This window comes from uncultured Clostridium sp. (genome assembly GCF_963527835.1).
GTDB lineage: Bacteria > Bacillota > Clostridia > Clostridiales > Clostridiaceae > Clostridium.
In genome coordinates this window covers 1-115,343 of the sequence record NZ_CAURTC010000007.1, presented here as the reverse complement: position 1 = coordinate 115,343, position 115,343 = coordinate 1, and the positions used below count along the sequence as shown (strand labels likewise).

The 115,343-nt window shown below is 26.5% G+C and carries 102 protein-coding genes, 1 tRNA gene, 3 pseudogenes and 1 other annotated feature (1 of these 107 running past the window's edge); of the genes and pseudogenes, 36 read left to right on the top strand and 70 right to left on the bottom strand.

The annotated features are described in order from the left end of the window. The 4 genes from RYM86_RS06170 to RYM86_RS06155 form a co-directional block, all read right to left on the bottom strand. A protein-coding gene (locus tag RYM86_RS06170) for an ABC transporter ATP-binding protein (protein ID WP_315078738.1) crosses the window boundary here: on the bottom strand, window positions 1–459 show its 5' portion. The gene continues 213 nt to the left of window position 1, outside the view; 459 of the gene's 672 nt are visible here — the first part of the coding sequence; its start codon is at window positions 457–459; the stop codon falls past the left edge of the window. Beyond that, the gene (locus RYM86_RS06165) at window positions 443–1,213 is read right to left on the bottom strand and encodes an ABC transporter permease subunit (protein WP_315078735.1); all 771 of its coding nucleotides are present in this window, start codon (window positions 1,211–1,213) and stop codon (window positions 443–445) included. The genes RYM86_RS06170 and RYM86_RS06165 overlap by 17 nt, the downstream gene beginning before the upstream one ends. Continuing rightward, complete coding sequence (locus RYM86_RS06160) at window positions 1,188–2,168, bottom strand: ABC transporter substrate-binding protein (protein WP_315078733.1); 981 nt, start codon at window positions 2,166–2,168, stop codon at window positions 1,188–1,190. The genes RYM86_RS06165 and RYM86_RS06160 overlap by 26 nt, the downstream gene beginning before the upstream one ends. Before the next feature lie 282 nt (window positions 2,169–2,450). Then, window positions 2,451–2,870 (bottom strand): YaaR family protein, encoded by a 420-nt coding sequence (locus RYM86_RS06155; RefSeq protein ID WP_315078730.1) that lies wholly within the window; start codon window positions 2,868–2,870, stop codon window positions 2,451–2,453. 171 nt (window positions 2,871–3,041) lie between these two features. Between RYM86_RS06155 and RYM86_RS06150 the strand changes: the two genes are divergently transcribed. Together RYM86_RS06150 and RYM86_RS06145 are read left to right on the top strand one after the other, a co-directional pair. After that, window positions 3,042–3,341 (top strand): hypothetical protein, encoded by a 300-nt coding sequence (locus RYM86_RS06150; RefSeq protein WP_315078728.1) that lies wholly within the window; start codon window positions 3,042–3,044, stop codon window positions 3,339–3,341. Between the two features lie 241 nt (window positions 3,342–3,582). Beyond that, entirely contained in the window at window positions 3,583–4,986 is a 1,404-nt protein-coding gene (locus tag RYM86_RS06145; protein WP_315078726.1) for a spore germination protein, read from the top strand. A gap of 151 nt (window positions 4,987–5,137) precedes the next feature. Here RYM86_RS06145 and RYM86_RS06140 read toward each other — a convergent pair whose 3' ends face one another. Continuing rightward, a complete protein-coding gene (locus tag RYM86_RS06140; protein WP_315078724.1) occupies window positions 5,138–5,974 on the bottom strand; it encodes a S1-like domain-containing RNA-binding protein in 837 nt (278 codons plus the stop codon). 23 nt (window positions 5,975–5,997) lie between these two features. After that, entirely contained in the window at window positions 5,998–6,507 is a 510-nt protein-coding gene (locus RYM86_RS06135) for a gamma carbonic anhydrase family protein (protein WP_315078722.1), read from the bottom strand. 141 nt (window positions 6,508–6,648) lie between these two features. Here RYM86_RS06135 and RYM86_RS06130 point away from each other — a divergent pair, with 141 nt between their 5' ends. After that, window positions 6,649–7,644: a histidinol phosphatase gene (locus RYM86_RS06130; protein WP_315078719.1), complete on the top strand. Its 996-nt coding sequence runs from the start codon at window positions 6,649–6,651 to the stop codon at window positions 7,642–7,644. Window positions 7,645–7,854: 210 nt separating this feature from the next. Here the strand turns inward: RYM86_RS06130 and RYM86_RS06125 are convergent, their stop codons facing one another. Continuing rightward, complete coding sequence (locus RYM86_RS06125) at window positions 7,855–8,193, bottom strand: hypothetical protein (protein ID WP_315078717.1); 339 nt, start codon at window positions 8,191–8,193, stop codon at window positions 7,855–7,857. Window positions 8,194–8,423: 230 nt separating this feature from the next. Between RYM86_RS06125 and RYM86_RS06120 the strand changes: the two genes are divergently transcribed. From RYM86_RS06120 to RYM86_RS06110, 3 genes are all read left to right on the top strand, one after another. Beyond that, on the top strand, window positions 8,424–8,891 hold the full coding sequence (locus RYM86_RS06120) for an Lrp/AsnC ligand binding domain-containing protein (RefSeq protein WP_315078715.1): 468 nt from the start codon (window positions 8,424–8,426) through the stop codon (window positions 8,889–8,891). 79 nt (window positions 8,892–8,970) lie between these two features. Beyond that, window positions 8,971–9,171: a DUF378 domain-containing protein gene (locus tag RYM86_RS06115; protein ID WP_315078714.1), complete on the top strand. Its 201-nt coding sequence runs from the start codon at window positions 8,971–8,973 to the stop codon at window positions 9,169–9,171. A 144-nt stretch (window positions 9,172–9,315) separates the two neighbouring features. Continuing rightward, window positions 9,316–10,077, top strand: a complete 762-nt coding sequence (locus tag RYM86_RS06110) for a putative ABC transporter permease (RefSeq protein WP_315078712.1) — start codon at window positions 9,316–9,318, stop codon at window positions 10,075–10,077. A gap of 419 nt (window positions 10,078–10,496) precedes the next feature. On the opposite strand, the gene RYM86_RS06105 is transcribed toward RYM86_RS06110, so the two are convergent. Further along, complete coding sequence (locus tag RYM86_RS06105) at window positions 10,497–12,248, bottom strand: phosphoenolpyruvate carboxykinase (RefSeq protein WP_315078711.1); 1,752 nt, start codon at window positions 12,246–12,248, stop codon at window positions 10,497–10,499. 216 nt (window positions 12,249–12,464) lie between these two features. On the opposite strand from RYM86_RS06105, the gene RYM86_RS06100 reads away from it, so the two are divergent. Next, the gene (locus RYM86_RS06100; protein ID WP_315078709.1) at window positions 12,465–13,331 is read left to right on the top strand and encodes an MBL fold metallo-hydrolase; all 867 of its coding nucleotides are present in this window, start codon (window positions 12,465–12,467) and stop codon (window positions 13,329–13,331) included. A gap of 154 nt (window positions 13,332–13,485) precedes the next feature. Next, window positions 13,486–14,943 carry a glutamate--tRNA ligase gene (gltX, locus tag RYM86_RS06095; protein WP_315078707.1) on the top strand — a complete coding sequence of 486 codons (1,458 nt, stop codon included), beginning with the start codon at window positions 13,486–13,488 and terminating at the stop codon, window positions 14,941–14,943. Between the two features lie 127 nt (window positions 14,944–15,070). Here the strand turns inward: gltX and RYM86_RS06090 are convergent, their stop codons facing one another. Next, window positions 15,071–15,835, bottom strand: a complete 765-nt coding sequence (locus RYM86_RS06090) for a ribonuclease H-like domain-containing protein (protein ID WP_315078705.1) — start codon at window positions 15,833–15,835, stop codon at window positions 15,071–15,073. A gap of 14 nt (window positions 15,836–15,849) precedes the next feature. After that, window positions 15,850–16,578 carry an HAD-IB family hydrolase gene (locus RYM86_RS06085; protein WP_315078702.1) on the bottom strand — a complete coding sequence of 243 codons (729 nt, stop codon included), beginning with the start codon at window positions 16,576–16,578 and terminating at the stop codon, window positions 15,850–15,852. A 229-nt stretch (window positions 16,579–16,807) separates the two neighbouring features. On the opposite strand from RYM86_RS06085, the gene RYM86_RS06080 reads away from it, so the two are divergent. Further along, window positions 16,808–17,029 (top strand): ferrous iron transport protein A, encoded by a 222-nt coding sequence (locus RYM86_RS06080; RefSeq protein WP_315078700.1) that lies wholly within the window; start codon window positions 16,808–16,810, stop codon window positions 17,027–17,029. Window positions 17,030–17,043: 14 nt separating this feature from the next. Further along, window positions 17,044–18,807, top strand: coding sequence for a ferrous iron transport protein B (feoB, locus tag RYM86_RS06075; RefSeq protein WP_315078697.1), 1,764 nt, complete (start codon window positions 17,044–17,046; stop codon window positions 18,805–18,807). A gap of 392 nt (window positions 18,808–19,199) precedes the next feature. Here feoB and RYM86_RS06065 read toward each other — a convergent pair whose 3' ends face one another. Both RYM86_RS06065 and argS read right to left on the bottom strand, forming a co-directional pair. Next, window positions 19,200–20,312, bottom strand: coding sequence for an AI-2E family transporter (locus RYM86_RS06065; RefSeq protein WP_315078688.1), 1,113 nt, complete (start codon window positions 20,310–20,312; stop codon window positions 19,200–19,202). A gap of 379 nt (window positions 20,313–20,691) precedes the next feature. Continuing rightward, window positions 20,692–22,383, bottom strand: coding sequence for an arginine--tRNA ligase (gene argS / locus RYM86_RS06060; RefSeq protein ID WP_315078686.1), 1,692 nt, complete (start codon window positions 22,381–22,383; stop codon window positions 20,692–20,694). Window positions 22,384–22,626: 243 nt separating this feature from the next. Then, window positions 22,627–22,856: a binding site (T-box leader), on the bottom strand. Window positions 22,857–23,017: 161 nt separating this feature from the next. Here argS and RYM86_RS06055 point away from each other — a divergent pair. Next, window positions 23,018–24,523, top strand: coding sequence for a Ppx/GppA phosphatase family protein (locus RYM86_RS06055; protein ID WP_315078684.1), 1,506 nt, complete (start codon window positions 23,018–23,020; stop codon window positions 24,521–24,523). A gap of 132 nt (window positions 24,524–24,655) precedes the next feature. On the opposite strand, the gene RYM86_RS06050 is transcribed toward RYM86_RS06055, so the two are convergent. From RYM86_RS06050 to RYM86_RS06040, 3 genes are all read right to left on the bottom strand, one after another. Further along, on the bottom strand, window positions 24,656–25,294 hold the full coding sequence (locus RYM86_RS06050; RefSeq protein ID WP_315078682.1) for a site-2 protease family protein: 639 nt from the start codon (window positions 25,292–25,294) through the stop codon (window positions 24,656–24,658). A 249-nt stretch (window positions 25,295–25,543) separates the two neighbouring features. Beyond that, window positions 25,544–26,575 carry a dipeptidyl-peptidase IV gene (locus tag RYM86_RS06045; protein ID WP_315078681.1) on the bottom strand — a complete coding sequence of 344 codons (1,032 nt, stop codon included), beginning with the start codon at window positions 26,573–26,575 and terminating at the stop codon, window positions 25,544–25,546. Between the two features lie 18 nt (window positions 26,576–26,593). Further along, window positions 26,594–27,637: a phosphodiester glycosidase family protein gene (locus RYM86_RS06040; RefSeq protein ID WP_315078679.1), complete on the bottom strand. Its 1,044-nt coding sequence runs from the start codon at window positions 27,635–27,637 to the stop codon at window positions 26,594–26,596. A gap of 265 nt (window positions 27,638–27,902) precedes the next feature. Between RYM86_RS06040 and RYM86_RS06035 the strand changes: the two genes are divergently transcribed. Next, window positions 27,903–28,871 (top strand): biotin--[acetyl-CoA-carboxylase] ligase, encoded by a 969-nt coding sequence (locus tag RYM86_RS06035; RefSeq protein ID WP_315078677.1) that lies wholly within the window; start codon window positions 27,903–27,905, stop codon window positions 28,869–28,871. 227 nt (window positions 28,872–29,098) lie between these two features. Here RYM86_RS06035 and asnA read toward each other — a convergent pair whose 3' ends face one another. Both asnA and RYM86_RS06025 read right to left on the bottom strand, forming a co-directional pair. Continuing rightward, window positions 29,099–30,112, bottom strand: coding sequence for an aspartate--ammonia ligase (gene asnA / locus RYM86_RS06030; protein ID WP_315078674.1), 1,014 nt, complete (start codon window positions 30,110–30,112; stop codon window positions 29,099–29,101). Window positions 30,113–30,270: 158 nt separating this feature from the next. Further along, window positions 30,271–31,221 (bottom strand): L-lactate dehydrogenase, encoded by a 951-nt coding sequence (locus RYM86_RS06025; protein WP_315078672.1) that lies wholly within the window; start codon window positions 31,219–31,221, stop codon window positions 30,271–30,273. 365 nt (window positions 31,222–31,586) lie between these two features. On the opposite strand from RYM86_RS06025, the gene RYM86_RS06020 reads away from it, so the two are divergent. Next, entirely contained in the window at window positions 31,587–32,201 is a 615-nt protein-coding gene (locus RYM86_RS06020; RefSeq protein WP_315078670.1) for a 3'-5' exonuclease, read from the top strand. Between the two features lie 189 nt (window positions 32,202–32,390). Then, window positions 32,391–32,552, top strand: a complete 162-nt coding sequence (locus RYM86_RS06015) for a rubredoxin (RefSeq protein ID WP_315078668.1) — start codon at window positions 32,391–32,393, stop codon at window positions 32,550–32,552. Window positions 32,553–32,614: 62 nt separating this feature from the next. Here the strand turns inward: RYM86_RS06015 and pflA are convergent, their stop codons facing one another. Next, window positions 32,615–33,322, bottom strand: coding sequence for a pyruvate formate-lyase-activating protein (pflA, locus tag RYM86_RS06010; RefSeq protein WP_315078666.1), 708 nt, complete (start codon window positions 33,320–33,322; stop codon window positions 32,615–32,617). A gap of 312 nt (window positions 33,323–33,634) precedes the next feature. Next, window positions 33,635–35,863: a formate C-acetyltransferase gene (gene pflB / locus RYM86_RS06005; protein WP_315078664.1), complete on the bottom strand. Its 2,229-nt coding sequence runs from the start codon at window positions 35,861–35,863 to the stop codon at window positions 33,635–33,637. Window positions 35,864–36,289: 426 nt separating this feature from the next. Between pflB and RYM86_RS06000 the strand changes: the two genes are divergently transcribed. Continuing rightward, window positions 36,290–37,666 (top strand): DUF2334 domain-containing protein, encoded by a 1,377-nt coding sequence (locus tag RYM86_RS06000; protein ID WP_315078661.1) that lies wholly within the window; start codon window positions 36,290–36,292, stop codon window positions 37,664–37,666. Window positions 37,667–37,837: 171 nt separating this feature from the next. Here RYM86_RS06000 and pyrE read toward each other — a convergent pair whose 3' ends face one another. The 10 genes from pyrE to RYM86_RS05950 form a co-directional block, all read right to left on the bottom strand. Beyond that, entirely contained in the window at window positions 37,838–38,512 is a 675-nt protein-coding gene (gene pyrE / locus RYM86_RS05995; protein WP_315078658.1) for an orotate phosphoribosyltransferase, read from the bottom strand. Between the two features lie 312 nt (window positions 38,513–38,824). Further along, complete coding sequence (locus RYM86_RS05990; protein WP_315078655.1) at window positions 38,825–39,721, bottom strand: dihydroorotate dehydrogenase; 897 nt, start codon at window positions 39,719–39,721, stop codon at window positions 38,825–38,827. Window positions 39,722–39,742: 21 nt separating this feature from the next. Continuing rightward, window positions 39,743–40,486, bottom strand: coding sequence for a dihydroorotate dehydrogenase electron transfer subunit (locus RYM86_RS05985; protein WP_315078652.1), 744 nt, complete (start codon window positions 40,484–40,486; stop codon window positions 39,743–39,745). 11 nt (window positions 40,487–40,497) lie between these two features. Further along, window positions 40,498–41,370, bottom strand: a complete 873-nt coding sequence (pyrF, locus tag RYM86_RS05980; protein WP_315078650.1) for an orotidine-5'-phosphate decarboxylase — start codon at window positions 41,368–41,370, stop codon at window positions 40,498–40,500. A gap of 133 nt (window positions 41,371–41,503) precedes the next feature. After that, window positions 41,504–42,700: a dihydroorotase gene (locus tag RYM86_RS05975; protein WP_315078648.1), complete on the bottom strand. Its 1,197-nt coding sequence runs from the start codon at window positions 42,698–42,700 to the stop codon at window positions 41,504–41,506. Between the two features lie 22 nt (window positions 42,701–42,722). Next, window positions 42,723–43,154, bottom strand: a complete 432-nt coding sequence (locus RYM86_RS05970) for an aspartate carbamoyltransferase regulatory subunit (RefSeq protein WP_315078644.1) — start codon at window positions 43,152–43,154, stop codon at window positions 42,723–42,725. Beyond that, entirely contained in the window at window positions 43,155–44,078 is a 924-nt protein-coding gene (pyrB, locus tag RYM86_RS05965) for an aspartate carbamoyltransferase (RefSeq protein WP_315078641.1), read from the bottom strand. It lies immediately after the preceding gene. Between the two features lie 522 nt (window positions 44,079–44,600). Next, entirely contained in the window at window positions 44,601–45,458 is an 858-nt protein-coding gene (locus tag RYM86_RS05960) for an undecaprenyl-diphosphate phosphatase (RefSeq protein WP_315078638.1), read from the bottom strand. Window positions 45,459–45,524: 66 nt separating this feature from the next. Beyond that, entirely contained in the window at window positions 45,525–46,652 is a 1,128-nt protein-coding gene (locus RYM86_RS05955; RefSeq protein ID WP_315078635.1) for a hypothetical protein, read from the bottom strand. 100 nt (window positions 46,653–46,752) lie between these two features. Then, window positions 46,753–48,522: a hypothetical protein gene (locus tag RYM86_RS05950; RefSeq protein WP_315078633.1), complete on the bottom strand. Its 1,770-nt coding sequence runs from the start codon at window positions 48,520–48,522 to the stop codon at window positions 46,753–46,755. A 195-nt stretch (window positions 48,523–48,717) separates the two neighbouring features. Between RYM86_RS05950 and RYM86_RS05945 the strand changes: the two genes are divergently transcribed. Both RYM86_RS05945 and RYM86_RS05940 read left to right on the top strand, forming a co-directional pair. Beyond that, on the top strand, window positions 48,718–50,079 hold the full coding sequence (locus RYM86_RS05945; RefSeq protein WP_315078744.1) for a Mur ligase family protein: 1,362 nt from the start codon (window positions 48,718–48,720) through the stop codon (window positions 50,077–50,079). An 18-nt stretch (window positions 50,080–50,097) separates the two neighbouring features. Next, the gene (locus tag RYM86_RS05940) at window positions 50,098–50,829 is read left to right on the top strand and encodes a type 1 glutamine amidotransferase (protein ID WP_315078631.1); all 732 of its coding nucleotides are present in this window, start codon (window positions 50,098–50,100) and stop codon (window positions 50,827–50,829) included. A 68-nt stretch (window positions 50,830–50,897) separates the two neighbouring features. On the opposite strand, the gene RYM86_RS05935 is transcribed toward RYM86_RS05940, so the two are convergent. Then, window positions 50,898–51,644, bottom strand: coding sequence for a polysaccharide deacetylase family protein (locus tag RYM86_RS05935; RefSeq protein ID WP_315078629.1), 747 nt, complete (start codon window positions 51,642–51,644; stop codon window positions 50,898–50,900). Between the two features lie 225 nt (window positions 51,645–51,869). Between RYM86_RS05935 and RYM86_RS05930 the strand changes: the two genes are divergently transcribed. Together RYM86_RS05930 and RYM86_RS05925 are read left to right on the top strand one after the other, a co-directional pair. Further along, window positions 51,870–53,147 carry a serine hydrolase gene (locus RYM86_RS05930; RefSeq protein WP_315078626.1) on the top strand — a complete coding sequence of 426 codons (1,278 nt, stop codon included), beginning with the start codon at window positions 51,870–51,872 and terminating at the stop codon, window positions 53,145–53,147. Window positions 53,148–53,205: 58 nt separating this feature from the next. Next, window positions 53,206–53,805 carry a flavin reductase family protein gene (locus RYM86_RS05925; RefSeq protein ID WP_315078625.1) on the top strand — a complete coding sequence of 200 codons (600 nt, stop codon included), beginning with the start codon at window positions 53,206–53,208 and terminating at the stop codon, window positions 53,803–53,805. Window positions 53,806–53,931: 126 nt separating this feature from the next. Here RYM86_RS05925 and RYM86_RS05920 read toward each other — a convergent pair whose 3' ends face one another. Next, the gene (locus tag RYM86_RS05920) at window positions 53,932–54,270 is read right to left on the bottom strand and encodes an arsenate reductase family protein (RefSeq protein WP_315078623.1); all 339 of its coding nucleotides are present in this window, start codon (window positions 54,268–54,270) and stop codon (window positions 53,932–53,934) included. Window positions 54,271–54,486: 216 nt separating this feature from the next. Between RYM86_RS05920 and RYM86_RS05915 the strand changes: the two genes are divergently transcribed. Continuing rightward, window positions 54,487–55,440 (top strand): acyltransferase family protein, encoded by a 954-nt coding sequence (locus tag RYM86_RS05915; RefSeq protein ID WP_315078621.1) that lies wholly within the window; start codon window positions 54,487–54,489, stop codon window positions 55,438–55,440. Between the two features lie 97 nt (window positions 55,441–55,537). Here RYM86_RS05915 and RYM86_RS05910 read toward each other — a convergent pair whose 3' ends face one another. Together RYM86_RS05910 and RYM86_RS05905 are read right to left on the bottom strand one after the other, a co-directional pair. After that, window positions 55,538–56,875 (bottom strand): MATE family efflux transporter, encoded by a 1,338-nt coding sequence (locus tag RYM86_RS05910; RefSeq protein ID WP_315078619.1) that lies wholly within the window; start codon window positions 56,873–56,875, stop codon window positions 55,538–55,540. Between the two features lie 485 nt (window positions 56,876–57,360). Next, window positions 57,361–59,127, bottom strand: coding sequence for an N-acetylmuramoyl-L-alanine amidase family protein (locus RYM86_RS05905; protein WP_315078617.1), 1,767 nt, complete (start codon window positions 59,125–59,127; stop codon window positions 57,361–57,363). A gap of 335 nt (window positions 59,128–59,462) precedes the next feature. Here RYM86_RS05905 and RYM86_RS05900 point away from each other — a divergent pair, with 335 nt between their 5' ends. Then, window positions 59,463–60,347 (top strand): 5'-nucleotidase, lipoprotein e(P4) family, encoded by an 885-nt coding sequence (locus RYM86_RS05900; RefSeq protein WP_315078615.1) that lies wholly within the window; start codon window positions 59,463–59,465, stop codon window positions 60,345–60,347. 146 nt (window positions 60,348–60,493) lie between these two features. Here the strand turns inward: RYM86_RS05900 and RYM86_RS05895 are convergent. Then, window positions 60,494–60,907 (bottom strand): annotated as a pseudogene (locus RYM86_RS05895) (methyl-accepting chemotaxis protein); the annotation flags it as partial. Window positions 60,908–61,067: 160 nt separating this feature from the next. Between RYM86_RS05895 and RYM86_RS05890 the strand changes: the two are divergent. Then, window positions 61,068–62,118 (top strand): annotated as a pseudogene (locus RYM86_RS05890) (IS30 family transposase). Between the two features lie 150 nt (window positions 62,119–62,268). Here the strand turns inward: RYM86_RS05890 and RYM86_RS05885 are convergent. From RYM86_RS05885 to RYM86_RS05875, 3 genes are all read right to left on the bottom strand, one after another. Next, window positions 62,269–62,345: transfer RNA gene (locus RYM86_RS05885), tRNA-Arg, on the bottom strand. A 277-nt stretch (window positions 62,346–62,622) separates the two neighbouring features. Then, on the bottom strand, window positions 62,623–62,787 hold the full coding sequence (locus RYM86_RS05880) for a hypothetical protein (protein ID WP_315078614.1): 165 nt from the start codon (window positions 62,785–62,787) through the stop codon (window positions 62,623–62,625). 30 nt (window positions 62,788–62,817) lie between these two features. Next, a complete protein-coding gene (locus RYM86_RS05875) occupies window positions 62,818–63,354 on the bottom strand; it encodes a YcxB family protein (RefSeq protein ID WP_315078613.1) in 537 nt (178 codons plus the stop codon). 728 nt (window positions 63,355–64,082) lie between these two features. On the opposite strand from RYM86_RS05875, the gene RYM86_RS05870 reads away from it, so the two are divergent. Together RYM86_RS05870 and RYM86_RS05865 are read left to right on the top strand one after the other, a co-directional pair. Next, window positions 64,083–65,255: a dicarboxylate/amino acid:cation symporter gene (locus RYM86_RS05870; protein WP_315078611.1), complete on the top strand. Its 1,173-nt coding sequence runs from the start codon at window positions 64,083–64,085 to the stop codon at window positions 65,253–65,255. 208 nt (window positions 65,256–65,463) lie between these two features. Continuing rightward, window positions 65,464–65,859, top strand: a complete 396-nt coding sequence (locus RYM86_RS05865; protein ID WP_315078609.1) for a hypothetical protein — start codon at window positions 65,464–65,466, stop codon at window positions 65,857–65,859. Window positions 65,860–66,243: 384 nt separating this feature from the next. Here RYM86_RS05865 and RYM86_RS05860 read toward each other — a convergent pair whose 3' ends face one another. The 3 genes from RYM86_RS05860 to RYM86_RS05850 form a co-directional block, all read right to left on the bottom strand. After that, window positions 66,244–66,381 (bottom strand): hypothetical protein, encoded by a 138-nt coding sequence (locus RYM86_RS05860; RefSeq protein WP_315078608.1) that lies wholly within the window; start codon window positions 66,379–66,381, stop codon window positions 66,244–66,246. Next, the gene (locus RYM86_RS05855) at window positions 66,363–66,950 is read right to left on the bottom strand and encodes a filamentation induced by cAMP protein fic (protein ID WP_315078607.1); all 588 of its coding nucleotides are present in this window, start codon (window positions 66,948–66,950) and stop codon (window positions 66,363–66,365) included. Before RYM86_RS05855 ends, RYM86_RS05860 begins: the two co-directional genes overlap by 19 nt. A gap of 77 nt (window positions 66,951–67,027) precedes the next feature. Continuing rightward, entirely contained in the window at window positions 67,028–68,113 is a 1,086-nt protein-coding gene (locus tag RYM86_RS05850) for a plasmid pRiA4b ORF-3 family protein (protein ID WP_315078605.1), read from the bottom strand. A gap of 454 nt (window positions 68,114–68,567) precedes the next feature. Here RYM86_RS05850 and RYM86_RS05845 point away from each other — a divergent pair, with 454 nt between their 5' ends. Continuing rightward, complete coding sequence (locus RYM86_RS05845) at window positions 68,568–68,963, top strand: hypothetical protein (protein ID WP_399547332.1); 396 nt, start codon at window positions 68,568–68,570, stop codon at window positions 68,961–68,963. 136 nt (window positions 68,964–69,099) lie between these two features. Here the strand turns inward: RYM86_RS05845 and RYM86_RS05840 are convergent, their stop codons facing one another. Next, complete coding sequence (locus RYM86_RS05840) at window positions 69,100–69,519, bottom strand: type VII toxin-antitoxin system HepT family RNase toxin (RefSeq protein WP_315078603.1); 420 nt, start codon at window positions 69,517–69,519, stop codon at window positions 69,100–69,102. Further along, window positions 69,519–69,935, bottom strand: coding sequence for a type VII toxin-antitoxin system MntA family adenylyltransferase antitoxin (locus RYM86_RS05835; protein WP_315078602.1), 417 nt, complete (start codon window positions 69,933–69,935; stop codon window positions 69,519–69,521). The genes RYM86_RS05840 and RYM86_RS05835 overlap by 1 nt, the downstream gene beginning before the upstream one ends. Before the next feature lie 377 nt (window positions 69,936–70,312). Here RYM86_RS05835 and RYM86_RS05830 point away from each other — a divergent pair, with 377 nt between their 5' ends. After that, a complete protein-coding gene (locus tag RYM86_RS05830; RefSeq protein WP_315078600.1) occupies window positions 70,313–70,513 on the top strand; it encodes a YvrJ family protein in 201 nt (66 codons plus the stop codon). Window positions 70,514–70,896: 383 nt separating this feature from the next. Here the strand turns inward: RYM86_RS05830 and RYM86_RS05825 are convergent, their stop codons facing one another. The 3 genes from RYM86_RS05825 to RYM86_RS05815 form a co-directional block, all read right to left on the bottom strand. Then, window positions 70,897–71,031, bottom strand: coding sequence for a hypothetical protein (locus RYM86_RS05825; protein WP_315078597.1), 135 nt, complete (start codon window positions 71,029–71,031; stop codon window positions 70,897–70,899). Window positions 71,032–71,436: 405 nt separating this feature from the next. Then, a complete protein-coding gene (locus RYM86_RS05820) occupies window positions 71,437–71,979 on the bottom strand; it encodes an SUKH-3 domain-containing protein (protein ID WP_315078595.1) in 543 nt (180 codons plus the stop codon). Between the two features lie 154 nt (window positions 71,980–72,133). Next, window positions 72,134–72,259 carry a hypothetical protein gene (locus RYM86_RS05815; RefSeq protein ID WP_315078594.1) on the bottom strand — a complete coding sequence of 42 codons (126 nt, stop codon included), beginning with the start codon at window positions 72,257–72,259 and terminating at the stop codon, window positions 72,134–72,136. 353 nt (window positions 72,260–72,612) lie between these two features. Here RYM86_RS05815 and RYM86_RS05810 point away from each other — a divergent pair, with 353 nt between their 5' ends. Next, window positions 72,613–72,810, top strand: a complete 198-nt coding sequence (locus RYM86_RS05810) for a YvrJ family protein (protein ID WP_315078593.1) — start codon at window positions 72,613–72,615, stop codon at window positions 72,808–72,810. Between the two features lie 510 nt (window positions 72,811–73,320). Here RYM86_RS05810 and RYM86_RS05805 read toward each other — a convergent pair. The 4 genes from RYM86_RS05805 to RYM86_RS05790 all read right to left on the bottom strand — a co-directional run bounded on the left by RYM86_RS05805 (window position 73,321) and on the right by RYM86_RS05790 (window position 75,878). Next, window positions 73,321–74,643: an IS1380 family transposase gene (locus tag RYM86_RS05805; RefSeq protein ID WP_315078591.1), complete on the bottom strand. Its 1,323-nt coding sequence runs from the start codon at window positions 74,641–74,643 to the stop codon at window positions 73,321–73,323. Between the two features lie 193 nt (window positions 74,644–74,836). After that, the gene (locus RYM86_RS05800) at window positions 74,837–75,049 is read right to left on the bottom strand and encodes a hypothetical protein (RefSeq protein WP_315078590.1); all 213 of its coding nucleotides are present in this window, start codon (window positions 75,047–75,049) and stop codon (window positions 74,837–74,839) included. A 168-nt stretch (window positions 75,050–75,217) separates the two neighbouring features. Beyond that, complete coding sequence (locus RYM86_RS05795) at window positions 75,218–75,361, bottom strand: hypothetical protein (protein WP_315078589.1); 144 nt, start codon at window positions 75,359–75,361, stop codon at window positions 75,218–75,220. A gap of 163 nt (window positions 75,362–75,524) precedes the next feature. Next, window positions 75,525–75,878 (bottom strand): hypothetical protein, encoded by a 354-nt coding sequence (locus tag RYM86_RS05790; protein ID WP_315078586.1) that lies wholly within the window; start codon window positions 75,876–75,878, stop codon window positions 75,525–75,527. Between the two features lie 181 nt (window positions 75,879–76,059). On the opposite strand from RYM86_RS05790, the gene RYM86_RS05785 reads away from it, so the two are divergent. After that, entirely contained in the window at window positions 76,060–76,299 is a 240-nt protein-coding gene (locus RYM86_RS05785; RefSeq protein WP_315078584.1) for a hypothetical protein, read from the top strand. 1,554 nt (window positions 76,300–77,853) lie between these two features. Here RYM86_RS05785 and RYM86_RS05780 read toward each other — a convergent pair. Together RYM86_RS05780 and RYM86_RS05775 are read right to left on the bottom strand one after the other, a co-directional pair. Then, complete coding sequence (locus RYM86_RS05780; RefSeq protein WP_315078582.1) at window positions 77,854–79,236, bottom strand: reverse transcriptase domain-containing protein; 1,383 nt, start codon at window positions 79,234–79,236, stop codon at window positions 77,854–77,856. Window positions 79,237–79,238: 2 nt separating this feature from the next. Further along, the gene (locus RYM86_RS05775; RefSeq protein WP_315078579.1) at window positions 79,239–79,898 is read right to left on the bottom strand and encodes an SLATT domain-containing protein; all 660 of its coding nucleotides are present in this window, start codon (window positions 79,896–79,898) and stop codon (window positions 79,239–79,241) included. Between the two features lie 473 nt (window positions 79,899–80,371). Between RYM86_RS05775 and RYM86_RS05770 the strand changes: the two genes are divergently transcribed. Together RYM86_RS05770 and RYM86_RS05765 are read left to right on the top strand one after the other, a co-directional pair. Then, complete coding sequence (locus RYM86_RS05770; protein WP_315078577.1) at window positions 80,372–80,599, top strand: DUF1659 domain-containing protein; 228 nt, start codon at window positions 80,372–80,374, stop codon at window positions 80,597–80,599. A gap of 44 nt (window positions 80,600–80,643) precedes the next feature. Further along, window positions 80,644–80,862, top strand: a complete 219-nt coding sequence (locus RYM86_RS05765; protein ID WP_315078576.1) for a DUF2922 domain-containing protein — start codon at window positions 80,644–80,646, stop codon at window positions 80,860–80,862. A gap of 348 nt (window positions 80,863–81,210) precedes the next feature. On the opposite strand, the gene RYM86_RS05760 is transcribed toward RYM86_RS05765, so the two are convergent. The 4 genes and pseudogenes from RYM86_RS05760 to RYM86_RS05745 all read right to left on the bottom strand — a co-directional run bounded on the left by RYM86_RS05760 (window position 81,211) and on the right by RYM86_RS05745 (window position 85,458). After that, window positions 81,211–82,293: a Shedu immune nuclease family protein gene (locus RYM86_RS05760; protein WP_315078575.1), complete on the bottom strand. Its 1,083-nt coding sequence runs from the start codon at window positions 82,291–82,293 to the stop codon at window positions 81,211–81,213. A 100-nt stretch (window positions 82,294–82,393) separates the two neighbouring features. Further along, a complete protein-coding gene (locus RYM86_RS05755) occupies window positions 82,394–83,662 on the bottom strand; it encodes a hypothetical protein (RefSeq protein ID WP_315078574.1) in 1,269 nt (422 codons plus the stop codon). Between the two features lie 676 nt (window positions 83,663–84,338). Next, window positions 84,339–84,755, bottom strand: a pseudogene (locus RYM86_RS05750) (DnaD domain protein); the annotation flags it as partial. A gap of 238 nt (window positions 84,756–84,993) precedes the next feature. Next, window positions 84,994–85,458, bottom strand: coding sequence for a phage replisome organizer N-terminal domain-containing protein (locus RYM86_RS05745; protein ID WP_315078571.1), 465 nt, complete (start codon window positions 85,456–85,458; stop codon window positions 84,994–84,996). A 173-nt stretch (window positions 85,459–85,631) separates the two neighbouring features. On the opposite strand from RYM86_RS05745, the gene RYM86_RS05740 reads away from it, so the two are divergent. The 5 genes from RYM86_RS05740 to RYM86_RS05720 all read left to right on the top strand — a co-directional run bounded on the left by RYM86_RS05740 (window position 85,632) and on the right by RYM86_RS05720 (window position 89,564). Further along, on the top strand, window positions 85,632–86,660 hold the full coding sequence (locus tag RYM86_RS05740; protein WP_315078570.1) for an ABC transporter substrate-binding protein: 1,029 nt from the start codon (window positions 85,632–85,634) through the stop codon (window positions 86,658–86,660). 19 nt (window positions 86,661–86,679) lie between these two features. Then, window positions 86,680–87,447 carry an ABC transporter ATP-binding protein gene (locus RYM86_RS05735; protein ID WP_315078569.1) on the top strand — a complete coding sequence of 256 codons (768 nt, stop codon included), beginning with the start codon at window positions 86,680–86,682 and terminating at the stop codon, window positions 87,445–87,447. Then, window positions 87,440–88,240, top strand: coding sequence for an ABC transporter permease (locus RYM86_RS05730; RefSeq protein ID WP_315078568.1), 801 nt, complete (start codon window positions 87,440–87,442; stop codon window positions 88,238–88,240). Before RYM86_RS05735 ends, RYM86_RS05730 begins: the two co-directional genes overlap by 8 nt. A 240-nt stretch (window positions 88,241–88,480) precedes the next feature. Further along, the gene (locus RYM86_RS05725) at window positions 88,481–88,867 is read left to right on the top strand and encodes a CidA/LrgA family protein (protein WP_315078566.1); all 387 of its coding nucleotides are present in this window, start codon (window positions 88,481–88,483) and stop codon (window positions 88,865–88,867) included. Next, window positions 88,851–89,564: an LrgB family protein gene (locus RYM86_RS05720; protein WP_315078564.1), complete on the top strand. Its 714-nt coding sequence runs from the start codon at window positions 88,851–88,853 to the stop codon at window positions 89,562–89,564. Before RYM86_RS05725 ends, RYM86_RS05720 begins: the two co-directional genes overlap by 17 nt. Before the next feature lie 473 nt (window positions 89,565–90,037). Here the strand turns inward: RYM86_RS05720 and RYM86_RS05715 are convergent, their stop codons facing one another. The 10 genes from RYM86_RS05715 to polA form a co-directional block, all read right to left on the bottom strand. Then, complete coding sequence (locus tag RYM86_RS05715) at window positions 90,038–92,194, bottom strand: DNA topoisomerase (protein ID WP_315078563.1); 2,157 nt, start codon at window positions 92,192–92,194, stop codon at window positions 90,038–90,040. A gap of 149 nt (window positions 92,195–92,343) precedes the next feature. Further along, window positions 92,344–92,844, bottom strand: a complete 501-nt coding sequence (locus tag RYM86_RS05710; protein WP_315078562.1) for a TspO/MBR family protein — start codon at window positions 92,842–92,844, stop codon at window positions 92,344–92,346. Window positions 92,845–93,403: 559 nt separating this feature from the next. After that, the gene (locus tag RYM86_RS05705; protein ID WP_315078742.1) at window positions 93,404–95,419 is read right to left on the bottom strand and encodes a HAMP domain-containing sensor histidine kinase; all 2,016 of its coding nucleotides are present in this window, start codon (window positions 95,417–95,419) and stop codon (window positions 93,404–93,406) included. Between the two features lies 1 nt (window position 95,420). After that, complete coding sequence (locus tag RYM86_RS05700; RefSeq protein WP_315078560.1) at window positions 95,421–97,319, bottom strand: HAMP domain-containing sensor histidine kinase; 1,899 nt, start codon at window positions 97,317–97,319, stop codon at window positions 95,421–95,423. Window positions 97,320–97,609: 290 nt separating this feature from the next. Continuing rightward, window positions 97,610–99,892 carry a YhgE/Pip domain-containing protein gene (locus RYM86_RS05695; protein WP_315078559.1) on the bottom strand — a complete coding sequence of 761 codons (2,283 nt, stop codon included), beginning with the start codon at window positions 99,890–99,892 and terminating at the stop codon, window positions 97,610–97,612. A 35-nt stretch (window positions 99,893–99,927) separates the two neighbouring features. Continuing rightward, complete coding sequence (locus RYM86_RS05690; protein WP_315078557.1) at window positions 99,928–102,204, bottom strand: YhgE/Pip domain-containing protein; 2,277 nt, start codon at window positions 102,202–102,204, stop codon at window positions 99,928–99,930. Window positions 102,205–102,775: 571 nt separating this feature from the next. After that, complete coding sequence (locus tag RYM86_RS05685; protein ID WP_315078556.1) at window positions 102,776–103,888, bottom strand: glycosyl hydrolase family 8; 1,113 nt, start codon at window positions 103,886–103,888, stop codon at window positions 102,776–102,778. A 41-nt stretch (window positions 103,889–103,929) separates the two neighbouring features. Beyond that, window positions 103,930–104,496, bottom strand: coding sequence for a lytic transglycosylase domain-containing protein (locus RYM86_RS05680; RefSeq protein WP_315078553.1), 567 nt, complete (start codon window positions 104,494–104,496; stop codon window positions 103,930–103,932). A gap of 243 nt (window positions 104,497–104,739) precedes the next feature. Beyond that, window positions 104,740–105,336 (bottom strand): dephospho-CoA kinase, encoded by a 597-nt coding sequence (coaE, locus tag RYM86_RS05675; protein WP_315078551.1) that lies wholly within the window; start codon window positions 105,334–105,336, stop codon window positions 104,740–104,742. Between the two features lie 22 nt (window positions 105,337–105,358). Continuing rightward, window positions 105,359–107,974: a DNA polymerase I gene (gene polA / locus RYM86_RS05670; protein ID WP_315078549.1), complete on the bottom strand. Its 2,616-nt coding sequence runs from the start codon at window positions 107,972–107,974 to the stop codon at window positions 105,359–105,361. Window positions 107,975–108,389: 415 nt separating this feature from the next. Between polA and RYM86_RS05665 the strand changes: the two genes are divergently transcribed. Beyond that, window positions 108,390–109,619: an aminopeptidase gene (locus RYM86_RS05665; RefSeq protein ID WP_315078547.1), complete on the top strand. Its 1,230-nt coding sequence runs from the start codon at window positions 108,390–108,392 to the stop codon at window positions 109,617–109,619. Between the two features lie 576 nt (window positions 109,620–110,195). Here RYM86_RS05665 and RYM86_RS05660 read toward each other — a convergent pair. From RYM86_RS05660 to RYM86_RS05640, 5 genes are all read right to left on the bottom strand, one after another. Next, window positions 110,196–110,333 (bottom strand): clostri-philic family protein, encoded by a 138-nt coding sequence (locus tag RYM86_RS05660; protein ID WP_315078546.1) that lies wholly within the window; start codon window positions 110,331–110,333, stop codon window positions 110,196–110,198. A gap of 80 nt (window positions 110,334–110,413) precedes the next feature. Further along, complete coding sequence (gene dcd, locus RYM86_RS05655) at window positions 110,414–110,935, bottom strand: dCTP deaminase (RefSeq protein WP_315078545.1); 522 nt, start codon at window positions 110,933–110,935, stop codon at window positions 110,414–110,416. Between the two features lie 254 nt (window positions 110,936–111,189). Further along, window positions 111,190–112,398 carry an NADP-dependent isocitrate dehydrogenase gene (locus RYM86_RS05650; RefSeq protein ID WP_315078544.1) on the bottom strand — a complete coding sequence of 403 codons (1,209 nt, stop codon included), beginning with the start codon at window positions 112,396–112,398 and terminating at the stop codon, window positions 111,190–111,192. A gap of 711 nt (window positions 112,399–113,109) precedes the next feature. Continuing rightward, on the bottom strand, window positions 113,110–114,120 hold the full coding sequence (locus RYM86_RS05645) for a putative sulfate exporter family transporter (RefSeq protein WP_315078543.1): 1,011 nt from the start codon (window positions 114,118–114,120) through the stop codon (window positions 113,110–113,112). Between the two features lie 125 nt (window positions 114,121–114,245). Then, window positions 114,246–115,121, bottom strand: coding sequence for a LysR family transcriptional regulator (locus tag RYM86_RS05640; protein WP_315078540.1), 876 nt, complete (start codon window positions 115,119–115,121; stop codon window positions 114,246–114,248). Window positions 115,122–115,343: the final 222 nt, after the last annotated feature.

Genomic DNA, 115,343 nt, shown 5'->3' with positions numbered 1-115,343 from the left:
TAAAGATTTGAATGGTTCGTCCATTAAAATAATTTTAGATGGTTTTCCAAAAGCTCTAGCTATATTTACTCTCTGCTTCATTCCACCACTTAATTCTTCTGGATATTTATTTTTTACATCTTCAAGCCCTAGTGAAGATAAAATAGATTTTATCTTTTCTTTTAGTTCTAACTTATTATAATATTTTTTCAAAGCAAAAATTAAATTTTCTTCAACAGTAAGCCATTCTACTAATCTATCTTCTTGAAATATGTAACTAACTTCATTTTTTGATATTCCTGAAATCTCTCCATCATCAAATTTAAGAATTCCAGCTAGCATATTAAGTAAAGTACTTTTTCCACAACCTGATTTTCCGACTATGCAATTTACTTTGCTGTTTTCTAGAGTTAAATTAAACCTTTCAAAAACTATTTCATTATTATAGGCTTTGCTTAAATTTTTAATTTCTATTTTCATTTTTCTTCCACCTATATATCCTAGTTTTAAACAAATTATTTATAAATTCAAAAGCTAGTGATAATATCGCAATAAGTACTATCCATGCAAATATTCCACTGGTGTTAAAATTCACTTTTTCAAGTTGTATTGCAGAACCTATCCCATACCTAGGTTGTCCATGTACTTCTCCTGCAATAACTACTTTAAATGCCAAAGAGAAAGTTGATACAAATATACTTGCTAAGTGAAATTTTATAACTGGAGCATATATTTTTTTTATTTTATCTATAAGAGATATTTCATATATATCCATCATATCTATTATTTTTTTATCTATACTATTAAGACTTCCAACTATTCCTTCATATAATATTGGAAATATTATAGCAAACCCTACTATAAATGGGGCCTTATCTTTATTGAACCAAACCAATACTAACACCACTAATACCATAGTTGGTATAGTTTTAGCAAAAGAATTTATTGGAGCTAATAAAAACTTAAAAAATGGATATATAAATGTAAGTACCCCTAAGATTATAGCTAAAATTATAGCTAAAATATAGCATAACACAGATCTATATACACTACTAATAAGTATTAAATTAAAATCATTTTTACTTATAATTTTAATCATTTCAGTTATTACTTGTTGAATATTTGGTAAATATATATCATTATTTATAACAACTGCAAGAACTTGCCATATTATTAAAAAGAATAAACATGATGCTAGAATACATACTCTATTTTTCCATGTATATTCCTTCATCTGGTATCTTTCCTCCTACCGTTATGTTGTCAAATTCATATAAATTTTTAAAATAAGTATTATATTCACTAACAGAATCTTTTATATCAACGTATTTTATATTAGCTCTTTCCATAGCTGATACTATTATATCCTTATTAGCTGATACACCTATTTCCTCACAGTAGTCTCCTAAAGCTTCTTTGTCTTTATATGCCCATATTGTGCTATTTTCTATCTCCCTTAAAATACTTTCAACTAGCTTCTTATCATTTTCTATTAAATCTTTTTTTATTATTATAGTCGCTTGAGGGTAACCATATTTTGAATCATTTTCTTTTTTCCATTCTTCATTTAAATCTATGAGTATATTTAGATTATCTTTTTTACTTAATACGGTAGATAACGCTGGTTCTGGTAATACTGCATAATTAGCTTTTCCTGATAAAATTACTGGAGCTATTTCTGTAACTCCTCCAACATAACTAAGGTTGACATCTTTATCTGGATCTATATTGTTATTTTTTAAAATAGCTTTTGTTATAATATCTGGAGTTAATCCCTTTCCAATATTATAAATTTCCTTACCTTTTAAGTCATCTATATTTTGAGAATTATCAGTAGAAATTATATAAAAAGATCCGAACCCTACTGTTCCAGCTATTTTGTAGTCACCATTTTTATTATAAGATATAGCAGGTACATTGGATGGTACTATGGCTATATCAGCTTCACTTTTCATTATAGATGTAGCAACATTATCTGGTACTTTTTCAATATTATAATTAAAATTGTATCCCTTTTTAATTTCTGGTTTTTCTTTTATCATTTTAGCTATAGATATTGCTGGAAGTCCATCTGGAACTACAAAATTAATTTCCTTAACTTCATCTACAGTTGCAGCTTTATTTCCTCCACATCCTATAAGCATAAAAATTGATATAATAGGTATTAAAAATATTGGTAATTTCTTCATTAAAATTCACCTTCCTTAAATTTTACTATAATTATCATAACACAATAATTATAACAAACCTCAAAATTAAGTATATCCATAATTTGATTTTAAAATGTAATTTTACTTTATATATATAATAGTTAAAATGGAATTATAATTAGACTATAGTCATTTCATCATTCCTAAGCTTAATTACTCAGTCCACTTTGCTTATGGCATATATGCCACCTGCTAAAACATACCCAAAAATAAAGTTTAATACTAAATAAATATTAATTTAGCATTAAACCTTTATGTAATCTATCTATATATATCCACTATTAGACCTTGAATTTCATCTATAGTTGCTGCTAGATTCAAATTTTCTTTTTCTTCAGATAGCAACATATTGGTCAACTCTTCTAGCTTTTCATCTACAGTATCTACAGTAACAAAATATTGAGTCTGCCAAAAACTAATATCTTTTTTTGTATCATACATGAACTTTAATATTGATTCTAGATACTCTTTTATCATCTTTTTATACATAACAACATCAACATATGTTTTAGTTAATACAAGCTTATTCCCTCTTTTTTTTATGTCATCCATCAACTTACGAAGTTGTTCTTCTGACTTTCTTTCCCTAGCATGATTAAAGCTTTGAGAAAAATCTTTTTTTTCTGATACAATTTTTCTTTCAGTTGATACATTTCCACTTCGTACTCTTCCAATTTCCATTGCTGATCAATCCTTTCCTTGATAATCATTATATCAAAAAAAGTATCACTTCTCTATAAATTATAATTTTTTACTATTTTTAATTACTTTTTTCATGATTTTATCTAGTATAAATTATGAAAATTTTGTAATACTATTTAGTTATAATTTTAATATTAGGAGGAATTTTAAATGGTAGTTAAATGTATAGATAATAATTTATGTGAAGATTTAACTTTAAGCAAAGACTATTTTGTTGTAGAGGAAGCAGCTGAATATTTTGTTGTAATTAGTGACAAAAGTGAAGAAATAACTTGTAAGAAATCTAGATTTAGAATAATTCAAGATAGTGAGTTAGCTAAAAAGACTAAAGCTACTCTTAATGAATTATCTTATCAATTAAACAATGATTTTTCTGATATAAAACAATTTAATGTAAGAAAAAATTCCAAAGGTGAAATAAAAGAAATTTCTATTAAATTTAAATACTAATTTTTATTTTTTAATATTATTAATCTTAATAAAGAGCTATCTAAAAATTTGCTTATTTTTAGATAGCTCTTTATTTTTGTAATTTATGCTAGGTTTTATGACAATATTAATATTATATTATCTAAATCATAAACAAAGAAATCCACTTAGTCTATTAAATATATTTTTGCATAAATTTTCTTGTAAATCACATAATATTTTCATAAACATATATCAAAAAATATGAAAGAGGTGTAGTTTTTTGAAAATCACATCAGATTTTGATAATAATATATCTTTAGTAAAATCAAAACTTAAAGTTAAAGAAAGCTTCGATATTATAGAAAGAAATATAATAATAGGTGACAAAAAAACAACTATGTTTTATATAGATGGTTTTACTAAAGATGACGTTATGGAACGAATAATGAATGGATTTTTTACAATAAAGCCTGAAGTAATGAACTCTTATAAGACACCAAATGAATTTATAGATAATGCTATTCCTTACATAGAAGTTTCTGAAGAAGTTGATTTGGATAAAATAATTGATTCTGTACTTTGTGGGCAAACATCAATGTTTATCGATGGATACGATAAGTTCATAATTCTAGATATGCGTACCTATCCTGTACGTGGACTTGCAGAACCTGAAAAAGAAAAAACTTTAAGAGGTGCACGAGATGGTTTTGTTGAAACAATAGTTTTTAATACAGCTTTAATTCGTAGAAGAATACGGGACTCTAGATTGATTTTTGATATGCATACCATAGGTAAAATTTCAAAAACAGATGTATGTATAGCTTACATGGATGGTATTGCTGATAAACGTAGCTTAGATATAATATTAGAAAAAATAAAAAAAATAAATGTGGATACCCTTACACTAGGAGATCAAAGTTTAGTTGAAGCATTAAGCAATCGTAATTATCTTAATCCATTTCCTAAAGTTAGATATACAGAAAGACCTGATGTGGCATCTTCTCATTTAACCGAAGGGAATATAATTATTTTAGTAGATAATTCTCCTACTGCTATGATTTTACCAACTTCTATTTTCGATTTTCTACAAGATGTAGATGATTATTATTTCCCAGTATTTACAGGTAATTATTTAAGATTAATTAGAAATATTATAACTATATCAACAATTATTTTAACTCCACTTTACTTACTTTTTATTAATGGAAATATAACTTTGCCACCTGAATTTAATTTTTTATTTCCAAAAGACAGTTACTCCATACCTATTTTCTGGCAATTTTTAATACTAGAAGCAGCCATTGATGGATTAAAATTAGCTTCTTTAAATACCCCTAATTCTCTTGGAATGTCTTTATCAGTTATTGGTGGATTAATATTAGGAGAATACACAGTCACTACTGGTTGGTTTATACCTCAAACAATATTATATATGTCAATAGTTGCTTTGGCTAGTTTTGAGCAATCTAGCATAGAATTAAGCTATGCATTAAAGTTTATGAGAGTATTGTTATTAATTCTAACTGCAATATTAGGTTATTGGGGATTTATAGTAGGACTACTATTAATAATATTTATTATGTATTCTACTAAAACAATTACAAATGATCGTTATTTTTATCCTTTAGTTCCTTTTAATTGGAGCAAATTAAAAAATCTATTATTTAGAACAAGAATTAAATAATTTCAATTACTCAGTCCACTTTATTTATGCATATATCAACACACTGCTAAAACATAACATTATAAAAAGATATGCTATTAATTTAACAGCATATCTTTTTTATATAAAGCATTATGTAATAATCATATCTAAAAGAAAATCAAACTATTTATTATAGTAATCTTGTTCCCTCTTTATCTTGAGCTATTAATTTTTGTTTCATTAATCCCCCAAGTGCTATTTTAAAATAATTCTTACTAGTATTAAATGTTCTTTTTATATCTTCTGGTGACGATTTATCGTTGAATGGCATAAATCCTCCATTTTCTCTTAAATATTGAAGTATATCCTTTGATAATACGTCTCTTTCATTTAATCTTGTTTTTCTTGTTGTAATACCAATTACTCCATCTTCATATATTCTCTTAACTCTTGCTTTTACTGCTTGACCTGGATATAGATAATCAAAATGCTCATTACCTAATATTATTCCTTTGTACTTCCTATTTATTGCAACTTTTAAAGTTCCATTGTAACCACTTTCATACACTATTGCTTCAATTTCTTCTGAAGTTTTAAATTCTTCAGGTGAGGCAAATTCTAAATAATTATCAACTCTAGTTGTAAGCGCTATTCTATCTGTTTTATCTAAGTACATATAAAATAAATACTTTTCTCCTGTTTTCAATTTATATATTTGTTCTTTAATTGGTATAAATGCATCTCTTTCAAGACCAAAATCCGCAAATGCTCCTATACCACTTTGACCAACTACTTCTAAGTAGCCTACTTTTCCAACTGTTAAACTTGGAATTTTTAATGTTGATATTACCCTGTCTTTTGAATCCCTATAAACAAAAGCTTCTACTTTATCGCCAACTTCTATTTTATTTTCATTTAAAGATGAATTTGGTAATAACACTTCTTCACCCATATCATTTTCTAAATAATATCCAAAATCAACTTTTTTACTTACCTTAAAATTATTATATTCACCTATTAGTATCATATTTCCTCCAATTTATTACCTTATTAATTACTGTCTGCCATTTTCTTAGCTAAATTAACATAAGTTAAAGAGCTTTCTTTATTGGCTTGAATTTCTTCCTGTGTTAATTTCCTTATAACTTTTGCAGGATTTCCAAGTATTAATGCTCCTTCTTCAAACTCCTTATTTTGAGTTATTAAGCTTCCAGCAGCAACAATAGAATTTTTACTTATTTTAGCTCCATTTAATATTATAGCGCCCATACCAATCAATACATTATCATCTATTGTACATCCATGAATTATAGCCCCATGACCAATAGTAACACCATCTCCTATGATCACTTTATTCTCGCCATCTCCATGAATAACAACATTTTCTTGTATATTAGTTTCGCACCCTATAGATATTGATTGTTCATCTCCTCTAATAACAGCGCCAAACCATATGTTAGAATTTTCCTTAATAACAACATCTCCAATAATAACAGATGTTTCAGATATGTAAACATTTTCTGATATATTAGGCATATTATTTAAAAAATTCTTTATCATTATTTTTCCCACTTTCTTCTTTTTTATAATTAAATTTAGCTAAGATATCTAAACTTATTTTATCATTACATTTAGTTATTGTCATTATTTTACCGCAGAAGATATATTATATACTGTAAGCAATTTTATAGGTAGGATAATTTGAATAAGAAAAAAGCACAAATTAACTTTAAAAACTTAAAATTTTACTATGGTATTCCTCATGCTCATTGTGGCTTCTCTACCGGAAGAGGTACACCAACTGAAGCATTTGATTATGCTCGACATAACGGATTAGATTTTTTAATTTTAACAGATCATAATAATTATCTTATTAAATCTGTTAGAATGAATGGAAATGAATTAAGTAAATGGGAAGCTTTAAAATACTTAAGAATAAAATATAGAAGAAAACATGATAACTTCCTACCAGTAATAGGATTTGAAAGTAAAACTAGTGGATTTGGAGATATAAATGTAGTGAATTCTAATAGATTTTTTACTGGTATAGTTAGTAATCTTAAATTATTAATATTATGGATGTTTAATAATCCAAACTCTTTTATAACCCTTAATCATCCCCATAAAAACATAAATTACTTAGAATATAGTCCTTTATTAAATAAACTAATAACATCTATAGAAGTTGGTAATGGTTCTGCTCCAAATAAATACTCTAGATATGATAAGTATTATTACAATTTATTAGATAAGGGTTGGCAACTTGGTGCTATAAACTCACAAGATAATCATAGAATGAATTTTGGTGATGATGAAAATTTAACATGCATAATTTCTAATGAACTTACTTTAGATTCCTTAATAACTGCATTTAGAAGTAGACATACTTATTCAACTGAATCTAAATCTTTAGTTATGTACTTTACTATAAATAATGCCTTTATGGGTGAAACTATCCCCTTAGATGATAATGAACTGGAATTTTATATATTTATTCAAGATAACAACTATAAAATTAAGGAGATAGATATAATTTCTTTTTCAGGCACTATAATAAAAAAAATACCTGATTTAAATTTAAATCGTATAAAATATATTTACAGGCATAAGGTTGAAAATAATGAAAAATGGTATGTTATAAAGACTATATTAGAAAATGGCAAGGTAGGAATAAGTTCACCTATTTTTCGTATTTAGTATATCAATTTGTGTCAATGAAGTAGGCATAAATCTAAATCCAATAAAAAGTTTAAAAATCATAAGGGATACTGTTATATAAAACAGTATCCTTTATGCTTGTCAGTATTAAAATTCTAGCTTCTTAATGCTTTATCTTATAAAAACAATTCTAACATATTAATATCTTTATATTTTGCTGTAGCTAAAACAAACAAATACCAACTTTTTTTATTTTCCATTGTCTCTATGTTTTACTCTATTAGGTTTTGCTTTTGGTTTTATAACTATTTTCTTCTCTGACTTCTTAGGTCCGCCAGTTTGAAGTATATCCATAAACCATAAGAAAAATAGTACAGATAAAACTGATAATAACATTTGTACTGGAACTACTCTTTTTGTAGTTGTCAAAAACATTTGAACTAAAAATAATACAATTGCTATAGAAAGAGGTACCCATTTGTTTACTCTAACTTTTTTAAATATATACTTTCTGCAAAGCCAATAAAGTAAAAGTGTAAATGCTAAAACTCCTACAAAAGTAAGAATTGTCATAATAACACTACCCATATATGTCATTCCTCCTTAAATGTGTATATTAAATAGTTTATTAGATATTATATATATAATCAAGCTTTACTCGTATTTTTTTATTTTTATGAAAACTTTATTCTAATACAAATTATTACTTTAATAAAAATTTTGAAAATAATTAATAAATTTATTGATTTTTACTTTAATAATCCTCTAATATTTGATAAAATAAAATTTAGATTTTATGATTATTAAGAGGTGATAATATGAAACTAGTTGCAAATGCACATTTAGATGAATTGGATTTACAAATTTTAGATTTATTAATAAAAGATTGTCGAACCCCATATTTAGAAATAGCAAGAATATGTCATGTTAGTGGAGGAACAATCCACGTAAGAATGAAAAAAATGGAGGATCTAGGTATAATTAGGGGTACTAGAATTCTTCTAAATCTACCTAAATTAGGCTATGATGTTTGTTGCTTTGTGGGAATATATGTAGATAAAGCATCTTGCTTTACTTCTGTATTTGAAGAAATGGCTGAAATAAAAGAAGTTGTTGAACTTCACTTGACTACTGGTAACTATTCAATGTTTGCTAAAGTAGTTTGTACTAATATTTCTGATTTACAAGATCTTTTACTTAATAAGATTAATAATATAGATGGAATTTCAAGAACTGATACATTTATATCATTATCACAACCAATAGACAGAAACATATCTTTATAATTATTGTTACTTTCAAAGTAATAAAAGCACACTTTTAAGTAAATACTATTATTAAAAGAATTGCTAGGAGTGTGATTTTATGAAGACATTAGATTATATTGCACTTATTTTAGTTATTATAGGTGCTATTAACTGGGGTTTGATTGGATTTTTTCAAATAAATATAGTAGCAATACTATTTGGATATTCTACAATTTTTAGTAGAATAGTTTATTCCTTAGTTGGAATAGCTGGAGTATACTCACTTTCTTTTTTCATAAAAGAAAGAGCTATAGCATAACCTGCTTTTAAGCATCATTTCTTTCTTGAAATTGATGCTTAATTTTTATGTTAATTTAAGAAAAATTAATGTAAAATTAATCTTTTTATAGTATATAATATTTAAATTATATACTATAATTTAAATATTATGTTAGGAGGTATTATGCATATATTAAATAATTTTAGCTTATATGACTTAGTTTACTTTTTTATGATATATTCTTTTTTAGGATGGTGCGTCGAAGTAATCTATGCATATAAAAATAATAATTACTTTATAAATAGAGGATTTTTATATGGTCCTTTTTGTCCTATCTATGGTTTTGGAATTGTTTTTATGTTAGTTTCATTACATAAGTTTACAGATAATTTATTATTATTATTTATTTGGGCTACATTGTTAACATCACTTATAGAGTATTTAACTGGTTTTATTTTAGAAAAAGTATTTAAATCCAAGTGGTGGGATTATACTGACGATGCCTTTAATCTTCATGGAAGAATATGTCTTGCGTTTTCATTATTATGGGGAGCTGCTTCTGTAATAGTTATTAAAGTGCTTCACCCTATGATTAAATATTTAATTGATAAATTACCTACAACTATGGGAACTTATATTTTTTACATTATAGTAATTTATTTTTTATTTGATTTTATTTTTACTATTAACTCTTTAGTTGATTTTAAAAATCTTTTAGTTAAACTTCAAACAGATAAAAGTGGTTTATTTGAAAAATGTGTTGAATTTATAGCTCTTACAAAAAAGACTGCTAGTGATAAATCAAAAGGCTTAGAAGCTAGATTTTCAAAATTTATATTAAAATTAAATCACATAAGACTAATAAAATCCTTTCCAAATGTTTCCTCAAAATCATTTGACTCAATTCTTAAACCATTAAAAGAAAAGATACTAAAAAAAGATTAAAAATCTTTTTTAGTATCTTTTTAATTTAGATTATGTTTTATCAGAATGTTGATATATACATAAGTAAAGTGGACTGAGTAATTGAACTTAGGAACACTAAAATGACTATAGTCCCATTTTAGCTTGCTCCCAATATAAAATTGAGACAAGCAGTAAATGTGAATATAAAAAGGAAACTCGATTGCGCTGAGTAAGTTCGAGAAACAAAATATAAAATGCACTGTGTGAAAGTTCGTGTAGCCAAATATAAAATGCACCATGTGAAAGTTCCTGTTTCCAAATGTAAAATTTGGACATTCACTTTTGGACACTTACTTTTTGACTCTCACTTAAGTATTCTCAAAATCTAATTACAATGCCACTTCACCTATTGAATATATCAACTCATGTTTAAAACATAGACTAATTTTAGGTTTACATTATAGTTTTTTTATTTCTTCAAATAATTCTAAAGCTGCATTTTTAGGACCATTCTTCTCTTCTCCACATACTCCTAAACAAGTTTTGATTTGACCCACTTTAGTTTGCTTTGATTTAAACATAACGTCAAAATATTCTTCTATAAGCACATTAGTATCTTCTTGTTTTTGAACTGGACCAAAAGGATTTGCAAAGAATGATTCAACTAATCCCTTTTCTGTTGTAGTTCCCTTAGCCATTCTTGCACCTGATCTAAATACATTTACAGCTTCTTCAGCACAAGTAAAATATTCTAGATGTTTTTCATTTTCTTTTACATCCTCATAATTATTTGCATAAAAGAAGAAATCAATATTATATCCTGCCATTATTTCTTTGTAAGATGAGACTGGCATAACTAGTCTAGCATTAACTTTATCTGGGTTCATAAATATACTTCTATCCATTTCTTTAAAAGCGTACCCTTGATCCAAATCATCTAATCTAACAAATGCACCTATTTCTGTACCATATCCTTTTATTTCACTGTCTTCTAATTTAAAAGTTCCCATATCATCAAATATTATAGTCATATCAGATATATAATCTTCACTCAAGCTTCTAAAAGCCTCTAAGCTTTCTGATTTTCCTGCTCCACTATCTCCCATAATAACTACATTCGCTGTTTTCCCATTCTTTAATACAATATTTACCATAGCCCCATGTATTGGCAAATATCCTTTTTTAATCATTCTTAAATTATGAAGAGTTAATGACATTTTTTTCATATACCCAAAATAATCAATTTTATCTGAGTGATTTATATAACCAAGCATAATATCATTCTTATCATCATTATAAAATACAGTTTTTAAATCTTTTCCATTTTCATCATTTGCTCCAAATACAAATACTATATCAGGTCTTCTACCTCTTATTTCTTCCGTTCTAGCCATTTCAAACAAGTTGCATAAAGTTATTCCATGTTCCATATAATCTCTATGGAAATATATATATGCTAATGATTCCCCTATTTTAGCTGGATAACAAAACCAATGTTCCTTGTTTATATTAGTATACTTTAATGGATTCTCATTAATTTCTGAAAATACTCCATCTCTCGTATTTCTTTTTGGATAAGTTATAAATGGTGTTTCTAAAAGAATGTTATCTATAAAAGGTATTTCTTCTAATGCTTCATATCCTTTAGGAATTGGCCAGTCCATTTGATGAATCATAATACATGCATTTCCACCAGCAGGAATTTGTCTATAAACCTTAGGTTGATAACCTAATACATTTTTTTCAACTTTCCTATATAATTTAAGTATAATTACAGAAAATTCTGCATTTGCTTCTGTAAAACTCATTGCAGCTAAGCCTTTTCTTAATTTATATCTATGAATTATAGTATATCTTTCTAATCTTCTCCAGTAAGAATAAAACTCTTCTACGAATCTAATAAAACTATCTTTATTAGTCAATAGTACTTCAAAACCTGGACTCAATTCTACAATCTCTTCTACACTCATTATTGTTAAAAATTTTATAGCTTTTATTAATGCCTTGCAAATCTTAGATGTATCGTTTGACTCTAATGAATCTGTTAAAAATCTATATGTTAATGTATTTTTTCTTTTTGATTTTTCTAAATAACTAGTTAATACCCTTCTAAAACCTTCGCTTTCTAATACTGAATCAATATTATTACAATACTTTGTAGTAAAATTAATCATTACTTTATCATTACTCATGGAAAATTCTTTTTTCATTTATTTGCCCCCTATTATGAATTTTTTAATAAGCCAATATTGCATTTTTCTCTATAAAAGCTGATATTGATTTAATTATAACATAATTTTTGCAATATTCAACCTCACAATTTTGCATTTTTCAAATTTATATATCTATTACATTAATTGAAATCCTTATCTTTTTTTAAGATTTATTTTCTACTTAATGGTAAAATATTTTAAAGGAGTGTTATTATGAGAGTTAAAAGAAATTCGAAATTTAACCTACTATTATTATTTATAATATTTGCTATATTATTTATGATAAGATACTTGAATTTAAATACTAATTACTATGATTATAATAATAATATGATTATTCACTATATTGATGTAGGACAAGGTGATGCAGCTCTTATACAAGTAAATAATATAAATATGCTAATAGATTCTGGACCAAAAGAATCTAGAAATAAAATTTTGGATTACTTACAATCGCTGAATATAAAAAAAATAAATTATATTATAGCAACCCATCCTCATGAAGATCATATAGGGAACATGGCTAAAATCATAAAAGCTTATGAGCTTTACAAGTTTTACGCACCTAAGATAGAAAATACTACTTCTACATTTGAAAAAATGATAGATTCACTAAAAGATAAAAATCTAAAAATTAATGTAATAAAAAAAGACACTAACTCCATTGATTTAGGAAAGAATACTGATGTAACAGTATTTTCTCCAATTAAAGACTCATATGATAATATAAATAATTACTCTCCTGTTATAAAAATTCAATATGGAGATACTTCCTTCTTATTTACAGGAGATGCTGAAAAAGAAGTAGAAAATGAAATATTATTGGATTCAAACAATAATATAAGAAGTGATGTAATAAAAATAGGTCACCATGGCTCATCCACCTCCTCAAGCAAAGCCTTTATTGAAAAAGTAAATCCTTCAATAGCTATAATTTCTGTTGGTACTGATAATAAATTTAATCATCCTAATAAATCCACAATAGATTGTTTAACTAAAAATAGCATAAAAATTTACCAAACAAATAAAGAAAATACAATTATATTATCTTCTGATGGACATAATATAATAAAAAAATAATTATATATGAGGTGATTCTAAGTCCCTAAAATATTGACATAGAATGGTTGTTGATATATCATAGAATTAATATTATATATATTATGTCCCTTTCATTTAATATTCATAATGAAAGGGCTTTATTTATGAAGATTTGTATAGGAGTGAAATAAAAATGGCATCAAAAAAAATCAGAACAAGATTTGCACCTAGCCCAACTGGTTATATGCATGTTGGAAATTTAAGAACTGCACTTTATGCTTATCTTATAGCTAAACATGAAGCTGGAGATTTCATACTAAGAATTGAGGACACTGATCAGGAAAGATTAGTAGAAGGTGCGGTTGATATTATATATAACACGCTAAAATTAACAGGTCTTAACCATGATGAAGGTCCAGATGTTGGCGGTGAAGTTGGACCTTATGTTCAAAGTGAAAGAAAAGCTATATACCTTGAATATGCAAAGAATTTAGTTGAAAAAGGAGAAGCTTACTATTGTTTCTGTTCTAAAGATAGATTAGATATGCTTAAAGAAAATGCTGAAGCATTAAAGAGACCATTTAAGTATGATAAGCATTGCTTACATCTTACAAAAGAAGAAATAGAAGCAAATCTAGCTAAAGGATTACCTTATGTAATAAGACAAAATAATCCTACAACTGGATCTACAACTTTTGATGATGTTATATACGGTAAAATAACTGTAGATAACTCTGAACTTGAGGATATGATTTTAATTAAATCTGATGGTCTTCCAACTTATAATTTTGCAAATGTTGTAGATGATCATTTAATGGGTATAACTCATGTTGTTAGAGGTAATGAATATCTTTCATCTTCACCTAAGTATAATAGATTATACGAAGCATTTGGTTGGGATGTTCCAGTATATGTTCATTGTCCACCAATTATGAAAGATACTCATCATAAGTTATCAAAGAGAAATGGTGATGCATCATTTGAAGATCTAATTCAAAAAGGTTATCTAAAGGAAGCTGTACTTAACTACATTGCATTACTTGGATGGAACCCTGGAACAAATGAAGAAATATTCAGCCTTGAAGAATTAACTCAAAAATTTGATTTCAAGGATATAAGTAAATCACCTGCTATATTTGATGACGCTAAATTAAAATGGATGAATGGTGAATATATAAGAAAACTTTCTTTAGATGAGTTCCATGAACTTGCTGTTCCTGAATACAAGAAAGTTTTAAAGAAAGATTTTGATTTAAAATTCATTTCAGACTTATTACATACAAGATGTGAATTATTAAGCGATCTAGCAGATCAAATTGATTTCTTAGAAGAGTTACCAGAATATTCAACTGATCTTTATGTTCATAAAAAAATGAAAAGTACAGTTGAAAGTTCATTAGAAAACTTAGAAAAAGTTTTACCAATCATCGAAGAAATCGATGAAGCAAATTGGAACAAAGATTATATCCACGAAAAAGTGTTTGAATTAATAAAATCATTAGAAATTAAAAATGGTCAAATGTTATGGCCTATAAGAACTGCTCTTTCTGGTAAATCATTTACTCCAGGTGGTGCTTTCGAACTTGCTATATTACTTGGCAAAGAAGAATCAATTTCAAGATTAAAAAAAGGTATAGAATTACTTAAATAATATAAACCCCTCTGCATACTCATTTCCTATGCAGAGGGGTTTTAAGGTACCGTATTATTTAGATTTTCTTAGCTTTAAATTTAACACTTTCAATCTAAAGCTAAGAAAAATTTATTTTTAGTTGAACTTAGTGATTTATTATTGATTTATTTTCATAATTAAAATTATTTATTTCATCTTCTATTTCATCATCTATTTCATCTTCTAATTCTTCTATACTATCATCTATCTCTTCAATTTCATTGTCATCATATATATATTTCTTCCACTTAACATAAATATGATATAGATTAACCACATCTTGTTCATTATAAAGAAGTATTTTTTCTATTTTTTCTTCTGGCATTCTTTTGAAGTAACTTTTGTCTTTTAATACTTTATGAAAAGTTTTAGCTAAATTCGATCCACTAATTACTTCTCCTTCTCTTATAATGTCAAATAACTTTTCTAAATTTTTAAGTCCTATAGATGTGGTTTTATTTTTTTCATATTCTTTTTGTATATCTATTGAATCAAATTCCTTGTTAAAATCATATTCTATTCCATATTGTTTGAAAAGATAATTTATAACAGTAAAATCATTATTCCCTGAAAATGTCACAATTGCTTTTTTACCTAGTTTTTTCATCTTAATAAAATAGTTTCTTGCCAAATATAATATATCAGCTACCTCATCTCTATCTTCTATCATATATTGTGTTACCAAAATTTCATTTAGTCTTTCATTAAATTCACAGGCTCCAAAAACTCCAATACACTTTGGTTTCTTATATACATAGTGTTCAAGATCAAAAAATATAAGTTCACTAGGTAAATACTCCCTCTTTTCAGGTTTTATCATAAATTCATCACTAAATTCTTCTACCTTTACGTTGTTCTCACGAATAATCACAGTACCACTCTTTCCTATACAAATTGTATATCTTCAATATTTAAGTTATATATTACATCCTTTCTTTCTACTATAACATTAACTTTATTTGTAACTTCATTGTCACTCATAACTTTTTGTAAAAGTTCTTTTGTTGGATTAATGCAAAATGGATGTGCTACATGCTTAAACATAGTGTAATCTCCAGAAGTATCTCCATAAGCATAACTTTCATTAAGGTCTATATTATATTTCTCTACAAGTTCGTTTATAGCTTTAGATTTACTATCACTATCCCACATAGGTATAACTTCACTTGTATACATATCGTTATCGTCTACCATATAAATTGTACCTTTATAATCATTAAAACCATATTTCTTAGCCATTTCTCTAACAAGTTCTGAAGGTGAACCTGATATTATAATTATAATATGACCTTGATCTTTATGCCACTTTATTCTATCTCTTGTAAAAGTGTAAACCCTATCCCCTTTTTGTTCAACTACTTTTTGAGCTATATGCTCTACTTGATGTTTTTCTAGTCCTTGAATAGCTTCTAGATAAACATCCACCATCTTTAAAAGATAATTGTCATAATCGCCTTGTCTCTTATCCCATCTTAAAAAATGAGGCTTTACTTCATTATACCATCTCTCAGGCGCTATAATCTCATATTTAACCATTTTTTTAAATACTTCTGTAATTAAACCTTCTCTGTATAATGTTCCATCCAAATCAAAAAATGCTCCTATTTTTGACATTATATCACCTCATATTTCATAGTATAGTATATTTTTTATATTTTATTATACTGTATTTTTTTAATTAGTTAAAGATTGTATTCTATTTTTCTTATTTATCTTTAATTATTTATATTTTTTCCATTATACTATATATTATGTTTTTATCCTTCAACTATTGACTAAACTGCAAAAAAGATGCTATCATTATATTCTGAACGATAATAATTTTCAATTAGAGGTGATATTCATGTGTATTTGCGATTTAAAACCTGGTGAAAAAGGAATAATAGATTTCATTGAAGGTAATTTAAAATTAAAAAAAAGATTATCAGCCTTAGGATGTATTAAAGGTACTGAAATTGAATTTAAAAGAAGAGCTCCTTTAGGAGATCCAATAGTTATACACTTTAGAGGATTTGATTTAGCTATTAGAAAAAATGATGCTAAAAATATATTCTTATCAGTATAGGGAGGTTTTAAATTATGACAACTATAGCTTTGCTTGGAAACCCTAATGTAGGAAAAACTACTTTATTTAATGCCTTAACTGGATCAAATCAGTATGTAGGTAATTGGCCTGGAGTAACTGTTGAAAAAAAAGAAGGATACATAAACGACATAAAAATTGTGGACTTGCCTGGAATTTATGCAATGGATACTTTTTCTAATGAAGAAAAAGTAGCAAAAGAATTTTTGCAAAATGGACAAGTTGATTTAATACTAAACATAGTAGATGCTTCTAATTTAAATAGAAATTTATACTTAACAACTCAATTAAAAGAATTTAATAAACCAATCATATTAGCAGTAAATATGATTGACATCGCAGAATCTAAAGGTATCTTTATAGATTATGAAAAATTATCAAAATTATTTGATATTAAGATAATTCCTATATCTGCTGGTAAAAATATTGGGATTGATAAAGTTTCATCTAAATTACAAGAAGCTAATTTCAAGAACTCCATGGATAATGATAAATTTAATTTTTCTTCTGAAGAAGAAGCTTACTTATTTATTGAAGATACTTTAAATCAATGCATAAAATCAGAACATAGTAATGAAACAACTATGTCTGAAAAAATAGATAAAGTTCTACTTAATCCATATTTTGCTTATCCAATATTTTTAATGATAATTGCTTTAATATTTCAAATTACCTTTGCTTGGGTTGGACAGCCATTATCAGATTTATTGGATACATTTTTAAATGATGCATTTGTTCCCTTTGTAAGCAATTCATTATCAAGCACTGCTCCTTGGTTCCAATCTTTAATAATTGATGGAATAATAGCAGGTGTTGGTGGAATACTAGTATTATTACCTATAATCTTAGTATTGTTTATATGTATTACCCTATTAGAAGATAGTGGTTATATGTCTAGAGTAGCATTTTTAATGGATAAATTAATGAGAAAAATGGGATTGTCAGGTAAGGCATTTATACCTATGTTAATTGGTTTTGGTTGTACTGTGCCTGCAATAATGACTGCAAGAACTTTAGAGAGTGAAAAAGATAGAAAACTTACTTCTTTACTTGTTCCTTTAATGTCATGTAATGCACGTTTACCAGTTTATGTAGTGTTTGCTTCTGTATTTTTTACAGACCATAGAGGTTTAGTTGTTGCATCATTATATTTTTTAGGTGTATTGCTAGCATTTTTACTAGGTATATTATTTAAAAATACATATTTTAAAAAAGATGAGGAACCATTTATAATTGAAATTCCTGAATATAAAATGCCAAAACCTTCATCAGTTTTAAAACAAACAGGTGACAAAGGAAAAGACTTCTTAAAAAAAGCAGGAACAATAATATTTGCTATGAGTGTAGTAATATGGTTTTTATCGAACTTTAATTTCACTGGTATGGTAAGTGAAGTAAATGAAAGTATTTTAGCATCTATAGGTAATATCATTGCTCCTATATTTTCACCTTTAGGGTTTGGAAATTGGCAATCTGCTGTTTCTTTACTTTCAGGTCTACTTGCTAAAGAATCAGTTATAGCTTCTATGCAAGTAATTTTTGGTGGTAATTTAGATCTTATTTTAGGTGCACATTTTACAACATTATCTGCCTATTCTTTCTTGGTATTTATATTACTATATACTCCTTGTATTTCAGTAATTGGAACTATGAAGAAAGAATTCGGAGTTAAGTTCACTTTATTTTCTGTATTTTATCAACTAGTTCTTGCTTGGATAGTTTCATTCTTAGTATTTAATATAGGAAATTTAATTATATAAGTTTATAAAACTTATATTTTCAACTAATCATTACATAAAGGTGATGTGATTTATGATAGAAATAATTTGTACAATACTAATTGTTTTATTTTCACTTTTTATAATTATTAAGTCAATAAAAAATTCCTCTAAAGGTAAATGTAATTGCAGCAGTAGTTGTAAAAATTGTTCTAAAACATGCGGTAATATTTTAGATAAAAAGTAGACTATATTTTAGAGCGTTGATAAAATATCAACGCTCTTTTAAATATAGTCTATTTTTATGTTATGCTATGTCTTAGAATTGTATTGATATATGCATAATAAGCAAAGCTGGTCTGAGTAATTAAACATATGAATGCCGCTTCACCTATTTTTATATATAGACACATATAAAAAACATACATTATTTATTATAAGTTCTTAAATAAGCTTGGATTTTTAGACTTATAGAATTTTACTAATCTAATATAATAAATATTAATAGTTGCGAGTGTAGGTGATGCTAATAGCATTCCTATAGGTCCCCAGAATGCACCACCTATTATTACCCCCATAATGATCCAAAATGGTTTTACACCTACTTTTGCTCCTATAAGCTTAGGATCAAGATACCAAGCATCAAATTGTTGAATTAAAAGTAAAAGTATAAATACTATAAGAGCCTTCATAGGTGAAACAAAAATACATACTGATGCACCAACTACCTCTCCTATAAATGGACCAAAGTAAGGTATCATATTAGTAATAGCAACTATGATCGATAATAAAAGAGCATATGGAGCTTTAACTATTAATAAACCAATTAACGATATAAGCCCTATTATTGCTGAATCTATAGCTTTTGTTCCTATATATACACCTATCATCTTACTATAGATATTGCAAACCCTAATTAGCTCACTTGCCTTCTTCTCTTTTAAAATTATATAAGTTATAGTTTTTAAACCATGCAGTAATCCATCTTTATCACTTAATACATAAACAGCTATTAAGAATCCGAATACTATTTTTACTAAATTACCTGTAAATGATAATAGATATCCTAACATACCTTGTAATATAGTTATTGTAAAATTTCCCATTTTAATTGATAAAAATTCAATTTTATCTACTAAACCTGCATCAATTATTAGTTCGCTTAATTTAGGATTTTTAAGTGCTGTGTTAATCCATTCCTGAATTGTTTCCATATAGCTAGGAACTTCTTTAATTATGCTACCTATGCTATCGACTAAACTAGGTATTGTAAAAAAGAAAAACATTATTATTATTCCAGTTATAATTGTATATGTTGCTAAAATAGACTTTCCTCTTGAAAATTTAAATCTTTTTTCGAAAATCATCATTATAGGATTTAATATATATGCAAAAATTAAAGCATATATAAATGGTGACATAATAGATAAAAAGCGTTTTACTATATTAAAGAAAGATTCATAGTTATCTATTATTTTATACACAATAATACCAATAATAGCCATTATCAATATATCTTTATATTTTACATTTCTATTTATAATCATTATTACCCTCCTTCCTTAAAATAGTCTTACGTATTACAAAATATTATATCATATATTATTTTTATAAAAATTAATTCTTTGTTAAATTAAGTTTATAATATCACTTTATTATAATAATTAACATTTAGTTATTTATATAAACAAGTTGATCTTTAAATAAATCTCTATTTAAAATAATTGTTTACATTTTAATATAATAACATTAGAAGATGTATTAATTTGACTAGCCTTTATTTTTAGTGTTCTTAAAGTAAATTCCTGTGTCCACTACTTTTATACTATAACAACAACACAACAAACTTGAAATATAACCTAAAAAAAATAGCTAGAAACTTTAGTTTTAAGTTTCTAGCTATTTTTTAAAATTATATCTTTTCTACTACATTTTTTCTACTACATCAATTCCTAATAGTTCTAATCCATTCTTTATTACTTGTAAGCTGCTTCTTACTAGACTTAATCTAGTTGCTTTTAAAACTTCATCATCTAAATTTAAAACTGAATGAGCATTATAGAACTTATTAAATGATTTTGCAACTTCTATAACGTATCTTGTTAAAATTGATGGTTCTAATTTGTCAGTAGCAAGTTTAATTTGATTATTAAAGTTAGCTAAAACTTTAACTAATTCAAATTCTTCTTTTGAAGATAATTTACTAAAATCAACTTTTGAAGAAATATTCTCTGCTCTACTTATTATACTGTTAGCTCTAGCATATGAGTATTGAACATAAGGACCTGTTTCGCCTTCAAATGATAAGATTTCTTTCCAATCAAATACTATATCTTTTTCTCTTGAATTCTTTAAGTAAGTGAAAATAATAGCTCCAACACCTATTTTCTTAGCTACTTCTTCTTTATTTTCAAGATTTGGATTTTTTTCATTTATAACTTCTAAAGTTTTTTCAACTGATTCTCTTATTAAATCATCAAGTAAAACAACTTCTCCCTTTCTTGTAGAAAGCTTTCTATCTGCAAATTTAACTAATCCAAATCCAACATGAACACAATCATTTGCCCATTCATGTCCTGCAAGTTCTAACACTTTAAATACTTGTTTGAAATGTAATGCTTGTGGGCTTCCAACTACATAAATACTCTTGTAGAAATCATAAGTTTTCTTTCTGTACATAGCAGCAGCTAAATCTCTTGTTGCATATATAGATGCTCCATCACCTTTTAATACTATACAAGGTGGCATATTATAATCATCTAGCATTACAACTTGTGCGCCATTACTTTCTACAAGTAGTCTTTTATCCTTTAATTCATTAACTACTACATCCATTTTATCATTATAGAATGCTTCTCCTGCTAATGAATCAAATTTAACACCTAGTATATCATATACTCTTTCAAATTCCTTTAAACTTAAATCTCTAAATCTCTTCCATAAAGCTTGAGCATCCTTATCACCTGTTTCTAGCTTTTTAAAATACATTCTTCCTTCGTCTTCTAAGCTAGGATCTTTTTCTGCTTCTTCATGGAATTTAACATAAATTCTAAGAAGTTCATCAATTGGAGCTTTCTCTAAAGCTTCTTCATCAACCCATCTATTATAAGCTGATATAAGCTTACCAAATTGAGTTCCCCAATCTCCTAAATGATTTAAACCTACAACATCATATCCTTCTTTTTTAAACATTTTGTATAAAGAATTACCAATAGCTGTTGTGAATAAATGTCCTACATGGAATGGTTTTGCAATATTAGGTGAAGAATATTCAACACAAACTGTTTTACCTTCTCCTATATTAGATTCACCATAGCTGTCACCATCTTTTAGTATTTTATTGATTGTATTTTCAGCAAATACGCCTTTATCAACAAAGAAATTTAAATATGGTCCAAGATTTTCAATTCTTTCAAATCCCTCTTTGTTAATAGCATCTTTTAAAGTTTCAGCTATCATATTAGGTGCTTTTCTCATTACTTTAGAAAGTTGAAAACATGGGAAGGCATAATCTCCCATTTCAGATTTAGGTGGTATTTCAATAAGCTTTTCTATAGCATTAATATCCAAATCTACATGTTCTTTAATTAGCTGTGCAATTTTATTTTTGTAATCCATAAGTATATCCTCCTGAAATTTATTATTTAATTTTTTCGCTCTGTTTTAAAGCAGTATTAATAATTTAGTATAAGAAAAGTGCTTATCTTCAGAGGACGTTTGCCGACAACTGAAGGTTAGAAATTATTATCCATGAGCATACAGCTGTTATAAATATTACGGATGCTAACTTTGTGATAAAGCTTTCTGGACAGAGCAAGTTTCTTTTAGATTTTTATAAATAAAAAAATTCCTCTCTAAAAAATAAGAGACGAATTATCCGCGGTACCACTCTACTTGCATCTTTATGGTTTAACTTAAATCATAAAGATACCACTTAACTTTTAACGCAAGTTATTACGATCATCCCTACTTAAAACTTTTCAGGTGAGTTCTCCAAGACTCTCTTCCTATCAATCTATCTTATAAGGCTTACACCATCCCTTACTCGCTTTAAGAATCAATTATAGTACTCTTCTTTTCACAAAACTTATCCATATTAATCTTCATTTATTATACAAATCAGTCTTAAATTTGTCAATCTTAAAAATACAAAATAAATAACTCATCATATGAATTACTTTTCAAATGATGTATAATGATAATATTAATCTTAAGAATTAAAATTAATATTAGTACTTTAAGGAGTTATAAAATGAAAAAAATAGGTGTTATTTACATTGGTTCTAATTCAGTTAAATTTACATTAATGAATGTAATGAAAAATGGATATTATAAAGTTATCGGAGAATCTAGTAGTGATATTAAACTTGCTTTAGATTTATTAGATGATAATAAACTATCTGATAGTAAAATAAACGAAACACTAGCAAATGTTCGTTCATTTAAATCATTATGTACTTTTTCAGAAGTAAAAGAAATCATAGCAGTTGCTACTTATACCTTAAAAAAAGCATCCAATTGTAATGAATTTCTTGAAAAAATAAAAAATCAGTTTGACATAACTGTTAATCTATTATCAGATGAGCAAGAAATATATTATAGTTACTTAGGGGTAACAAGAAGTATGTATGTAAATAATTCTCTTATTGTAGATATTTGTGGATCTTGTACTCATTTAACTTGGGTTAAAGATGGAAAAATAGAGAAAAATACTACAATTCCATTAGGGGCTTTAACTTATACATTCAAATATAATTTACAAGATAGAGTATGTTATGAAAACCTAGAAAAAGCCATATTATCTTTAACAAGTATATTAGATGACATTGAGTGGTTAAAAAAAGAAAATTTTGAGTCTATAATAGCTGTTGGTAGTACCGCTAGAACTCTTTGTAAAATTGATAAAGCTAAAAAAAGATATCCTTTTGACATTTTACACAACTACAAGTTAAATGAAAATGATGTTTATAAAATATATAACTTAATAAAATGTAAAGACTTTAAGCAGAGAACTAAAATAGATGGCTTATCTGTAGAAAAATCTGATCTAATAGTTGGTGGATTAAGTATACTAAATACTATAATTGAAAAAGTAAGATGTGATGATATTATAATATCTGGTCGTGGATTAAGAGAAGGTGTAATGTTTGAATATATAAATAATCATTATGAACCTATTGATGATATATTAGATTATAATTTAAATGGTATAATTGAATACTTAAATATAAATAGAGCACATGCTGAGCATGTATTTAACATAACATCCACTCTATTTAATGAATTAAAGCCTCTTCATAAGTTGGGCGACAAATATAATAACGTATTAAAAACTGCTACATTATTACATGATTCTGGAGTTAGCATTGATTATTATCATCATCATAAACATTCTTTTTATGTAATATTAAACTCCAATATTAATGGACTTAGTCATAGAGAATTGTTTATGAGCGCTGCTATTGCTGCTACCCATAACGAAAGAGATAAAGTAGCTTTACCACCTTTCTTTTCAATAATAAATAAATTAGATATAAAAGCTATAAATTCTATTAATATACTACTTATGATTGCTGAGCATTTAGATCTAAGTCTTGAAAGAGCTGTAGATTACTTAAGTATAGATATAAAAGAAGATAGTGTTTTAATTAATTTATCCTCACATTTAAATATTGATTTAGAAATAAAACAAGTACTTAAATTTAAAGATAGATTTAAAGATATTTACGGTAAAAATTTAGAAGTAAAACAAATATAAAAAATGAGTTCGAAAATATAATAAAATTTTCGAACTCATTTTTATTTACTTTATAATAATTATCTCTATTTTAAATTCTAACATTATAGTTTTATTTAATATAAAGTTAGAATTTATGCTTTTTATTATATTTTAAAACATAGTAAATACAATTGAAGCTAGTTTTATAGCCTTACCATATAAGAAATTAACTGGCACACTAATTATAAATCCACCAAAAAATATTATTCCTAGTAATATTAGCATTTGATATCTATATAACTTATCACCTATCTTATTAAATTTCTTTGGCATTAAGTCCTCTAATATTTTAAATCCGTCTAATCCAGGAATAGGCAATAAATTAAATACAGCAAAACTAATGTTAATAGCTATAATGTTACTAATCATAAGAGATATAACACTATAATAAGATTCTGGTAAAACATTAAATGCAAACCTAACAAATATTCCAAATAGTATTGAAAATACTAATGCAACAACTAAATTTGCACATATTCCTGCTATACTAACTTTTAAATCATCTTTATAATAATTCTTATATGCAGATGGATTAGTTCTAACTGGTTTTGTCCATCCAAATCTAAATAATAGTATCATTAAAAATCCCATAGGATCAATGTGAGCAATTGGATTTAATGTTAATCTTCCTTCAAACTTTGGGGTATTATCACCTAACGCATCTGCTACCTTTGCATGTGCATATTCATGAAATGTGAATGCAATTAAAATTGCAGGTATTGTTAAAAATATATTAAGTATCTTATCCATATCCATCCTCCTTACTTTTAATTTTTTATTCTGTTTAAACATATATTAATTTTCAAGACATTTTGCTATAAATCAACCATTGCCAACAAATAACCTAACCATATTTAAATAATGTAGACTTTATATTATTTAGCTTTATTATGATTTCTTAAGCAATAAAATAATGAAACTATCTCTTTAAATTAAAAATCTGTTTAAATACAGTTACAAACTTAATATTTTTAGAGATAGTTTCATATATAAAAATTCTTATTCTTCTACTAAACTAGTGTATGATAATTTTCCATCTACAACTGTAGCTATAAACTTTTCTTTTATTTCAACTAGTTTTCCATCATATGACATTTCTTTTCCTGTAGTAAGATTTTTTACTATTCCTTGAAGATTATCATTAATTAGTATTTCACTTTTACTATTAAAATATATATCTTTAGGATTTACTACTTCAGTTAAATCTACATTTTTCCATGCAGATGTATCTTCATCTACTGTACCATATATTATCTTTGATACTTTATCTGCTGTTATTTCACCAATATATATAACACCTTCAGCGTCAATTCCAAGTAAAGCTAATTCCTTATCTGATTTAATTGTTAATTTCTTGCTAGGACTTGTTGCATAAAAAGTATTGTTTATTTCATCTTCATAAATCAATCTGTCGTAACGTGGAATAACCTCCATATTACCTAATACATCAGATTCAAGAGCTACTCTTGTTAAGTCATGATTTATGTCTATTCTATAAACAGTATTCTTCATTCCACCTCTGTCTATGTCAACATAATACACTCCTGTAAGAACTGAAACACTTATCTTTTTTACTTCCATATTACTTTTATAGCTACATACTTCACTTACATCACTTTGAACTTTATTAGTTGGATCATATGTTACAAGCTTTATCTTATCTTCGCCATCTATATTAGTATTTTCAGCTATTACTATTCTGTCTCTATCAGATAGCCACTTATAATACATTATATCTCCGCCATCTTCAGTTTTAATTTCATTTTTTTCATTTGTTGATGTATCTTCTATGTATACTTTATCATTGTAATTATAAGTTAAATATCTTCCATCATAAGATATTTTTACATCTTCTGCACCATTTGGAATAGTTGCATTTACATTCTTAGTATCTGCTACATCAGTTTCTACTTTTTTTATCTTAAAATCTGAAGAATGTTTAAAAACAAAACTATCTAAAATGAACAAACCAGCAAATTGTAATATTAGAGATAGCATTCCCCAAGAAATTATTCTCTTAATAACTTTCATTATTTTTGTCTCTCCTTTTTACTCAACAATAATTGCTGTTGGTATTGCTCTTTCTCCTAAGCTATCTGATGGATTGTTTATTATCTTATCATTGTAATACATTGTTGTTGATTTTCCACCATCTAAGTTTATTGCATTTACAGCTCCACATTTATAGATTACTTCTTGAGCTTCTTTTAATGTAGCGCCTACACTTGTTGCACTTCTACCGTCTATAACCAAAAGAAGAATTGCACCATCTAATCTTTGACCTATTACAGTTCTTGGAGCTACTCCCCAACCGCCATCACCTGCCATTGGAGTCATTTTACCATTTACAACTAAAGTTGGAGTAAAGCTTAAAGCTTCTTCTATATTTAACTTCTTAAGTTCATTTACAGAATAATTTCCTACTATTAATTTACCTTCTTTTGTAATTCCTAATAAATCAGTTTTTTCATTCTCATTTTTATCATTAAAAATTACATTTCCTCGACTCATTATGACTCCTGTTGGAAGGCCTCCATTCCCAGTCCATTGAGCTGTTGAAGAACTATCTGTAAATCCGCCTCCATTTATTGCTGCTATTGCATTATTATTCTTTGCAATTTGAGATGTAGTCTCTCCTTCTACATTCATTTTAGAAGTATATCCTACTTTTACTCTAGTTGGGTCTTTTATTGTTAAAAGATATCCATTGTATTTAGGATTTTCTATTGTATGCAATTCAATATTAGAATCTTTTATTTTAGGTATTTCTACTTCATCAACATTTGTATTTTCCGAAGTTTCATCAACTGATGCGGTCCCTAAAATTTCAGCTATTTTTTCATCTGATAAAAACCATGTTGCTAAAAATTGATGATTCATAGATGTCATTGCAGCTCCGACAAATGTCCTTTTTGCATTTTCAAAAGGTCCATATAAAAGTACAAAAGGGCCTGTACAAGCTGTGAAAATAATCATAAATATTAAAAATCCTAAAACCCCTTTAAAAGAAACCTTTTTTCTTTTTTTTCTTTTTTTAGAACTATTGGGTCTAGCCTTTACAGCTTTCTTCTGCTTTTTTATGTTTTTATCCATGAAATTTTTCCTTTCTTTTTTCATTTCTAAAAGTGCTTATAATCATATGTAAATTAAAATCAGACTATCTTTATAATTATATAATACGAAAATTTAAAATTCAATAATTATGTTAGTAATTATTTTCAATATTCATCTTTATTATATATAATTTTTAATTTTTTTTCTTATTATGATATAATTTATTCAATAATTATATGTTTTTTACAAATTAATAATTATTCTTACAAAAATAATCTTAAATAATTTAAGGGGATATTTAATTATGGAAAATAAAATTTTAAATAAATTAAAAAATTCTACTGAATATATATCAGGAGAAACCTTAAGCTTAGAATTAAACATTTCAAGAAGTGCTATTTGGAAACATATTAAGACATTAAAAAACAAAGGCTATGTCATAGATGGGATTTCAAATAAAGGATATAAATTAATATCCTCACCTAATACATTGTTTCCAAGTGAAATAAGTCCATTATTAAGAACAAAAAAAATAGCTAAAGATATACAATATTTTTCTGAACTTCCGTCAACTAATAAAACTGCAAAACAACTAGCTGACAATAATAATATAAATGATGGAACATTAATAATTGCTGAAAAGCAAACATTAGGTAAAGGACGTTTTGACAGAAAGTGGACGTCACCCTCAAGCGGGATTTGGATGAGTTTAATATTAAAACCCAATATTCCACCTTCAGAAGCTTCAAAAATAACTCAAATTGCAGCGGCTTCAGTCTACAAAGCACTTTTAAACTTTGGAATTAATGTCCGTATAAAATGGCCTAATGATATTTTTATTAATGCTAAAAAGTTATGTGGTATTTTAACAGAAATGAAATGTGATATAGATAGAATACATTATTTGGTTTTAGGCATAGGATTAAACGTAAATTTAGATAGTGAAGAAATTACAGATGAACTTAAAGATATCGCTACATCATTAAAATTAGAATTCAATAAAACTTTCAGTAAAAGTTTAATACTTTCAGAAATTCTTAATAATTTTGAACTACTTTATGAAAAATTTATTTTAGAAAATGATATTTGTGAAGTATTAAATATATGTAGAAAAAATTCTAATCTTTTAAATGAAAAAGCAAAACTTATAACTTATCACAAAGAAGAAATAGTCACCTGTATTGGTATAAATGATAATGGTGAGCTTATTGTAAAAGATACAGATGGATGTGAAAAAGCTATAACAAGTGGCGAAATTAGCTTTAGACTTTAAGCCACGTTTTTTGGTTAAGAGTGGAGAGATAAGAATTGAGAGTTTTGGTTGAAAGTCTTAAAGACTTTCTAAATATATATTTTTTAAAATTCCACTAAAGAATTTTTTCATAAACTTTCAACTCTCCATTATCAATTCTCAACTAATATTTAACTTTAAGAATTATATAATTTCTTACACATTAAAAATAGGCTCTGCATTAAAACAGAGCCTTAAAATATATACTTTTATAATAATCTTATACCATACTTTTCACATGTTTCTAGATTTTTTTCATCCCAGATTGAAGCTTGTACTTCACCTATATGCGCTTTTTTCAGGAAGAACATACATATTCTTGATTGTCCTATTCCTCCACCAATTGTATATGGTAATTTACCTTCTAATAACATCTTGTGGAATTCAAGATTTTTTCTATCTTCACAATTAGCTTCTTTAAGTTGTCTTAGCAAAGCTTTTTCATCAACTCTAATTCCCATTGATGATACTTCAAATGCTCTATCTAAAATTGGATAATAGAAAATTATATCTCCATTCATAGTCCAATCATCATAATCCGGAGATCTACCATCATGTTTTTCTCCTGATTTTAATATATCCCCAATTTGCATTATAAATACTGCACCTTTTTCTTTAGCTATAAGATCTTCCCTTTCTTTTGCAGTCTTTCCTGGATACATATCTTCTAACTCTTGAGTAGTTATAAAGAAAATATCCTCTGGTAAAAATTTTTCTTCATCCATTGATTCTTTACAAGCAAAATCTTCAGCTTTTTTAAATACAGTATAGATTTTCTTTACTATGTTTTTTAAAGTATCTAATTTTCTATCTTCTTTATCTATTATTTTTTCCCAATCCCATTGGTCTACATAGATAGAATGAATATTATCTAAGTCTTCATCTCTCCTTATTGCATTCATATCTGTATATAAGCCTTCACCTGCTTCAAAGCCATATCTATATAAACTATATCTTTTCCATTTAGCTAATGAATGTACTATTTGTACATCTTTTCCTGTTGCTAAAACGTCAAAACTTACAGGTCTTTCTGAACCATTTAAATTATCGTTCATTCCTGTTTGAGGTTCAACAAATAAAGGTGCTGAAACTCTAGTTAAATTTAAGCTTTCTGCAAGGGCTCTTTCAAAAAAGTCTTTAATCTTCTTAATATGAATTTCTGTTTCTATCAATGAATTTTTGCTTTTATATCCTTCTGGAATAATAACATTTTCAATATTCATAAATAAATCCCCCTAAAATTATTACTGTATTACTTATACTTTTTAATAAATGTTTATTAAAAAAGAGGTCTCAGAATGCATTTGCATACTTGACCTCCTAAACATCCGTATTTCACTCATTCAGTATAATAAATTAATAATAACTTGTCAAATAAAATTTAAATTTCACATTTTGACACATGTTCTTTTAATACATTAGCTGAATTCTGTAACTTTTCTATTTCTTCTTCAGTTATATTTGGTTCTACTATTCTTACTGCTCCATTTCTATTAATTATAGTAGGTATAGCTAAATACATATCACTTATACCATACTCCCCTTGCATTAATGATGAAACAGTTAAAATAGCGTTTTCATCTCTAAGTATTGATTCTACTATTTTAGTTATTGCTAATCCAATTGCATAATAGGTAGCTTTTTTTCTACTTATTATTTCATATGCTGCATTTTTAACATCACTTTCAATAACACTTCTTATTTCTGCATCCCATTCTAATGAAAACTTCTTTGTATAATCATCAAATCCTTCTCCAGCAATACTTCCAGTACTCCAACTTACAACTTCACTGTCACCATGTTCACCTAAAACATATGCATGAACATTGTTGTTATTTACATTTAAATATTTACCTATAACATATTTTAGTCTTGATGTATCTAATACAGTACCTGTTCCTATTACTCTCTCTTTAGGGAATCCTGACAATTTATATGTAATATATGCCAAAATATCCACTGGATTAGATGCAACTAATAATATAGCATCTGGACTTGCTTTTGCTATTTCAGGAATAAATCCCTTAAATATATTATAATTCTTTTCAATTAAATCTAATCTAGTCTCGCCATCTTTTTGTGCTGCTCCTGCTGTAATTATAACTATGTCAGAATCTTTAGTTTCTGCTATGCTACCAGCATATATATTAACTGGTTTTACAAATGAAGTTCCATGAACTAAATCCATAACTTCTCCCATAGCCTTATCCATATTTATGTCACATATACAAATTTCTGTAGCCACTCCACTATTCATTAAAGCAAATGCTGTTGTTGATCCTACAAATCCTGCACCTATAATTGATACTTTACGTTTTCTCTCTCTTGCCATATCTAGTCCTCCTAAATATTCTATTCTTTTAATATATTATTATCAAAACGTTTATAAATTATTATTTTGCAAGTTTGTAAACATATTAAAATAATTTATTGTTATTTCCTATTAAATTAATTTTAAACAATATTATAAATATATTATTTCTAAAATAGTTCCTTATTTCTTTCTAAGTCAGTATACATTAAACAATAATCAAATTCAATAGCATTTAATAATAATTATTATTTGGTTAAATTAATTGAAAAACTTTAGAAATACTATATAATTAGATTTAGGCATTAATTAGAATAATGCCTTTATTTGTAGTATTACATACTATAATTAAATTTCTTATAAATTAAGGGAGGTATTATTTTATAATGAAATTATTATTTTTTGATACAGAAACTACTAGTATAAAACCAGGTAGTATCTGTCAATTAAGTTATATAACTGTAGATGCAAGTTCTAAGCCACAAATAACAACAGGTAAAAATTTCTTCTTTACAGTTGATGAAATGGAACCATCAGCTCAAGAAATCCATGGTTTTTCTTTAGAAAAACTATATGAATTATCAGAAGGTCACTATTTTGAAGATTTAGTTCCTGAATTCTTTAAAGATTTTATAGAATCTGATTTCTTAATAGGACATAATGTGAATTTTGATATTAGATTTTTAAAACATGAATTATCTTTATTAGGTGAAGAGTTCACCCCAAAACATTCTTTTTGTACAATGGCTCATTATAGAGATATTTGTAAGCTTCCTAAAGCAAATGGTGAAATTAAAAATCCTAAATTAGAAGAAGTAATAAATTTTCTTGGAATAACAAAGGATCAAATCACTAAAGCTTCTGATAAATTATTTAAAGGTAGTGGTAATTATCATGATGCAAGATTTGATACTACAGCAACTTATTTAACAGTAACTGAAGGATTAAAAAAAGGATATTTCCCAAAAGGATATTTTACAAAATTACTTAAAAAGAAATAATTATCGGAATTATTCCTTCCAAGGCGCTAATTTACCCATTCAGTTGATTAATTTATATATTTAATTCATATTTATTATCAAATTAAATTGAATATTTAGAGGATTACATTAATATTTATTAACATTAATATAATCCTCTAAATATTATATTATTATCAACAAATATTATATTGAATGAGGTGAATTCACATGAAAAAATATATTTGTGATATCTGTGGCTATATATATGATCCTGAAATAGGAGATGTAGATAGTAATATAGAACCTGGAATAAATTTTGAAGATTTACCTTGTAATTGGATTTGTCCTATATGTAATTTCGAGAAAGAAAACTTTTCTTTATTATTATAATTTTATTTTTATATGATAAAAAAATAAGGGGCTTTTAAATTTTAAAAGCTCCTTATTTCTATTTATTCTTCAATAATGCTTTGATACTTTTTAACTATTTCTTTATCCATAGCAGGAACTCCTTCTAATGGATATTTAAAGTTTAAAACATCATACTTGTTTTTTCCTAGCAAATGATATGGTAACAACTCTACTTTTTCAACTCCGCTTATATTAGATATGTATTTTTTTAAATTTCTTATATGTATTTCTCCATCAGTTAATCCTGGAACAACAACGTGTCTAATCCAAATTGGAGTTTTAGATCTTTCAGTTGCTTTTAAAAATTTTAATGATTCATCAATATCCACATAAGTTACATTCTTATAACCATCTTTATCATAGTGTTTTATATCAAATAAAACTAAGTCTACATATTTCAATATTTCATCATAATCTCCAAATCCAAAACCCGAAGTATCTAAACAAGTATTTATTCCTCTTTCTTTACATAATTTTAATACTTCTAGAAGAAATTCTGGTTGCCTTAAAGGTTCTCCACCTGAAAATGTAATTCCGCCATTAGAACTTTCAAAGTATGTTTTGTATCTCTCTATTTTTTTCACCAAATCTTCTGGAGTATATTCTTCCCCACCATCATAAGTCCATGTATCTGGATTATGACAGTATTTACATCTTAATGAACACCCTTGAAAAAATACAACTACCCTAATTCCTGGTCCATCTACTAATCCCATTGTTTCAATTGAGTGAATTCTTCCTTTAACCATTTTTCTATCCTCCTAGAACTACACCCCTGTCATTTAAGACAGGGGTATTAATTAAATTATGTTTATGAATTTATAATGATTTTAGTCTATGCTTTAATATATGTTGATATATGCATAAGCAAAGTGGACTGAGTAATTGAACTTAGGAATACTAAAATGACCATAGTCCCATTTTGGCTTGCTCCAAATATAAAATTTAGACAAGCCATAAATGTGACAATACTCATTAAGAATTCTCAAAGTCCAATTACAATGCCACTTCACCTATCATATATCAACAAATATTTAAAATATAGCTTTAATTATTTAATCTTAGATACTTTCGTGGAAAGTTCTACTTATAACTTCTAATTGTTGTTCTTTTGATAATCTGCTAAAGTTAACAGCATATCCAGAAACTCTAATTGTTAATGTCGGATATTTATCTGGATTTTCCATAGCATCTATTAATGTTTCTCTGTTAAGAACATTAACATTTAAATGATGTGCTCCTTGAACAAAATATCCATCTAAAATTGAAACTAAATTAGATATTCTTTGTTCTTCACTTTTTCCAAGTGCATCTGGTACAATTGAGAATGTGTTTGAAACACCATCTTGACAAACTTCATTGTAAGGTATTTTAGCAACTGAATTTAATGATGCTAATGCTCCATTTGCATCTCTTCCGTGCATTGGATTAGCTCCTGGTGCTAAAGGTTCACCTTTCTTTCTTCCATCTGGTGTTGTACCAGTTTTCTTACCATACATAACATTAGATGTAATTGTAAGTGCTGATAATGTATGCTTAGCATCTCTATATAAAGGATGTTTCTTAAGTTCATTTGAGAACTTAGTTACTAATTCTATTCCTAAATCATCTGCTCTATCATCATCATTTCCGTATTTAGGGAAGTCACCTTCAACTTTAAAGTCAATAGCTAATCCTTCTTCATTTCTTATTGGCTTAACTTTTGCATATTTAATAGCTGATAATGAATCTATTGCAACTGAAAGACCTGCAATACCAAACGCCATTAATCTATCTACCATAGTATCATGTAAAGCCATTTGTCCTGCTTCATAAGCATATTTATCATGCATATGATGGATTATATTCATTGTATCTACATAAATTTTAGCAACATATTCTAAAACTTTGAAATAATTCTCTTTTACTTTGTTGAAATCTAAAACTTCATCATTCATTGGTTCAATTCCAGGTATTACTTTCATACCTTTTAATTCATCACAACCACCATTTATTGCATATAAAAGTGATTTTGCAATATTACATCTTGCTCCGAAGAATTGCATTTGTTTACCAACTTTCATAGCTGATACACAACAAGCTATTGCGTAGTCATCACCATAAATTGGTCTCATTACTTCATCACTTTCATATTGAACTGCATCTGTCTTTATTGATATTTCTGCACAGTATTTTTTAAAGTTTTCTGGTAACTTATCTGACCATAAAACTGTTAAATTTGGTTCTGCTGAAGCACCTAAGTTTATTAATGTATGTAAATATCTAAATGAGTTCTTTGTTACCAATGTTTTTCCATTTATACCCATTCCACCAATTGATTCAGTTACCCATGTTGGATCTCCACCAAATAAATCATTGTATTCTGGAGTTCTTAAGTGTCTTACTAATCTTAATTTTATTATAAGTTGATCTACTAATTCTTGAGCTTCTTTTTCAGTTATTAATCCTGCTTCCAAATCTCTTTCAATATATATATCTAAGAAAGTTGAAGTTCTACCAAATGAAGTAGCAGCTCCATTATTTTCTTTAATTCCAGCTAAGTATCCAAAGTATAAAGCTTGTACAGCTTCTTTAGAATTTGATGCTGGTTTAGATATATCACAGCCATATTTAGCTGCCATTTCTTTTATTTCACTTAAAGCTCTAATTTGCATAGAAACTTCTTCTCTTTTTCTTACTAACTCATCAAGCATGTCCCCTTGAAGATTATCAAGATCATTTTTCTTTTCTTCTATTAAATAATCTATACCATAAAGAGCCACTCTTCTATAATCACCTATTATTCTTCCTCTACCATAAGCATCTGGAAGTCCTGTTAAAAGTCCTGCTGTTCTTGCAAGTCTTATTTCTTTTGTATAACCATCAAAAACTCCTTCATTGTGAGTTTTTCTATATCTTGAAAAATGTTTTTCTATATCTTTATCTAATTCATATCCATATTCTTTTAATGAAGTTTGTACCATTCTAAATCCACCAAATGGATTTACAATTCTTTTAAGTGGAGCATCAGTTTGAAGTCCTACTACTACTTCATTATCTTTATCTATATATCCTGCTTCATAATTATTTATTCCTGAAACCCTGTCGGTTGCAATATCTATTATTCCTTTTTTAACTTCTTCAACAATTAATGTGTATGCTTTGTCCCATACTTTTGATGTCTTTTCACTTATACTTTCTAAGAAGCTTGAATCTCCTTCGTATACCTTATAATTCTTTTGTATAAAGTTTCTTACGTCAATACCTTCTTGCCAAGTACCGTTTTTAAAACCTTCCCATTGTTTAAACATGATTTTGCCTCCTTGTTAATATATATCAAGAGAAAACTTTGTTAAATCTTTCTCAATCTCATTATAATATATTTTTATATAAATTCAAAGCTTTTTTATATTTTTTCTTAAATTTTATGTTATTTATATTAATAATCCCTTACACTTACTTATTTTGTATTTTCTCTTATTTATTTACTTATACTCTGCTTTATTGCATTTTTATCAAATAAATCATTATAAAGATTGTTATTTTTTTCTCAATTGAATTCACTAACACTATTAATATTACTATTTAAATGTCTTTTTAAATATAATTATTATCAATTGAAAATATATTGCAATTATTTATTTTTAAATATGTCCTTTTTGTCTAAAATTTGACACATTAAAGTGTTATAATTTTCATATATATTAATATATTTACATAATCAAAGGGGAATATCTATGACTAAAAAATCAAAAAAAACATCAATTTATTTAATTTTGCTCATCATTATAGGTTTAGCAACTTATTGCTTTATTTCTCATAGTGGTGTCCTTAAAAACAAATTAACAATTATCAACAATAAAGTACATTCAAATTTGCTACCAACAAATGATTTTAAAAGTACTTATATATCTAAAATAAATTTCGATGAAATGCCTATAGAAAATGTATCCGACTTAACTTTAAATATTTTAGATAAAACAACTATAAAAAATATACCAACTTTATTAAAAGCTCAAAGATATTATTTTCAAATCAAATCTATAGGTCAAATACTTGGCTATTCTGTTGATTACTCAAATAACGAATTAGAATTGGTAAAAGGCAATACTAATATAGTTATAAAAAATAATACATTTGAAAAAAACTCCAAAGAATTTAATCTTAGAGGAAATTCATTAATTCACAATGATGAAGTCTATATTTCATTATCTGATATAGAAAATATGTTTGATCTGATTGCAGTATTTGATTTTGATAAAAAAAGCATTAGCTTATTAAATAATGAAATAGTAAAACCTGAAAATCCTAATATTATATTTAGTAAAAAAATAGCAATGTTCAGATTTGAAGATTTTACATCTGGAGATAGTAATTTTGTAGATAAAAATCAAACTAAAGTAAAACTCATGGCAAATCTTCTATATTCTGAAGGAATAAAATTTCATGTTGGATGGATTCCTAGATTCAAAGCTCCTACAGAAGATATAGATAATGATTTATTAAAAAATACTAGTATAAATAACGTAGGTTTTATTAACTTACTAGACTATTTAATAAATAAAGGTGCTGAAATTGGCCTGCATGGTTATACCCACCAAAGTGGCAATGATAGAAGCGCTGTTGGAGAAGAATTATCTAAAGATGTAAATAATACAATAGAAGATACTAAAAAAGTAATTGAAAGTGGTATTGATGTTGCTAGTGCATTAAATATCCCTATAAGTTTTTATGAAAGTCCACATTATAAAGATACAAAACTTCAACAAAGTGTAATTGAAGAGTATTTTCAATATATATATGAACCTTACGACAACTCAACATCTAACTTATATAACAATAATAAAAATAATTTATATGTACCAACACCATTAGGATATGTTCAAGATCCTAATGATTTATCTTCCATAGTTGATGGATTAAAAAAGAATAATTCTAAAGTTTTAAATAGTTTCTTTTACCATCCATCAATAGAGTTAGATTTTATAAATTTTAAAATAGATAATGGCAAACTAGATATTGACTATAACACAAACTCTCCATTACAGCAAATTATAAAAGCAATTAAAGACTATAACTATACTACTATTCATATTACAGAATTAAAAAAATAAATAATTTAGTTATAAGTTACTGTAAAATATTGTATCTGTTTTACAGTAAAGTGTTATATATGCATAAGCAAAGTGGCATTGTAATTTGACTTTGAGAATAGTTAAATTACAATGCCACTTTATCTATTGCATATATAAACATCTATTTAAAACAAATGTTAATATTTAATTTTACTTGGCACCATATTCTTTATAATATTCATCTATTCTAGCTTTAATCTTATCATTAATTATAACTTTTCCGTTAACTTCTTTCTTATATAAATACTCTACAACTTCAGTCATTGTAACTATAGCACAAGCTTTAAAACCATACTTTTCTTCTAATTCTACTAATGCAGATTTTTCGCCTTGACCTTTTTCCATTCTATTAACTGATATAACAAGTCCTACTACATCTACATTTCCTTGTTCTTTTAATATAGGCATTGTTTCATAAATAGATTTTCCTGATGTTGTTACATCCTCTACTATTAAAACCCTATCTCTATCATTTAATTTACTTCCAAGAAGTATTCCAGTGTCTCCATGATCCTTAACTTCTTTTCTATTTGAACAATAACTTACATCTATTCCATACTTATCACTTAAAGCCATTGTAACTGTAACACTTAAAGGAATTCCTTTATACGCTGGTCCAAACACTATATTATAATCGTCATCATAATTTGCTTTTATAGCTTCAGCATAATATTCCCCTAATCTTTTTAATTGACTTCCTGTTCTATAATTTCCTGTGTTAACAAAGAAAGGTGTCTTTCTACCACTTTTAGTTACAAAATCTCCAAAAGTTAAAACCCCACACTCTATCATAAATTCAATAAACTCTTTTTTATATGCTTCCATTCTATATTCCTCCCAAATTTCATGCTGTATTTCAAATAGTGCATGTGTTGATATATGCATAAGCAAAGTGGACTGAGTAATTGAACTTAGGAATACTAAAATGAGTATAGTCCCATTTTAGCTTGCTCCCAATATAAAATTGAGACAAGCAGTAAATGTGACAATACTCATTAAGTATTCTCAAAGTCCAATTACAATGCCACTTTACCCATTGCATATATCAACACATATTTCACATTATATTTTAAATATGTATTAATATTTTTAAAAATTTCTATATCCGCCGTTTTATACTACAATATTAATAACCTTTTAAATTATACCAACAATTTCGTTTATGTCTTTTATTCCTTGTTCTTTGCAGAAAGTTTCCATTTCTTCTATGATTTCTTTTCCTGCCATAGGATTCACAAAATTTATTGTTCCTATTTGAACGGCTCTTGCTCCAGCCATGATAAATTCTATTGCATCTATCCCATTAGATATTCCACCTAGTCCTATTACTGGTATACTAACAGCTTTACTTACTTCATGTACCATTCTTAATGCTACTGGTTTTACTGCTGGTCCTGAAAGCCCTGCATATACATTGTTAAATATTGGCTTTCTTTTATATGGATCTATTGCCAACCCCTTTAATGTATTTATTAAGCTTAATGAATCTGCTCCTGCTTCTTCACATTTTGCTGCCATTTCAACTATATTTTCAGCATTTGGTGATAATTTAACCATAAGTGGTTTTTTACAAATTTTCTTTATTTCTTTTACAAAATCATAAGCTACTTCAGACTTAATTCCATATGCCATGCCACCACATTTTACATTTGGGCATGATATATTAAGTTCAATCATATTTACTGCAGTGTCATTTAACATTTCAATAGCTTTTGCATAATCTTCGAAGCATCCACCACCAACATTAGCTAAAATATTAGTGTTTAGTTCTTGCATCTTAGGTAATTCGTTTTTTATAAATCCTTCTATACCTGGATTTTGTAATCCTACAGAATTCATCATTCCAGATGGAGTTTCAAATACCCTAATGCCTTCATTACCGTCTTTAATATTAAGAGTTAATCCCTTAGAAGATATTCCCCCTAACATCCCTACATCATAAAAATTGTTATATTCTGCACCAAAACCAAAAGTTCCTGAAGCTGCTATAACTGGATTTTTAAATTCAACACCATTTATATTTACTTTTAACATAACTTCACTCTCCCCTCTGATTTACAATTCCACATAATATCCATCAAATACTGGACCATCTTTGCATGTTCTTTTATTTCCACCTTTAGTTTCACAAGTACATACTAAACAAGCACCTACACCACAAGCCATATGTTTTTCCATTGACACGTACACTTTAACCTTCTTTTCTTTGCACATTTCAACAACCTTTTTCATCATGATTTCTGGCCCACAGCATAATACAATATCATATTCTTCTGGTTTTAATATGTCTGTAACAAAACCTTTATGGCCATGCTTTCCTGTATTAGTAGTAACCTCTACTTTATTAGCATATTTAGATAACTCATCTACCAAATAAATATCATCTCTAAATCCTGCATAAACATCTATAAGCCCATAATTATTATTTCTTCTAAGAACTTTGCAAACTTCAACCATTGGTGCTGTTCCGATTCCTCCTGAAACTATTGCAACTTTTCCTAGATATTCATCTAAATCAAATCCATTTCCTAATGGACCTGTAAGGTTTATGTAATCCCCTTCTTGAAGCTTTGAAAATTCTTCTGTTCCTTTTCCTACTACTGCATATAAAAAAGTTATTTTATTATCTTCTTTTTCACATATGCTTATAGGCCTTGGAAGCAAAGTTTGACCATCAATCTTAAGCATATAGAATTGTCCTGCTTTTATGACATTATCATCTTCACACACCATTTTATATATATTATCAACTACTTTTTCATTTGAAAGTATCTTTGATTTTTTATAATTTGTACTCATTTTACCACCTCTTACAGACTATCTACTGCTTTCTTTATTTCATCTCTCATTCTTATTGCTTCTTCTCTTGCGCATAACGCAAATTCACTTTCTCTATTTTGTTTTTTATAAGCTAAAAGTATTCCCCTTGATGAATTTACAACTCCACCATTTCCATTATTTAAATACATTGCTACATCTTCTGCTTTTCCACCTTGAGCTCCATATCCAGGAATTAAGAAGAACATTGAACTAAATCTTTTTCTTAATTCTTTTCCTTCTTCAACATGAGTACATCCAATTACTCCGCCTAATGGATGATAACCACATTTTGAAATAATATTTTCTCCCATTTTCATAAGCTTATCACCAACTAAATGATAAACCTTATCTCCTGTAGTTGTATCTAAATACTCTATATCTTCAGCACCCTTATTTGATGTTCTAACTAAACTGAATATTCCCTTTTTTCCACTTTCTAAATATGGGACATATGGTTCTATACTATCCATTCCCATATAAGGACTTAGTGTTATAAAGTCTGCTTCAAAATCTCCTTCAAAATGGGCTTTAGCATACATTTTTGCAGTAGCTGCTATGTCGCCTCTTTTTATATCAGCTATTATAATTTCATCTTTTTCTCTTAGATATTCTAATGTCTTCTTATAAGCTAACAATCCATCTAATCCTAAAGCTTCATAATAAGCTATTTGCACTTTGAAACATGCTGCCACATCATATGTAGCATCTATAATTTGTTTATTAAATTCAAATATAGCTTCACTTGGTGTTTTTCCGTTTCTTATGTGTTCTGGGATATAATCTAAAGATGTATCTAATCCAACACATACAACACCTCTTTTTTCAACTCTATCATATAGCTTATTCATTATATTAATCATCATAGCAACTCTCCTCCAAATTTATATATTAAATATTATTATATTTTAAATATATGTTGATATAGGCAAAGTGGCATCTTACCAGTTCACTTTGCTTGCACATATATTAACATTTTCTTAAAACATATATATTTCTCTACTTCTTATATTTAATTTTTCCGCCCTTTACTGTAGCAAGTATTTCCCCATGATACTCCATACCTTCAAATGGTGTATTTCTTCCTTTTGATGCAAATTCTTTCGAATGTATCTTTATTTTTTTATCTATATCTATTAAAACTAAATCAGCATCTAACCCTATACTAATTTTCCCTTTATTCATTCCTAATAACTGTGCTGGATTAAGCGACATAAGTTTGCTTAGTTCATTTAATGAAATATCATTTTCTCTTACTAGCTTTGTATAACATATTGGAAAAGCAGTTTCTAATCCAACCATTCCTGGAGAACCCTTAGCTTTTTCTTCTAATGTATGTGGTGCATGATCTGTTCCTATTGTATCTATCATACCTAGCTTAATTGCTTTTATTATTTCCTCTACATCATCTTTTTTTCTTATTGGTGGATTAACTCTATAATCATTTATATCCTTAGTTAAACCTATGTGATGCGGTGTTACTTCTAATGTTATATTTACTCCTTCATTCTTAGCAGCAATAATATGTTTTAATGCCTCTTTAGTGCTTACATGGCACATATGTAGATGTGCTCCTGTTATCTTAGCAAGTTCCACATCTCTAATGGTCATCATATTTTCAGCTATTCTCATATCAATTTTAGAAAACTCTGGACTTTCAGCATGTGACATAAGCACCCAGTTGTTTTCTTTTGCAATTTTCATTGCTTCAAGCATTGTGTTAGAATTTGATACTCCAACACCATCATCTGAAATTGCTTTAACTTCCTTATCATCTTTAAATCCATTTAGATGATCTAAAGTTTTTCCATCAAAATTCTGAGTTACTGAAATGCATTGATGTATATCAATTAAATCTAAGTCTTTTGATTTATCTCTAACATATTGTACTACTTCTTTAGATGAGCATATCGGCTTCGTATTTGCCATCAAGCATACACCAGTGTAACCACCTCTTAAAGCTGCTTTTGATCCACTCTCTAGATCCTCTTTCCACGTAAGCCCTGGATCTCTAAAATGAGCATGTGTATCAATAAATGCTGGCATTAATATCTTTCCATGGCAATCAAATCTCTCAACATTGTCTTTATTTATTTCCTGCGCAATTTCACTTATCAATCCATCTTTTATATAAATATCACCATTAAAATCCTGTATTGCATCTATAATTCTTGCATTTTTAATTAAAAGTTCCACTTAACTCACTCTCCCACACTTATTACACTTCAGATAATTTTGTTATTTCATCACAATATTCACATCTATAAGTACCTTTTTCCTTATCTAGTAATACAAAAGAGTGTGCCACATATTTTTCATATTGAGTTATACATCTTGAATTTTTGCACTTTAATATATTGGTTACTTTCTTTGGTAATCTAGGTTTTATCTTACCTACTATTTCCTCATTTTCAACTTCATTTATAGTTATACTTGGAGAAAGTAATCCTAATATTGTATAATCTAACTCTCTACAGTTTTCTATCTTTATTATGTCTTTCTTACCTAATGCTTCACTTTTTGCATTTATTATTAAAGCAACACTGCAATTACTGTTATCTAAACCTAAATAGTTAAATATTTTTATTCCCATTCCAGCTTCAATATGATCTATAACTAATCCATTTTTTAAACTTGTGATTTCTAACATCTATAACACCCCCAAAAGTTTAGCCATTAATGCCATTCTTGCATACATTCCGTATTCAGCCTGTTTAAAGTATGCTGCTCTTTTATCATAATCAACTTCACATGCAATTTCATTTACTCTTGGCAGAGGATGCATAACTATCATATCGTCTTTTGCTAGATTCATTTTTTCTTTATTTAATATATAACTATCTCTCAGTCTTAGATATTCTTCCTCATTAAAGAATCTCTCTTTTTGTATTCTAGTCATATATAATATATCAACTTTATCTATGACCTCTTCTAATCGCTCTACTTCTAAAAACTCAATATTATTTTTTCTAAGTATTTCTTCTCTTATATAATCTGGTATTCTTAATTCTTTTGGCGAGATAAGTAAAAATTTATTCCCTTCATATCTAGACATTGCTTTTATTAACGAATGAACTGTTCTTCCATATTTTAGATCACCACATATGCCAATAGTGTGGTTATTTAAACCTTTCTTAAGCATTTCTATTGTTAATAAATCAGTAAGAGTTTGAGTTGGATGTTGATGTCCACCATCTCCTGCATTAATAATTGGAACATTTGAATAAAGACTTGCTACTTTAGCTGATCCTTCTTTAGGATGCCTCATTGCTATTATATCAGTATAAATTGATACCATTTTGATTGTGTCAGATAAAGTTTCACCCTTTGATGTTGATGATGAATTTGGCTCAGAAAAGCCAAGTATTTTTCCACCAAGTCTCATCATAGCTGCTTCAAAGCTAAATCTAGTTCTTGTACTTGGCTCGTAAAATAAAGTTGCTAATATTTTCCCATCACAAACATGAGAAAACTTTTCTGGATCTGAAATTATTTCATGGGCTAATTTAAAAATTTCTTCTAATTCTTCTACTGTAAAATCCATTGGATCTATTAAATGTTTGTCTTTTATCATATTGATATCACTCCTTTTTAAGTATACAGAAAAACTTATAAAAAGTTATACCAAAGCGATCTAAAAGTCTTTTAGATAGTGCCATATCTCATAGATTTAATTAATTTACTAAATTTAATTTTAGCATTTTATACCCTTAATTATTTTAAATAACCAATTACATTTGCATATAATTAATTGTATAAAAAAAGCCTTCTTCACGCATGAAGGAAGGCATAATTAATCCTAAATATGGTATTATATAACTTCCTTGCTGATCTCTCTGGATCAAATTAAAGGTTATTCTTTGTGTAAGAATAACATTTATTTTATGTCATGTCAAGAATAAAAAAGTTATTAAATTACATTTTAATTTTTCGATATTAATTACTAAGAATTTTTTATATTTTTTTCTGTACACTAAAATTGCAGTTGATTTTATATTCTATCTACTTAAAACTTAATTTATACTAGAGGCAAAAAAATTGCACTAGTAAATATTCAAATAATTCACCAGTGCAACTTTATATAATAATATTATTTTTATAGATGTGGAGTTACTATTCCTTTATACATAAGTATTGCAAATACTATACCTGCAATTATTCTATATATTGCAAACACTCTCATAGGTTTCTTCTTTAAGTAAGCAACAAACCCTTCCATTACTACTAATGAAACTATGAAAGCTACTATGAACCCTACTATTAAAGCAACCCAATTAGTTGAATTCATAAGTGCAAAATCAAATTCAAAAAGATCTTTTGCTGATGATCCAACCATTGCTGGAATTGCTAAAAAGAATGAGAACTCTGCTGCTATTGGTGTTGAAAGACCTGCTACCCAGCCACCCATAATTGTAGAAGCACTTCTTGACATTCCAGGCCACATTGATAAAACTTGAAATAATCCAATCTTTATAGATTGCATTGGAGTTATTCTATCTATATTTTTAACAGAGTGTCTTTTTTTTCTAAATATATTTTCTATTACTATTAATAAAATACCACCAACTATAAACCCTACTACTACTGCTTGTGGTTTAAATAATGCTTTTATTTTACTATAATATAATATTCCAACTACACCTGCTGGTATTGATCCTATTAAAACATTTATTCCAAATTTAAATCCAACTTCACCTTTTTTTCCACCTGTAAAAATGTATGTGAAGAATTCAATAACGCTGTCCTTTATTTTTTCCCAATATAATACAACCACTGCAAGTATTGCTCCTAATTGTATTACAACTTCAAACATCTTAACAAATTCACCTTGGAAATTTATTAAGTCTGACGCAAGTATCATATGTCCTGTTGATGATACTGGAACAAATTCAGTAAGTCCTTCAACTATTGCTACAATAATTGCTTTAAATATGAATAAAAAGTCTAATCCCATTCTTTTATCACTCTCTTTCTAATAAGTATCCAATCTAAATTATAATACTTATTATGTTGTATATTATTAATTTTTCCTTAAAATTATTTTACCTATGGAATTTACTCCATCTATAGATAAATTTAATTCTGTTTCACCTTTAGGTATTTCAATCTCTTTATATTTATTGATTTTTTCATATTCAGAATTATTAGTGCTTAAATAATATTCGTCCATAATTTTACCATCTTTAAAAGCACCCAATATCATAAATATACTATCTTTACCTTGATCTTTGCCTTGATTATTTTCAGTTATTTTAACTAAGTCTTGCTTTTCCATTAATATTAGATATGCTTTTTCATCTTGTCCTACTTTATTGTCTTCAGGACTTTTTTCAAAAAGTTTTGTTTCCTGTGTAAAAATTGTCGGTGGTGCAAATTCATCCTTAAATTTAAGTTCTAAAGCTTTTTCATTTTTTATATATGTTATTGATGTATTGCTTTTATTGTTTTTTATAGTGTTATCTATCTCTATGCTATATGAGCTAAAATACTTTTTAAGGTTATTTTTATATTCTTTTTCTTTAGTTTTTCCTACATAAAATAGTGGATTAAATTCCTTAGTCATTACTTCTGTTGCTGATAATAGAGTATCTCTTTCTCTAAAATAACCCTTATCTAACGGATCTATCATTACCCACTTGTTATTTTCATTGCTCCAATATTCAACAACATAATAATTATATTTGTCTTCAAAGGCTGCATCTTTAATTTTAAAAGCTCCTACCCTACTTTTAAAACCATATGAAGCTAATAAATCTCTTTCTATTATTGCCATATCTTTAGCAGATACTTTTCTTCTTCCACCTAATTTTTTAAAAATATCATATGCTGATTTCTGTTTTAAATCATCTATATCATCATATTGACAAATTGCATTTAAAATATCAATACTTTTTAATACTTTGTCTATTTCATTATCAGATTCATTTAATACATCTTTAACTTTATATGTACTGTCTAAAGATTTAATTTTTTCATTATTTTCATCATCATAAAAAAAAGTAATATTATTTTCATTATAATAATTATCCCAAGTTAGAACTTCAAGTTCTTTAACTTGATTTGTTTTAGAAAAATGTACAAAAAATAAAATTATACAAATTAAAAATACTAAAATCGCTTTTAGCCTATTTTTAATTTTTTTACTCACACTTTTATCCCCCTTTAATTTCACTGTTTAAATAGTATTTTAAACATGCTTTAATGTTATAAATCAGGGAATTAACTCCCTGATTTATAACATTATTATATTAATATTCTATTAATTTAAATTGTGAAATAGTTAATCCACCACTGTTGTCTTTTTTATATGTTTTAATTCTATTATAGTTTTCAGTTATTATTTCTTTTATTTTACTGTCAGTATTTTCATTTATTTCATTATAAGCTGCTTTAAAGTTAACTAATGCTCTATCCATGTCACCTTCAACGCATATGTAATAATATCCTGCATTATTTAAATTTATTATGTCATTTTCATCAATAGCATAAGCAGATCTTATAGCCTTTATAGCTTTTTCATTTTTCCCTTTATTTAGATAAACACTTCCTAAAGTTCTATAATATTTTGCATTGCTACTATCTAATTCAATGCTTTTATCTAAAAGTTTTATTCCTTCATCTTCTCTTTGATTATTTATTTTAATCAAAGCTGAATTATAATATATTTCAGCATTTTTAGAATCTATTTTAGAAGCAATTTCATAATACTCTAAAGCCTTATTTGAATCTTTAACTATATCTTGATAATATTTGGCTGTATTTACTAAAACTTCTGGATTAAATAAGTCTATTTCTAAAGCAGTTCTAAGATAAGATGTAATGTTCTCAAATTTCCCTTCTTCATCTTTAGAGTCTTTCACTATAATGTTCGGTATTAAACTACCATATACATTAGGATATTCTCTATTTAATAATATAGATTTTTTAGAATTTTCAAAAGCTTCTTTATATCGTCCACTTTCATAATCATATAAAGATAACATATACCAATTTATGTACGACTCATCATCTCTATCAACAATTTCTTTTAAAGAATTAATAGAATTTTTTTCATCACCCATATTCTTATATGCAGTATATTCTATAAAATTAACACTAAACTCTTCTGTTTCATTCAAACTTTCATTTTTTAATTTATTTACAATCTCTAAGCTTTTTGATGCATTTTTCTTATCTAATGAATACATTTGAGCAAGCCATATTTTATATATTTTTTCATCTTTATGTTTTTCTTGTAATTTTGAAATTTCTTTAATCATGGTATCTTTATCATACAATGATAATTGTTTAACTGCATCTAAAGTAAGTAATGCATCTTCATTTTTATCACATGCATCTTTTAATAGTTTTAATCCAGTTTCCCAATTTTCAAGTAAGATGTTCATTCTTGAAGTAATTATAATATCTTTTACTCTATCTGAATTACTATAACCAGCTAAAATTTCTTTTGCTTTTTCCATATTATTATTACTAACGTAAATTATAAACATTGTATTTGCTAAATCTTTATATGTTGGATTATCTTTTAAGAATAATTCACCATATTCTAATGCCTTTTTATTTTCACCATTCATAAAACTTGTTAATACTATTTCATTAGCAATTTTTTTATCTTTTTCGTTTAATTCTTCTCTATTATTTGTATCTATGGTTTTATTTCTTGATTCATATACTTTACTAATTAACTCATTTGATTTTACATAATCACCTTTTATAGAGTAAATCTCTGCAATCTTCATATTATACTCTGGCCAAGGTATTTCAGCTTGTAACTTTGTATATTCTTCAATAGCTAAATTATAATTTCCATTAAAGAATGCTTCTTCTGCTGGATTCGTTGCTATTGATACTTTTTCTTCACTTGGCATTAAGCTTTTAACTGCGACTGCAATCCCAACTACAGTTACTAATGTCAAAATCATTGTAATTATAGAAGTAAAATATTTGTTAGACTCAGAAATCTTTTTATATGTACAAAATATCTTTTGTAGAAAAGAGTTTTTATTTGTGTTTTCCATATGTACACTCCTTACATATTTCTAGTACGTTTACACTTTCTTTATATTTTAACAAACCTTTGTATAAAAATCTACATTTATTGATATATTCAAAAATGGAAAATTATTTGGCATATAAAAATTTTGTGCTATACTTATATTTGTTTTTAGTAATTTATGATAAAATTTTATATTATTAAATAAAATAATTAGGTGGTGACTACAATAAATATTAAGTCTATTTTAAGTATAATTTCAGCTAAATGCACAGCATTTCTTTCAAAACATCTAATAAAGGGAGGAAGTACTTTCCCTGGCAAAATAGCACTAAAAATCGACAAAAATATTCTAAAAAAAGTTAGTGATGGCTATAAGGTAATACTTGTAACTGGTACTAATGGAAAAACAACTACGACAAGTATGATAACAAATATACTAAAAGAAAATGGATTTGATGTCATAACTAATAATACAGGTGCTAATTTATATCCTGGTATTACAGCTTGTTTTATATCAAATTATAAATTTTTTAATAAACCTAGAAATAGATACGCTGTAATTGAAGTTGATGAAGCCAATGTTAAATTTATAACTGAGCATATTTCTCCTGAAATAATAACAGTAACAAATTTATTTAGAGATCAATTAGATAGGTATGGTGAAGTTTACACAACACTTAACAAAATTTTAGAAGGTATCGTTAAAGTTCCTGACTCAAAATTAATTTTAAATGGTGATGAATCTTTACTTGGCAAATTAGACTTTAAAAATCCAATGACTTATTATGGTTTTAATGCTCCTATAAATGAAAATCATTCTATTGATATAAATGCAGACTCAAAATTCTGTAAAGTTTGTAAGACAAGATACTCTTATAATTTTGTAACTTATAATCATCTAGGAGACTTTTATTGTACTAAATGCGGATATAAAAGACCAAAGCTAAATTATGCTGTTAATAAAATATTTGATTTAAACCCAGAAAATTCTTCTGTTCTTATTAATGATACTGAAATTTTAATAAGTCAATCAGGAGCTTATAATATTTATAATGCATTATGTGCTTACGCAATATCAAAGGAAATAGGTATTAATGATGATATTATAGTAAATTCTCTACAAAATCAAAATTCAAGTTTTGGTAGACAAGAACAAATTACTATTGGTAGTAAACATGTTGAAATAATATTAGTTAAGAATCCAGCTGGTTACAATCAAGCATTAGATACTCTATGTCTTAATAAAAATGATTTTTCAGCTACATTTTTATTAAATGATAATTATGCTGATGGAAGAGATATTTCTTGGATATGGGATGTTAATTTTGAAAAAATATCTACCCTTCCAATAAAGAATATATTTATTTCAGGAACAAGAATGTATGACATGGCCGTAAGATTAAAAATTGCTGGTCTTAATAAAGACAGCTTTATGTTAGAAGAAGATTATGAAAAATTAACTGAATCTATACAAAATGATTCATCTTCTAATAAGGTATATATTTTAGCAACTTATACTGCTATGATAAATTATAGAAAATACCTTCATTCAAAAGGTTACATTAAAAAACTATGGTAATTTAAAGGAGGTAATACTTTGGAATTAAATATTTGTCACTTATATCCTGATTTATTAAATGTATATGGGGATGTAGGTAATGTGTTAATTTTAAAACATAGAGCAGAAGAAAGAGGAATAAAAGTAAACATTAGTAATTCTTCTATAAATGATACTATAGATAAAGATGAAATAGATATTATATTCTTTGGAGGCGGTCAAGATTATGAACAATCAATAGTATCTCAAGATTTAAATACTATAAAAAAAGACTCTTTAATTTCTTATATTGAAGAAGGAAAAGTCCTATTGGCAATATGTGGTGGCTATCAATTATTAGGTAAATATTACACTGCTCCAAATGGTGAAAGAATCAATGGACTAGGCGTATTAAATATTTATACTGAAGGTGGAGACACAAGATTTATAGGTAATACTGAAATATATAATGAAGCATTTAATCAAACTTATGTTGGCTTTGAAAACCATTCTGGTAGAACCTATATAAATGATCATACTCCACTTGGAAAATGTGTTCATGGATATGGAAATAATGGTGAAGATGGAAATGAAGGTTGCATATATAGAAATACGTTTTGCTCATACTTTCATGGATCATTCTTATCTAAAAATCCAGAATTTGCTGATAAGCTTTTAACTTTAGCATTAAGAAATAAGTATGGAAATGAGATTGCTTTAGATATTTTAGATGATAATTTTGAAATAAACGCAAAAAAATCAATTCAGAAAAAACTAAATACAAATTCTTAATAAATTTAAAAATTAGCTAATATCAATACAAATTTTGATATTAGCTAATTTTTATTTATACATTTAAATTATTTATCTATTACACGTTTTCCTATTAAATATTTAACTTCCCAATCTTCCATTTCATCAAAGGTTTTAAATTCATATCCTAAATTTTTATATTTGTTTATAATACCTTGAAGTGCACTAGTCGTTGTAACTTTGTTTTCTAAATCATGCATTAAAACAACTTCTATATTATGAATACCAGCCTGACCTTCAACGTTGCCTGTTATTTGTTCTTCTGGAACCATAGCTGCACAAGTATCTCCTGAATCTATTGTCCAATCTATATAATCCAGTCCTTTTCTTCTTAACTCACTTTTTATGTTTTGTAAAGTTTGATAATCACCTACTGTATTATCAGATCCACCGGGCATTCTTACAAATCTAAATTTTTTATTTTCTCCTATAACATTATTTATGATTTCAGTACACCTATTAAGATCATCTATATAATACTGTGTTGATGAATACAATTCTTTATATTCATGATTGTTGCAATGAGGTATAAGGCCCATACCATATTCATTTAATTGTTTTAATGTTTCTTTATATCTTAAAGCATTAGAACCAACCACACAAAAAGTAGCCCTTACATTATTTTCATTTAATATTTGTAATATATTCTCCGTATTATTAGGAGATGGCCCATCATCAAATGTCAAATAGACTATTTTCCTTGGAGTTTGATCTAATGCATTAGCGTTATATGTATTAAAAATTGAAAAAATTAGAATAATAGATAATATTAGAAATTTAAAATATTTTTTCATATCTTCCACCCCTTTCTTAGCATATATATAGTTTGTTCTAAAAAACAAAATATATATATGTAAGTTATAGGTAAATATTAAATTACTATGTAAAAATACGTATTTATCACGTATTTATTTACAAAATTTCTTACATTATGCGTTGTATTTTATTGTTATTAAATATCATAAATGATATACTTATGTTGATTTAAATATTACTAAATAGAGATGGGGAGATTTTACTTGAAAAGAAATTTAATCTTAAAAACACTTGCATTAACTCTTACTATTTCACTATTTGCTCCTTTTTCAGTAAAAAGTTATGCAACTGAAAATACGGAACAAACTTCACCTAGTATTCAAGCTGAATCAGCTTTAACTATGGACTATGAAACAGGTGAAATAATTTATACTAAAGATGCTGACAGTAAAAGGTATCCTGCAAGCACTACTAAATTATTAACAGGTTTATTATTAGCTGAAAAATTCGAAAAAAATTCTGAGATTTCATTTACTCAATCAGCTAAAGAACAACCAGAATATTCCTTAAACATAAATTATATGGGTAACAGAATGCAAGTTGGAGATAAAATGCTTGCTGATGATGTTATGAAAGGATTATTACTGTTCTCTGGAAATGATACTGCATATATGATTGCAGATAATGTTGCTGGTAGTGCAGATGCATTTTCACAATTAATGAATAAAAAAGCAAAAGAGCTTGGAGCTAATAATAGTAATTTTATTACTGCTAACGGACTTCATGATCCAAACCATTATACAACTGCTTATGATTTATCTTTAATAACTAAAGCAGCTTTTGAAAGTCCATGGGAAAAAGAAACTATGGAGTTAAAAGAAGCTCCTATAGATATAAATGGTTCTAGGATTATATTAGAAAATAGAAATTTAGGATTAGGCAAAAATGGTAATATCGCTGGTAAAACTGGATCAACTAATGCTGCAGGTGGTTGTTTAGCTGCTGTGTATGAAAAAGATGGTAGAAAAATAATAGGTGTTATTTTAAAAAGTAGACAATTAGATAATGCTGATATGACTAAATTTAATGATATGGATTCTATTATAAATTATAGTTATTCTGCTGATAAACAAGTGTATAAAAAAACCAACGAAGAAGTTGGAACTACCGATTTACAATATAAATCTTTTGGTTTATTTGGACCTACAAGAACAATTACTGTACCAATAATTTTAAGTCAAGATGTTATGTACTATAAAAATGCTATTAATGACGCTGATTCTTCAATAACTTACAATGCTTCAAATACTAGCGCTTGGAAGTTAGCATTTAATAAAAATACAAACTTAACTTATTCAACTAGAAATCATACTGAAGAAGTTCAAGGTATTATAAACATATCTTTAGGTAAAATATTAAAAGATAATATTTTATTATATTCAACAGTTTTAGTAGTTGCTATAATAATAATCACATTAATAGTTCTTATAAGAAATATGGCTAAAAATAATAGAAAAAGACGTTACAGAAGAAGATATTAATAATAACTCTTTATTACAAACAATGTTTTAAAGTTTTATTTATATAAAAGGTGAAAAAATGAATAAATTAAATTTTAAAGGTAGTGTGATGTTAAATCCCACGCCTGTAGTTCTTGTTACATCTAAAAATAAAGAAGGTAAAGTAAATGTATTTACTGTTGGCTGGATAAGTACAGTATGTACAAAAGAACCTATCCTTGCAATGGGGGTAAGACCCGAAAGATTATCTTATGATTATATAAAAGAAACACAAGAATGTGTTATTAATTTGCCTAATAAACAAATGGTAAAAATAGTAGATTATTGTGGTGTTAGATCAGGTAAAAAAGAAGATAAAATTAAAAATCTTAATTTAAAATTAAATGAAGGCGTAAAAGTAGATACACCTTCATTAGAAGATGCTCCATTTGCATTAGAATGTAAGTTAAAATCTATTACACCATTAGGTACTCATGATTTATTCTTATTAGAAGTACTTAATGTTAAAGTAGATGAAAACTTATTAGACGAAAATGGTAAAATTGGCTTTAATAAAGCTAACTTAATTTGTTATAATCACGGAGAATATTTTGAAGTTAATTCAAAGCCTTTAGGCTCATTTGGATATTCTGTTATGAAGAAAAATACTAAAAAAAAGCCAAGAAAAAAATCTAAATAATATTTATAAATAAAGCTTATATGATTGAATTAAATCATATAAGCTTTATTATTTATGATCTATTTTAAATATGGTTGTGATGTATGCAATAAGTAAAATCACATTGTAATTGGACTTTAATAATATTTATTCCCATTCATTCCATATATCAGGTGTATATCCTACCGTAGCGTGTTTACCATTTCTTACAATTGGAGTATTCATAACTCTAGGATTCTTTAACACAATTTCTTTCTTTATATCAGCACTTCTTATATTATTTAAATTCAATTTATTATAATCTTTAGATTTTGAATTTATTAAATCATTAACAGATACTGAATTTAAAACACTATTAAGTTCACCCTTGCTTATTCCCTTCTCATTCAAGTCAATAAATTGAAAATTAACTCTTCTTTCCTTAAAATATCTTTCTGCCTTCTTTGTATCAAAACATTTTTTAGTTCCAAATATTTGTATATTCATTACAACTCTCCTATATTTAATATATATATTGCTTATACTAAATTTACATCTACTTTTATTTTAAATCAATACAAAAATTATTAAGGTTACTCTGGCAATGCAAACATTTTACCAATATACCCCTTTATCTCCTGGCTTATCACATTACAAAACATTGCATTATACTTCTTTATATCTTATAATATCCTATGATTAGTTGATGAAAGGAGAGAACTATTGAAAGTTACAAATAGAGACAGTTATTTTGATAATTTAAGAGGCTTCTTTTTAATTTGTGTTATAATTGGTAACTCGCTTGAATATGTAAGTCCTACATGTATAGATCCTCATTATTTTATCCTTTTTCTTTATATGTTTCACATGCCAGCATTAACTTTTATATCAGGATATTTTTGTAAAAAAAGCAACAGAACAACACAACAAAAAGTACTTGATACATTCAAACTATATTTTTATGCACAAACTTTTTATTATTTACTTAGTATAATTGTATTTCAAAATTATGGTTTAAGAATTGAATATTTGCGTCCCAACTGGACTTTATGGTACTTATTTGCATTAACAGCCTTTTATATAATTTCAGATTATATAAAAAATTCTAGAACTGCTTTACCTGTTAGTATACTAGTTTCTTTAATTTTTGGTTTTGATGTAAGTTTTACTGCACAAGCTAGTGCTGCTAGAATTATATTTTTCTTGCCATTTTTTATAGCAGGATTAGCCTTTGAAAAAAAACATCTAGAGATTGTAAAAAAACATTTGTGGAAATTTATTTTGATAAGTTTATTATCACTAGGAATTTTGTATATACTTAAAGATGAAACTTCTGTAGAGCTGTTATTTGAATATACAAACTACACATTTTATTATGATACTTCTACTTATCCCCTATTTATAAGAGTACTTCATTATATAGGAGCCTTTTCAATTTTAGGAGTTATTTTTAGTATATGTACATCAAAGAAAACTTCAATATCTTGGATTGGTAAAAATTCATTATATCTGTATGTATCACATGCAGCTATAATACAGTTAATGGTAAAATTTAGATTATTTAAAATCGATACACCTTTGCAAATTATAGTATCAGAAATAATTTTAATTTTAATCCTATGTTTAATTACATATGTATATTTAAATATAAAAAATAAAATAAAATCCAAAGCATAAAGTAGTGGCTATCTTTAAATATTAAGATAGCCACTACTTTATATCTTTTTAACTAAAGAATTTTTTTGTTTTTCATTTAACATAAATTTAATGTATTTTATACCACTTTTGCATTTTTCCATCTTCCACTCTTATATCTTAGTACAGATATTGTAGATGCTAATATCCAACCTAGTGGTATTGCCCACCATATTGCTTTTTGTCCAATAAAATATGATAAAGTATATGCAGCTATTACTCTTAATGATAAATTACATAAAGTACTTATCATAAATATCTTAATATCTCCTGCCCCTCTAAGTACCCCATTTGTTGTTACCATTAATCCCATAAGTACATAAAAAATTGAAACTACTGTAATATACTCTACTCCTATACTAATAGCTTCTTTATTAAGACTTGAATCAACAAACATTCCTATTATATTTTCTCCATATATATGCAACAATATTGCAATTATAAAACAAAATATTCCTATCATCTTTATTGCAGCTTTGTATCCATCTTTCACACGATCTATTAAATCAGCACCAATATTTTGAGCTGTAAATGTCGATACCGCACTACTTATATTAACCATTGGCATAATAATTATAGAATCTATTCTGGTAGCTGATGTATATGCAGCAATAGTTACAACTCCATAAGTATTGACTAAAGCTTGAACAAACAAATTTCCTATTGATACTATTGCCTGTTGTATTATTGATGGAATAGCTATTTTACATGTCTTTTTCAATATATTAATATCAAATATTTTATATTCTTCATGTACATCTATTCTTTTAACCTTTATTAAAAGATATATTAATGATAATATTGCAGATACACCTTGGGAAATCAAAGTTGCATATGCTGCACTTACTACTCCCATATTAAATTTTATTACAAATAATAAATCTAATCCCACATTTAAAATAGACGAAAAAATCAAAAAATATAATGGTGTTTTAGAGTTTCCTAAAGCATTAAATGCTCCAGTATTAATATTATAAACAAATAAAAAAACTACTCCCATCATATATACTTTCATATAACTATCAGCATCTGTTAATATATCAAGTGGAGTTTTTAAAATCCTTAATACTGAATTGCTAGTAATTACCCCTATTATCATTAATATTGTACTAAATATTATTATAGAAATAATAGAAGTGTATATTGCTGTTTTCATATTACCTATTTGCTTTGCTCCAAACATCTGTGATATTACAACAGAACATCCTATACTAGCTCCAGTTGCAACTGCTATAAATAAAAATGTAATAGGATACGAAGCTCCTACAGCTGCTAGTGCATTGGCTCCTATAAAGTTCCCTACAACTACTGAATCTATAATATTATAAAATTGCTGAAATACATTTCCCATAACCATAGGAATAGCAAATAAAAATACTATCTTTCCAGGGTTCCCCTTAGTCATATCTTTTATCATTAAAACCCTTCTTTCATAATTTCTAGGATTATACATTTTCTTTTAATATGCTTTTTCAAATCTTCAAGCAAATTGCAATCTACACTTTAGAATTTGGTTTATATTATTTTTCACTTTCTTAATTTATGACTTCCCCCTGTTAAAATTTGGCTCTATTTTAAATGTGTGTTGATATATACAATAATAAAGTGGCATTGTAATTTGACTTTGAGAATCCTTAATGAGTATTGTCACATTTACTGCTTGTCTCAATTTTATATTGGGAGCAAGCTAAAATGGGACTATACTCATTTTAGCATTCCTAAGTTCAATTACTCAGTCCATTTTACTTATGTATATATCAACACTTTGCTAAAACATATCCTAAAATTTAAAAAGCTCAAAAGATAAAATTTATTTAAAATTCATTTTATCCTTTGGGCTTTTTATTTATATTTATAAAATATAGTATTAATTTTCTTGTTAGTTTGTTCTTATTATTTAATTTATCTTATCCAAGCTCCATTAGAACCTAGTCTATATCCATTAACAGTTGTATTGCTAACCATTGCTCCTGAATAATCTAGATAATACCATGTACCTCTATCATCTACCCATCCAGTTAACATTTTCCCGTCTTCTCTTAAATAATACCATTTTTCATTTATATTTTGCCATCCTGTTGCCATATCACCATTATCGTTTAAGTAATACCATGAACCATTTGGATTAGCCCATCCTTTTTGCATCATTCCAAGTGAATCCATGTAATACCATCTTCCATTAATAAAGTTCCATCCAGTAACTCTATTTCCACCTAAAACATATTGCCAATTGCCATTGTTAAGTATATTCCAACCTTCTCTAAATCCTACTGTAGCTGAAAGTGGAGTTTCACTTAACACATAATCTGAACAATGAGTTATTGTAAATGATACCTTATCATCTTTTACCTTAACATTTGATGCAACTAATTCTAATGATTTTGTACTTTTATTATAATAATAAACATACATATTTTTGCCATTATATTTTGATCCTATTTTAGCTTCAATCTTTGCCTTGCCTGGTAATTTACCATCATAATTAAAATATAAATTAACTACATTTGCACCATTTAAAACATTTTTTATTTCTGATTCATTTGGAGATGTTGTTTCAATAGTTGTATCTATCTTACTGTCCATTGCAGAAAGATTATTAATATCATCTCCATCAAAAGTCCAGCTATAATCATCACCTTCAAGTACTAATGTTTTGTCATCATTATCCTTTAAACATTCAAAAACATCTTTTTCTACCTTAGGATAATTAGAAACATTATAAGATACACTGTCTGCATTTGAATCTTCAATTTTATCAGTTATTCTATCAGTATCCGCAGTGCTTCCTGAGCCTTTACTTGATGAACTATGAGATTTTGAAGATTTTTTTTCATCAATGCTACTGGTTGTATCATAAGCTTCAACATCCTCTCCATTTATATTAACCTTTGCTACTACTTTTATATATTTATCTTCATCTCTATTGGCTAATTTATATTCATTATCTTTTCCAGAAGATATTTTATCATATTCTCCATCTTTTTTCTTACATCTTTGCCATTCATATGTTACAGATTTTGGAGTTATAGCTTTTCCATTTTCATATGCTGTTACATTAGCTTCTAAAGTCTTTCCTACCTTCTCTGTTCCTGAAATTGATACCGTTGCATATCTTTGTCTTTGAGTTATTACATTTAATGATGTTTTAGCAACAGTTGTACCTTTTTCATCAAGCCAATCATATTTATATATGTTAGTGTTCTTCTCTTTAGGTGTCCAAACTTCACCACTCTTGGTTGCTATTGGTATATATTTTATATAGTTTCCATTTTGGAATGAACTTTGAACTTTATCATTTATTTTTTCATTTACTTTTACTATATTTTTTCCATATACTGCTGATGGAGTTGTAAATTTAACTCCAATATAAGCTATATTAGCTGTTGAACCAGTACTTCCATTTAAACTATCTAATTTTTTGCCTTGTTCAGCATTAAATTTATTAGGTAAATTAATTGTTACAGTGCCTGCTGTTGTAGTCTCTACCTTTATGCCGATATCATCATAATTTGAACATCCCTCAACCTGTTGTGCAACATTTCCATCTGTTGCACTAGCATAAGCTTTAACATTAACATCTGCAAAATTTGGTACAATTCCTCCAGCTTGCATTCCAGTTATAGCTGCAAGAACTAGTGCCATAGTCTTCGCATGCATATTTCTTTTCATTATAATATCTCCCCTTATCTTTTATTATCCCTAATGTGTAATCTTTTTGTATATGTATAAATTAAAATATAAATTTAATAATACTTAATAGTTTAATTCTACACACTTTATATATAATTATAACATTAATGGGAAATATTTTCACATAGCTAGCTAAACTCATTTTAGCATTCCTAAGTTCAATTACTCAGTCCACTTTGCTTATGTATATATCAACACTCTACCAAAACATAACCTTTATATAAAATAATTAAATATTAAATAGAGGAAAAGAAACAAAAAAATAGAATAGATATATCGTATATGGAATTTATTGTAAATAAGGAGGTTTTTATATGTTAAAAAATAAAAAGAAATTTTTAATGTCTATGGCGCTAACACTTGTACTTATGTCTTCATCTGTACCAGCATTGGCAATAACTACACAGGATAAAAATACTACTCAAGAAATTACTACTGAGTATTGTGATAATCTAAAAGATTTAAACGAACAATTAGTAATGGGTGTAGCTTGGATGCAATCTTCTGCCGAATACAGAGCATTATGCTATCAAGCTTATAATACAGGCCAAATGATTGTAGATCAGGAATCTTCAAAATTCAAACAAGGAGATAAACCTCTAGCTATAATTACTGATTGTGATGAAGCTGTTATTGATAATAATGAATATGAAGCTGGTTTAATAGGTGAAAATGCTGCCTACAGTGAAGAAACATGGGGGCAATGGGTAAATCATGCTGATGCAAAAGCTATGCCTGGAGCAAAAGAATTCTTAAATTATGCAGCTAATAAAGGTGTAGAAATATTCTATGTAACTGGACGAAATGAAAAAACAGGACTTGATGGAACTATGAAAAATCTTGAAAAATTAGGCTATCCATGTGTAGATCAAAAACATATGCGTTTAAAAACTGATAGTAGCAACAAACAACCTAGAATGGATGAAATCGTTAAAGATTATAATGTAATAATATATATGGGAGATGATGCAGGCGACTTTCCAATTAATTCTTACGATAAAGATGTAAAAGATAGAAATCAATTAGTTGATGTAAATAAAAATAATTTTGGAACTCATTTTATAATCTTACCAAATCCAGTATACGGACATTGGGAAAATGCACTAGACAAAGATTATTTTAAGCTAAGTCCTGCTGAAAAAGACAAAGTAAGAAAATCTTATTTAAAGACTTGGACACCTAGCCAAAATAACAACTAAATAATATAAATGCCTAAAGTAAAGTGATAATTTTCCTTTTACTTTAGGCTTATAAAATTATTACATCATAAATTTAATGTAACACTTATATATAATATATATTTATACAATACTTTTTATCTTAATTTAAATTTATTAATCATTTCTTATAATGTTTCTGCTTGAGCTGATAGTTCTGCACTTTCTTCTGCTATTGCAGAATTTGATTGAACTACATCTGCTATTTGATCTATTCCAACATATATTTGCTCTATTGATATAGATTGTTCTTCAGATAATTTGGTTATGTTATCAACTAATTCTACTGCTTCTTTAGTATGTTCAACAACTTCTTTTAATGAAATTGCTGTAGTATCTGCAATTATTTTACCTTTTTCCAACGATTCTATAGAGCTTTCAATTAATTCAGTAGTATTTTTAACTGCCTCTGAACTTTCTTCCGCAAGCTTTCTAATTTCTTCTGCAACAACTGAGAATCCTTTTCCAGCTTCTCCAGCTCTTGTTGCTTCTATAGCAGCATTAAGTGCTAAAAGATTTTTTTGTTTTGCTATACTGTCTATAATTCAAAATTTTTTATTTAAATGTAAAATATCTTAAATATTTATAATAATATAAAAGTGACTAATTGTAAAATGAAATTGAACTAATAAAAAATCCATAGTGGATTATCTGTGTTATGATTTAATCGCTAAACAAAATTCAACACGGAGGATAATCACTATGGATCATCAAAATCATAACACAGAATCACGTAAAAATAAACACTTGAATTTCAAGGAGCGTATGACTATTGAGCTTCGCCTTAATGATGGATTTTCAGCATATAAAATAGCTAAAGAGCTAAATCCGTCCAATAAATACTATTTTAAATGAGATACGTCGTGGTACAACTATACAGATTAAGCAAGGAAACTGCGTTAAAGTGTATCTTGCAGATACTGGCGAGGTTATTTATAAAAATAACCGTAAAACTTCTTGTTGTACATTTAAACGTCTGGACTGTAGTGATTTCATCAATTACGCTGTTGATAAGATAAAAAATGATTTATGGTCTCCAGATGCTTGCGTAGGCAACGCCCTTGCCACTGGCAAGTTTGAACGTTCTCAAATAGTTTGCACTAAAACTTTATACAATTATATTGATCTTGGCTTACTAGCTGTTATTAATGCAGATCTACCAATGAAGCTGCGTAGAAATACTAAGCCAGCAAGGGTAAAGAAGCATAAGAAAAAGCTAGGCAAAAGTATTGTTGAACGTCCAAGTAATATCAATGATCGTGAAGAATTTGGTCATTGGGAAATAGACACTGTTGTTGGTAAAAAATCCAACAATGACTGTGTTCTTCTAACTATTCTTGAGCGTAAAACTAGGAATGCCATCATTCATAAAATTGCATCAAAGACTGCTGAAGCAGTTACGGAAGCACTTAATAACCTCCGCAACATATACGATAAACAGTTTAGTAAAGTTTTCAAAACCATAACAGGTGATAATGGCTCTGAATTCGCTGACTTATCCACATTAGAATCAGAAACAGACACAAAGGTATATTTCACTCATCCATATTCCTCATTTGAAAAAGGTACTAATGAACGTCACAATGGTTTAATACGCCGCTTTATCCCAAAGGGAAAGCGTATGTCAGATTATAGTTCAGATGACATTGCATTTATAGAGGATTGGATGAATACTCTTCCAAGGAGAATACTTAACTATAAAACTCCAGAAGAGCTATTTGAGATACACTTAGATGATATATATTCAATCTAAGTAAATTTAAGCATTTAAGTCATAAATACAAATTAGTTCAATTTGTTATTGCAATTTGTAATAATATAAAAGTACAAAAAGAAACAGTAGTTAGTTTTGTGTAAAAATAAAACTAACTACTGTTTCTATAATTTTCTTACCGAATCGAAATGGTGCGTCTTAAGGGATTCGAACCCCTGGCCCACGCCTTAGAAGGGCGTTGCTCTATCCAGCTGAGCTAAAAACGCATATTTAAAATATCAGTATTTATATCAATACCTTATATAAAGCATCTATAAATCGTTTGTTTATCTATTATATGTTATATATATATAAATTGTCAACACTATTTTTTGAATATATAAGAAAATATTTTAGAAATGCAAAATAGCCTCTAATTATTAATCTATTTCTATTTTTTACTTTAATTTTTTAAAGATATTAATTTATAATTATAAATTAAAAACCTATACCAATGCTATACATTAATCAAATACTCTAATGTTTTAGGTGAATCTAATTCATCTATTTTTGATTTAATTTCAGAAATATTTTTATTTTTTCATTAACCCATTTATATGAATGCTTAAGCCATTCCATTGCTCCAATTTCGTATATATCATAAAATTTTTTAGGAAATTTTAAATTCAATTTGCTTTCTAAATCTTGCAAAGTATATATTGTATCCATTTCTCATTCTCTCCTTATATATAAACATTCTTATTCACATTGCAGACTCTTCTTTATAGAATTTACATAATTTTTAAACTCTTCTTTTTCTTCATTACTTTCAAATATTCTTAAAGGAACAATAAACGCTGAAATTGAACTTATGTAAAAAAATACATATTCATCCGTTATAAAAATTTTTTCTAAAGCATTTATATTTACAATTTGAGTGCTATACTCATTACTGTCTTTTATACAATTATGATTTAACTCAAAAGTTCTCTTACCTAACAGGCCTTTATTTTTTCCTTCACTTAAAATTTTTTTAATACGTTTTCTTGTAGTTTTAATAAAACTTTTTTCAAAAAAATATACCCATGCAAAATATATTAAAAAATAAAATATTACTAAAACTATTACATGATACCTTACAATTTTATTCATAATATAAACCATTACGAAAGATATTATTATAGGCAGAATGAATCTAAAAATATACATTGGTTGTTTTAAAGTTTTAGAATTATCTATATAGTACATATTAAAATTAATGTAATCCTCTTCCTCTATACTAAATTCTAATTTCATTTTACCTCCATATATAATCATAAAAATTTAACAATAAAATAAATTTTATTATTATAATTCTTAGATTTAAATTAATCACAAATATGAAGTACTTCTATAATTATTGCGCACTATTACATGTTAAAAGATTATTTTTCAAATTTCAAGGTTTTTATTTAATTTTTACCTGTTAAGTTTTATTTTTCCTATACGATATAAAAGTAGTTTTACGTATTAGTTTTTTCTAAATAAATTTCAACCCCAAATCACATTAATTTTCTCATAGTCAGCCTGTAATTTATAAATCATTTTCATTTTTGAATAATATTCTATTAATTTAAAGTCTACATACTTATTAAAAAGAAAAATATGCCTAATAGTATTGACTAGTGAAATAAAATTGTTTATACTATATATCATAGTAAAACGATACGAATTAAAAGCAACGATTAGAAAAGTAGATATTTATATTTTATGCAGAGAGAGTCTTATTTGCTGAAAAAGACTTTAAAGTAATTTATCATGAGTGCATCTATGAGCTATTTTTTCCAAAGGCTAAAGCTAAGTAGAAAAAATCGGTTAACACCCGTTACAGTGTTAAGATATGTTTGTATCTATTAAAGACGAGTTGTATGTATTTAATTATACATATAAACAGAGTGGAACCGCGGAGTATATAACTTCTGCCTCTGTAATTAAGAGGCAGGAGTTTTTTTGTATACACAATTATTAAAAAGGGGGATTTTACAATGAAAAAACTTTTTAACAACTTTATTTTCAAACTAATTATAGCTGTACTAATAGGTGTGTTAATAGGAACTTATTCTAATAATAATTTTATTCAAATTATATCTACTATTAAGTACGTGCTTGGACAAATAATATTCTTTTCAATACCATTAATTATATTAGGTTTTATTGCGCCATCCATTGCAAAACTTAAAGGAAATGCTAGTAAATTACTAAGTTATGCAGTATTAATAGCATATTCATCATCTGTATTTGCAGCACTTTTTTCTATGTTTGCAGGATATAATATAATACCTAGATTATCAATAATTTCTAATAATACTGTAACAAAAGAATTGCCAGACTTACTTTTCAAACTTGATATACCACCAATAATGAGTGTTATGAGCGCATTAGTCCTAGCATTATTCTTAGGACTAGCAACAGCATGGACTAAATCTGATTTAGTTGAGAAATTATTGGAACAATTTCAAAATATAATATTAAGTATTGTTGAAAGAGTTATAATTCCTATACTACCTGTATTTATTGCTACAAATTTTGCATGTTTAGCTTATGAAGGTGGTATAAGCAAGCAATTACCTATTTTCTTTAAAGTTATAATTATAGTAATTATCGGCCACTTTATTTGGCTTACTGTTCTATATTCAATTGCTGGAATAGTGTCAAAAGAGAATCCTTGGGAAGTTGCTAAAAATTATGGACCAGCTTATCTTACTGCTGTTGGTACAATGTCAAGTGCAGCAACATTGCCTGTTGCATTAAAATGTGCTAAAAAATCTAAAGTTTTAAGAAAAGATATTACAGATTTTGCTATACCTTTATGTGCAAACATACATTTATGTGGATCAGTTTTAACAGAAGTATTCTTTGTAATGACAGTTTCACAACTTTTATATGGAAAGTTACCTAATCTTTCAACTATGATTTTATTTATAGTGTTACTTGGAATATTTGCAATTGGAGCGCCTGGTGTCCCTGGAGGAACTGTTATGGCTTCATTAGGACTTATTACAGGTGTACTTGGATTTACTGAAGCTGGAACAGCACTTATATTAACTATATTTGCACTTCAAGACAGTTTTGGTACAGCATGTAATGTAACTGGTGATGGTGCCATTGCGTTAATGCTTACAAGAGTAAAATGTAAAAATAATTGTGAAACATCTTAATAAAATACTAAATAACTCCCAAAGGTAAAATGAACTGCCCCTTGTCAAGTAGACAGGGGGCAGTTCAATATATTTTTCCTTGGGTTTATTTTTCTAATTACTACTCTTTATACTAAGCACACTTGTTTCCTCTTCTGTAAATGGTATATAATGTAAATATATAAAATTAATAAACAACTGCATTATTATAATACATGGAGGTTTTACTATGAATCTATTAGCATTAATTTGCAATATACTTATTCCTATAATAATGATTTTCATAGGATTTTTATACAAATGCAATTTGTATAAGAAGATAGATAAAATTTTAGATTTGATCGTACCTATGGCAATGATTTTTTCAGGTTTTTCAGATGATAAAAAGATTAGTCTTTCTAAAAGTACAAGCACATTAGCTTCAGCTAATAAAAAATGCGGTTTAATATGGAGTATTTCCGGAGTATGCACATTACTACTTACTATAATACTGTTAATATTAAATAAATCAGATATTTATGATACAAGTATTATTTTATTAGAAGTTGAACTTTTCATATTAATTGCTGTATTTGTAACTGTAGAGTATGTCTTAAAAAGAAGGTTTTATAAAAAAATTTATTAACAATTTTATATAAGATATAAGAACATAATGTGTATTGTAAATTTTTACAATACACATTATGTTCTTATACTATTAACTTTTAAATTTACTATCTAACAAGATCTTATTATCTCTGGAATTTTTATATTGGTTATAATATATTGCATTATTTATATATTGATTTTAAATAAATTTTCAGTAAAAAGTAAATAATAAAAGAGTATGCTACACTACTGCTGTTAATTTGTACATCCAACTATCTCTAGCCCGCATCTTATAAGCAAATTCTTAAGTTCTTAAGTTCTTAAATTCTAAAATTTATTTATTCTAAAAATCTAAAATTCTTTTCTTCTTAAGAATTTTAGATTTTTAAAATTCAGTATATATTTTTTTTTATAAATATTGCTAAGTATCTAATCTTGTCCTTTTCCAATAATTTTTCATTTTGTATGATTTATCATTAGTCACATCTTTTCCAAACCAAGTAGGAGGAGTAAACTTTTTTGCTAATTCCCTGTCTACATTTAATATCTTTCTAAACAATATTCATAAAAGAATTCAAAAATCTTATCCCCATCATGATTATTATAAAAATCAACCATCAAAGTATTAAATTCTAATCTGTTTTTTACTTTAACATTGAATACACCTTGGCCGTTAAATATTAACATTAGATTTGATACAAGTCTTGATGTTCTCTTATTTCCATCATAATAAAACTGATTTAAAGCACCCCAAAGAAATATATCAAAAGTTAAATCAATGCTGCTTTGACTTCTTTCTATTAATATTGGTAATTCTTGCTGAAAAATATTTTCTAATTCTTCTGCTTTTGGTGGAATAAAGTCTGTGCCACCAATTCTAACCTGCCCAGTTCTAAAACTTCCACTTATTAAAGCTTCATCCTTAGCTACAATTCCATTTAAAGAATTAAATAACTCTTTGCTTATATTTATTTTATCTTTATTAACACTCTCAAAAATAAAATTCCAACCATCTCTTATTCTTAAAACTTGTTGTTCATCACTTAGTTTATGACCACCAATAGTTATTCCTTCTAAAAGAGTTTGTACTTCTGGATATGTAAAAGGATTTCCCTCTAAACTAGCCATATTAAAAACCATATCCGGTAATAACTTTTTAGTTAATATTATTAATTTACAATAACCAATTTTTACAATTTATACTCTTACAAAATTCCATGTAGCCTCATATTAATATAATTTATATCCATCTCACCATATCCATTTCCCCTAGCCCATTGATAATAAAAATCATATTCTGGATGATTTGAGTTCTTCATTATATCATAAAAATCCATAAACCCCGGTACTCCTCCAACATCTTCTGGTGGTGCTTCACCTGAAGCTTTTGTACAAATAGGATAATTTTTATTATAACTAGTTATTATTTTTCTAACTTTAATCTGATGCTTCCAACCATCACCATAATCATAATAATATATTATCTTATTTTTTCCTTTGATATAATCACCAATATTAACTTCAGATTCATATTTTATTGGAACATCACTTAACCCATCCACTACTTCCTCATGCTCTGTTATTACATTAAGTATGCACTTACCTTTTGAATCATATATTAAAAATTCATTTAAATGATAGCTTTTCCATTCATATAAATCTTGAATAATTCTATGTAAATCATTAAATGTAATATTTATAGGAGTTACTAAATTACGAATTGCCTTATAATAACCTAAATCTAAACTTATTACTAATTCTGCTACTTCACACTCTATTATATCTTCTCCATAAATTTCTTCTAAAGCCTTTACCATTAGCTCTTTTGGATCTTTGTAATTATCCTTATCTACTTTTATAATATCATTGTTCATTTTTCTAGATATACAATATTGATAAATCTCATTTGGATTTAACAGCTGCTGAAAAAAAGGTACCATTTCACAAGCTTTCACAATTCTGCTTACATATTTAGGTCCCTTTGTTTTTGTATAAGTAATTTTTCCTGCTTCCTCTATATATTTTGAAACAATTTCATCTTTTATATTTATCATTTCCAAGGATGTTTTTATACCATTTATAATAATCTCCTCTAAATTAGCAAAGTCTTTTGCTTTCAATCCATATAAAACAAAACCATATCTGCTATAATCATTTACTACTATAACTACTTTTCTTCTACTTAAAGTAATTAAGTTAGCAGTCCATGTAAATAAGTCTTTTTCCACCTTATTTATTTCTGCTTTTATTTTTAGTGTGTCTATTAGTTTTTTAGTTAATCCTATATTCATATGTAACACCTACTTATTCTATTAAAGGATAGTAATGAAAAGTTCATTTCTTTTCATAATTACTATTCAATTTCTTTTAATTCAACTTTTCCCTAGATCTTTCAATAGCTGCATGAAGTTTTCCTTGAAGTATTTCCTTAGGTTGCAATTGAGTCCTATATTCTACATGCTAAGCGTTTGAAGGCACAACAAGAGTTTAAACGATGCTTTTTATATACAGCTTCGCTTGTATAGGCAAGATATATTTAAATATGTTTTCCTTGCTTAATTTGAATGGTGGTACCACGGCATATCTCGTTCAAAATAGTATTTATTAGACGGTTTAATGCATTTCTCCTAACTCCATAACTTTCATAAAAATCCTTCATAAATCTATCTAAAAACAAAATCTCTATTATTTCAATTATAACCTATATTATTTATTTTATAAACTTAATAAAAAACATGCTACACTATGTTTTTTAGTGGAGAGTGTGGCTTTACAGATTACATTCCAACTGGTAAAAACTCTATTCAATTATTTTCAATAGAAGATAATCCAGCACCGGAAAATAAAAATATTGAAGATAATAACTCATTAATAGAAACTAAAGAAGAGGTTAATGAAACAATAAAATCAAAACCTAATAACATTAATCCTATTAATAAAACTAATAATAACACTAGTTCCAATACTCTATTATTTGATAATAGAAGTACACCTATAGCTAATGGAGCTGCACCACCTATTGATGGAGAAATAGCTAATATAAAAATAAGTTATACTTTACGAAAATCTACTGTAAGAAAAATAAATGAATTAATAAAGTATTCACCCAGATATAAATGTTTGTGTAAGCACTATTGTTGATATTGCTATAGCTTATTACCATGACCATATAATAAATGAAGATAATGGTAATTAAAAAAAACTAAAAATGAGAGTTAAAACATTAATTTAACTCTCATTTTTAGTTTATTGTAAAGCCATTTAACTATAAATTATTTTATATAACATTCTTTGCAATATTACCAATAAATCGTTCAAAATCATCAATATTATTTTGAACAATATCATATATCATCTCATCACTAATATCAAAATACATATGCACTATTCTATTTCTAAACTTAGCCATATTAAAATATATTAATACATCTTTTTCAAATATTATTCCATTATCAAATAATATTTGAAAGTGTTCCTTATTATCCTTTGGTCTTCCCCATCTATTCCTAGCAATTAGATGACTAGATATATCTAACATTGCTTCTATACTTACTTGTAACAAATATTTAGCACTATCAACCTTTGTAAAATCATCTATAAATATACGTTTATCAAAGTCTCTTAATTTCTTCAATTTATTTAGGCAAGTATCCATAAACAATAACTTTTGGTCTATTTTATTTTTATCAAATTCCATTATGCATTTCTCCTAACTCCATAACTTTCATAAAAATCCTTCATAAATCTATCTAAATAATATTTTTCATCTCTATATCTATTGAAAACTTCTTCCATAAAATCACAAACTTTATAATAATCTTTTTCATAAATGCTTCTACCCTCATCTATGACCTTAAATTTTAATGTTATAGGTGCAGATAAAAGATTAATAGTATCAATATTATCAAAATCAAGGATTTCACTAATTCTACATGATATATCCATTTCTTCCATAATACCAATTGACTTTTCAAGTAATAAAGCAATATCAATATCACTGTCTTCTCTTTCATATTCTGTTCCATAAGATCCAGTAAACCATGCTGCCACTATATTATCATTAGATTTAAAATAATTCTTTAAATCATTTATCTTATTATCTATATTAATCATCACTTCACCCCTTTAAGCTTCAAAATAAATTTCTATATTAACAAAATCTCTATTATTTCAATTATAACCTATATTATTTATTTTATAAACTAAATGAAAACATACTACCCTCTGCTTTTTAGTGGAAAGTTGACAGATGAGAATTGAGAGTTACAGTTGAAACGCTCAGCTTTTCTAATAAAATATATTTTTAAAAATTCCACAAAGAAATTTTCTCCTAAACTCTTCACTCTCAACGCTCAACTACTTCTATCTCTCAACTTTCCATTCTCAAATCTCAACTTTTTCATTTTTATCTCTGTTATAAATCTTAATTTCACACATAGATAAAATATTATCTCTAAGTCCATATATTCTCTATGTGGGAGATGATCTTAATGGATATTAATGAATTAGTAAGCCTTATTGGTAATGTTGGCTGTCCAGTAGCTGTAAGTGCATATCTACTTATAAGACTAGAAAAGAAACTAAACTCTTTAAGTGCTTCAATTAATAAATTAAATACCATAATAAGTGCTAAACTTGGAGTTGCTATTGATACTACCAAATCTAATGATAATTCTAATAATGTTGCATAAAAATAAGGCAATAAACATAATTTCTTTAATGTTTATTGCCTTTTAACATGGTCATTTTGGACCAATATTATATCACCTAAAAATAACAATATTCAAGTGGTCAAAGCTCTTAAGCAGTTTGAATATTTTTATTTCAGATTATGCACAAGTGGTTGCCAAAATCACGTCTATAACTTGTCCTTATGTTTGATAGTTTTATTTATAATTTAGTTATTGCGAATGAAATATATCAGTAAATTCGAATTATAATTTGATCAAATATATTTAAATTTTCTTTTAGCTAGTTTGGATTATAACGGTACCCCCTTAACTATCTAACAATTGTTCCTTATACAACAATTTTTTCTTTAATACCTTTATAATTATTTGTAGTATACATTTATTTAGCTATCTATAGAAGAGTGCAGAGGTTCTATCAAAATAGGACCTATACACTCTTCTATCTCATCATACGCAAAAAAATGATAACCATCACGAATTGCATATAAACGTAATGTAGCTGATGGTTCAACTCCCAATTCGTTCCCCTCATCTAAAGACATTAATATATCAAAATTCTCATTCGGAAATTTATCATTTAAGATATATTTCCAACATTCTATTGCAATTAATGCAACATTTAAAACAGCTAAAATATCATTACTATCTTCAAAACAAATATAAATTTCATTCCCATCAAATTCATAATCAGTTAATTCCTTTCCTGAATATTCGCATAAAGACTTAGTATTAAATCCACAAAAATTATTTATACAATAGTATGGTTCTCCTCTACTATTTATCCTTTTATAAATAGTAGGCGAAATTTCTTTTTTAAACTCTAATAAATCTATTAAATTTTTTTAGTTTTTGTTCTTTCAATTTCTCTAAATATACTTTCATGCCCTCGTTGATAATCATTTCATATTTCCTCCTTTAATTCATCACCACTTAGGTGCATGTAAATTATTTAAATCTATAACCATATCATGTAATTCGTATATCATAAATTCAAGAAAATTATTAAAAATTAATACGTCATCATCATAGTCATGTAAACAATATAGTTTTCCTGAAATACCCATAAAAATTTTAGCTTGATAATATATTCCCGAATCTCCAACACAAATATAATCCTCATCCGTACATCTGCTAATTAATTTAGCCCATTCATTTTCTTTATCAGAAATTGGATAAACTATTTCTCTAAAATTTTTATCAATGCATAAACGGTTAGTAAAAAATAGAAAACTAAATGACTTTTTTGACAAAATATTTTTTTTATCATCCATTACATAAAATGAAACGCCTCTTTTTAAATCAGAAAACTCTTCTAAAAATTCTTTGGCACTTTTAAATAAATTTATATTATTTTCTTTACAACTTTTTGCAAATTGTGATATATCATTTTTTCTATTTTCATACCATCCAGCTTTTTCTAATATCTTAATAGCTTGTTTCTCCATAAGTATTCTGCTATTCTTCATTATTTTTACACCTTTTTATTCCTTAATAATTTATTATCAATAATCTCCATTTCATTATACCATATTATGTAATTCTATATATTTGATTCTCACTATGTAATATTATGAATTATATAAACCTTTAGGAGATATAACTCCTATAAATCTTAATATATTAAAAAGGTAACTCTTCTATTGGAATATAAGGTTCCCACACTAAAGATTCCTCTTCTTCTTTTGAAGTTAAGCTTTTGTATCTCACTTCATATAATAATTTTGATGTTTCTAGATTAAATCTCATTTTCTCAATACTTCCCTTCTAAATTAAAATTCCCTTTTAATAATTTTCCCTTATAACCTATATTATTTATTTTATAAACTTAATAAAAAACTGGCTATGCCATATTTTTTAGTTAAAAGTGGATAGTTGAAAATCTCATCTTTTCTAAAAAACATATTTTAAAAAATTCCTCCAAAGGAATTTTCTCCTCCCCCCACTATCCATTCTTAATTCTTAACTACCTCTATCATTCCACTCTCAACTACTTCTATCTCTCAACTTTTTCATTTTTATTTCTATAAATAACCCTTAATTTCACACATCAATGAAATATTGTCTCTAAATTCATATATTCTATGTAGGAGATGAACTTCATGGATATTAATGAATTAGTAAGCCTTATTGGTAATGTTGGCTTTCCAGTAGCAGTAAGTGCATATCTACTTATACGACTAGAAAAGCAACTAAACTCTTTAAGTGCTTCAATTAATAAATTAAATACCATAATAAGTGCTAAACTTGGAATTGCTCTTGATGCTAAATCTAATGATAATTCTAATAATGTTGCATAAAAATAAGGCGATAAACATAATTTTTCATGTTTATTGCCTTTTTGCATGGTCATTTCGGACTAATATTGTATCATCTAAAAATAATAATATTCAAGAGGTCAAAGCTCTTATGCAGTTTGAGTATTTTTATTTTAGATTATGCACAAGTGGTTGCCAAAATTACATTTATAGCTTGTCCTTATGTTTAATAATTTTATTCATAATTTTGTAGTATTGTATAAAAAATATCACACTACTAAAATAATGTGATATTTCAATCTGTTACTTATTTTTGTTCATTCATTTAATATAAATGTTAAATTAGTAGCTTACTTAGTCTTCTTATTAATTATACCTGAATTATTCACCGAATTAATTTCAATAGGATTTTACAAGTATTTTCCTTTTGAAATAGATTTGGTGTTATTTTTTACTTTAAAACTATATTTTTAGATATAATTAATCCAAGAACTTTATAATAGACTTTTAAAAGCTTACTAATATTTTAATTTTATTCAATTTTGCTAACGCTTACGGCGAAATAGCAATATTATTAATTCTAGTTAGTGTATCCCAAAACTCATTTTTATATGGACAACTACTACATAGTTTAAATTTTAGATATCTTGAACTATTAATAATTTTACCTGCTATTTTGATCAGTTTTAATCTTATAGTTTCCATTCTATTTGATTTCATATTTTTTGATAAAGCTAATCTTCTAAACCAATTATTAAAATTATAAGCAAGCATTGATAATTGCAGTTTATTTGCATTAGCAATATAATCAGTGCTACTTAGTGAGTCGAAGGCGAAGCCATTTTTACTCTCTTTGATAAAATTCTCCATAGTTCCTCTATTAGAATAAAACATTATTATAGATTTAGGGGTAGATATTATGTTCGTAACTACGAATGTATAGTTGTAACACATTTGCCCTTCAGGCTTTTCGATTTTAACAATAACTCTACGTTCTTTATCCCATTTAGATGCTTTATATTTAATTTCACTATAAATAACTTTATAGTCATAAACATTATCTTTACAAGCCAATTCCATTCTTGTTGTTATATGAGCTGCTTTTTTATAGAGCGTATTATACGCTTTTAATCTTATTGCATAAAATCCTTTGTTATCTTCAATAAGTTTATATAATTCTGGCGTAGCAAAGCCGCTATCAGCACGTACAAACCTAGTTATTGATGGATATTTTTTAGAATATCTATTGAGTAATGGTCCTAAAAATCGAGTAACCTGTCGTGAAGTATACACATTTCCAGCTCTAAGTTCAGCTTTAAAAAAATCACCTGTTAATCCATCAAATGCGACTAATGGATGGAATCCATTTGTAGAATAATGAAAATTATAATTTGAACCATATTGATTACCATAAGTTGCACAATTAGTTAAATCTAAATCTATCAGTATTTGATTTGGAATTTCAACTGAATAAACCTTATCTATCAATATTTCATTGATATGCTGGTATTGCTTTACATTGTCCATATCTAATCTAGAATTAAATCTAGAAAGTGTGGGTTGAGATGCTAAATTACATTTACCGAGAACTGCTTTAAAAGCAGGGTCGATAGTCAATTCATCTGCATTATCATCTGTATGATAGCCTGCTATATGCTGATATATCTTTTGAATAACAATATCTAAATTAGAATGAATTCTAAATTTAGCAATATCTTTAACTTTAAAATTTTCATTTATTGCTTTGCTAAAACCAATCTTTTCATCAAATTCTTTATATAAAAGAATACCTGAATCTGAAGTTAAATCTCCACCTTCAAAATTAATTTTAACTTTTCTATTGAAATTTAGTCCTTTTTCTAATAAAATACCCATATGAGATTCTCCTTTGTTAAGTGTTTTTCGCAAATTAACCATAACAAATTTGAGTCTCTTTTTCTATATTTTTTTCACTTTTTAGATGAAATTCTTAATTTACATAAAACTAGCTATCGAGCCATGCTATGCATGGTTTTTCTTTTTATATGAATAATTCAGGTTATAATATTTATGGCTATCGTTCACTTTTTCATGATTTTTCTTTTGATAAAAGATATATATTGAATAAAATTCCTAGTGTGCCAAGAACGCCTGATATAATATACACCAAATCACTTGTCTTTTCCCATATTATAATTGAACTAATTATTGTACAGATTAATGCAACCCACAAAATGGAAATAACTATGTTTACAATAGTATTATTTAATGACTTTCTATTGTTGGTGCTTTTATTAAACATAATATATAATCCTTTCTTGAATGATAAGTTATAGTCATATATTACCATTTAAACTTAATTATATCACATTATTCTATTTTCAAAGAACACTTTTTATTACTTTCTACGTTAAATTTACATAACACTTAATCTTTAACTTGATACTTTCCAATCAATATCACATTGTTTTTACCTTACATATGCCTCTAATTTACCATCATGATTACAATGTAAATGAACAACAAAATAAATAATATTTTTATCTTTATCCAAAATAACTTGTGCTCCTGACACTATTCCTTTTTTAATATCAATTTTCATTTGTTTAATCATTTTAGTTTAAAGTATATTTTCTAACAATGTTATTTCTCCTTGCAAATCTATTCTATGGCTTGTCCTTAAATATTCTTTATTTTATCATAATATTGTTTCATTTTTATAGTTTAACTAATGTGGATTATTAGGAGTTATTTTCTTAATGGTCCTTATTTATGTACTAGAATGGTAATTCTTCTAATAATATATACGGTTCCCATACTAAAGATTCCTCTTCTTCTTTTTCCCAATCTATTATTATAAACTCATTAGAATATTCTTCTTTCATACGGTTTGAAATTCTCATCCATAAATTAATTTCACTTTCATCTATAAAATAATTACCTTCTCTTCCAACATAACTTTTATAAGAAATTTTAACTGCATATTCGCTATATTTTCCACCTATAAAATGTATAAAATATTCTCCATTTATATTTTTATATAATTGCTCATATGTATAGTTTTCCTTTGAATTTAAACTTTGAAATCTCACCTCATACAATAATTTTGATGTTTCTAAATTAAATCTCATTTTCTCAATACTTCCTTTCAAATAGTAAATTCCCTTTTAATAATTTTCCCTATTAATATTATTTCCATTATTAATATTTTCTATACATATCACAGAATAAATATCACAAAACAATATGGTATAATAAGTAAATAAATTAATATGTAATAGTGAATATTATGAACCATTAAAGGAGTATTTTATGAGATCATTATGGATAGTTTTTGTTATTATTCTTTTATTGTTATATGAAAAAGTATGGAGACCTATAATCTGTAAAAAAAAGATATATAGGCATATAAATGATTTAGGTGGACAAATAGATAATATAGAACGATTAACTCAAAGAGATGAAATTTATAATGTTTATTATACTGTGAATGGTCAATTGAATAACTCAATTGTGAAATTTAATCTTTTTTATAAAGCTAAATGGAACTAATTTCATGAGACTTATATAATACTTAATCACTGTAAAATTAACAACTTAATTATAGAACAAGCTTTAGGTGTTGTTTTGCCTAAAGAAAAAACCTCATAAAAAATTAATAATGTCAATCTGCTTAAGTAGCCTTGCTTCTTGACATTATTAACTTTTTTTATGATATAATCTTGGTTTGCAAAACAGAGAAAATGATAAAAGAAAAGATAATTTAGGGGTGGCGGTCGGGGTAGTATTAGTACATGATAGCACTGGTTAAAATACGTTAAATTTAGTGCTATCAATTTATCGGATTTTATCAAGTGCGGCCTTTAAAGAATAAATATTAAAACTTAGATTATTAAAAATAATAATACATTTAGTGGTGGTAAAGGTTGGTTAATATTGTGCATCAAAATTAATCAAGCTTTATCGAATACTCAGAAGATTATGTTTAATGGTATAGGTGCTGCACTCCTTGAACCTCTTCTTTAGCTACAGCACTTATACCTGGAATGTTAAGAAGATATATGACCTTTCTTTAATTTTTAGCTTACGGAGCCAAAAGGTCTTTTATCTTCTGCACCCAATCGGGTACCCTAAACATAGGACTAGATTAATCCTAGTGATTTCTTAGTATGTATGAGGTTGGAGCTTGCCGGAAAACTCATAGATGCTTAGAAATACAGGTAATATCCTGTACTATTTTGGGTGATTGAATAGGTGCCCTTAATAAATAAATTAAATGACATATACGGTATAGCTATAATAACAATAACAGTATTACTATAAACTTATAATTAAAATATTTTATAAGCTTCAGATGCAATCTTATAAACATAATTATCCACATAAAAAACTATCTTTTCCAAAAAATGTTAATAACTAAGTACTTAAATAATCCAATAATAAACTAAATAAAAAATAATCATAAATTAATAACTGGACCAGCATTTTGCCTGTCCATTTTTAACTTATGCAAAAAAAAGTAAAGTTTGAAGCAACCTTGATTCATTATATTTTCTATGTTGGACTAGCTTAATTAAAAGCATCACCAACTACAAAATTATATTCACATTTAATCTTTTTATTAAGATTGTCCATACCTTTCCTTGACCATAGAGGAATACCTATACAGTATATGATCTGTTCTTACCTGCCCTTCTTCTTTAGCACAGCTCTTATACTTTGCATGTTTAAATATAGTATAAAGGAATATAACAATTAAATATATATACCATAAACGAAGTATGAGTAGTTTGGTATATTTATATTTAGGTTGTTTTATTCCCTAAAGAATAATGTGTTTAATTCCAACTAAGTTTACAATCAAGGATTTTTTTATTTTTAGTACATACATCTTAAAAGAATAAAAAGGCATGTACATTTAGGTAAACAAAGTTTCCCGAAGTGTACTAGCTCTATAAGAGCTTGTATCATTTGCAGGACAACGTCTTGTTTACCGAAGTGGACTTGCCTTGAATATTTGATTTTGTTTTGATTTGGGCTTATTGAAAAAAGTCTTCCTTAAAATATTATTTTCGCTATCTCTTATGTATTAATATAAACTTTTATTTATGACCTTATTTGTTGTATATCTTTCTGTAATAATTTTATTGGTTTATAAACAAATTTATAGTATAGTTTATCTACTGTACTATCTTTTTTCAGCTTATTTATATGTATTTCAAATACATCAACTAGCAATTGTCTTCTTTGGTTAATATTAAGTTCATCAGGTCTATGAATATAATTAGTATATTTTATATTAGACCGTATTTCTCCAAATGTCTTAATAAAACTTTTTATTTTATTTCTTTTTATACCTGAGCATCTCTTAAATCTATTCAACAATTTATCTAACAACTGGTCTAGCTTATATGGAATTGTATAATCATCAATTTGAGAATAAAAGAAAAGCCAACCATATTTACTCTCTCGTGAATTATCTGTATCTATTTTTTTTGATATTGATCCAGTAATCTTATTGTTTAACACAAAAACAAATTGTTTTTCTGACATATTTTTATCTGACTCAAACCTAGTAAATATATTAACTATACTATTTTCAAATTTGTATAAATTTTCATTCTTTATAGTAAATCCATTGAATTTATTATATATAAATCTATAATTATATCCTAAAAATGATACATCTATTTTATTATCTATTTTATGTTTATATTCTTTATTTGTATTTATCTCTAAACGTAATTTATCATATAATAAGTTTACTATATTATCATATATTGAACTTGCTTCATCCTCATTGCATAATATAATTATATCATCAACATATCTTATATACTTTATATTTTGTTTTTTGTTAAATAAATCATCTATTTCTTTTATATATATAGCTGCTAATATATTAGAAATTGATAATCCTTGAGGGGCTCCTTTTTTATTATTTTCTTTCTTCATCTTCTTATTATATAATTCATAATCATTTATAGTTGACGTTGATATGGCATTTTTTATTAACTTTATAATAAAGTCTTCAACTCCCATATTAGTTAATATATCAATTAAAATATCATGCTTTATAGTATCATAATATTTTGAAATATCTAACTTTATTAAATAATTATAATTTATTATATTTTTCTTAAATTCATTTATGTAAAATTGAGGTATCTTTTGAATAATATCTGCACATTGATTTTTTAATAATAATTGAATATACTTAAATACAATTTTATCTCTAATTGTAGGTATAGAAATAATTCTAGGTTCTTTTTTTCTTCCTTTTAAAATAAGTTTTTCTCTAAAATATGAAAATTTATAATTTCCTGATCTAATTTTTTTAGCTATTAATTCTGAATTTTCATCAACTCTTAACTTATATTTTTCAAAATTTATATTGTCTATTCCTTTTGCCGAATTAGGTGTTATATATTTGAAAAATATTTTTTTAAAACACTCAGTACTCCCATCTAATATAAGTTCATCACTCACTATTATTTTCCTCCAACAATTATTGAAATTACTCCTATAATTATAGGTAATATAAATATCGCAGTAATACCTATATTATATTTTATTTTATACCAATAATAGTTTTGTATATAATTTTTACTGCATTTGTCACTTTGCATTGCTACTACAATATAATCAATATTTGAATGATTATATGATAATTCTAAAATATTGTCATATTCTTCTCTAATCTTTTTAAATTCTTCTGCTTCTTTATTTCCTAGGTTTTCACTTAAACTTAAACTATGTAATTTTGTTTCTATTTTACTTAATCTTAAATATGATTCCCTGTATTTAAATGCATTTTCTTTATAATTTAATGAATTAATATAGTTACTTATTCCAAACAATCCTACTGATACTATTGTTGTTAATACTACTCCTATTTTTGACTCCCAGGCTAATGTATATATAGAAACGGAGAGAACCAATAAATTATAATAATTAATTACTACACTTGATAATTTATCATTATTATTCATCCTAGATTCAGCTTCCATTCTAGCTTTTTTAGTAAACCACACCTTATTATATTTAAAGTTTTCAATAGCTTTTAATAATTCTTCATGGGATTCTTTTTTATTTACACCTATATCTATACTTTTTTCAATTCCAACAATGCATGTACTATTATCCACCATATTATCTACTACTCCTTAAATAAAAATGTAATCTTCCAAGTTTAATAATAATACTTACTTTAATAATAAAATAAGTCATCGAATAATTTTTTAGGTCATTTTATAGCACTAAGCTAAAAATATTTCTTATTTTGGAAGATTACGTTATTATTATAGCATAAAATGTTATCTTTTCTAGTATATAATTGTACTGCTTATTTATAATAAACTCAAAATTTTATTGCATATCCTCTTTCTTAAAAATTATCAAATTTCAAGTTCTACTCACTTTTATTATCAGTGTTCTTGTGTTCCTATCTAATTGTTTCTATATTCTTGTCCCATTTTTTAAGTACACTATCTTCACATGCTATGTCGTCCTTATTTACTTATGTATCATTTAAATATTTTGAAAATTTTTTTCCCTCTACCATGTAATTCCTCCCCCCAACACATATATCCTATATGAAATCAAATTAAAGGAGGTAAACATCATGGCTATTACAAGAATTCAAACTTGTTGTACTCTTGCTATCGAGGTACAAAAAGGAGAAGACAAACTTGGTGATCCTATTTACACTAAAAAGAATTTCTCATCTGTAAATCCAAAAAGAACACCTGAAGAAGTTTGGGAAGTTGCAGAAGCATTTGAAAAAGTTTTTGCAAATGACTGTAGAAATTTCTTCATAACTGATACTTCTAAACTAATGCAAGAAGATTAATTTTAGAATATCAATTTAACAAATTAAAAAGGAGGTAAATCAATATGGAATATAGTTTATCATTAGTATTTTTAAATACTGTTGGTTCAAAATCAGCGCTTACTATAACAGATGTTAAGCAAGATATATCTGCTGATGAGGTAAAGGCTTTAATGAATCTTATAGTTGAAAAAGACTTCTTCTTAACTGGAAAAGGTTCATTTGTAAAACCTTATTCAGCTCAATTAGTTCAAAGAGAAGTTAAAAAATTTGAAGTAAAATAATGTACTCTTAATTTAATAATTTTTTCTTTCTATAACAAACCACCCATGTATAAAACTAAAGCTTGTACATGGGTGGTTTGTTATTTTTAGCTACAAAAATCAATTAACTTATGTCACCTTATGCATAAAAACTTATATTTATAAATTAAATGTACTATATGACAAAATTAAACTTCTTATTTTATGAATAATTAGAAGTTGTATTTTAATCGAAATCTACTTTATTTATGATACGGTTCTCCGTATCACTACTAAGTGAGGTTTTATAAATTTTATTTTTTCTATTTAATTTAGTAATTGTAATACCATATATTGCTTAAACATATAGTATTATAATATTCTACCAACTTATTTTCTGGTTAATTTTCTTAAAAATGTATCCCAAGTTTCTAATTTTGTCTTTGAAATACTTTTCATTTCATAATCGTGCCTAAGCTTACTCTCGATATAATCATCACCTGTTCTTCCCCCAACTATAACTGTATATATATTTATATCCTTATCAGGATCAACATGCAAATTGCTGATAGGTCCCCTAAAAGAATTAAATAGTACTTCACCATTTTCTATTCTTCTTCGTACATCATGTATATTTTTCTTGAAATACATATAGTTTCTAGAAATAAAACCTAATCTAGTGTCAATCTGCTGACTTGCCTCACTTATTTTTTCATTAAACTTATAACTATTTTTATTAATAAAATTAAAATCTGCTCCCTTAATTTCAATCAAATATACATTCATTCTAGACCTTCCAGTTAATACAACATAATCAACATACCCATCTTCAATAGGGAATTCTGAAACACAAATATACTCATCTTTGGGATTTGCATATATTTCAGCAAGAATAGATAAATCTTTCTTTATTAATCTTGCAATATCTTGTTCTTTAGCTCCACTTTTTATAATATTTTCTAATTGATTTTTAGTTAACATGCTTTCCTTAATTTCAAATCTCCTTTTTATTATGTCCTGATTCTCTCTATATTCAAAATCTAATTCTGGATTAATATAATATTTAATTCTATCAATTTCTGAAATTAATCGTTTATTCTCATGTGTTAAACTAGATAATTCATTATCATCACAACCTAATAATTCTTTTACACTCTCTTCACTAATACTATGCCAGCTAGGTTTTCCGTTATTATCAAATTCTATGATATCAAAGCTTGGACAACTAAAAGTATCCTTTTCATAATGTTCTATAAAAGTTGATTTATTATTAATTAATCCTTTCTCTATTAGAGATGAACATATATATTCAATTGAATTTGTAACAGACATCGACGGATATAAATCTCCTATGTCAGTTATTAACACAAATATAGCATTACCAGCCCCAATAAAAATCCTTACTCTGCATACCCCATAATTTATACTATTTATCTTAGTTGTGAATTTAAATATAAAGTCTGATACTTTCATATATTTCACCTCATTAAAACTTTTAAGTAATTATTTATGACTCCATAGCATTAATATAATTTTATATTTGAATTTGTAGTTTTAATGCTATTTTTTCTAATTATATTTTATACAACCCTTGTACTCTCCAAGGTACTATTACCCAATCTCCATCTTTTTCATTAGATAACAGTGGTTTATCTCGTTCATCTTGATAAACTACTCCAAATTCTAAATCTTCAATAAATGTTTTATTATTGTTCTCCCATTTTGCTTCTACTAATACTCTTCTTAATGAAATTGCACGCTCTTCTACTTCGATTAATCTATATGATATTAGTTCTTTGTTTTGAAATAGCTCTCTACATAGTTTAGGTCTTAATCCCTGTGACTTTTCATAATTAAACATTTTATCTAATATCTTAGAAAGTTGTCCATAGTTCTTCTTGTTCCAATACTCAAAAATTTTAAGCACCTTTTGAATATACTCATAATCATTATATTCTTCATATTTGCCACTCTCAGGTATAGTCTCGCCAATAGTTACTATTCTTGGTTTCCATGAATTAATTATTTTTTTATCTTCCTGATTTTTATTAAGCTGTGTTATTATTTCTTTAAAGCTTACTGGCTTTTGTGCTTCAACAAATCTTTCTCTTCTAGAATCTTCGCTTTTTTTATTAGTCATCCAATCATGAATTGCAAAAAGTAATACGATACACTTACTAGAAACAAATATATTATCATAATTTAAATCTCTACCATGTAATATTCCATTTCTATATGGTAAATAAATTACTTCAGTATTTGTTTTGTTTCGTCCTTTACAATAAATATTTTTTATTTTACTTAAACCACTACTACATCCAACCAAACAATCCCAAGCACTTACATCAGTTCCTTCAGCAAAGAAACCTTTGCTTTTTGTATAATCATTTACTGCGCCATCTATAATCATTAAAAACAGAGGAACACTTGCATGATATCTTCCTTCTTTATGATCTTCAAATGCTTTTAAAATTAAATTATACCTTGCAAGAAGTTCTTCACAATTATTCTTCAAAAAAAATAGAGATTCTTCAACCTTAGAAGAATAATATGTCATTAATACTTTTTCAGCAGCCTCTACCCCATTTTCATCATATACTTTATTTACTTCTTCAATCAATGTTGAACTTAATTTATCATAAACTATCCATCCTTTATCAGAAAATCGTTCATTAAATAATTCTATTTGAATAATAAATTTATTCAAATTATTATCTGCTTCTCTTATTTGCTTTTTTAAATCCTTTCCTCCTAAGAATCCTAAGAGCTTCATACCTTTTATTTCATCCTTCATCTTTTTTATACTAGGTATTTCATCAACTATACTTTTTATATTAATCACCTCTCAAGAATTTATTTTTCACAAACCATATTTGTTATTTTATGTAATAATTATACTATATTTCATATTAAAATAATAATATTCATCTTACTTATGATACAGTATTTTCACTTATAAAAACAGCCTTAGGCAAGTTGTATCAATTCCTAAGGCTATAAACCTCATTTATTTATGATATGCTTCACCTTTCATTATCCTAAACCTATTTAATTATTAATCACTTTATTCTGATTAAGTTAACTTCCAATTATAGACATTATCTATATAATCTAATTTTTACACTTTGCCCCTTATTATACCATATTTCTCAAATTCACCACAATTAAAACACCCTGAATATTCCCATATCCACTACACCAAAATTCCTAAAAAAACAAAACCCACCATATACAACTTCCCCAAGTCATACACAGCAGGCTTTAAATACATTACGCTCTTAACCAATATTCTCTTTAAATCTTAACTTACCCTCACCAAGTCTATAATTTTTCTCCTGACTCTTCTCAATCACCAAAACATAATTCTTACACATCTCATAAACCCTAGCGCTTATCCCCTTATTAAAGTAACGCGATCCCTATCAGTAATAATGCCAGTGATTGTTATAAATATAAAATAATCAACTATCTATAATTTCTAAGCTCAAACATTACTATTATCCAATATTCTTTATACTTCACCCTTCCCCATCCCATCCAAGCAGCTTCTTTTCCAAAGAATCATAATCATATTTTCTTGCTTCAAAATTATCAAATTTTAAGTTTTAGCTATTCTTAGTAACTCTACTCTTATAATTCTCATCATCACTTGGATAGCCTTCCCTTTTCCAATTTTTAAGTATGCCATTAATGTATGTCATATTTTCCTTATTAACTTCTAAAGCCTTATTAATGGCCATTTTGACATTATCAAACCCATGCATAGAAATAGCTAACTTAATAGAACCTAAGTTAAGTCCACCTATTATTCCAGTCATATCCTCATAATACTTAAGTAGCTCTGTTGCACCATCTAAAAGCTCATCTATAGCTTTTTTATTACTAGCAACAGGTTTAACTTCACAATCTTTTTTCACCTGTGAATCCTTATTATTAGCCTCTTCTAACTCATCCCTAAAGCTAATCTGTTCTTTAAAAAAATCATCATTCTCATAGTTTTTGCTTTTATCTTCTAAGTTTTCATAACTAAGCTTATTATTTCTACTTCTACATTTGTTACTCTCACTATTATTATCCTCTAAGTTTTTATCATCTATCTCATTGTTCTTAACCTTACTTTCATTCTCTGCCTTATTTTCACTCTTATCCTTATTTTTTTCTTCAGTATTTTTCTTACTCTCTCTTATTCTCTTTCGTTACTGTAACGTTATTTTTATTTTGCATAACGTTACTTTTTAATTCAGTAACGTTACTGTTAACTTCTTCTGAATTTTGGACAGACTTATCCTCATTACAATCCAAAATTTCTGTCTCTTCATTTTCCTTAACCTTAACTGGCTCTTTAAGTTGCTTTTTCTTATCTCTAAAATTCTTTGCCCTTATTTTATTTTGTTCCCTAACTCTTTCCATGCCCTCAACATTTTGATGTTTTTCCCAATTAATAATCTTAATAAGATTATCCTCATCAACCTTTATCATTCTAAAATCCTTTAAAGTCTTTAATGCTAATCTAATAGAAGTTAACGGTCTACAAAAAATTGTAGATAACATTTCATCACTATATGGAATATTTTCCCCTAAAAATATAAACCCATTAGAATTAGTTTTGCCTGCTTGTACTAATAATCTAATACACACATAATGAATAGTATCTATTAATTTTCTTACATATAATTCATCAATTTAACACTCTTTTCTATAAAATTTCATAATATACAACAGAAAGACTTTAGTCTCAATAAAAAATGACTTAGTTAAATTAATTAAGTCATTTTTGAGCCTAATGATTACTTTATAGGAGATGCAATTTAATGAAAAAAGGGTTAAAACTTTTACTTTCTTTAACTGTAATTCTTACATTGGCTACTTCTTTGATTGCTTGTAATTCTAAGAGTTCTTCTAAAACCACTGATGAAAATGCAAAAGTAACTGTTCGTTTAAATGAAGTAACTCGTTCTGTTTTCTACGCTCCAATGTACGTTGCAATTAGCGAAGGCTTCTTTGATGAAGAAGGCATAAATATTGATTTAGCTACTGGACAAGGCGCTGATAAAGTTATGCAAGCTGTTTTAAGCAATAATGCTGATATCGGATTCTGTGGCCCTGAGCAAGTAATCTATATCAATAATCAAGGAAGAGAAGATTACCCCGTAGTATTTGCTGGGCTTACACAAAAAGATGGTTCTTTCTTAGTTGGAAGAAATAAAGAAACAAACTTTGATTGGAATACATTAAGAGGAAAAGAAGTTATTGGTGGAAGACCTGGTGGTGTTCCTGCTATGGCTTTAGAGTACGCTATGAAAAATAACAATATAACTCCTAAAGTAGATGTTAATATGGTAACTAATATAGACTTTGCTGCTACTTCTGGTGCATTTAAAGGTGGCACTGGGGATTATGTAGCATTATTTGAACCTACTGCTTCAATGCTTGAAAAAGAAGGTAGTGGAAGTATCTTAGCATCTGTTGGTGAAAATTCTGGAGTTATTCCTTATACTTGTTTCTTTGCAACTAAGTCTTACCTAGATAATAATAAGGACGTAATAGAAAAATTCACAAAAGCCATATATAAAGGACAACAATGGTATTTTTCTCATACACCTGAAGAAATAACTGATAAAATAATACAATACTTCCCTGGAACTGACAGAGATATAATTATAACAGTTATAAATAACTATAATAAAATAGATGCTTTAGCTCATGATCCTTCAATTAAAGAAGAAAATTTGGATAGATTGATAGATATAATTCAAGAGTATGATAAATCATTAATTCCATCAAAGCCTGATTTCAACAAAATTGTAGATAATAGTTTTGCTGAAAAAGCAACTAAATAAATATGATTGGTGGTTTGCTTTGAGCTTGCTTAAAATCTCTGATTTATCTATGAACTATCACTCACTAAAGGGTGAAACTAAAGCATTAAACAATATTAGTTTTGAAGTAAATGATGGTGAATTTATATCAATACTTGGTCCATCTGGGTGTGGTAAATCTACTCTTCTTAATATAATTAGTGGCTTATTAAAATCATCTAGTGGATCTATACTTTATAAAGATGAAGATATAAAGAATAACTTAAATAAAATAGGCTATATGTTTCAAAAAGATCATTTATTTGAATGGTTAAATGTATGGGATAATCTCTTAATTGGACTAAAAATAAAAAAACAAATTACTAAAGAAGCTGTTGAAAGAGTTAATGGATTAGTTGAAACCTATGGATTATCAAAATTTAAAGAACATTACCCTAATGAATTGTCAGGGGGAATGAGACAAAGAGTAGCTCTAATAAGAACATTAGCACTTAATCCCGAAATACTCTTTTTAGATGAACCTTTTTCAGCTTTAGATTATCAATCAAGACTTTTAGTATGTGATGATGTATTTAAAATAATTAAAAAAGAAAAGAAAACTGCTATAATGGTAACTCATGATATATCTGAAGCTATTTCCACTTCTAGTAGAATACTTGTATTGTCTCAAAGACCTGCACAGATAAAAAAAGATGTGGATATACTGTTTTCAAAAAAAGATATTACTCCTTTTGAAAGAAGAAAAGAACCAGAGTTTAGAGGTTACTTTAATGATTTATGGAAGGAGTTGGATCAATGCAATGAGTAAAGAGCATGATATATATTTAAAAAAATTAAAACACAATAAAATAAAGCTTGTAATTACTAGAATTTTAATTTTAGTTATTTTTATAGCACTTTGGGAAATTGCAGGTGACTTAAAATGGATTGATCCTTTCTTAACTTCTACTCCTTCTAGAATGTATAAATCTCTTGCATCTTTTTATGCAGATGGTACTTTAATGCGCCATATCTGGGTAACATGTTATGAAACAATACTAGGCTTTACTTTAGGAACTGTCCTTGGAACAGCAATTGCTGTAATTCTATGGTGGTGTCCTTTTGCTTCTAAAGTATTAGATCCTTATTTAGTAGTATTAAATGCCTTACCTAAAGTTGCTTTAGCACCAATAATTATATTTTGGGTTGGTAATGGTACTACTGCTATAATTGTAATAGCCTTATTAATTTCTATTGTTACAACAATTATAAGCGTGTTAAGTGGATTTAATGAAATAGACAGTGATAAAATCATGCTTATGAAAACTTTTAGGGCATCTAAACTTCAAATTTTAAGACATTTAATTTTCCCTTACTCAATTCCTGTTTTCATATCAGCATTAAAAATCAATGTTGGATTATCATGGGTTGGTGTAATAATGGGAGAATTTTTAGTAGCTAGAGAAGGTTTAGGATTCTTAATTGTATATGGTGGTCAAATTGCTCAATTAGATATGGTTATGATGAGTATCGTCATACTTTCTGTGATAGCTTTTATAATGTATGAAATCGTAGCCTTTTTAGAAAAACGTTTAATTAAAAATAAATCTTTAGAAAAATAATTAAATTTTATGTCTAAACCTCCAAATTAACTAATAATTACGAGTTTTTTGTAGAAAAAATCACTATACTCACTCTAATAAAAGATTTTTAGAATTATTTCTGAAAATCTTTTATTATTTTGACTTTATATACCTTTTACTTATTACTCAACAAGTGATAAATTATAGTAGGTGAACTTATTCTTTAAAAATTATATTTTTAAAATTTAAAATTTAATACATATTTTTGGGGAGGAAAAGATGAAATTATTTAAAGAAGCTTTAATTATTTTAATTATTTATTTACTAGGAGAATTTTTATCATCTTTCTTTAACTTACCTATACCAGGTAATATTTTAGGCATGATTATATTATTTTTATTATTATGTTTTAATGTAATCAAAGTTGATAATATCTCAAACGTATCAGATTTTTTACTAGATCATTTAGCATTCTTCTTTATTCCTGCTGGAGTAGGACTTATGACTTCGTTAAATATAATAAAGTCTAATTGGTTAAAATTACTTATAGTTTGCTTATGTACAACTATAATAATTATAGCCTCTACTGGTTTAATAGTTCAATTTATATCAAAAAAATCAAAAGATCAAAAAAAGGGAAGTGAATTAATTGGACATAATAGTTAATAATATTTTATTTGGATTAGTACTTTCTTTAATTGCATTTGAAATAGGAATATTTATAAATAAGAAAACCGGAATTGCTTTGTTAAATCCATTACTTATAGCAATTGTATTTATAATTTGTTTCTTATTTGCATTTAATATAGATTTTAATACTTATAATGAAGGCGGACAATTCATTAATATGTTTTTAGGACCTTCAACAGTTGTACTAGCTGTACCGCTTTATAACCAAATAGAATTGCTTAAGAAAAATGCTGTAGCAATATTTTCTGGAGTGTTTTTAGGAAGTATTATAGGTATGTTCTCTGTAATGGGTATATCTTATTTTGTTGGATTAGATTCTACTATAATAAAATCTTTAATTCCAAAATCTGTAACAACACCAATAGGTATCGAAATAAGTAGCAACTTAGGTGGACTAGTTCCTATTACTGTACTTGCAATTATAATTACTGGAATTATGGGTGCTATATTAGGACCTGCTATATGTAAAGTATTCAAAATTAAAGACAAGGTAGCAATTGGAATCTCAATTGGAACTGCGGCTCATGCTGTTGGTACTACAAAAGCTTTAGAACTTGGAGACACTGAAGGTGCTATGAGTAGCCTTTCAATAGGTGTTGCTGGACTTATGACAGTATTTATGGCTCCAATAGCTTATCATTTAGCAATATTTATGTATAATTTCATAAAATAGTTAATATAAATTATTATTACAAAAAATAGTTTATAAAAAATAGTATCCATATAACCAAAAATAGACGTTGCAAAATCTATGCAACGTCTTTTTTAGGCTCTGTTTTAGTAACGTGTTGATATATACATAAGTAAAATGGACTGAGTAATTGAACTTAGGAATGCTAAAAATGAGTATAGTCTCATTTTAGCTTGCTCCCAATATAAAATTGAGACAAGCAGTAAATGTGAATATAAAAAGGAAACTCGATTGCGCTGAGTAAGTTCGAGAAACAAAATATAAAATGCACTGTGTGAAAGTTCGTGTAGCCAAATATAAAATGCACCATGTGAAAGTTCCTATTTCCAAATGTAAAATTTGGACATTCACTTTTGGGCACTTACTTTTTGACTCTCACTTAACTATTCTCAAAGTTCAATTACAATGCCATTTTACCTATTTTATATATCAACACATATTTAAAACAGAGTCTTTTATATGAATTCTATCATCCAATTGTAATATCCTGTCTTCTCATTTTTTTCATATCTAAAATATGCTGAAAAGGTATTTCCTTTTTTGCTCTTTAAATTTCTAAAACCTACTTTACCATTCTTAAGCAACAATGCAACCATTTCTTTAGACACTTTCTTACCAAAAGATAATATATATTTATCATCTTTCCATATGGTATACTTACAACCATTCTTCCAATTTGTACATCCAAAGTTTTTTTCATTTTCAATTACTGAATTTCCACATACAGGACATTTTCCAATCTCCTCTGCACCTTCTGGAAGCTCCACTTTAAATTTAGATAAAGCTGATGTATCCTTTTTAATTTTATCAACAGCATTATTTGTAAAATCATATATCAGACTCATAAAATCAGATTTTTTAAATTTACCTTTTTCTATATCGGATAATGTGCTTTCAAGCCTACCTGTATACTCAAGGTCTAAAAGTTCTTGAACTGGAAAAACTTCCACTATATTTATGCCTAATTGTGTACATATAAGACTTTTTCCTTTAGTAGATATGTAGCCAATATCTTTAAGCTTCTTAATAGTTTCTGCTCTAGTTGCTGGCGTTCCTATGCTAAATCCATTTAAGATGGATTGCATCATTTCCTCAGAATCTTCTTTTCCTTCTATGCCCTTACCACAAGTTTCCATGACTCTAAGTAATGTTTTTTCTGTATGATGCTTTGGTGGTTTTTTAGTTACTTTATTTACTTTATTTGATACTATATCTACTTTTTCATCTACATTTACCATAGGAAGTATAGTATCTTTAGTATCTATTTTTTCAACTACTCTCCACCCCTCTACAAGTTGAACTTTTCCTTTTGATATAAATTCTCCTTGTATTTCTTCATTAGATGGTTTTAACCTTATCTTTGTTTCTTCAAATTCTGCAATAGGCATAAATTGCATTATAAATCTATTTTTAATAGCGTTATAAACAATTTCTTCATCTTTACTAAGTCCATTTGGCTTAATATATGTTGGTGTTATTGCACTATGGCTTTCAACCTTTGAATTATCAAATACTCTTTTAGTTTTTACAAATTTAACATCTTTTTCGTAAGGTAACCCTGTTTTTAATGTATTTAAAACTTTCCTTGCTCTGTCCTCTAAGCTCTCTTCTAAGACCACACTTGCAGTTCTAGGATAAGTTGTATATTTCTTTTCATAAAGGCTTTGTGCAACCTTTAATACCTTATCTGATGTCCATCCTTTATACTTACTTGTTATATATCCTTGTAAATTAGATAAGTTAAAAAGATATGGTGGATAATCTTTCTTTTTTTCAGTTTGTTTATCTGTTATAGTCGCATTAGTTCCATCTAATAGCTTTACTAAATTATCTAAAACACTTTTGTCTTCAAATTTTTCTGATTCTTTTTCATAATATAATCCATCAAATTCTTCATTACTTGAATTTTTAAAAGTTGATGTTAATTTATAATAAGTAGTGGATTTAAAATTTTCTATTTCTTTATCTCTATCATATATTATCTTTAACGTTGGTAATAATACCCTACCTATGTTAATTGTCTTATTCTCTTCAAACTTATATTTTAATGTACTAACAGAAGTTAAATTTATTCCAATGATCCAATCTGTCCATTGCCTGCCTATTCCTGCATCTTGCAAAAATTGCATTTCTTTATTTTCTTTTAAACTTCCCATGCCTTTTTTTACTTCATCTGGAGTCCATTCATTTAATAATAATCTGTATATAGGCTTTTGAATATTTAAATAATTAAATAATTCATCTGCAATTACTTGCCCTTCTCTATCAAAATCCGTAGCAGATATAACTCCATCTACATCTTTCTGCTCTATTAAGGACTTTATTATGTTAATTTGTTTTGCAGCGCCTTTATCTTCAACTGTTCTATCGATATTATCACACTTTACTTTATATTGAAAAGATTCAGGAATAAATGGAAACTTCTCCATTCTCCATCCTTTCATATTTTCATCATAATCTTTTGCATCATATAATTGTAAAAGATGACCAAAGGCCCAAGTAATATAGTAATCTTCACCTTTAAAATAACCATCTTTTCTAGTTTTTATATTTAACGCATCTGCAATATTTTTTGCAACAGAAGGTTTTTCTGCAATAATTACCTTTGCCATGCCTTACCTCCTTAAAATCACTACTCTATTTATTATCTTTTACCAACATATATATTAACATTAAAACAAAAATAAGGCTAGTTGATTGCATTCCCGTCTGCATCAACTAACCTTATTTTTTAGCATCTTTCTAATCCTATGAGAAAAATCTACATTTCATTTAACATCCATACATAAAAATTTAATACTCCTGCGTAAATAAGCCAAAGTAAATATGGAATAAATAACACTCCTGCAATTTTATCTTTATTATAAAATTTAATAAATGTTAAACCTGCAAAGAATACTATTATTAATAATTCAATAAAAGCTATTCCATATAATCTTAATCCAAAGAATATAAATGACCATAAAAAATTTAATAATAGCTGTATAGAATAAGTAAATATTGCCGAGCTTGTATCAACGCCTCTATACTTAAGTATATATACCCTATAACAGGCTATCCCTATTAATATATAAAGAATAGTCCATACAATAGGAAAAACAGTTCCTAGTGGCGCAAAAAACGGTTTATTTAGGCTATTATACAAATCTCCTATATACGGCATTGTAAAATTTATAAAACTAGCTATTATTAACGGTATACCTATTGATAGTATCAATGGTATAAAAAATATTTTTTTAGTTTTCTTTTTTTCTTCTTTCATATCAACACTCCATAATTTTAAAAAATAATACTTATCTTTTATTTAATTTATATGTTGATTTTTTTTAATTATGTTCACTTATAACTTCAATCACAAACATTAAAATTTTTAACTTAAGTTTGTTTTAAAAGGTTTTGATATATGTAATAGGCAAAGTGGCATTGTAATTGAGCTTTGAGAATACTTAAGTGAGAGTCAAAAAGTAAGTGCCAAAAAGTGAATGTCCAAATTTTACATTTGGAAACAGGAACTTTCACATGGTGCATTTTATATTTGGCTACACGAACTTTCACACAGTGCATTTTATATTTTGTTTCTCGAACTTACTCAGCGCAATCGAGTTTCCTTTTTATATTCACATTTACTGCTTGTCTCAATTTTATATTGGGAGCAAGCTAAAATGAGACTATACTCATTTTTAGCATTCCTAAGTTCAATTACTCAGTCCACTTTCCTTATACATATATCACAATACTTTGCGAAAACATAGCCTTAATTTAAACCAATAATAACTACACCTTACTTTATTAATTTAATATTGATAAGTAATAATTTCAAACTAATCCATATATATATCTGAAAATTCTATATCCACTTTTTCTTCTATATCATTAATTTCTAAATCACAGTTTATATCTGAATAACTAACATCACATGCAATAGGAAAATTTATCACAAATAAATTTTCTTTTTCATCTAATTCTAAAGCAAGCTCTCCCCCTTGTAATTCTGTCAACGATTTACTTAAGAACATTCCTAAACCGCTTCCCTCTTTAGGTCTATTAAGGGATTTGTTAATTCGTGTAAATTTATCAAATATATGTGGTATTGTGTCTTCATCAATTCTATTTCCGTTATTCTCAATTTTTATTGTAACTAAATTGCTTTCTTCTATGCTTATAGCTACATTTATATGGCTACCTTTTTGTCCATACTTAACAGAATTTGACATAATGTTTAATATAATTCTTTCAATCATGTCTTTATCACATCTTACATATATCTCTTCTTTTTCCGAATCAAATGTTAAACCAATTTCAGCCCTATCTATATATTTATTACATGCAATAGTTATATTTTCAACCACTTCAACAATATTATAAATTTTGAAATCGGGTTTAAGATATCCCTCTGATACTCTATTTGTGTCTATAAAATTATTTATAGTTCTTATTAGTCTTAAAGAATTCTGTCTTATTATTTCATTATTTTTACTTATATTATCAACCTTTTTTTGTTTTAAATAAATTTCATTAAGTTGTATAGCTGAATATATTAAATTTATTGGGGTACGTAGTTCATGAGAAATATTAGAGAAAAATTGATTTTTTAATTCCTCTTCTTTTAAATACTTCTCCAATTTATTTTTCATAGCTTTAGTTTTGTTTAATTCAGTTACATCATGTGCATATAATAACTTATTATTTTCATCTATATCTATTATAAATAGAGTTACCATTATATCAGCATTCTTTAATTTAAGCTCACTTATGCATATTTCTTTTTCATTGCTATGTTGTAAATTAAAATTGAAATTATCTAAAATAAATTTTTCTAAACTAATTCCTATAATATTCTCTTTATTTACATCATTTAATAATTTTAATCCTGCTTTATTTATATATTGTAATTTATTCTTTGAAAATAAAAGCACACCATCATATACAGAATCTATCAATTTATTATAATTGCTTTCACTTTTTTCTATCATTATATTAGTATCATTTAATATACGATTACGCTTCTTTAATGTTCTATGTAACTCTAAATTCACTTTATGAGTTCTTTCTAAATTTACTTTCATATTTTTCATTGGATTATTAATCATATAATTTACTATACCCTTAAATAATACATAAAAGGCTAATAGTTTCAATGCTCCAGCTACTATAATTAACTTATTGCTACCAATTAAGATTGTGCTAGCTATATACGTTAAATACCTTAGAATTACATATAATTTTAAATTTTCAATGAAATCTTCACTTGTCAGACTTTTGTAATTTCCTACAATTTTTATCATATATAAAATCACATAACTAACTACAATTATACTTATTATAGAAAAGGTAATTAACATTTTTTTATTTATATATATAAGCTTATGAATATGACAACTCATTATTATAAACATAATAACAAATATAGATAAAAAAATTGGTATTGTTTTTTTTAGTTCTTCTTTTTTATTAGTAAAGTAAAAACCTAAACATTGTATTATTATTTCAAAATAATATATTAGAACGCCTAAACACATATACTGTTCACTTGAAGCAACATCAAAATTTAAAATTAACCCTGATAATTTTAATGACAAAATTAATGCTACTAAAAGAAGTTCAAATGATATATACTCAATAAATAAATTCTTTATTGTATTTTCTTTAATTAAACATATGTAACAAATTGCCAATATAATTGATAAATATATTAATGTATTAACTAATAAATACAATTTATATTGTTTACTAAGATAAAAATATAAATTATAAATTAAGTATATTATAAATTCAATAGATAAAAATTTAATTTTTGTTCCTAATTTTAAACTAGATAAATTCAAATCTTCTTGCATCCTATTCACCTGAATTCTCCTTTGGAAATATTATTGTTATTTTTGTGCCCTCGTCAAGTTTACTTTTTATTTCAATTGTACCTGACTGCAATTCAACTAATTTTTTAACAACAAATAATCCTATGCCTGTGCCTTTTTTCGATTTCCTTGAATATTTATCCATTGAATACTTGCAGAAAGCTTCTTTTACAAACTCTTCAGTCATTCCTGCTCCATTATCCATTATACATATTTTCACCCTATCTTCTTCATCTGATATATCAATTATTATTTTCCCACCACTTGGAGTAAACTTTATTGAGTTTGATATTAAATTTAAAATTATTCTTTGTAAAAATTCATAATCCAAATTTAAATAGCTTTCTTCAGTGTTAGTGTTAAAGATTATCTCTATACTATTATTTTGTGCATAATCTACAAGAGATGTAACTATGTCTTCAGTTGTTTCAACAACATTAATTTCCTCTAAATTAGGCATTAAAAAATCCGAATTTATTTTTGACATATCAATTAAGTTATTAGTTAACTTAATAAGTGATATACAATTCATTTTAGATATAGAATTATATTTTTCTAATGACTTGATATCATTTTTATTAGTATATATTCGTTGAACTTGTATAGATGAATATATAACATTTATAGGTGTTTTTAAATCATGACTTATACTAGATAAAAATTCTGTTCTTATTCTTTCTTCAACCATTCTACTCTCAACTTCTTTTTTTATCTCTTCTGTTAACACTTTAGATGTGTTATCTTCTATTAAAATTAAATCTTCCATTTTATCTTTATACATTGATAAAAATTTAGCATTAACAAATCTTTCCTCAGTTTTAGAACTTAAAATAGCGTTGAAAATAAGATCTGTATCACTACTAGATGTAACAAAATGTATATACTTATTTATTTTCTTATTTATAACATCCCTAACATTTTTTACATCAACTAAATTTAAGAAAGCCTTATTCGCAAATAATATTCTATTATTTTCTAGACTAATCAATATTATTGGATGAGGCATAAATCTAAAGAATGTTTCATATAAATATTCTTTATTCTTTAAATTTAATATAGATGTTTCTAACTCCTTATTTTTTATAAATATATCTTCAGATAATTCATCTAATATTTTATTTTTCTTGTTTAATGATTCTGCTAATTCTTTATAAGGATTTCTCATAAAGTTTTTAAAAAATGTACTAAAAAATATATTAAACACACTTAGAAGTAATATTTCTCTAAATCTAAGTAAAATTCCATTTAACGGATACATAAATAAACTAAAAAAACTTGCTATTGGAATTAGTGCTACTAATATCAAATAAGTATTTATATTAAATTGATTGTATGATTTCGAATCATTGTTAATAAAAATTTTATATATTAAAAAGCATTCAATACAACTTAAAAATACTACAATTGATATTATGTCAAATATTTTATAATATAAAGCTAAAGTTAAAATACAAAAAATTTTCAAAACAATATATATAATATATCTCTTTTCTTCTGTTTTATGGTTATATTCTATAGTTTTAAATCCAAAATATAATTCAAATAATATAATAAAATTAGTAAGTATTTCAGCACTGTAATTACTATCTGGTGCAAGCTGAATACTATGTCCAAATAAAATCACATAAGCAAGACAATATATGTACATATAAATATAATTGTATTTATTATGATTATATAAGTGGAATACTTGTTTTGATAAAATGCTAAATATAATCATGCCAACTAAATAATAAATTCTAAAAGCTATAATCACTTGATCAAACTTCCATTTAAAAATAAAGTTAACTAAAAAATAAACTACTAATGTAGCCAAACAAATCTTTAACATATTTTTTCCATCTATCGATATAATGTTTATTTTTTTTCTATAATTATCCATAAAAATCACCTTTAATATCAATTTTACTGTATTATACTGTAAATGTACATAATTTTTTGTTATTTTTTACATATATAACTTTTTTTGTTGATATCTAAATAATCGTCATATTTTTACTATTCTTAAATATATGCTTATTAAATTTTAAATTGCCTTAAATAAATATAAACGTTTTCTTTTGCTGTATATTTATTTCTTTATACTTTTTTTCATGTCTTATTTATAATTTAACATATAAAATTAAGAGATGAAAAAATAATAATTAATCTTTCATCTCTTAACAATTGATTCTAATGTCTTAATATACCACTTTCAGCTAATTTTCCCATGAGTTTAGCTGTTGTTTTATTTAATAGTCTCTTTAATGATAATCCGCAAATTAATGATCCTACCATATACAAACTTAATATTATAGTATCTTTAATTAATATAGGATATACTATCCCAGCCATTATTTGTCTCATACCATTTATAGCATATGTAAATGGCAAATATGGATATATTTTTTGAAATAATACCGGTGTAACTTCTATCGGAAAATTACCACTAGTCCCTGCGATTTGTAATACTAATATTACTACTATAACAGCCTTTCCTGCATCATCTAACAGACTTCCTGCCGTATATATCACAGTCATAAATACTACACTGACAAATATAGAATAAAAAACATACATTACTGGATGCAATGAATAACTTCCTAATATCCAAATTGCACCTAAGCTTGCCACTATCGCTTGACATACTGCAAGTGATAAAAACATTAATAATTTTCCTAAATACATTTGATAAGGCTTAATTTGAGTTCCATCTTCAAATTCATGTACTTCTAATGATAATAAAGCTGATGCTAATAATCCTCCAACCCATAAACATAGTACTGTATAAAATGGTGTAGCAGTTGAACCGTAATTAGGCCATGGAAATAACCTGTTATCTTCAATATCAACTGGACTAGACATAAATGCACTTTGGGAATCCCAATCATTAGTTATCATGTCCAATAATTCATCAATTTGATCTTTCTCATCTACCGCTTTAAGTTTATGTGCTAGCTTATGTACCTTTTCTTGTATATCAGGAAATTTATCTTGTAACTTTACTAATTGCTCATTAGATAAATTTGATATTTTTGTGAAATCTCCCAATAAATTTTCAACATCTGGCAGTATTCCTCTTCCTTGTTCTAACAATACTAATCCACTATCTGATATCTCTCTAATTGAATTAAATCCATCTTCAATTGTGGATACAAGTTCTGAATCATAATTATCTACTAAGTCTGCTACTAATAAGTGAATATCATCTAGTATTTTTCTTGTATCAGTTAATGCTGGAATATCTATTCCATCAGTATCTATTTTTTCTATTTCTTCTTTAGATCTATTAATTACCACATCAAGTCTATCATAAATTAAATCCAATTTATCAATTACTCTAGCAATTTTCTTACTTACGCTTTTTAAATCTTTTTGTATTCCTTGTAAATATTTTAATTCCTTACTATCTTTTTTACTTTGATTTGGATCTGCTATCTCAGTCTCTTCAGGTTCTTTTAATTTTATTTCAATATTGCTTATTTTATCTATGTGCGACTTTATAGTTTTTAAGTCATACTTAGCAGTTTTTACTACCTTTTTTAAATCTTCTGATGAATCTGATAAAGCTATGAAAGTCTTTCTTACAACATCTGGCAATATATTTTCATCAAAATTTCCTAATGTTACTCCTAAAGTATCTAATGAATTTTCTGCCATAACAAGTTCTTCTTCTATCAATGGTGACAAATCTGAAAGACTGCTTTCTGTTTCATCTAAATAGTATTGGCTGCTATCTATAAGTTCTTTAGTTGCATCTATACTATCGTATACTACAGGAATCATTTCCTCTGATTTTTTTATTAGTTCTGAAGCATTTACAGTTCCCTCTATTGAATCATCTAATAATTCTTTTATTTCTGGCATATTTTCATCTAATTCATATATACCATCAATTATTCGTCTAAGATGTTCTCTATTATTTTCTATATCTACACCAACTTCATTACAGGCTCTAAACATTGCTCCAGATACAGTTCTTGTAATATTATCATCAAGCTGTCCCTTTAATGTTTTTACTCCTGAGTCTGTCATTTTAGGTGCTATTATATTTTTCTTTTCATTTACAGTATATATTAGTTTAGGCTTTTTAACGTCTTTTTCAGCTAATGTAGTAAGGTCTTCTGAAAAGTTTTCTGGAATTTCAATAGTAGCATAATATTTTTCCTCTAATAATCCTTTTTCTCCTGTTTCCTTATCAACAAAAGTCCATCCAAGTTTATTATTTTCTTCTAATTTTTCTACTAATTCTTCCCCTAAATTTATATCCTTTTCTTTAAACTCAGTTCCTTTGTCTTCATTAATTATAGCTACCTTAATTCCCGTTGTATTTCCATAGGGATCCCACGATGCTTTTATATTTACTAATGAATATAAAGACGGTACGATTATAAGCACTATAATCATGATTAACGCAGCCCAATTAGTTGCTATTGTAACTATATCTCTTTTGTAAATTCTAAATATATTTTTCATATTTAATTACCTCTGTTATTTAATTTCTAAATTTTTTAACCATTCATTATTGTGCTTTCTTTTAGCTTTTTAACAAATTTTTCACTCTTTTTATTCATTGTTGTTCTAAGGGTTAATCCAATAATAAGTGATACAACCATAAATACACCTAATATAATCATGTCTCTAAATAATATTGAATATACTATTCCCACCATTATCTGTCTCATTCCACTTATAGCATATGTGAATGGTAAGAATGCAAATATTTTTTGAAATATTTCTGGATTAACCTCTATTGGGAAATTCCCACTTGTTCCTGCAACTTGCATTACTAATAATACTACTCCAAATATTATTCCTGCATTTCCAAAAACACTTACAGCTGTATAAATTATTATCATAAATATAATACTTACAAATACTGTATACAACACAAATAACACAGGATGTAAGCAATATGATCCTAAAATAAATAGTGCTCCGGTACTAGCAATTAGTGCTTGTCCTATTCCAATAAATAGAAATAATAATAATTTACCAAAATAAACTTCATAAGATTTTAATTCTTGTTCATCTTCAAATGAATGTGCATCTGTTCCAAGTAAAATAGATAACATGTATCCCCCTATCCACAAGCATAGTGTTGTGTAAAATGGTGTAGATGCTGATCCATAATTAGGCCATGCAAATAACCTATTATCTTCTATTTCAATTGGACTAGCTAAAAAGTCACTTTGAACTTGCCAATCATTAGTTATCATATCAAATATTTCATTAAACTTATCTTCTTCATCAAATTCTCTAAACTTATCAGCTAACTCACGTACCTTATCTTTCATTTCTGGAAATTTATCTTTTAATTTTAATAATTCATCATTAGATAAATCTGAAATATCTGCTGAAACACTTAAAATTTCTTCAATATCTGGTAATGTATTTCTGCCTTCTTGCAAAACACTAGATGTATTATCAAAAATAATTTTCATTGAATCAAATCCATCTTCGATAGCTGGTACAAGTTCTGAATCATAATCACCAATAATCTCAGTAATTTCTTTATGAAAATCATCAAGTATATTTCTCATATCGGTAATAGCTTGAGTATCTAATTCTTTACCATTATCTAAGTCTTCTATTTCATCATCAATTCTACCTTTAACAGTATCTAATCTATCACTTAATAGATCTAATTTATCTATAGCTTTAGATATCTTTCTGCTAACATCTTTTAAATTTCCTTTTATTCCACTTATTGATTCCGATCTCTTCCTTAATTCATTCATATAGTTTTCATCAGTACTATCAAGTGCAAATTTGGAAAGATCTATTTTACTTGCTTTATCTAAGAATTTTTTTATATTTTTAAGTTGAGATTCAACACCATCAATAAGTGTATTAGCAGACTTAATAGTATCTGAAGATGCTATTAATGTTTTTTTTGCTACCTCAGGTATTATATTTTCCTGAAGATTTCCAAGCTCCACACTTGTAGTATCAAGTATATTCTCAGCTAATAATAAATCTTCCTTTATAACTGGAGATATATCTGATAATCCCCCTTGAGTCTTATCAAAAAAGCCTTGAACATCCTGTAAGAAATCATCTGTTATATCAACTGTATTAGATACATTTGGAAGTATGTCATTTACTTCTACAATTAAATCTGAAAGATCTACAGTTCCCTCTATCGCACTATCTAATAAATTTTCAAGTTCTGGCATATTTTCATCTAATTCATATATCTCATCTATTACTTCTCTATATTCAGATCTATGTTCATCCATTTCAATTCCTATTTCATCACACGCTCTAAATAATACTCCAGAAACTGTTTTTACAATATTATCATCAAGTTGTCCTTTTACGCTTTTAACTCCTGCATCAGTCATTTTCGGTGCTATAGCATTCTTTTTTTCATTCACAGTATAAATTAATTTAGGTCTTTTAACTCTTTTTTCTACTAGTGTAGTAGCATCTTCTGAAAAGTTTTCTGGTATTTCAATAGTTGCATAATATTTTTCATTTATAAGGCCATCTTTTGCAGTTTCTTTATCAACAAAAGTCCAACCCATTTTATCATTGTCTTCTAATTTTTCAACTAATTCATTTCCTAAGTTTATATCCTCATCTCTAAATGTTGTCCCCTTATCTTCATTAACAACTGCAATCAAGATTCCACTAGTACTTGAATATGGATCCCATGATGCTTTTATATTAATTAATGAGTATAATGATGGAATAACCATAAGTGCTATCACCACCACTGTTGCTACCCAGTTTTTAAATATGTTTTTAAAATCACGTTTAAAAATTTTTATTATATTCTTCATAATTAATTTATTATTGGTATTTATAATATAATACTATTATTTATTACATTATAAATACCAACTAAATCCTCCTATCATTATTATATAAATAATAAATTCTTTATCTTAATGTTAAGCTTTCATTGAATAATTACTACATAATCATAAAATTTACTTCCACACCGTTAATCTTAATTTATCTTTACGAGCATTTCATGTGCATTTAAAAATGAAATTAACCTATCGCTAAGAACTATGATTATATTATAATTGAAAGTTTTACGCTTTTAAATGCTTTTTAATACCTTTATTATTATCACATTAAAATGACTATAAGTCATTTTAATAAAAATTGCAACCCCTGAAAACATTTACTAAAATATTTTTTTATTTTAATATTCAACATTCAAAACATCTCTCATTAAAAATAACATACGTATAATTATCTACTAATAATTAAACGTATGTTATTTATTAAATATAATATGTTTTAGCATAATGTTAATATATTAATAAGCAAAGTTTATGGAGCAATTGAACTTATAAATACCAATTTACTCATTGTATAGATCAACACACCTTTAAAACATATCTAATATTTAAAATATCTATGAGCAAATAACGCATTCAAATTGTCATAAGAATACACTTGTAATCCATCTTCCATACCATAACCACCATATACTACACTTTCTTTGTTTTCCACTTGAAAAGCTTTTACTTTATTCATCGCAAGCCTTGCTAGTTCTTTATCGTCTGCTTTAGATGCTATTTGTACTATAAATGAATATATAGATGTTGATTCTATATTAGTTAAACTTTCTCCACTAGTTGAATATGAGGTAGAAATAAAGCCATCATTTATAAATTTTTGTTTTATCCAAGCTATGCTTTTACTTATATCTTCTCCATATTCTTGTTTATTTAATAATACAATCATGGATAATAAAGTATCTATATTTTGCTCATCATATGTTTTATTTTCTCTATAAAATTCTTTTTTATAAAGAGGCATTTCATCACTTACATATCCATTATTCAAAATTTGCAACGATGTTTTTAATACTTTTTCCCATGAAGAATTAAGATCTGAAAGCATCTTTATGGTTTGTAAATCTAAGTAACATAATGTTGTAGTTTTACTCTTTGAAATTCCATCATTAAAATCTACAAGAATATCATTTTCTATTAATTTTTTAGATATTCCTTTAGATATTCTAAGTGCTATACCTCGATAACCCTTATCATTCCATCTTTCTTCTGCTAAAAGAAGCGCCTTTATTATTCTCAAATCATCTATAGTTGCAGATATTTCTGATTTAGATTTATCTTCAATTCTCCAACTTATAAGATTATTTTTTAATACCATATAATTTCTTATATAATCTAAAGTTCTATCAAATGTTATTCTATCATTTTTCTCTAAACTATATAATAACATTATTCCTTGTGATTCTGATAATACAGCGTGCCCTTTTGTTATATCACCTTGTGAATCAGAGTTCATATAATTAGTATATACTCCACCATCTTCATCCATTAATTTATTATTTATAAAGTCTAGTAATGATTTTTCTTCATCACATGTATCTAATTTCAACCAAATTTTACCTGTCCCTACAGTTCTAAAATATGGTGCTGCATTATAATAAATTATAATGCCTACTATTAATATTGCTAAAACTAAAGTGATTTTCTTCTTCATTTCAACCTCATCTTTTTAGCTATATCCTAATATTTTTGTTCTCACTTTTTTGAATTAGAATATAGATATTTATAAACGTTATAATAAGTGGTTACTTTGTCTAAATATTTCTTAGTTTCATTAAATGGTATATAACTTAAATCCTTACCGTTCTCTGAAAGCTTTGAATCATTAAGCCATTTATTAACATTACCTGGACCTGCATTATATCCTGCTATTATTGATGCTAAATTTCCATCAAACATTTCTCTAAGTTCGTTTAAATACCAGCAGCCCATCCTTATATTATATTCTTCATCAAGTAATTTTTCTTTAGAAAACTCTTCTAGCTCCATTTTTTCTGCTGCCCATTCTCCAGTTTCTAAAGTAATTTGCATAAGACCAATTGCATTTTTATTAGATTCAGCTTTCCTATCAAAATTACTTTCTGTTTTCATAACTGACAATACAAAAAATGGATCTAAATTGTATTCTTCACTATATTTATTTACATATTCTTTATATTTATAAGGAAAAAAGACTTCTTTTATTAAATATTTAGATCCAATAGCCATGGCTACTATTATTATTACCCCTAATATAAGAAATTTATTTTTCTTAGATTTCATTACTTTCTCCTTACTTAATATTATTTATCCCATAGCCAGCTCCTATAATAATTTATACTATAACAGTTACTTGCTCTTAAAGTAACAATTTCTAAATTTTAAATAGAACCTAAAACTCTATCTATACCTTAGAACTCTGTTTATAAAGTTATTATCACATATTGTTTTGATATTCTATGAAATCAACTTAATCTGACTATGTCTTAAAACATTTTTCACCTTTAAAACATAGTCAATTTTTTATTATAGTGAATTAATATAATCAATCAAATCATATACTTGCTTTTGTGTTTCTATTAAATCGCCATTATTATCAATAATTACATTTGCAAAGTTCTTCTTTTCATTTAAAGACATTTGTGCATTTATACGACTTACTACTTCTATTTTACTCAAATTATCTCTGTCTCTTACTCTCTTTATTTGAGTAGAGTTTTCAGCACAAACAAGAACAACATAATCCATTTCTTCGTGCATATTATTTTCAATTAAAGTAGGTGCATCTATTATTACTACTTTTTCACCTTTTTTCTCATATAAGTTTATTGCATTGTTTATTGCTTCTTTTATATAAGGCATAATTATAGATTCATATCTTACTCTTTGTTTTGGAAATTTAAATATATGATTTCCAAATTCTTTTCTTCTGAATTCACCTCTCCAATCAAAAAATCCTGCTCCAAATTCACTTCTAATTACATCTAAAATTTGAGGATTTTTTTGTAATACTTCTCTTGCAATTACATCTGCATCAATAATATTAAAATTTTCACTTCTAAATATATCTGATATAGTGCTTTTTCCTGTGCCTATACCCCCTGTTAACCCTATCTTTATCATTTAAAAAGTTCATCTCCCATTTTTATTTTGCATCATACCATGTATAACCATACTTTAAATCTACATCAAGTGCTACATTTAACTTAATGGCTTTTTCCATTTCTTCAATAACTAATTGTTTAACTATATCAAACTCATCTTTTTTAACATTTAATATAAGTTCATCGTGTACTTGAAGAATTAATTCACTATTTAAATTCTTTTCTCTTAACTTATTATAAACATTAACCATTGCAAGTTTAATAATATCAGCTGCACTTCCTTGTATTGGAGCATTCATAGCTAATCTTTCACCTAATGCTTTTACAATTTTATTTGAAGATTTTATTTCTGGTATGAATCTTCTTCTATTTAATATAGTTAATACATAACCTTTTTCTTTAGCATACTCACTTACATAATTTAAGTATTCTTTTATCTTAGGATATCTTTCAAAATAAATAGCCATATACTCTGATGCTTCTTTTTTAGTAATTTTTAAATCTTGTGCTAAGCTAAAATCACTTATTCCATACACTATACCAAAGTTTACTGCTTTAGCATTACTTCTCATTGTAGATGTAACCTCATCTAAAGGAACTTTAAACACTTCTGAAGCTGTTTTGGTATGTATATCACTATGATGTTCAAATGCATCTATCATATTTTTATCATCTGCTACATGTGCAAGTACTCTTAATTCTATTTGGGAATAATCACAAGATATTAATATGTCATCACTTTCCTGTGGTATAAACACTTTTCTTATTTCTTTTCCCATTTCATATTTTATTGGTATATTTTGAAGATTAGGTTCAGTACTTGATAATCTTCCTGTAGTTGTGACAGTTTGATTGAAATTTGAATGTATACATCCATCTATATCTATTACATTCTTAAGTCCTTCTACATAAGTAGAATTAATTTTAGTAATTTGTCTATAATACATAACTTTAGCTATTATAGGATGTTTGTCTATTAATTTTTCTAAAACTTCTTGATTTGTTGAATACCCTGTTTTAGTTTTCTTAATTACTGGCAAATCAAGTTTTTCAAATAATATTTTTCCAAGTTGCTTTGGTGAGCTTACATTAAATTCTTCGTCTGCTAATTCATAGATTTCTTTTTCTGTTTTTTCTATTTGTTCTTTAAATTTTATTCTAAGTTCTTCTAATTTATCTTTATTTATCTTGAATCCAATACTTTCCATTGAAGAAAGTACATATATTAATGGATGTTCTACTTTATAATATAATTCATCCATATCTTCTTTATGAAGCATTTCTTTTAATTTTTCATATAATTTTTTTAGATAACTACTGCATATTGCTTTTAGATCATTTGAATCAGACTTTATATCTTTTTCTAAAAACCTATTAATTAAATCAAAAACTTCATAATTAGCTTTTGAAGAGTCTATTAAATAAGCTGCTATAGCTGTATCAAAATCAAAACCTTGAATATCTATATCATACTTGTTTAAAAATGTAATTAAATTTTTGCTATCATGTATTACTTTTTTAATAGTGCCATCTTCCATAAAGGTTCTTAATAAATTTAAAGCTTTTTCCCTATTTGACATACTTACTAATTTAAAATCTATAACATGTGATATACCTTCTTCACCTAATATTAAATATTCTAATTCTAGGGTAGAATATTTAGATGCATCATTTAATGTAAATAAGATATAACTTCTATCTTTAATTCTTGATAATACTTCTTCCATCTCTTCAATTGTTTCTATTTTACTTATTTCTATATTAGCTATCTCTTGTAACTCTGCTTCATTATTATCCAAATCATACTTTGATAGTACTGATTTTAATTTAAGATTTTTAGCTAATTTTTTAAGTTCTACTAAATTTACTTCATCAGCATTTTCTATATCATCTATCTTAATATCTAAAGGTACTTCCCTTATTATTGTAGCTAATTTCTTAGAAAATATTGCTTGTTCCATATTATTTTCTAAGTTTTCTTTTAATTTCTTACCACTTATTTCTGGGATATGTCTTAAAACATCTTCAAGTGTCCCGTATTCTTTAATAAGCTTAAATGCTGTTTTCTCTCCAACCCCTGGTACCCCTGGTATATTATCTGATTTATCTCCCATAAGACCTTTTACATCTATGAATTGTAGAGGTTTAATTTCAAACTCTTCAATAAAAGCCTTTTCATCATATACAGCTGTTTCTGTAACACCTTTTTTAGTTATAACAACTTTTGTTTTATTTGACGCCAATTGAAGAGCATCCTTATCTCCTGTCACTATAAATATTTCCATATCATTTTCTTCACCGAATTTTGATATAGTTCCTATTATGTCATCTGCTTCAAAGCCATCTATTTCAAAAGTTTTTATTCCCATATATTTAAGTAATTCTTTTATAATCGGAAATTGTTCACCAAGTTCCGGTGGCATTTTCTTTCTACCAGCTTTATATTCTGCATATTCTTTATGTCTAAATGTTGGTGACTTCTTATCAAATGTTGCAATTATATTATCTGGATTTATTTCATCTTTCATTTTAAATAACATATTTGTAAAGCCATAAATAGCATTAGTATTTACACCGTCATCATTAGTAAGAGGAGGTAAAGCATAAAATGCCCTATTCATAAGCGAATTTGAATCTAAAATTAATAATCTTTTCATTGATATAATCCTCCTGAATATCTTTAAGATATTTTTATTGTATATAAAATTAGTTATACATTAATATTATACTATCTTTATCAATTAAAATCATTATTCTTTAATAAAGGTAACCATATTTTCTAATATTAATTCATATATTATGAAAAACACACATTACGATTTTCATCTATAAATATTATAGTCATTATTTATTAATAAATATTTGCATAAATAGAAAAACTAAATTAATATGTACTATAAAAATCAATTTCTCTGTAATATCTATCCAATCTAAAATACAAGTATAATTATTATTTGATTTTTAAATAATAACTTAGACAAACAATAAAAATAGTGACATAATTATTATAAAAAACATAAAGAAAGGGAAAGTATAGTAAATTTACATTAATTTATTATACAAGGTGATTAAATGAATATAGAATTACTAAAAAAATATGCTAAACTTACTGTTAATAAAGGTGTTAATCTTCAAAAAGATGGAATTTTAGTTATTAACTCTCCTATAGAGTGCTATGATTTTGCAAGACTTATGGCTGAAGAAGGATATGCATCTGGTGCTAAAGACGTTTATATAAATTACTCTGATGCTAGCTTTAATAAAATTAAATTAATTAATTCATCTAAAGAAACACTTAGTGATGTTTATGATTTTGAACGTGATAAATACGATTACTTTACAGAAAAAGGTGCTTCATTTATAAGTATTTCCGCTGCTGATCCAGATCTTTTAAAAGATGTTGATTCTTCAAAAATTTCTATATATCAAAAAAGTAGAAATATAGCATTAAAAAACTACCGCAATAAATGTTCATCAAATAAGAATGCTTGGTGTATAGTTTCAATTCCAACAGAAGGTTGGGCAAAAAAGGTATTCCCTAATATTTCTACTGAAGAAGCTATAGAAAAATTATGGGATGTAATATTCGATATAATGAGAATCAAAGAAAATGATCCAGTTGAAGCTTGGAACAAACATACAAAGTTACTTAGTTCTAAAGTTGAAACATTAAATAATGATAGATTTAAATATCTTAAGTTTAAAAACTCTTTAGGTACTGATTTACAAATAGAATTAGTTAAAGACCATCTTTGGTGCGGTGGCGCTGATAAATGTGAAAATGGCGGATTTGATTTTATTGCAAATATGCCTACTGAAGAAGTATACTCAACACCTAAATACGCTGGGGTTAATGGAGTCGTATTTAGTTCTAAACCATTAAGTTATTGTGGAAATATAATAAATGATTTTTCTTTAACATTTAAAGATGGTAAAGTTATTGATTGTTCTGCAAAAGAAGGTCTTGATGTATTAAAAGAACTTTTAAATACAGATGAAGGTTCAAAACATTTAGGAGAAGTTGCATTAGTTCCTTATGATTCTCCAATTTCTAATTCTAATATTATTTTTTACAATACTCTTTATGATGAAAATGCTTCTTGCCATTTAGCACTTGGAAGTTCATATGCTTCTTGTATTAAAAATGGTGAAAATATGTCAGAAGATAAATTATTTGAATTAGGTTGTAATCAATCTTTAAGTCATGTAGACTTTATGATTGGTACAAAAGACACAAATATCATAGGAATTAAAGAAGATGGTACAGAAGTTCAAATATTTAAAGATGGTAATTGGGCTTAATATACTTTTGTTATTTTAGGCTCTGTTTTAAATATGTGTTAATATATACAATAGGTAAATTGGCATTGTAATTGGAGTTATCCTGAGCTTCCTTAATAATACAAATTCCTAAAGAATAAAAAAGTATTGATATTATAGTATAAGGTTATAATGAATTTCTTAAATTGCTTTTTAAAAAGTATTTAAAGTAAGCTTTTCATTTACATCCTCTACACTATAATATCAATTTTACTTTATTAAGAACTCCGATTTCAATATTGATTTTAATCTAATAAACTAACAAAGTCCTTATTACAATATCAATACACAATTTACTTTTTAATAATATTACTTTGGCTATGTTTTAAGTAAATGTTGATATTATAGTATAAGAGCGAACTGGCATTGGAATTTGCTTTTTAGAACTCTTAATGAAGATTTGTACAATTAATTGCTTGTCAACAATCTTTGATTGGGAACATGCATTAATTGGACTAAGCTTTATTTTAGAGTTCTTAAAGTAAATTCCTCTGTCCATGAGCTTTATACTACAATATCAACACTATTTTAAAACATAGCCATTACTTTTAATTAACCTTACTCTATTGGTTCACCATTAAAATTTTCATAGTATGATGGTTTTTGATCCTCTCCAACATTATTTTGATTTTTATGTAATCTTTGTCTTCTTTTTCCCTTTTGTATTGGATTAATTGCTCCTTCTTTACTTACCATATAAAACACATCCTTTCCTAAATATTTTGTGTTTATAGAGAAATTTAATTCCCTTTAAATTTAGTTAAGAATGTAAATTTTTATTTTTCAAAATCTTTGTACATAAGACTCGGTTGTATTCCCTTATTGTTTTGATATTTTCCACTATTGTATAAATCATATTCACCATCAATATTATGATAATAAATTTGACATATCTCTGTATTAGGATATATTTTTATAGGTTGAACACAAAATATTTCCAATGTCCAATATCCTGCAAAACCAATATCACCAAACCCTGCTGTTACATGGATAAATAAACCTAATCTTCCAGTTGAAGAACGCCCTTCTAACATAGGAACATATTTATTAGTTTGAGTAAATTCATTTGTTCTCCCTAAGTATAATTTCCCTGGTTCTAATAATAATCCTTCTTCAGGTATTATAAGTTTCTCAGTTTCATTTGGAATCTTCATATCTAGTGTATCATTTTTATATACTAATAATTCATTAAATAACGTTAAATTATAACTATTAGGATTGATTCTTTCTTCATTAAATGGTTCTATAACTATATCTTTTCCTATATGCTTTAATATCTCTTTTCCTGACAATATCATATATAGTGTCCTCTCTTTCGTAATTCATATTTTAAAATTAGTTTTCTCCATAATAATTTTTTAATTAATCTATGTTTTAAATATGTCTTCATATATACAATAGGTAAAATGAAATATTACTCAATCCCATTTACTTATGCATATGTCACTACTCTACTAAAACATAGCCTTTAATTAAAACTAGTATTATTAATTTATTATAATATAATAGACCAAATCTGAAAAATCAAATTTGGTCTTAATATAAAAATATATTATAAAATCACTTCTAAATTCTTTCTTATTTCTTTTATGAATTCAAATGTATTAACCTTTTTTATATTATCGTGAATTGCAATTGCTGCTAAATCACCTGTCATTGTTCCATTCTCTATTGTTTTTAAAGATGCAGCTTCAAGCTTGTTTGCAAAATCCATTAAAGGTTGATTATTATCTAGATTTCCTCTTTTTTTCAATGCACCTGTCCATGCAAATATTGTTGCTATAGAATTAGTTGATGTTTCTTTACCCTTTAAGTGATCATAATATTGATCTTGAACAGTTCCATGAGCCGCTTCATATTCATAATTTCCTTCTGGTGAAACTAGTATTGATGTCATCATAGCTATTGATCCAAATGCTGCTGCAATCATATCACTCATAACATCACCATCATAATTTTTGCAAGCCCAAATCATCCCACCATGTGATTTAATTACATTTGCTACTGCTGAATCTATAAGCATATAAGTATATTTTATACCTAGTGCTTCAAACTTTTCTTTATACTCATTTTCATAAATTTCTTCAAATATATCTTTGAAAGTATGGTCATATTTTTTTGAAATTGTATCTTTAGCCCCAAACCATAAATCTTGTTTTAAATCTATTGAATACTTAAAGCAGCTTCTTGCAAAGCTTTCAATTGATTTATTTATATTATGCATACCCATAACAACACCATCACCATTAAAGTTATGTATAAGTTCTCTCTTTTCTTGTCCACTTTCTGATGTAAATACAAGTTCACATTTACCTTTTCCTTCTATTTTCATTTCAGATGCTTTGTATATATCACCATAAGCATGTCTAGCTATTGTTATTGGTTTACTCCAAGTTCTAACATAAGGTTTAACTGGATCAACTATAATAGGAGCTCTAAATACTGTTCCATCTAAAATGGCTCTAATAGTTCCATTTGGACTTTTCCACATTTCTTTAAGATTGTATTCTTTTACTCTTGCTGCATTAGGAGTTATTGTTGCACATTTAACCCCTACTTTGTGTTTTTTTATTGCTTCTGCTGCTTGTACAGTAACATTATCATCTGTTGCATTTCTATGTTCTAAACCTAAGTCATAATACTCTGTATTTAATTCGATAAATGGATTTAACAACTCGTCCTTTATCATTCCCCAAACTATTCTTGTCATTTCATCTCCGTCAATTTCAACTAACGGATTAGACATTTTTATTTTTTCCATTTAATTGCCCCCTTGTTTTAGATGATAGTGTAAAGTTTTTTACACCATTTTTTTAAATTAAGCTCTATTTTAGGAAAGTGTTGATATATGCATAAGCAAAGTGAACTGAGTAATTGAACTTAGGAATACTAAAATGAGTATAGTCCCATTTTAGCTTGCTCCCAATATAAAATTGAGACAAGCAGTAAATGTGAATATAAAAGGGAAACTCGACTTCGTTGAGTAAGTTCGAAAAGCTAAATATAAAATTTAGATTCTCACTTAAGAATTCTCAAAGTCCAATTACAATGCCATTTTACCTATTGCATATATCAACACATATTTAAAACAGAGCTAAAATTAAAAACACTATGATTTTTAACCTTTTATCTAAATAAATTTTATAAATATTATACATTACTTACATTATATATACAACTTTATATAGTTCTGATATATTTTAATTTATATCATTCTCTTAAGTCTTCTATCATACTAATGTAAAATAGCTAATAACTTTAAATAAAAATTATTAGTTATTTTGCATTACATTTCCTAAACATAAAAAAGATACGCCAAACTGTTATCTGAATTTGACATATCTTAATTAATTTATATTAAATTTTTAATTACTATTGCTTAATACAAAATAGTTATCTTTATATGTTTTCTATATTTTTAATAAAATATCTTAATTTGTTTTTACTAATTAAATTCACATATGTATTATTTTTAAAGTACAAATCTTATTAATGTAAGAGCAAATATTATTTGGAAACTTCCAACTATTAATCCGTACATCATTGATTTTGGTCCTTCTTTTATTAAGTCTTCAAACTTAACTCTCATACCAATTGCAGCTAGTGCAATAATTTCAAAATTATTGCTTATTAATTTAAATAACCTTTGAATTGAGTTAGGTACAAATCCTAAACTATTTATTATACAGAAGATAAAGAATCCTATTATATACCAAGGTACACTAACTTTAGCTTTCTTTTCTCTTTCAATTATAGCCTTTTCTGACATATCCTCATTTTCATCAACTTTAAATCTTGAAAAAACTATAACAACAACTACTAAAAATATTATTCTTATTATCTTAAATATAGTAGCTAATGTGACAACATCTTCATTTATAAACTTAGCTGATGCTATTACTTGACCAACTGATTGTAAAGTTCCACCAATCATTGCTGATGTTTCTGTTAAACTATTTTTGTATACTGCCATTGTAATTAATGGAAGTACAAACATTAATATTATACCAGTTAAATTTACAATAGTTACTGAAATAGCTTTATCTTTAGAATCTGCATTAATTGTTGGTGCTACTGCTGCTATTGCAGATGATCCGCAAACTGCATTTCCTGATGCCATAAGTAATGAATATTTTTTAGAAAACCCTAATTTTTTTCCAACAAAATATGTAAGTAATATCGTTAAAGTCATTTGGATTGCTATAAATAAAACACCTCTAAATCCAAGTGATTTTATTTCCATAAAGCTTATAGTTGACCCCATAAGTACTATTGAATATGATAAAAGATCCTTTTCTGAAAACTGAGAACCCTTATCAAATTTCGGTTTATTAAATATAGTATTTCCTAAAATAATTCCTAAAATTATTGAAAAACTCGTTCCGCCAATAGAAGGAAAAAAACTGCCTAATACTTTTCCTAATAAAGCTATAAGTATACATATTAAAAATCCTGGGATAATATCTATTATTTTTTCTTTCATTAACAATCACCTCTAAATCACTGTTTTTGTAACAGCTTTCTTTCATTTGAGTTAATTATAATAAATTTGAGATTGAAAATGAAATACTTATTATAATATGATATTAATAGGTTTTTACTTATATATTATTTTAATGAATAACTTATAAAATTCTTCATATTTTTGCTTAAAAATTTATCACGATGATGTATAAGTCTTAAATCTCTAGTTATTTTTCCTTCTTTTAATCTATATCCTTTTAAACATCTACTTTTTATTTTTTCATCCACACTTCTAGAAGATAAACAACTTACTCCTAAATTAGCTTCTACACTTTTTTTAATAGCTTCTGTATTTCCAAGTTCCATAAAGATTCTATAATCTATATTATTATTTTTTAAATAAGCTTCTATTATTTCTCTAGTTCCACTTCCCTGTTCTCTCATTATGAGTTTCTCTTTTATTATATCTTTTGTACTTATCATTTCTTTTTTACTCCAAGGATGATTTAAGCTAGATATAAATATAAGTTCATCTTCCCATATCTTTGATTGAACTACTTCATCTAAATTAGTTGTTCCTTCAATATAAGCAAAGTCAATTTTATTTTCCAATATCATTTTTTCTATATTTGCAGTATTATCTATTGCTAGAGAAATTTCTATTCCACTATGCTCTTTTAAAAATCCTTTTATTATATCAGGTAATATGTATATTCCAATAGTTGTACTAGCACCTATTTTTATTTTTCCCTTTTCATTTGTATTTATATCATTAATAGTTCTTATAGATTCATCATATAAATTAAGTATTCTTCTTGTATAATTTAAATAAATCTCACCTTCATTAGTTAAATAAAGTTTTTTACCTATTCTATCAAATAGTTTGACTTCTAATTCGTCTTCTATTTCATGTATTGCTTGACTTATTGAAGGTTGACTTATATATAATTTTTTAGCTACATTAGTCATATTTAATTCAGTTGCTGTTTCATAAAATATCTTTAACTTTCTAAAATTCATGTTGCTCACCCCATTTAAATTTTTGTAATATTTATATGTACTACACCTTATTATACCCTTATATTGCATAAAAAAGTGACTATTCCACTATCAATTCTCAACTACTATTTTTCAAGCTTTAAAAATTCTATAATTTTCTGTACAACAAAAAAAGAATGTCATTTTGATTAAAATGGACCCTATGTCAAGGACATTTAAAAAGAGGATTAAGCAGCTAAAAGC

Coding starts and splice junctions, on each gene's coding strand:
- RYM86_RS06165 (WP_315078735.1), bottom strand. CDS start 1,213: ATGAAGGAATATACATGGAAAAATAGAGTATGTATTCTAGCATCATGT.
- RYM86_RS06160 (WP_315078733.1), bottom strand. CDS start 2,168: ATGAAGAAATTACCAATATTTTTAATACCTATTATATCAATTTTTATG.
- RYM86_RS06155 (WP_315078730.1), bottom strand. CDS start 2,870: ATGGAAATTGGAAGAGTACGAAGTGGAAATGTATCAACTGAAAGAAAA.
- RYM86_RS06150 (WP_315078728.1), top strand. CDS start 3,042: ATGGTAGTTAAATGTATAGATAATAATTTATGTGAAGATTTAACTTTA.
- RYM86_RS06140 (WP_315078724.1), bottom strand. CDS start 5,974: ATGATACTAATAGGTGAATATAATAATTTTAAGGTAAGTAAAAAAGTT.
- RYM86_RS06135 (WP_315078722.1), bottom strand. CDS start 6,507: ATGATAAAGAATTTTTTAAATAATATGCCTAATATATCAGAAAATGTT.
- RYM86_RS06125 (WP_315078717.1), bottom strand. CDS start 8,193: ATGGGTAGTGTTATTATGACAATTCTTACTTTTGTAGGAGTTTTAGCA.
- RYM86_RS06120 (WP_315078715.1), top strand. CDS start 8,424: ATGAAACTAGTTGCAAATGCACATTTAGATGAATTGGATTTACAAATT.
- RYM86_RS06115 (WP_315078714.1), top strand. CDS start 8,971: ATGAAGACATTAGATTATATTGCACTTATTTTAGTTATTATAGGTGCT.
- RYM86_RS06110 (WP_315078712.1), top strand. CDS start 9,316: ATGCATATATTAAATAATTTTAGCTTATATGACTTAGTTTACTTTTTT.
- RYM86_RS06105 (WP_315078711.1), bottom strand. CDS start 12,248: ATGAAAAAAGAATTTTCCATGAGTAATGATAAAGTAATGATTAATTTT.
- RYM86_RS06100 (WP_315078709.1), top strand. CDS start 12,465: ATGAGAGTTAAAAGAAATTCGAAATTTAACCTACTATTATTATTTATA.
- gltX (WP_315078707.1), top strand. CDS start 13,486: ATGGCATCAAAAAAAATCAGAACAAGATTTGCACCTAGCCCAACTGGT.
- RYM86_RS06085 (WP_315078702.1), bottom strand. CDS start 16,578: ATGTCAAAAATAGGAGCATTTTTTGATTTGGATGGAACATTATACAGA.
- RYM86_RS06080 (WP_315078700.1), top strand. CDS start 16,808: ATGTGTATTTGCGATTTAAAACCTGGTGAAAAAGGAATAATAGATTTC.
- feoB (WP_315078697.1), top strand. CDS start 17,044: ATGACAACTATAGCTTTGCTTGGAAACCCTAATGTAGGAAAAACTACT.
- RYM86_RS06065 (WP_315078688.1), bottom strand. CDS start 20,312: ATGATTATAAATAGAAATGTAAAATATAAAGATATATTGATAATGGCT.
- argS (WP_315078686.1), bottom strand. CDS start 22,383: ATGGATTACAAAAATAAAATTGCACAGCTAATTAAAGAACATGTAGAT.
- RYM86_RS06055 (WP_315078684.1), top strand. CDS start 23,018: ATGAAAAAAATAGGTGTTATTTACATTGGTTCTAATTCAGTTAAATTT.
- RYM86_RS06050 (WP_315078682.1), bottom strand. CDS start 25,294: ATGGATAAGATACTTAATATATTTTTAACAATACCTGCAATTTTAATT.
- RYM86_RS06045 (WP_315078681.1), bottom strand. CDS start 26,575: ATGAAAGTTATTAAGAGAATAATTTCTTGGGGAATGCTATCTCTAATA.
- RYM86_RS06040 (WP_315078679.1), bottom strand. CDS start 27,637: ATGGATAAAAACATAAAAAAGCAGAAGAAAGCTGTAAAGGCTAGACCC.
- RYM86_RS06035 (WP_315078677.1), top strand. CDS start 27,903: ATGGAAAATAAAATTTTAAATAAATTAAAAAATTCTACTGAATATATA.
- asnA (WP_315078674.1), bottom strand. CDS start 30,112: ATGAATATTGAAAATGTTATTATTCCAGAAGGATATAAAAGCAAAAAT.
- RYM86_RS06025 (WP_315078672.1), bottom strand. CDS start 31,221: ATGGCAAGAGAGAGAAAACGTAAAGTATCAATTATAGGTGCAGGATTT.
- RYM86_RS06020 (WP_315078670.1), top strand. CDS start 31,587: ATGAAATTATTATTTTTTGATACAGAAACTACTAGTATAAAACCAGGT.
- RYM86_RS06015 (WP_315078668.1), top strand. CDS start 32,391: ATGAAAAAATATATTTGTGATATCTGTGGCTATATATATGATCCTGAA.
- pflA (WP_315078666.1), bottom strand. CDS start 33,322: ATGGTTAAAGGAAGAATTCACTCAATTGAAACAATGGGATTAGTAGAT.
- pflB (WP_315078664.1), bottom strand. CDS start 35,863: ATGTTTAAACAATGGGAAGGTTTTAAAAACGGTACTTGGCAAGAAGGT.
- RYM86_RS06000 (WP_315078661.1), top strand. CDS start 36,290: ATGACTAAAAAATCAAAAAAAACATCAATTTATTTAATTTTGCTCATC.
- pyrE (WP_315078658.1), bottom strand. CDS start 38,512: ATGGAAGCATATAAAAAAGAGTTTATTGAATTTATGATAGAGTGTGGG.
- RYM86_RS05990 (WP_315078655.1), bottom strand. CDS start 39,721: ATGTTAAAAGTAAATATAAATGGTGTTGAATTTAAAAATCCAGTTATA.
- RYM86_RS05985 (WP_315078652.1), bottom strand. CDS start 40,486: ATGAGTACAAATTATAAAAAATCAAAGATACTTTCAAATGAAAAAGTA.
- pyrF (WP_315078650.1), bottom strand. CDS start 41,370: ATGATGATTAATATAATGAATAAGCTATATGATAGAGTTGAAAAAAGA.
- RYM86_RS05970 (WP_315078644.1), bottom strand. CDS start 43,154: ATGTTAGAAATCACAAGTTTAAAAAATGGATTAGTTATAGATCATATT.
- pyrB (WP_315078641.1), bottom strand. CDS start 44,078: ATGATAAAAGACAAACATTTAATAGATCCAATGGATTTTACAGTAGAA.
- RYM86_RS05960 (WP_315078638.1), bottom strand. CDS start 45,458: ATGGGATTAGACTTTTTATTCATATTTAAAGCAATTATTGTAGCAATA.
- RYM86_RS05950 (WP_315078633.1), bottom strand. CDS start 48,522: ATGGAAAACACAAATAAAAACTCTTTTCTACAAAAGATATTTTGTACA.
- RYM86_RS05935 (WP_315078629.1), bottom strand. CDS start 51,644: ATGAAAAAATATTTTAAATTTCTAATATTATCTATTATTCTAATTTTT.
- RYM86_RS05925 (WP_315078625.1), top strand. CDS start 53,206: ATGAATAAATTAAATTTTAAAGGTAGTGTGATGTTAAATCCCACGCCT.
- RYM86_RS05920 (WP_315078623.1), bottom strand. CDS start 54,270: ATGAATATACAAATATTTGGAACTAAAAAATGTTTTGATACAAAGAAG.
- RYM86_RS05910 (WP_315078619.1), bottom strand. CDS start 56,875: ATGATAAAAGATATGACTAAGGGGAACCCTGGAAAGATAGTATTTTTA.
- RYM86_RS05905 (WP_315078617.1), bottom strand. CDS start 59,127: ATGAAAAGAAATATGCATGCGAAGACTATGGCACTAGTTCTTGCAGCT.
- RYM86_RS05900 (WP_315078615.1), top strand. CDS start 59,463: ATGTTAAAAAATAAAAAGAAATTTTTAATGTCTATGGCGCTAACACTT.
- RYM86_RS05880 (WP_315078614.1), bottom strand. CDS start 62,787: ATGGATACAATATATACTTTGCAAGATTTAGAAAGCAAATTGAATTTA.
- RYM86_RS05875 (WP_315078613.1), bottom strand. CDS start 63,354: ATGAAATTAGAATTTAGTATAGAGGAAGAGGATTACATTAATTTTAAT.
- RYM86_RS05870 (WP_315078611.1), top strand. CDS start 64,083: ATGAAAAAACTTTTTAACAACTTTATTTTCAAACTAATTATAGCTGTA.
- RYM86_RS05865 (WP_315078609.1), top strand. CDS start 65,464: ATGAATCTATTAGCATTAATTTGCAATATACTTATTCCTATAATAATG.
- RYM86_RS05855 (WP_315078607.1), bottom strand. CDS start 66,950: ATGGCTAGTTTAGAGGGAAATCCTTTTACATATCCAGAAGTACAAACT.
- RYM86_RS05850 (WP_315078605.1), bottom strand. CDS start 68,113: ATGAATATAGGATTAACTAAAAAACTAATAGACACACTAAAAATAAAA.
- RYM86_RS05845 (WP_399547332.1), top strand. CDS start 68,568: ATGTTTTTTAGTGGAGAGTGTGGCTTTACAGATTACATTCCAACTGGT.
- RYM86_RS05840 (WP_315078603.1), bottom strand. CDS start 69,519: ATGGAATTTGATAAAAATAAAATAGACCAAAAGTTATTGTTTATGGAT.
- RYM86_RS05835 (WP_315078602.1), bottom strand. CDS start 69,935: ATGATTAATATAGATAATAAGATAAATGATTTAAAGAATTATTTTAAA.
- RYM86_RS05830 (WP_315078600.1), top strand. CDS start 70,313: ATGGATATTAATGAATTAGTAAGCCTTATTGGTAATGTTGGCTGTCCA.
- RYM86_RS05820 (WP_315078595.1), bottom strand. CDS start 71,979: ATGAAGAATAGCAGAATACTTATGGAGAAACAAGCTATTAAGATATTA.
- RYM86_RS05815 (WP_315078594.1), bottom strand. CDS start 72,259: ATGAGATTTAATCTAGAAACATCAAAATTATTATATGAAGTGAGATAC.
- RYM86_RS05810 (WP_315078593.1), top strand. CDS start 72,613: ATGGATATTAATGAATTAGTAAGCCTTATTGGTAATGTTGGCTTTCCA.
- RYM86_RS05805 (WP_315078591.1), bottom strand. CDS start 74,643: ATGGGTATTTTATTAGAAAAAGGACTAAATTTCAATAGAAAAGTTAAA.
- RYM86_RS05800 (WP_315078590.1), bottom strand. CDS start 75,049: ATGTTTAATAAAAGCACCAACAATAGAAAGTCATTAAATAATACTATT.
- RYM86_RS05795 (WP_315078589.1), bottom strand. CDS start 75,361: ATGATTAAACAAATGAAAATTGATATTAAAAAAGGAATAGTGTCAGGA.
- RYM86_RS05790 (WP_315078586.1), bottom strand. CDS start 75,878: ATGAGATTTAATTTAGAAACATCAAAATTATTGTATGAGGTGAGATTT.
- RYM86_RS05785 (WP_315078584.1), top strand. CDS start 76,060: ATGAGATCATTATGGATAGTTTTTGTTATTATTCTTTTATTGTTATAT.
- RYM86_RS05775 (WP_315078579.1), bottom strand. CDS start 79,898: ATGGTGGATAATAGTACATGCATTGTTGGAATTGAAAAAAGTATAGAT.
- RYM86_RS05770 (WP_315078577.1), top strand. CDS start 80,372: ATGGCTATTACAAGAATTCAAACTTGTTGTACTCTTGCTATCGAGGTA.
- RYM86_RS05765 (WP_315078576.1), top strand. CDS start 80,644: ATGGAATATAGTTTATCATTAGTATTTTTAAATACTGTTGGTTCAAAA.
- RYM86_RS05760 (WP_315078575.1), bottom strand. CDS start 82,293: ATGAAAGTATCAGACTTTATATTTAAATTCACAACTAAGATAAATAGT.
- RYM86_RS05740 (WP_315078570.1), top strand. CDS start 85,632: ATGAAAAAAGGGTTAAAACTTTTACTTTCTTTAACTGTAATTCTTACA.
- RYM86_RS05730 (WP_315078568.1), top strand. CDS start 87,440: ATGAGTAAAGAGCATGATATATATTTAAAAAAATTAAAACACAATAAA.
- RYM86_RS05725 (WP_315078566.1), top strand. CDS start 88,481: ATGAAATTATTTAAAGAAGCTTTAATTATTTTAATTATTTATTTACTA.
- RYM86_RS05715 (WP_315078563.1), bottom strand. CDS start 92,194: ATGGCAAAGGTAATTATTGCAGAAAAACCTTCTGTTGCAAAAAATATT.
- RYM86_RS05710 (WP_315078562.1), bottom strand. CDS start 92,844: ATGAAAGAAGAAAAAAAGAAAACTAAAAAAATATTTTTTATACCATTG.
- RYM86_RS05705 (WP_315078742.1), bottom strand. CDS start 95,419: ATGCAAGAAGATTTGAATTTATCTAGTTTAAAATTAGGAACAAAAATT.
- RYM86_RS05700 (WP_315078560.1), bottom strand. CDS start 97,319: ATGGATAATTATAGAAAAAAAATAAACATTATATCGATAGATGGAAAA.
- RYM86_RS05695 (WP_315078559.1), bottom strand. CDS start 99,892: ATGAAAAATATATTTAGAATTTACAAAAGAGATATAGTTACAATAGCA.
- RYM86_RS05690 (WP_315078557.1), bottom strand. CDS start 102,204: ATGAAGAATATAATAAAAATTTTTAAACGTGATTTTAAAAACATATTT.
- RYM86_RS05685 (WP_315078556.1), bottom strand. CDS start 103,888: ATGAAGAAGAAAATCACTTTAGTTTTAGCAATATTAATAGTAGGCATT.
- RYM86_RS05680 (WP_315078553.1), bottom strand. CDS start 104,496: ATGAAATCTAAGAAAAATAAATTTCTTATATTAGGGGTAATAATAATA.
- coaE (WP_315078551.1), bottom strand. CDS start 105,336: ATGATAAAGATAGGGTTAACAGGGGGTATAGGCACAGGAAAAAGCACT.
- polA (WP_315078549.1), bottom strand. CDS start 107,974: ATGAAAAGATTATTAATTTTAGATTCAAATTCGCTTATGAATAGGGCA.
- RYM86_RS05665 (WP_315078547.1), top strand. CDS start 108,390: ATGAATATAGAATTACTAAAAAAATATGCTAAACTTACTGTTAATAAA.
- RYM86_RS05660 (WP_315078546.1), bottom strand. CDS start 110,333: ATGGTAAGTAAAGAAGGAGCAATTAATCCAATACAAAAGGGAAAAAGA.
- dcd (WP_315078545.1), bottom strand. CDS start 110,935: ATGATATTGTCAGGAAAAGAGATATTAAAGCATATAGGAAAAGATATA.
- RYM86_RS05650 (WP_315078544.1), bottom strand. CDS start 112,398: ATGGAAAAAATAAAAATGTCTAATCCGTTAGTTGAAATTGACGGAGAT.
- RYM86_RS05645 (WP_315078543.1), bottom strand. CDS start 114,120: ATGAAAGAAAAAATAATAGATATTATCCCAGGATTTTTAATATGTATA.
- RYM86_RS05640 (WP_315078540.1), bottom strand. CDS start 115,121: ATGAATTTTAGAAAGTTAAAGATATTTTATGAAACAGCAACTGAATTA.